Annotated in this window: 78 protein-coding genes and 16 pseudogenes (1 of these 94 cut by a window edge); 26 read left to right on the top strand and 68 right to left on the bottom strand. The window is 41.3% G+C overall.

Going from position 1 to position 115,343, the window contains the following annotated elements; all coding sequences use genetic code 11:
• Positions 1-120 precede the first annotated feature (120 nt).
• Both AC0OMA_RS09860 and fosB read right to left on the bottom strand, forming a co-directional pair.
• Positions 121-378: pseudogene (locus AC0OMA_RS09860) on the bottom strand (hypothetical protein).
• Positions 287-721, bottom strand: a complete 435-nt coding sequence (gene fosB, locus AC0OMA_RS09855; RefSeq protein ID WP_015383763.1) for a metallothiol transferase FosB — start codon at positions 719-721, stop codon at positions 287-289. The pseudogene AC0OMA_RS09860 and the gene fosB overlap by 92 nt, the downstream one beginning before the upstream one ends.
• Positions 722-925: 204 nt before the next feature.
• On the opposite strand from fosB, the gene AC0OMA_RS09850 reads away from it, so the two are divergent.
• The gene (locus tag AC0OMA_RS09850) at positions 926-1,375 is read left to right on the top strand and encodes a YndM family protein (protein WP_015483284.1); all 450 of its coding nucleotides are present in this window, start codon (positions 926-928) and stop codon (positions 1,373-1,375) included.
• Between the two features lie 26 nt (positions 1,376-1,401).
• Here the strand turns inward: AC0OMA_RS09850 and pghL are convergent, their stop codons facing one another.
• From pghL to AC0OMA_RS09805, 9 genes and pseudogenes are all read right to left on the bottom strand, one after another.
• On the bottom strand, positions 1,402-2,160 hold the full coding sequence (pghL, locus tag AC0OMA_RS09845; protein ID WP_474222086.1) for a gamma-polyglutamate hydrolase PghL: 759 nt from the start codon (positions 2,158-2,160) through the stop codon (positions 1,402-1,404).
• Positions 2,161-2,384: 224 nt separating this feature from the next.
• Positions 2,385-2,699: a hypothetical protein gene (locus AC0OMA_RS09840; protein ID WP_474222431.1), complete on the bottom strand. Its 315-nt coding sequence runs from the start codon at positions 2,697-2,699 to the stop codon at positions 2,385-2,387.
• Positions 2,700-2,785: 86 nt separating this feature from the next.
• Positions 2,786-4,426 (bottom strand): YndJ family protein, encoded by a 1,641-nt coding sequence (locus AC0OMA_RS09835; protein WP_474222085.1) that lies wholly within the window; start codon positions 4,424-4,426, stop codon positions 2,786-2,788.
• Positions 4,423-5,040 (bottom strand): DUF4166 domain-containing protein, encoded by a 618-nt coding sequence (locus tag AC0OMA_RS09830; RefSeq protein ID WP_268555157.1) that lies wholly within the window; start codon positions 5,038-5,040, stop codon positions 4,423-4,425. The genes AC0OMA_RS09835 and AC0OMA_RS09830 overlap by 4 nt, the downstream gene beginning before the upstream one ends.
• A gap of 4 nt (positions 5,041-5,044) precedes the next feature.
• Positions 5,045-5,851, bottom strand: a complete 807-nt coding sequence (locus AC0OMA_RS09825; protein WP_474222084.1) for a hypothetical protein — start codon at positions 5,849-5,851, stop codon at positions 5,045-5,047.
• 146 nt (positions 5,852-5,997) lie between these two features.
• The gene (locus tag AC0OMA_RS09820; RefSeq protein ID WP_474222083.1) at positions 5,998-7,212 is read right to left on the bottom strand and encodes a Ger(x)C family spore germination protein; all 1,215 of its coding nucleotides are present in this window, start codon (positions 7,210-7,212) and stop codon (positions 5,998-6,000) included.
• A pseudogene (locus AC0OMA_RS09815) lies at positions 7,202-8,294 on the bottom strand (spore germination protein). The gene AC0OMA_RS09820 and the pseudogene AC0OMA_RS09815 overlap by 11 nt, the downstream one beginning before the upstream one ends.
• Before the next feature lie 29 nt (positions 8,295-8,323).
• Entirely contained in the window at positions 8,324-9,886 is a 1,563-nt protein-coding gene (locus AC0OMA_RS09810; protein ID WP_015383755.1) for a spore germination protein, read from the bottom strand.
• Between the two features lie 295 nt (positions 9,887-10,181).
• Positions 10,182-10,370, bottom strand: a complete 189-nt coding sequence (locus tag AC0OMA_RS09805) for a hypothetical protein (RefSeq protein ID WP_063335404.1) — start codon at positions 10,368-10,370, stop codon at positions 10,182-10,184.
• Between the two features lie 309 nt (positions 10,371-10,679).
• Here AC0OMA_RS09805 and AC0OMA_RS09800 point away from each other — a divergent pair, with 309 nt between their 5' ends.
• The gene (locus AC0OMA_RS09800) at positions 10,680-11,108 is read left to right on the top strand and encodes an SRPBCC family protein (RefSeq protein ID WP_474222081.1); all 429 of its coding nucleotides are present in this window, start codon (positions 10,680-10,682) and stop codon (positions 11,106-11,108) included.
• 126 nt (positions 11,109-11,234) lie between these two features.
• Here the strand turns inward: AC0OMA_RS09800 and AC0OMA_RS09795 are convergent.
• The 3 genes and pseudogenes from AC0OMA_RS09795 to AC0OMA_RS09785 form a co-directional block, all read right to left on the bottom strand.
• A protein-coding gene (locus AC0OMA_RS09795) for an IS1182 family transposase (protein ID WP_474222080.1) occupies positions 11,235-12,588 on the bottom strand; the annotation gives its coding sequence in 2 pieces (ribosomal slippage) (positions 11,235-12,509 and positions 12,511-12,588; 1,353 coding nt in all).
• Positions 12,589-12,748: 160 nt separating this feature from the next.
• The gene (locus AC0OMA_RS09790; protein WP_009967329.1) at positions 12,749-13,147 is read right to left on the bottom strand and encodes a hypothetical protein; all 399 of its coding nucleotides are present in this window, start codon (positions 13,145-13,147) and stop codon (positions 12,749-12,751) included.
• 15 nt (positions 13,148-13,162) lie between these two features.
• A pseudogene (locus AC0OMA_RS09785) lies at positions 13,163-13,328 on the bottom strand (hypothetical protein).
• Between the two features lie 71 nt (positions 13,329-13,399).
• Between AC0OMA_RS09785 and tatAC the strand changes: the two are divergent.
• The 5 genes from tatAC (at position 13,400) to AC0OMA_RS09760 (ending at position 16,131) form a co-directional block, all read left to right on the top strand.
• Positions 13,400-13,588 carry a twin-arginine translocase TatAC gene (gene tatAC, locus AC0OMA_RS09780; RefSeq protein WP_014476920.1) on the top strand — a complete coding sequence of 63 codons (189 nt, stop codon included), beginning with the start codon at positions 13,400-13,402 and terminating at the stop codon, positions 13,586-13,588.
• A gap of 176 nt (positions 13,589-13,764) precedes the next feature.
• Positions 13,765-13,989 (top strand): hypothetical protein, encoded by a 225-nt coding sequence (locus AC0OMA_RS09775; protein WP_015483277.1) that lies wholly within the window; start codon positions 13,765-13,767, stop codon positions 13,987-13,989.
• A 244-nt stretch (positions 13,990-14,233) separates the two neighbouring features.
• On the top strand, positions 14,234-14,590 hold the full coding sequence (locus AC0OMA_RS09770; RefSeq protein WP_047182668.1) for a YoqO family protein: 357 nt from the start codon (positions 14,234-14,236) through the stop codon (positions 14,588-14,590).
• Between the two features lie 160 nt (positions 14,591-14,750).
• On the top strand, positions 14,751-15,473 hold the full coding sequence (locus tag AC0OMA_RS09765) for a YrpD family protein (protein ID WP_181219242.1): 723 nt from the start codon (positions 14,751-14,753) through the stop codon (positions 15,471-15,473).
• Between the two features lie 445 nt (positions 15,474-15,918).
• On the top strand, positions 15,919-16,131 hold the full coding sequence (locus AC0OMA_RS09760; protein ID WP_038429026.1) for a hypothetical protein: 213 nt from the start codon (positions 15,919-15,921) through the stop codon (positions 16,129-16,131).
• Between the two features lie 29 nt (positions 16,132-16,160).
• On the opposite strand, the gene AC0OMA_RS09755 is transcribed toward AC0OMA_RS09760, so the two are convergent.
• The 3 genes from AC0OMA_RS09755 to AC0OMA_RS09745 form a co-directional block, all read right to left on the bottom strand.
• Complete coding sequence (locus AC0OMA_RS09755) at positions 16,161-16,745, bottom strand: hypothetical protein (RefSeq protein ID WP_047182666.1); 585 nt, start codon at positions 16,743-16,745, stop codon at positions 16,161-16,163.
• 910 nt (positions 16,746-17,655) lie between these two features.
• A complete protein-coding gene (locus AC0OMA_RS09750; protein WP_046340238.1) occupies positions 17,656-18,495 on the bottom strand; it encodes a thymidylate synthase in 840 nt (279 codons plus the stop codon).
• 276 nt (positions 18,496-18,771) lie between these two features.
• Positions 18,772-18,936: a hypothetical protein gene (locus tag AC0OMA_RS09745; RefSeq protein ID WP_144052037.1), complete on the bottom strand. Its 165-nt coding sequence runs from the start codon at positions 18,934-18,936 to the stop codon at positions 18,772-18,774.
• A gap of 405 nt (positions 18,937-19,341) precedes the next feature.
• Here AC0OMA_RS09745 and cotU point away from each other — a divergent pair, with 405 nt between their 5' ends.
• The gene (gene cotU, locus AC0OMA_RS09740; RefSeq protein WP_015483271.1) at positions 19,342-19,605 is read left to right on the top strand and encodes a spore coat protein CotU; all 264 of its coding nucleotides are present in this window, start codon (positions 19,342-19,344) and stop codon (positions 19,603-19,605) included.
• A 314-nt stretch (positions 19,606-19,919) separates the two neighbouring features.
• Here the strand turns inward: cotU and dutA are convergent, their stop codons facing one another.
• Both dutA and AC0OMA_RS09730 read right to left on the bottom strand, forming a co-directional pair.
• Positions 19,920-20,354, bottom strand: a complete 435-nt coding sequence (gene dutA, locus AC0OMA_RS09735; RefSeq protein WP_003245820.1) for a dUTP diphosphatase DutA — start codon at positions 20,352-20,354, stop codon at positions 19,920-19,922.
• Positions 20,355-20,383: 29 nt separating this feature from the next.
• Entirely contained in the window at positions 20,384-20,845 is a 462-nt protein-coding gene (locus tag AC0OMA_RS09730) for a DUF2691 family protein (protein WP_015383749.1), read from the bottom strand.
• 464 nt (positions 20,846-21,309) lie between these two features.
• Here AC0OMA_RS09730 and alr point away from each other — a divergent pair, with 464 nt between their 5' ends.
• Entirely contained in the window at positions 21,310-22,494 is a 1,185-nt protein-coding gene (gene alr, locus AC0OMA_RS09725) for an alanine racemase (protein WP_015483270.1), read from the top strand.
• 101 nt (positions 22,495-22,595) lie between these two features.
• On the opposite strand, the gene AC0OMA_RS09720 is transcribed toward alr, so the two are convergent.
• Positions 22,596-24,011, bottom strand: a complete 1,416-nt coding sequence (locus AC0OMA_RS09720) for a sugar porter family MFS transporter (RefSeq protein ID WP_474222079.1) — start codon at positions 24,009-24,011, stop codon at positions 22,596-22,598.
• A 412-nt stretch (positions 24,012-24,423) separates the two neighbouring features.
• Between AC0OMA_RS09720 and yncB the strand changes: the two genes are divergently transcribed.
• Positions 24,424-25,059, top strand: coding sequence for an endonuclease YncB (gene yncB, locus AC0OMA_RS09715; RefSeq protein WP_015383746.1), 636 nt, complete (start codon positions 24,424-24,426; stop codon positions 25,057-25,059).
• A gap of 214 nt (positions 25,060-25,273) precedes the next feature.
• On the opposite strand, the pseudogene AC0OMA_RS09710 reads toward yncB, so the two are convergent.
• The 3 genes and pseudogenes from AC0OMA_RS09710 to xylA form a co-directional block, all read right to left on the bottom strand.
• A pseudogene (locus tag AC0OMA_RS09710) lies at positions 25,274-25,439 on the bottom strand (glycoside hydrolase family 11 protein); the annotation flags it as partial.
• A 104-nt stretch (positions 25,440-25,543) separates the two neighbouring features.
• Positions 25,544-27,043 carry a xylulokinase gene (gene xylB, locus AC0OMA_RS09705; protein WP_015383744.1) on the bottom strand — a complete coding sequence of 500 codons (1,500 nt, stop codon included), beginning with the start codon at positions 27,041-27,043 and terminating at the stop codon, positions 25,544-25,546.
• Between the two features lie 150 nt (positions 27,044-27,193).
• Positions 27,194-28,531, bottom strand: a complete 1,338-nt coding sequence (xylA, locus tag AC0OMA_RS09700; protein ID WP_474222078.1) for a xylose isomerase — start codon at positions 28,529-28,531, stop codon at positions 27,194-27,196.
• Positions 28,532-28,778: 247 nt separating this feature from the next.
• On the opposite strand from xylA, the gene xylR reads away from it, so the two are divergent.
• On the top strand, positions 28,779-29,933 hold the full coding sequence (gene xylR / locus AC0OMA_RS09695) for a transcriptional repressor XylR (RefSeq protein ID WP_015483268.1): 1,155 nt from the start codon (positions 28,779-28,781) through the stop codon (positions 29,931-29,933).
• A 137-nt stretch (positions 29,934-30,070) separates the two neighbouring features.
• On the opposite strand, the pseudogene xynB reads toward xylR, so the two are convergent.
• The 16 genes and pseudogenes from xynB to AC0OMA_RS09615 form a co-directional block, all read right to left on the bottom strand.
• Positions 30,071-31,674 (bottom strand): annotated as a pseudogene (gene xynB / locus AC0OMA_RS09690) (xylan 1,4-beta-xylosidase).
• A gap of 30 nt (positions 31,675-31,704) precedes the next feature.
• Entirely contained in the window at positions 31,705-33,096 is a 1,392-nt protein-coding gene (locus AC0OMA_RS09685; RefSeq protein ID WP_474222077.1) for an MFS transporter, read from the bottom strand.
• Between the two features lie 569 nt (positions 33,097-33,665).
• Positions 33,666-33,977 (bottom strand): hypothetical protein, encoded by a 312-nt coding sequence (locus AC0OMA_RS09680; RefSeq protein ID WP_015483267.1) that lies wholly within the window; start codon positions 33,975-33,977, stop codon positions 33,666-33,668.
• A gap of 350 nt (positions 33,978-34,327) precedes the next feature.
• Positions 34,328-34,723 (bottom strand): annotated as a pseudogene (locus AC0OMA_RS09675) (UPF0715 family protein).
• 24 nt (positions 34,724-34,747) lie between these two features.
• On the bottom strand, positions 34,748-35,023 hold the full coding sequence (locus AC0OMA_RS09670; RefSeq protein WP_015483265.1) for a hypothetical protein: 276 nt from the start codon (positions 35,021-35,023) through the stop codon (positions 34,748-34,750).
• Positions 35,024-35,065: 42 nt separating this feature from the next.
• Positions 35,066-35,427 (bottom strand): annotated as a pseudogene (locus tag AC0OMA_RS09665) (hypothetical protein).
• 21 nt (positions 35,428-35,448) lie between these two features.
• Positions 35,449-36,104: pseudogene (locus AC0OMA_RS09660) on the bottom strand (DUF3885 domain-containing protein).
• Entirely contained in the window at positions 36,101-36,331 is a 231-nt protein-coding gene (locus tag AC0OMA_RS09655) for a helix-turn-helix transcriptional regulator (protein WP_327830127.1), read from the bottom strand. Before AC0OMA_RS09655 ends, AC0OMA_RS09660 begins: the two are co-directional and overlap by 4 nt.
• Positions 36,332-36,905: 574 nt before the next feature.
• On the bottom strand, positions 36,906-37,292 hold the full coding sequence (locus AC0OMA_RS09650) for a UPF0715 family protein (protein ID WP_474222075.1): 387 nt from the start codon (positions 37,290-37,292) through the stop codon (positions 36,906-36,908).
• An 88-nt stretch (positions 37,293-37,380) separates the two neighbouring features.
• Positions 37,381-38,283: a CPBP family intramembrane glutamic endopeptidase gene (locus AC0OMA_RS09645; RefSeq protein WP_015383735.1), complete on the bottom strand. Its 903-nt coding sequence runs from the start codon at positions 38,281-38,283 to the stop codon at positions 37,381-37,383.
• 78 nt (positions 38,284-38,361) lie between these two features.
• Positions 38,362-38,898, bottom strand: coding sequence for a GNAT family N-acetyltransferase (locus AC0OMA_RS09640; RefSeq protein WP_015483262.1), 537 nt, complete (start codon positions 38,896-38,898; stop codon positions 38,362-38,364).
• Positions 38,899-39,231: 333 nt separating this feature from the next.
• Positions 39,232-40,025, bottom strand: a pseudogene (locus AC0OMA_RS09635) (DUF7225 domain-containing protein).
• 69 nt (positions 40,026-40,094) lie between these two features.
• Entirely contained in the window at positions 40,095-40,529 is a 435-nt protein-coding gene (locus AC0OMA_RS09630; RefSeq protein ID WP_474222430.1) for an SMI1/KNR4 family protein, read from the bottom strand.
• Positions 40,530-40,711: 182 nt separating this feature from the next.
• Positions 40,712-40,963 carry a SunI/YnzG family protein gene (locus AC0OMA_RS09625; protein WP_047182645.1) on the bottom strand — a complete coding sequence of 84 codons (252 nt, stop codon included), beginning with the start codon at positions 40,961-40,963 and terminating at the stop codon, positions 40,712-40,714.
• Between the two features lie 130 nt (positions 40,964-41,093).
• Positions 41,094-41,357, bottom strand: a pseudogene (locus tag AC0OMA_RS09620) (toxin); the annotation flags it as partial.
• A 134-nt stretch (positions 41,358-41,491) separates the two neighbouring features.
• Complete coding sequence (locus AC0OMA_RS09615; RefSeq protein ID WP_474222074.1) at positions 41,492-42,166, bottom strand: hypothetical protein; 675 nt, start codon at positions 42,164-42,166, stop codon at positions 41,492-41,494.
• A gap of 105 nt (positions 42,167-42,271) precedes the next feature.
• Here AC0OMA_RS09615 and AC0OMA_RS09610 point away from each other — a divergent pair.
• Positions 42,272-42,403: pseudogene (locus tag AC0OMA_RS09610) on the top strand (excalibur calcium-binding domain-containing protein); the annotation flags it as partial.
• Between the two features lie 426 nt (positions 42,404-42,829).
• Here the strand turns inward: AC0OMA_RS09610 and AC0OMA_RS09605 are convergent.
• Both AC0OMA_RS09605 and AC0OMA_RS09600 read right to left on the bottom strand, forming a co-directional pair.
• Positions 42,830-42,919 (bottom strand): annotated as a pseudogene (locus tag AC0OMA_RS09605) (hypothetical protein); the annotation flags it as partial.
• Positions 42,920-43,145: 226 nt separating this feature from the next.
• Positions 43,146-43,439, bottom strand: coding sequence for a hypothetical protein (locus AC0OMA_RS09600; RefSeq protein WP_015483259.1), 294 nt, complete (start codon positions 43,437-43,439; stop codon positions 43,146-43,148).
• A 1,229-nt stretch (positions 43,440-44,668) separates the two neighbouring features.
• Here AC0OMA_RS09600 and AC0OMA_RS09595 point away from each other — a divergent pair.
• Positions 44,669-46,438 (top strand): T7SS effector LXG polymorphic toxin, encoded by a 1,770-nt coding sequence (locus tag AC0OMA_RS09595; protein WP_474222073.1) that lies wholly within the window; start codon positions 44,669-44,671, stop codon positions 46,436-46,438.
• A gap of 14 nt (positions 46,439-46,452) precedes the next feature.
• The gene (locus AC0OMA_RS09590; RefSeq protein ID WP_474222072.1) at positions 46,453-46,911 is read left to right on the top strand and encodes an SMI1/KNR4 family protein; all 459 of its coding nucleotides are present in this window, start codon (positions 46,453-46,455) and stop codon (positions 46,909-46,911) included.
• A gap of 49 nt (positions 46,912-46,960) precedes the next feature.
• On the opposite strand, the pseudogene AC0OMA_RS09585 reads toward AC0OMA_RS09590, so the two are convergent.
• Both AC0OMA_RS09585 and AC0OMA_RS09580 read right to left on the bottom strand, forming a co-directional pair.
• Positions 46,961-47,930, bottom strand: a pseudogene (locus tag AC0OMA_RS09585) (peptidoglycan-binding protein).
• A gap of 43 nt (positions 47,931-47,973) precedes the next feature.
• A pseudogene (locus AC0OMA_RS09580) lies at positions 47,974-48,231 on the bottom strand (phage holin family protein); the annotation flags it as partial.
• Between the two features lie 18 nt (positions 48,232-48,249).
• Here AC0OMA_RS09580 and AC0OMA_RS09575 point away from each other — a divergent pair.
• Positions 48,250-48,387 (top strand): hypothetical protein, encoded by a 138-nt coding sequence (locus AC0OMA_RS09575; RefSeq protein ID WP_327840393.1) that lies wholly within the window; start codon positions 48,250-48,252, stop codon positions 48,385-48,387.
• Complete coding sequence (locus AC0OMA_RS09570) at positions 48,384-48,551, top strand: hypothetical protein (RefSeq protein ID WP_474222071.1); 168 nt, start codon at positions 48,384-48,386, stop codon at positions 48,549-48,551. Before AC0OMA_RS09575 ends, AC0OMA_RS09570 begins: the two co-directional genes overlap by 4 nt.
• Here AC0OMA_RS09570 and AC0OMA_RS09565 read toward each other — a convergent pair.
• Both AC0OMA_RS09565 and AC0OMA_RS09560 read right to left on the bottom strand, forming a co-directional pair.
• Positions 48,546-49,295: a hypothetical protein gene (locus AC0OMA_RS09565; protein ID WP_341116554.1), complete on the bottom strand. Its 750-nt coding sequence runs from the start codon at positions 49,293-49,295 to the stop codon at positions 48,546-48,548. The genes AC0OMA_RS09570 and AC0OMA_RS09565 overlap by 6 nt on opposite strands.
• Before the next feature lie 49 nt (positions 49,296-49,344).
• A pseudogene (locus AC0OMA_RS09560) lies at positions 49,345-49,726 on the bottom strand (ArpU family phage packaging/lysis transcriptional regulator).
• Between the two features lie 279 nt (positions 49,727-50,005).
• Here AC0OMA_RS09560 and AC0OMA_RS09555 point away from each other — a divergent pair.
• Entirely contained in the window at positions 50,006-50,746 is a 741-nt protein-coding gene (locus tag AC0OMA_RS09555; RefSeq protein WP_327840080.1) for a hypothetical protein, read from the top strand.
• A gap of 74 nt (positions 50,747-50,820) precedes the next feature.
• Here AC0OMA_RS09555 and AC0OMA_RS09550 read toward each other — a convergent pair whose 3' ends face one another.
• Positions 50,821-51,057: a putative metallopeptidase gene (locus AC0OMA_RS09550; protein ID WP_474222069.1), complete on the bottom strand. Its 237-nt coding sequence runs from the start codon at positions 51,055-51,057 to the stop codon at positions 50,821-50,823.
• 34 nt (positions 51,058-51,091) lie between these two features.
• Positions 51,092-51,631: an ERCC4 domain-containing protein gene (locus tag AC0OMA_RS09545; RefSeq protein ID WP_474222068.1), complete on the bottom strand. Its 540-nt coding sequence runs from the start codon at positions 51,629-51,631 to the stop codon at positions 51,092-51,094.
• Positions 51,632-51,658: 27 nt separating this feature from the next.
• Between AC0OMA_RS09545 and AC0OMA_RS09540 the strand changes: the two are divergent.
• A pseudogene (locus AC0OMA_RS09540) lies at positions 51,659-52,812 on the top strand (site-specific integrase).
• 112 nt (positions 52,813-52,924) lie between these two features.
• Here AC0OMA_RS09540 and glnA read toward each other — a convergent pair.
• From glnA to spoVK, 5 genes are all read right to left on the bottom strand, one after another.
• A complete protein-coding gene (glnA, locus tag AC0OMA_RS09535; protein ID WP_003231737.1) occupies positions 52,925-54,259 on the bottom strand; it encodes a type I glutamate--ammonia ligase in 1,335 nt (444 codons plus the stop codon).
• A 58-nt stretch (positions 54,260-54,317) separates the two neighbouring features.
• A complete protein-coding gene (gene glnR / locus AC0OMA_RS09530) occupies positions 54,318-54,725 on the bottom strand; it encodes a transcriptional repressor GlnR (RefSeq protein WP_014476884.1) in 408 nt (135 codons plus the stop codon).
• Between the two features lie 109 nt (positions 54,726-54,834).
• Positions 54,835-56,100 (bottom strand): methionine gamma-lyase family protein, encoded by a 1,266-nt coding sequence (locus AC0OMA_RS09525; RefSeq protein ID WP_003231742.1) that lies wholly within the window; start codon positions 56,098-56,100, stop codon positions 54,835-54,837.
• A 17-nt stretch (positions 56,101-56,117) separates the two neighbouring features.
• Positions 56,118-57,380 carry a GTPase HflX gene (gene hflX / locus AC0OMA_RS09520; RefSeq protein WP_015483254.1) on the bottom strand — a complete coding sequence of 421 codons (1,263 nt, stop codon included), beginning with the start codon at positions 57,378-57,380 and terminating at the stop codon, positions 56,118-56,120.
• A gap of 132 nt (positions 57,381-57,512) precedes the next feature.
• The gene (gene spoVK / locus AC0OMA_RS09515) at positions 57,513-58,481 is read right to left on the bottom strand and encodes a stage V sporulation protein K (protein ID WP_003231746.1); all 969 of its coding nucleotides are present in this window, start codon (positions 58,479-58,481) and stop codon (positions 57,513-57,515) included.
• Between the two features lie 637 nt (positions 58,482-59,118).
• Here spoVK and cwlC point away from each other — a divergent pair.
• Positions 59,119-59,886, top strand: coding sequence for a sporulation-specific N-acetylmuramoyl-L-alanine amidase (cwlC, locus tag AC0OMA_RS09510; RefSeq protein WP_047182643.1), 768 nt, complete (start codon positions 59,119-59,121; stop codon positions 59,884-59,886).
• A gap of 63 nt (positions 59,887-59,949) precedes the next feature.
• Here cwlC and AC0OMA_RS09505 read toward each other — a convergent pair whose 3' ends face one another.
• The 9 genes from AC0OMA_RS09505 to AC0OMA_RS09465 form a co-directional block, all read right to left on the bottom strand.
• Positions 59,950-60,570 carry an enzyme involved in deoxyribonucleotide synthesis gene (locus AC0OMA_RS09505; protein ID WP_015383725.1) on the bottom strand — a complete coding sequence of 207 codons (621 nt, stop codon included), beginning with the start codon at positions 60,568-60,570 and terminating at the stop codon, positions 59,950-59,952.
• A gap of 49 nt (positions 60,571-60,619) precedes the next feature.
• Positions 60,620-61,609: a class 1b ribonucleoside-diphosphate reductase subunit beta gene (nrdF, locus tag AC0OMA_RS09500; RefSeq protein ID WP_003231754.1), complete on the bottom strand. Its 990-nt coding sequence runs from the start codon at positions 61,607-61,609 to the stop codon at positions 60,620-60,622.
• A 17-nt stretch (positions 61,610-61,626) separates the two neighbouring features.
• Positions 61,627-63,729, bottom strand: coding sequence for a class 1b ribonucleoside-diphosphate reductase subunit alpha (gene nrdE / locus AC0OMA_RS09495; protein WP_047182642.1), 2,103 nt, complete (start codon positions 63,727-63,729; stop codon positions 61,627-61,629).
• On the bottom strand, positions 63,689-64,081 hold the full coding sequence (gene nrdI / locus AC0OMA_RS09490) for a class Ib ribonucleoside-diphosphate reductase assembly flavoprotein NrdI (RefSeq protein ID WP_003231758.1): 393 nt from the start codon (positions 64,079-64,081) through the stop codon (positions 63,689-63,691). The genes nrdE and nrdI overlap by 41 nt, the downstream gene beginning before the upstream one ends.
• A gap of 243 nt (positions 64,082-64,324) precedes the next feature.
• The gene (locus AC0OMA_RS09485; protein WP_003245262.1) at positions 64,325-64,555 is read right to left on the bottom strand and encodes a hypothetical protein; all 231 of its coding nucleotides are present in this window, start codon (positions 64,553-64,555) and stop codon (positions 64,325-64,327) included.
• A gap of 81 nt (positions 64,556-64,636) precedes the next feature.
• The gene (locus AC0OMA_RS09480) at positions 64,637-64,909 is read right to left on the bottom strand and encodes a YmzC family protein (protein ID WP_014479841.1); all 273 of its coding nucleotides are present in this window, start codon (positions 64,907-64,909) and stop codon (positions 64,637-64,639) included.
• Positions 64,910-65,104: 195 nt separating this feature from the next.
• Positions 65,105-65,326, bottom strand: coding sequence for an RNA chaperone Hfq (gene hfq / locus AC0OMA_RS09475; RefSeq protein WP_003221097.1), 222 nt, complete (start codon positions 65,324-65,326; stop codon positions 65,105-65,107).
• A gap of 39 nt (positions 65,327-65,365) precedes the next feature.
• Positions 65,366-66,310, bottom strand: coding sequence for a tRNA (adenosine(37)-N6)-dimethylallyltransferase MiaA (miaA, locus tag AC0OMA_RS09470; protein WP_474222067.1), 945 nt, complete (start codon positions 66,308-66,310; stop codon positions 65,366-65,368).
• Between the two features lie 99 nt (positions 66,311-66,409).
• A complete protein-coding gene (locus AC0OMA_RS09465) occupies positions 66,410-66,823 on the bottom strand; it encodes a YmaF family protein (RefSeq protein WP_003231769.1) in 414 nt (137 codons plus the stop codon).
• A gap of 88 nt (positions 66,824-66,911) precedes the next feature.
• On the opposite strand from AC0OMA_RS09465, the gene AC0OMA_RS09460 reads away from it, so the two are divergent.
• The 3 genes from AC0OMA_RS09460 (at position 66,912) to ebrB (ending at position 68,013) form a co-directional block, all read left to right on the top strand.
• On the top strand, positions 66,912-67,193 hold the full coding sequence (locus AC0OMA_RS09460; protein ID WP_014664059.1) for a hypothetical protein: 282 nt from the start codon (positions 66,912-66,914) through the stop codon (positions 67,191-67,193).
• 135 nt (positions 67,194-67,328) lie between these two features.
• Entirely contained in the window at positions 67,329-67,646 is a 318-nt protein-coding gene (ebrA, locus tag AC0OMA_RS09455; RefSeq protein WP_015483253.1) for a multidrug efflux SMR transporter subunit EbrA, read from the top strand.
• Between the two features lie 13 nt (positions 67,647-67,659).
• Positions 67,660-68,013, top strand: coding sequence for a multidrug efflux SMR transporter subunit EbrB (gene ebrB, locus AC0OMA_RS09450; protein ID WP_014476870.1), 354 nt, complete (start codon positions 67,660-67,662; stop codon positions 68,011-68,013).
• A 13-nt stretch (positions 68,014-68,026) separates the two neighbouring features.
• Here ebrB and AC0OMA_RS09445 read toward each other — a convergent pair whose 3' ends face one another.
• The 3 genes from AC0OMA_RS09445 to AC0OMA_RS09435 all read right to left on the bottom strand — a co-directional run bounded on the left by AC0OMA_RS09445 (position 68,027) and on the right by AC0OMA_RS09435 (position 69,769).
• On the bottom strand, positions 68,027-68,479 hold the full coding sequence (locus tag AC0OMA_RS09445; RefSeq protein WP_474222066.1) for an OsmC family protein: 453 nt from the start codon (positions 68,477-68,479) through the stop codon (positions 68,027-68,029).
• A 69-nt stretch (positions 68,480-68,548) separates the two neighbouring features.
• A complete protein-coding gene (locus AC0OMA_RS09440) occupies positions 68,549-69,256 on the bottom strand; it encodes a poly-gamma-glutamate hydrolase family protein (protein ID WP_003245758.1) in 708 nt (235 codons plus the stop codon).
• Between the two features lie 279 nt (positions 69,257-69,535).
• On the bottom strand, positions 69,536-69,769 hold the full coding sequence (locus AC0OMA_RS09435; RefSeq protein ID WP_014476869.1) for a hypothetical protein: 234 nt from the start codon (positions 69,767-69,769) through the stop codon (positions 69,536-69,538).
• A 224-nt stretch (positions 69,770-69,993) separates the two neighbouring features.
• Here AC0OMA_RS09435 and aprX point away from each other — a divergent pair, with 224 nt between their 5' ends.
• From aprX to AC0OMA_RS09415, 4 genes are all read left to right on the top strand, one after another.
• Positions 69,994-71,322, top strand: coding sequence for a serine protease AprX (gene aprX, locus AC0OMA_RS09430; protein WP_042975826.1), 1,329 nt, complete (start codon positions 69,994-69,996; stop codon positions 71,320-71,322).
• 112 nt (positions 71,323-71,434) lie between these two features.
• Positions 71,435-72,259 carry an MBL fold metallo-hydrolase gene (locus AC0OMA_RS09425; RefSeq protein ID WP_015483251.1) on the top strand — a complete coding sequence of 275 codons (825 nt, stop codon included), beginning with the start codon at positions 71,435-71,437 and terminating at the stop codon, positions 72,257-72,259.
• Positions 72,260-72,337: 78 nt separating this feature from the next.
• A complete protein-coding gene (ymzB, locus tag AC0OMA_RS09420) occupies positions 72,338-72,694 on the top strand; it encodes a protein YmzB (RefSeq protein WP_474222065.1) in 357 nt (118 codons plus the stop codon).
• A gap of 229 nt (positions 72,695-72,923) precedes the next feature.
• Entirely contained in the window at positions 72,924-74,141 is a 1,218-nt protein-coding gene (locus AC0OMA_RS09415; RefSeq protein WP_474222064.1) for a cytochrome P450 family protein, read from the top strand.
• Positions 74,142-74,185: 44 nt separating this feature from the next.
• Here the strand turns inward: AC0OMA_RS09415 and AC0OMA_RS09410 are convergent, their stop codons facing one another.
• The 4 genes from AC0OMA_RS09410 to pksL form a co-directional block, all read right to left on the bottom strand.
• The gene (locus AC0OMA_RS09410) at positions 74,186-81,820 is read right to left on the bottom strand and encodes a beta-ketoacyl synthase N-terminal-like domain-containing protein (RefSeq protein ID WP_474222063.1); all 7,635 of its coding nucleotides are present in this window, start codon (positions 81,818-81,820) and stop codon (positions 74,186-74,188) included.
• 14 nt (positions 81,821-81,834) lie between these two features.
• Complete coding sequence (locus AC0OMA_RS09405; protein WP_474222429.1) at positions 81,835-98,304, bottom strand: amino acid adenylation domain-containing protein; 16,470 nt, start codon at positions 98,302-98,304, stop codon at positions 81,835-81,837.
• 67 nt (positions 98,305-98,371) lie between these two features.
• Positions 98,372-111,178 carry a polyketide synthase PksM gene (gene pksM / locus AC0OMA_RS09400; RefSeq protein ID WP_474222062.1) on the bottom strand — a complete coding sequence of 4,269 codons (12,807 nt, stop codon included), beginning with the start codon at positions 111,176-111,178 and terminating at the stop codon, positions 98,372-98,374.
• 15 nt (positions 111,179-111,193) lie between these two features.
• Positions 111,194-115,343, bottom strand: the final stretch of a protein-coding gene (pksL, locus tag AC0OMA_RS09395) for a polyketide synthase PksL (protein ID WP_474222061.1). Its footprint extends 9,485 nt past the window's final position; 4,150 of the gene's 13,635 nt are visible here — the last part of the coding sequence; its start codon lies beyond the right edge, outside the window; its stop codon occupies positions 111,194-111,196.

Raw genomic sequence — 115,343 nt, 5'->3', positions numbered from 1 at the left:
TTTTTAGGTCGTGGAAGGATGCGGTTTCATATTTATTAAGGGGCGAGGCAATTGAAATATAATGAAAATTTAGTACACAGTTTAATTAGTTCATATTTCTGTTAAAACAGCTCGCTTTCTTCATATAAAATGTAATGTGTATTTCAATTTCACCTTCACCCAATCACTTGTGCAGTTCAAAAGATATGGCATCGTTGAACAAGTCGGGTAGAAACCTTCCCCAAACATAAAGTCTCCCCCAACACCCTTCTTTCAATTTAACCTTATATGAAATATGGTTGTGATATCAAAAGGCCGTTTCATCATAAAAGTGCATATGCGTTTTTTCTTGTTTGTAATATCGAAGCCTGTCTTGAAGGGTTCCGGTATGAAATTCAAATTTGTGGCCGTCAGGGTCGGTAAAATAAATTGATTTTCGATCGCGTTCATCTCGTTCTCTGCCAGGCAGAATATTGACATGTTGTCTTTTTAATTTAGCTGACACCTCCTCAAATTCATGATCTTCAATTGTAAAAGCAATATGGGTATAAGAAAGCTTAATGTCATTTCTCGGGATGTCTGGTTCTTCATTAAGAGCTAGCCAGATGCCGTTCATATCAAAATATGCAGTTGTTCTTCCCTTTACCAATAGCTTTGCACCAAACACTTTTTGATAAAAATCAATCGATGTATCCAAATGCGAAACTGAAAATAGCAAGTGATTGATTCCTTTTATCTCCACAAATCATTCCCCCCTTGAAAGCTGATCACCACATATACGACTTTTTCATAAGAAAGTTTCATACAGCTGAAAAAAATACCAGTGTAAACAAAAACGGACTGTTTAAAATAGTAACATGACATTATGAATGGTTTTGAATTGCATTATTTATCACTTGTTTACGCCCAAGAATTTCCTTCAAAAAATAACAATTTAGGTGGTCAAATGAAACATATCATTGCGCTTGCTTCAAAGATTGCTTTCACTCTCGCCCTTTTATATGTGATTTTGGACAGAGTCTATCACGCATCCTTTTTAAGTGTGATGTTTATTGCACTTTTCTTAGGTTTTGTTTCTTATCTTTCTGGTGACATGCTCGTCTTACCCAGAACAAACAATATTACAGCTTCATTGGCTGACTTTGGCCTTTCATTCGTTATTCTTTGGGTATTTGTTTTAACCCAAACAAGAAACGATTTCTCACCATTTGGAGCGGCTCTCCTTTCCGCTGCCTGTCTTACTGTTTTTGAATACTTTTTTCATCGGTATTTACTGAAAAATGTGCTTGATGAAAATTTCCGAAATGAACTGTCAGCGAGAGATAACACGTTGCAGTATCAAACGGAAGCCGCAGACGAGTTGTTTCCCGAAACGAATGAGAAACATAAGGAATAGGAGGCTGTCTTATCGCCTCCTATTTTTCAGTAGCTATTTTTGAGAAAACGGAACATCACTTCTGTAAACTCATAAAACCTCTCATTTTGAGTAACAGCTCTGCTTTTTAAAGAAAAGATGCCGAACAAAGACTTTCGAAAGCCAGTGCTCATTTCTATCTGGATACTTAAACCTGTTTTTGATTTATTTGCAATGTTATTCGGACTAACGCCCGCATGCGGATGGTCCGTATTGAGCAATACAGCAGGAAAACCGGCATGCTGCAATTTCTCAACTAAATCTGCCGCTCTTACGCGATCTGTACCGCCGACTTCGATCTGCTGATCTTCTTCTGCGTACCCGTGTAATGAAATGACATATTCATGGTTTCCCGTCATTTTAAGGGCCCGAGGTTCATCAAAGTGCGTACTCGTAATGTGCAGGACTGAGTTTCCTGCCGATTTTAAGCCTTCAAATAAATACATCGAGTACTCTTTGCTGAGCTCTCTCGCTACTTCACTTGTCCCGCCTTCAATACCTCCTCCGTGAATAGCTAAAACAAGAACAGAGCTTCCGGTTTCTTTCGTAACAACGTCGTAATCAGAAGGATCTTCATTGTTTTTTAATTCCTCAAAATTCTGATATACATCTTCAGCATAAATTGAAGAAATCGGAGTAAATACCATAAAAATTAACAATAATTTTACAATTTTAATAGTTGATGGAAAACGTTTGGCTATGTTACAATCAACATGCTTCAAGGAATGGAGCAAACGGCGGAGCAGGGATACTTTGGCCGTTTTCATCTACTCCGCCTCTAAGTCCAAATCAACAGGATGTAGGTCTCTTTGAGGCTTTAGCACGAATTCTCTCGTCCTCCTTGTTAAATTTTTGTTAAATTCACAATATTATATACCATTAGCCCGGGCGCTGTTCTTCTCATTTTTGAATTTATGAAAAGTAAGCTGGCACCACCTCCCCCATTTCCATACAAAACAAAAATGCACCTGCCCTTTGGCCTGTGCATTTTTTATTTTCTCTTCATTCTTCGTTTTTTTGCTTGATTTAAATTCATAATGTTTTTTTCAATTTTTCTTATGTTTCGCCTTTGCGGGATTGTTTTCATTTCATAATAAACAGAAATAAACCCGCTTAATGTCACTGCTGCAATATAAAGGACGCGCTGTTTGATCATCCGGTCAGCGTGTCCATGATCATTCGCTTCTTTTTCCAGCCTTTCGATCACAGTTTTATCAAACAGCTGATCGACATACACTTGTTTCATTCCCACTGCAAACCCAGCAGCCAGCCAAAGAATCAGAAATAAACTGATATAAAACACCATAAACCCTTCCTTTCCTGTCTTGATGCGGCGCAGAATTTTAAAACAGTTCATCTATTACAACTGGCAGACGAAGCTTCTTCTTTGTATTAGGTTCTTTCAATAGGCTGGTTAATATGTGTAATGCTGTAATGAACAGTTAGAAATTTTATTCCGAACAGCCACATATGATGAACAGCGGTTAATTTGTTGTCATGTGCAGCTTCTATCAGAAAGGTTTCAGATAAAGGAAGCGGACAAGTTCCCGCTCTTGTTTGCAGATAAATCCCCTCATCCCCCGCTCTGCTTTTTCTCCGCCTGCTTGTTAAAACCAGCTTCTCCTGATGATGATATGGTTTTAAAATACCTGTCATGCTGCTGAATGGAAGCGGTAAAGAAATATTCATATACCCCTCTCCATTTGAGCGATACACTGAATAAAGAGCGGTAAAAATGGTTTCGTTTTTTTCATTTGTTCTAATCCAGGCACGAACTCTTTCCCTTCCGTCTTTTTTCGAATGAACACCTTTTATCTTGCTGTACATCCTATACCAGTCAGGGTTCGTCGAAAGATGTATTTGGCCGATTCTTCTGCTGAACCATTCGTAAATAATTGCAAGCGGCCGAAACCACGTGCTCCATGTTACTTTTGCTTTAATATTGTATTCGATGGTTTGTTCATAAAACGAAAGAATGAGCGGCGCCAGTTTTTCTGGTGAAAAATCTTTTGAACGCAGGCTGCCCATATCATCCACAAGTCCGCTGTACCGAGCGTTATTTTCAGCTTGAATATTAGCTAAAAATTCTTCTCCAATCTTTCTTTTTCCGTAGATACGGCTGAATGTCTTTACACGGTCTGCATCAAAAGGCTTCGGAACCTCTATTCTCCACCCTATAAGAGCGGGCAAGATAACACCAAACGCGTTGACAAAACCGTGAATCCAAATCATCTGATTGATGGTCAATGTAACTTCTTGCCGAAATACACCAAATGAATAAATCATCGAGAAAGCAATCGTTATCATTAAAACAGCGGAAGAAAGCCGAATAAGAAATGTCCCCGTCTTGGTGCGAAAAGCTGCCGTGAACACCAAAAATGCATGAAGATAAATCGCCGCCATATAAATGCTAACCGCAATGACATCAAGTGTTTTTGAATATGTGATGCCCAGCGCGATAAGAAGGGGCGAAAGTAAAATCACCCATGTTATCCAACTGTACAACATCCGATGCTTTCTAATGGTTCTGCCGAGTAAACCATTGAAGATCGGGATCAGAAAAGCAGAATAGTGAAAGTGGACAGCAGTCAGCAAAATGATGAGAGGGCCAAATTGCATGATCTGCAAATGGGCAGCATAAGCAAAAAACCAAAATCCTCCTCCCGCCAAATAAATAAGACCGAACAAAACTGATGTCTCTTCGATTCTATGTATCTTTGTTTCCCAAAGGCGGAGGATCACATACAATGCAATAAAAATTGTGTACGTCCACCAGATTAGCGCGAAACCCCCAACCTCCGTCACTAGAGCCAGCACCGCAAAGAATGCGGCTACAGGATAGCACTGGATTAGCCCATATTCCATAAACTGAGCAGCATGAACCGGAGATTGACGAAAAACAAAAGGAAAAATTCCCGGCACGAAAAATAGAATGGATAACAAAACGAGTGCCTCTGCCACTGAAATATCCGGTGTTTCCGCTGCAAGAAATCCAATAAAACAAAGCGCACTGACTATGCCATTTCGTTTCATGATTCTCTCTCTTCCTCTTGAAACGTTCCTTTATAAAAGAAAAGAGTGCCCAGAATTGTATTTTGCACATGCACTTCAATGGTGAAACAATTCTTTCTTTCATCAAACGTTTCGCAAACTACGGATGTACCTGTCAGCCATTTCGGCAGCGGGATACTTTTTCCGCATATCAATAGCCATTGCTTTCCCGATGTGATCGTAAGAGAGCCGTCATGAGATGCCTCGAACGTCAAAACAGACAGCAGCAGATGAGGTTTGCCGAAGAAATCAAGTATTCTATTTTCTTTCTCGTCATATATCATTATCGCGTCAAAGAAACGTTTTTTGCCTTTAAAGAAAAATGTACGATTCCATTCTATCCCTGTATGTTGCGATTTCAAAAGACAAGTTCTATTTTGTATTGTAAATGGGATGTCTTTGCCTCTTTCTGAAAAGAAGCATCTGAAAAAAACACCAAGCTTTAACAGCATTCTAACCAGAAAAGAGCCTCCGCTTATTTCTGACATCGTTCCCGTCCCGCTGAATGTATGAGACCCGTCTAATTGGTACCGTTTCTGCAGCTTGGGATGTAGCAAATGATAGTTAATAATTGATTTTTCATAAATCGAACTCACAATGTCACTTCTTTCTCTTTCGTTTTGTGCGCCTGGCACTGGGGAGCTGCAGGCTAAGAGCGCCGCTTGCAGCGGAAAACACACTCAATAGAACCCACATGAATATTTCGGAACCTAGACAAGCAAACCCAGCAAAAATACAAGCCTGGACACCATGAATGATCCATTTTCTTTTTAAAGGAATCAGCCACAAAATAGCTAAGCCTATCTCCGCTGTTCCTGCCAATATGCTTGTTTCAACACCTGCAAAGCCTTGATAGAACCAAAACAGGCTGAAAAACAGACACATGAACACATAGATGATAGCGGATCGAATGAAGCGCTTCGGATGTTTATTTTGCTCTACCCAAAGCCTTAATGCATCAAAGCTCCAGGCAGTCGCCCAGCCAAGCAGCGGTCGAAATAATAAACGATCGATCCATCTTCCCGGCAGTCCGTAGGCTGTTTTGTATTGGTACTGTGTTAAAAACGTCATTTTCCCATTTTCTCTCTGTATATACTTCCAGTAGCCGCTTCCATGCCGAATCAGAGATAATGGATGATCAGAGCCAAAAGCCAGTGAAGAAGACCTTTCAGATGAACATTTGTTGAAAACACCGACGGTTTCTCCAGTACCTGACACCTTTAATCCAAAGCCTATTTTTGTTTCGTAAAGAAACTTCTGTTTTTCGCATGGCTGTCTATTCAAATACGTGATATTAGAAAACCGGAGATCCCATTCCTTATGCAGTGATGGGTTTTGTGTATATTCCCAGAGTGTATCCAGATCAGATTTCATTTCGATTTCTACATAAATCGGATTCTGCCTCACAGCCCCTCCTCCATTCTATTTCAAGCAATTCCTATATTAGCATATTGGTCGATTTGAAAAGTGTATATCTTTCCAAAAAAAGCATCTTTATCCTAAAAAATGCATAAAAAAGAGAAGAGAGGTTTCCTTCTCTTCCTTGGGATTCATTACTGAGTTTTAACCGTGCCGTAATGAGTAATTGTGACGTTCACACTGTATGTGATGTCGGCTTTACTGAAGGTGTCATCCCAGTTATTTTTCACCCTTTTCCATAAGTGAGGATATGTAAGTCTTAAAGATTCATCAAAACCCACAACATCTGCTTTATAATCATGCTGAATTTTTTTTAATACATGACCAACTATTTTCTTTACCTCGTTTTCAATAGTCGTTTCGAGACGATCTATAAACTGGGTGTCCAATGCCTCTTTTGTGTTCCAGTTTTCAACCAAATCGCCTTCTGATTCAATATCGACATGGAATGAAATATCCGTCCCTTTTACGACTGGATGAATTTTGCTTTTGATTTTATTGATATCGTACGCTAACGTCTGTTGGCTCTTTTTATCATGACTTTTGACAACTCCGCCTTTTCCTTCCCCTCTAATCCATGTAATCCCCTCAATTTCATATTCATTTAAGGTGCCGATCATTTTTTTCGACTTTCCGTTGATTACAGCTGCTCCGGAATACTTGATCGCTCCATTCGCCGCGACCACATTTTGCAGTAAAAAACTGCTGCCAGAATGCAGTTTTCTAATTAGTTTCGCGAGTGTCACAGGGGGAAGAATTCTGGAAACCTTATGTTCATTTTCACCTAGTCCAATCAGCCGAAATGCCGGAATTTCTCCGTTCTCTTTCAGCTGGAGAGCTTCTCTTGCTTCCCCTTTAGCAGATAAAACAAGACAGCTCAGCCTGATTTCATTATCACGAAAAAATTGATCCAGCATTTCGTCGATAGGAAATGTGTGCAGCACATCTTCACTCATGACAACAACTTTTAAATGCGGGCTAAACACTTCTCGGTCCCGTCTTAATGCAACCTCACTTCCGATCTGCTGTAATGAATCCCCTGTTTCACTTATATTAATATACGCTTTTTGCGCTCCTTGTCCGCTACCGCCTCCCCCGCCAGTGCCCGCGCCTGCCGCTTTTTCATTAACAAATTGATAGGTCAGCGTAATGTTGTCTTTTTTCGGATAGCTCCCGCCCTCTTCTTTTAACTCTTTTTCAGTGTTCGTTTCTTTTCCTTTATCAATTGCGATAGCGAATGTGAGACCCAGATCTTCTATTTCCCGGCTGCTCCAGCATCCTGTTACGCAAATCATCAGCAGACATACCATGACCATAGCAGGCAATTGACGTTTTAGTTTACTTTTCACCTCTTTTCCTCCATTTCGAAATGACTAACAGCAAAATCGGCAAAGCGCCAAATATATACAAAGCGATATGACTGACCGTATCGCCCAATATAAAGACGTCATTTTCATTTTTCGGCATGCAAGAGAGGATATAAATAACAGGAAGCAGCCCAAACATACATGAAAGGGGTTTCTTTTTAAAAACTTGTGAGACTCCCAGGGAAGCTGCATAAAAAGTGATAATAAACGTAGCAAAAAGCTGCATAATCCAAATCACAAGCAGGAATGATTCAAACCGTTCAAATATTAAACCAGGTATTTCAAAACTTCTCATCAGGTCAAGCCCCGGCCATGTTCTCGTCACAACTCCCTCAACTGATAGTGCACCGATGACCATAATCATCGTAATCATATAAAAACTGGTCACAACGCCTGTCCCGATCACAACCGCTTTCACCGCATTTTTCGGCTTTTTCATAAATGCTACTAAAATGAACATAATTTCTGAACATGTAAATGAAAGGTTCGTTGTCTTTACACCTCTAAGAACCGGCATGATTCCATCACCTAATACAGGGCGCAAATTGTTGATCTCAAATATGCCTAAACTCATGAGGGCTATCGTTAAAAAGATGATGACCGTAATCGGAAAAATCATTTCAAAAAGCCGTGCAATCGGATCTAGGCCTTGTGTAATTGAATAAAGCCCAATCCAAAGAACTGTCATAATGATGGCCCAAGACGGTGTCCCTTCGAGGAGAAAAAAATCCACGATTTCGGACATGACTCTGACTTCAAACGCACCGAGTGCCAGAAAATAAGTAATAAAAACAATACTGATCAGATGCCCGAGCCATTTTCCTACAATATGTCGGGAGTATTCATAAAAGGTCTCCTGAGGATACTGCTGGCTTAATTTAACGATAATCATCCCGGCTATTACCGCTACGGACCCCTCCTAATAAAACTGAAATCCATCCATCAGGAGATTGTGTTTGTTCTGTTACTGTCCGAGGGAGCGTAAGAACTCCGGCAGCAAGCATATAATTAATGATGATAATCGTTGCCTGAGCGGTTGTGATTTTACTGGTTGGGCTGAACATGAGACTTTATCACCATCCTGTCGAGTTCATCACTTCACCCGTTTTGTATTATCTGTATTCATCATTTTAGGCCGGCGCTTCATGACTAAAAGAGGCATTCTGATAACAAAGTCTTTCCAATCTTTTAAGTGATAGGGCACTGCCGGACTTGCGTATGGCACACCAAAGCTCTTTAGCTTTACGACATGGCTGCTTAGCAGCAGATAATACATAATGACTCCAAACAATCCAAACACCGCCGCACAAAACATCGCGCCAAACCGAAGCATCCGAAGTGCTATACCTGTGCTATAATGCGGGATGGCAAATGAAGAAATTGCTGTGAGCGCAACAACAATGACCATGATTGGACTGACAATCCCCGCCTGCACAGCTGCTTCCCCGATGATTAATCCGCCAACTATGCCAATTGCGGGTCCAATTGGTTTTGGCAGACGAAGCCCCGCTTCTCTTAAAATTTCGATCGCGACTTCCATAAATAAGGCTTCAATGAGGGATGGGAACGGAACACCCTGGCGCGTCCCGGAAATTGAAATCGCCAGCTTGGTCGGAATTAACCCCGGATGAAAAGAAATAAATGATATATATAAAGCGGGTGCGAATAACGTTATCATTGCTGCTATGAACCTCAGCAATCTGATGAGCGAGCTCGGGAACCACCTTTCATAATAATCTTCAGGCGATTGAAGCATCATGCTGAAAGTGACAGGAACAATCAAAGCAAACGGAGTGCCGTCAAGCAGAATGGCTACTCTTCCTTCCATTAGTCCGCTTATGACGCGATCAGGACGTTCTGTACTCTGTACTTGCGGGAACGGGCTCAAGTAATTATCCTCAATTAACTGTTCAACGTAGCCTGACTCCGGCAAATGATCGATCTCAATCCCTCTCACTCTTTTTCTTACTTCCTCGACTACTTTTGGATCTGCAATGTCATTCATATAAGCGATGATTAAATCCTTTTTTAATCGTGTTCCTACTTCAAATCTCTGCAATGTTAATTGATCATTTTTTCCTTGCTGTCTCAAAAGAGCTGTATTCGTACTCAACTCTTCTGTAAAGCCTGTGCGCGGCCCTCTGACAAGCGCTTCTGAAAGCGGCTCCTCGATACTTCGATTTTGTTTTTTTACAGTTCCCAGAAGAAAGGCCTGCGGTATTCCATCGATGAGAAGCGCTGTCGAACCCATGAAAACATTCAACACGATATCACTGATTTTCTCTGATTCTATGACATCACCGATTGATACGATTTGATTTTTTATCTGTTTCGAAGTTAAAATACCTTTGCCGGATTGAGAAATTTCATCGCTTACCTGATTAGGTTGATTCATGGCTAACACTGATAGTCCTTTATTAATCAAATCCTGATCAGACAGTCCTTCAACAAAGATCAATGCCGCTTTCACATGTAAATGAGTGATTTCAAGCTCACGGAAGTGAACGTCCCCGTTATGTCCTATTTTTCTTTTTACATGTTCTAAATCGTATCCGATGTTACCAGTTAACACATCCTGATCCTGCTTTTCAGCTGTTGAATAATCTGATTTATGCTGCTTCTGTGTTTTGTACTGATTGCTCCGCCACCTCATCATTGCACCTTCTTATACATGAATCCAAGTAAACACTTTATAGATTACATATGGAACGAGAAATACAACTAACGCTTGAAACCACACATTCCAGTCAGTAAGTGTTGATATCATGTTATCCATCTGTCAGTTCCCCTCTCTCTAATAGGATTATTTTTCCCGTATACCTATTTTTTATGTTCGTCTTTTTTTCTCAATAAAAAAAGCATGATGAACATTTCATCATGCTTTTAAAGAAATCAACCTGACCATTTCGCATAATTAACACAAAATGAGCCTTTTAGCAGTCTGGGATAAACTAAAATTCCAGCTTGAAGCTTTCTGCCTGATCTGAAACTTTCACAGGAATCCCCATTATCGTTTTCGGTTTGGAAACATAAACAAAGCGCATTTCTTCCTCTAATTGCTGAAACGCTTTTTCACTAACTATAATTCTGGCCGGCTTCCCTGGACTGTTATCAATGGCTGCTTTGATTTTTCCAAGCATAAAAAACCTCCTGTTTTAGAAAATGGCTCATTTACTATTAAAACAAAAATCACAAAATAAATTGGCTGAACAGGAATTCCAGTTCAAACATAACAGTTGCGGCTGAGCAAACAAGCATGAAAGAAATGACAACATACACATCTCTCTCTTTCTCGTGCATGCAGAATTCTCCCATTCACAGATCAGACTGGCGACTGACACGCTGTTCAACAGCAGCTCTAGCATAAATAATGCACGCTGTGGACATGATCTTATTAGTTATTATATGATTGAATTGAAAAAAACATCATATGTCAAGAGGTAAACGAAATGGCTCAAAACAACGAAAACGCACTACCGGATATTACAAAAAACATTACCCTGGAGGCTCCCATTCAGAAAGTCTGGGAGACAGTCTCTACTTCAGAAGGCATTGCCAAGTGGTTTATGCCTAATGACTTTCAGCTCAAAGAAGGACAAGAATTTCACTTACAATCGCCGTTTGGGCCGTCCCCTTGTAAAGTTTTGGCTGTTCAAGCTCCAACTGAACTTTCTTTTGAATGGGATACAGAAGGATGGGTCGTTACCTTTCAATTAGAAGACTTTGGGGAAAAGACAGGGTTTACCCTTATTCACAGCGGCTGGAAAGAGCCGAATGAAGTGATCGGCAAAGCAAACGAGAAAAGCTCCGTCGTTCGCGGTAAGATGGATGGCGGCTGGACTGGCATTGTAAATGAACGGCTTCGTAAGGCTATATAAAAAAGAGAGAGGTATCTCTCTTCAGCTTGTAGAGAAAACGATGTTTTTTCTACAAGCTTTTTTGTTGTGTGCTGTTTCTTTAGGTATTCAGCTGATTTCAAAAACAGAAAAAGAGCTCCCACATACCTAGCTCTGCTTGGCTAGGTATGTGGCAATCTTCTTCATGTTCTGCCATGCGGCTGTGAGGAGAACTTGTTCGCTCACATTCCGTTTTCCCCTCAACCTGCAATAGCGAAGCCCGTGCAGTTGTTTTGAATCTGCAAAGCTTCGCTCTATTTTTTCTTTTCTTTTTTTGTAGAGGTTTTTTCCTGAAACAGACAAGCGATTTTGCCTGATCTTTTCTTTGTGGTCTTCCCATACATGCCGGGTGATGACTTTCTGATGTTTTTTTGATTTTGTGCAGTTTTCAAGAAAAGGGCATGAGGAACATGTTTCAGGATTTGATTTATATGACCTGTATCCTTTTCGGTCAGTTGTTGAGTATGTGAGTGTTTGCTGGTTCGGGCAAATGTACCTGTCTTTTTCAATGTCGTAATGAAATTTCCATTTTGGAAACAAGCCTCTAGTAGGGTGATATCGTCTGTGGGCAATGACGCCAAAAATATGACGGTCAGATAATCCTTTACAGATAGGAGCTGTTAAATATCCGGAATCAAGGGCGACAGCTTCTACTTGAAAACCAAATCGTGCGATTTGGTGATCTAATCGGTCAAGATAAGGCACAGAATCATGGACATTTCCCGGTGTGACATGGGCATCGGTGATAATGTTGTATTTCATATCCGTTGTGCGGTGATCTAAATAGAAAAAACCTTCTGGTTTGTTTTCGCGATACAGATATCCACTTTCGGGATCAGTTGTACTGTGGCGGATCTCTTTTTCAGCTTTCACCTCCTCTTTGACTATTAGTGGCTTTTTTCCGTGTTCCTCTCGATCTTCTTGGATGGCGTCATTTAAATCTTTGATATAGTTTTGTGTATCCTGTTCAATCGTTTTTCTTGTGTATTTATGCTTGTTGGCATTGGCTTTAAGGTGAGTGGAATCGGTGAATAGGACACGTCCGCCCACCATGTCATGATTGATGGCCTGAAGAACGATCTCATCAAAAATATCTTGGAAGATGGTTGTATCTTTAAAACGTGTGCGTCTGTTCCAGCTGATGGTGGAGTGGTGCGGAACTGGATCGTTTATGTTCAATCCGAGAAACCATCTGTACGCCATATTGTAGTAAATTTCTTTTTCAAGCTGTCTTTCTGAACGGATACCATAGAGGTATCCGATAAACATCATTTTGAATAAAATCAGCGGATCAAGTGAGGGGCGGCCTTTGTTTTCACTGTAGTAAGGTTTAACCTTTTCAATGATAAAAGAGAAGTCTATGTATTTATCGATTTTTCCCAAGCAGATGATCCTCTTCGACAAGTTGGTCGAGAAGAACAAATTCGGCTGCGTTTTGAGAAGAATTTCTTGTGTGGAACATGGGAAAGACACCGTCCTTTTGAAGTCTTTCTTTTATTTTATTACAGAAGAATGGATATTTTAAGAAAAAATAAAGGCTGTCGAGATTTTCTCGACAGCCTGGAGAGAGGTATCTCTCTTTTTTGTTTTTTCCAAGGGTTATACTTCACAATTTGAGTCCATCAATCATAAAACGTAACAGTTTTAGATTTACCAGAGTAATCGGTAACAAAAAACTCGGCTTTGTTATTGCTCCCATCAACAAATTTCCCAATACTGCCAAAGGTGTGGCATTCTCCAGGTGAAAAATAGTTTGCCCCTACATAATCATCAGGATTGTCACCGGGATCATCTTCATATAAGTGCAGTGAGACAGAAAAAGGAGTGCTTCCTGAAAGGCACACTCTAAAATCTCCTCCGGTTGAGTATACCGTCGGACTTGAGTAAGTATATGTGTAAGTCCCCAACTTATCCCACTCTCCAGCCCCCGCAGTTCCGGCTTTTTCTGCTTGTGCCGTTAATGGAAAAACCGCAGCCAACCCTAAAACAGACAAAAATCCAACTACCTTAGTGAATCTCATAGCTACACCACTCCTCTATTTCAATGATAGCCGCAGATACGTTTGTATCATTTCCGGCAGAGGTACATAATTGATCCAGCCTGCCTCCCTGCTTCTTAGGCAGGTGGCATTGGACATTATATTCAGCAGCAGCCGTTTTATGAATTCGCCTTTGTGTAGGTTTTAAATGTTCAAAATAAATGCATTCCCATTTGTACTGCTATCTCTTATAATTTGTTTAAAAGGTTGTACTTCAATCAGGGGGAAAAGGATATGGAATTAAGCTTCACAAAAATACTCGTTATTTTGTTTGTAGGTTTTTTAGTATTTGGACCTGATAAACTGCCGGCGCTTGGCCGTGCAGCAGGAAAAGCCTTATCAGAATTTAAACAAGCAACAAGCGGACTGACTCAGGATATCAGAAAAAGTGACTCAGAAAACAAAGAAGACAAACAAATATAGGATAAATCGTTTGGGCCGATGAAAAATCGGCTCTTTATTTTGATTTGTTTTTGTGTCATCTGTCTTTTTTTTTATCATTTGGACAGCCCTTTTTTCCTTCTATGATTTTAACTGTCCAAGCCGCAAAATCTACTCGCCGTATAATAAAGCGTAGTAAAAATAAAGGAGGAGTATATATGGGTTATTACAAAAAATACAAAGAAGAGTATTATACGGTCAAAAAAACGTATTATAAGAAGTATTACGAATATGATAAAAAATACTATGACCACCATGATAAAAAATATTATGACTGTGATTACGACAAAAAATATGATGACTATGATAAAAAATATTATGATCACGATAAAAAAGACTATGATTATGTTGTAGAGTATAAAAAGCATAAAAAACACTACTAAACGATTAACATCTCCTCGTTTTTACTTTCCCCCGGCTATTGCCGGGTCTTTTTTTGTTTGTGCACTATATGTATATTTCTGAAGCTTCCCTTTCTATGAAAACCTTGGTGACTGAATCTAAAAAAGAATAATGAATATTTAGTACATAGTTTAGTTAGTTCGTAAGTGAGCGCATTCAGTTTATTGCAGTTACAAAGAAACTTTTATAAACTCTTTGAGGATCATACATAAAAGGAGAGGTTTTTTGTATAGAAACATCGTATTTTATCTCATTTTACTTTGTCTATTTATATCAGTTGTCATGAAAAGCTTTGAGGTGATAAGAACAATAGCCAATGTTATCTGCTTTGTTTTCGTATTGCTGTATTTTAAAGATGAAATGAAAACATACTCACGTAAAGCGTTAGCAATCCTAAGTATTTGTTTTCTTTTCTTAGTCGGAATCTGTGCTTTTGTCATTTTACAAGGACAGACATTGATGAAACGTCACCTCTTTTTTACAGGCTGGGAAACGATAGCGGGCATTCTTTTAATGATCGTTTCTTTAAGCATTTGTACTTTTATTTTGAGGAAAATTTCAAATCGGTTAAAACGATTGTGATCTCGTTCTTTCCTCTAATAAAGGTATATAGCTTTAAGATTGGCGAAGCGGTTCGTCCCTTACTTCACTCAAAATGAAATATTTTGTCGATTTATATACATCAATCCAGTTCCAAAATAAGGTATAATAAATGGCGAAACCACTATCAAAAGGGGGAATTTTGATGAAAAAAGTATTGATTGCAGGTGCAGTAGGAACAGCAGTTCTTTTCGGAACCCTTTCATCAGGTATACCAGGCTTACCAGCGGCAGACGCTCAAGTCGCAAAAGCAGCATCCCAGCTGCCTAACGGAATCGGCGGCCGTGCCTACCTGAACAGTACGGGCGCCGTTTTTACAGCTAAAATCACGCTTCCTGAAACTGTCAAAAATAACGACTCGGTCTCTACTCCCTATATTTATTCAGGCTTTAGGGCATCAAGCGGAACTGAAGCCGATATCGGGCTTCAGTACAGCAAACAATACAACGTCTGGAAGCCCCTCATGAAGGTTGGGTCCAAAAATGAAGAAACGTACATCGAAGGAAAAGACAAATTCACATACAATAAAGGCTTCCGACCTGGAAGCACAGTCCAAATGACAATCTATAAAAATTTAAGCGGCAATACGCGCATGACCCTTTGGGGAACGAACAATGACGGCTATACCGGACGGATTACCACAGAAATTCAAGGAACCAACATCGGCACGATTTCAAAATGGAAAACCCTTGCTACCGCGGCTGTTTCGTATGAAAGCCAGCGTGATGCGATCAAAGCAACCTTTTCGACATCTTTTAACAACATCACAATCGACAATAAAGCCGTCACTCCTGTGGTAGATACACAGGATTTCGCAAAGGTTTCAGTTGCAGGAAATAACGTTACGATCTCTGTTAATAAATAAACGAAGCAGCAAAAAGCCGCCAGCATTGTCTGGCGGTTTTATAATCAATTTTCCATCCCCATAAAAAACCGTGTCGGAATCCACTCCCTATATAGATTTACGAACAGTAGTACTTCCCTTTTTATGTGTAACTTTATTTAAACAGCGTTAGAATTAAGACATTTTTGTTTCGATGATAAAATTAATCATAAGCAAAAGTTGAAATTTTGAAATAACTTTGGTATGATTAATTCAATTACTATAGAACTACATAAATTAAAAGCCCCTTATTTATGGGGCTTTCAATTATTTTTTTAATTACAAAAATAACTACCTTGAAGCTTAGGTTGACAATTACACTAACAGAGGTTCGATGTTGGTCATTGCTTGATGATTGTAAAGTGAATTATCGAAATCTTCAGCTCCTTTGGTTATTTATCATATTTTAATATAGGGTGGAATTTGTATGAAATACGGAAAAATAGGTCTTTTTGGAATTATTTTAGTTATTATTGCTCTTCTGGTATCAATGTATTTTATGTTTAATACAAAAGCTTTGATACCTGCTGGATATGATTTGGCTATTCATGGTATTGTTATATCGAGAACATTAATGATTGCTTTCACTTTGTATCTAGTTTCAAAATTAGGATATTTTCTTCTTAATAAAAAAGATTAGCTTTTATAGCTAATCTTTTTTATATAAAATTAATAGTTTTTCAGTGCATATTCTCCATACATAGGTTTTTTAACTACATATTTTTTCTTTGATACACATTTACCAGTAACTATATCCTTACGACAGTTGTATCCTTCTTCTACATTATACCTAACTCTATATGCCATATAGACTCTTTTATTCGCTCCAACATTTAGAGTGTATCCTTTAGAGCTTGCTACAGAGCCTGCAGTCGATATTCCTAAACCACTTATAGATCCGCTGACAGTTGTTGTAAAAGTAACTGTTTTGTTTGCAGTAATAGATCCACCTTTACTCCCCGTTGCTATATTATCAGAAACTCTTTTAAAGCTAGACCAGCTTTTATATGTTTTTACATTCATCTTAACATTACGAAAATCATTCACAAATTGCGCAGTAAACTCCCCTCCTCCTAAGTTGCTTGTTACTCCAGTTGTCTCGTTTGCAAATACAGTATGCACTTGTGACTCAACGCCTTTAATTGAGACAGGTTTTTCTTCCCCTTTTTCAGCAGCTAATACATTGCCATTAGGAAGAGACAGGGTAAATAGAGCTATAGAACTAATGGCTAACTTACAAAAAACTTTTTTCATCGACAACAGTCCTTTCTATGTATTCATTTAGTACCATATAAGTATACAATTTCTAGAAATATATTTAAATGGTTATTTTAAAATATTATGAATTTTTTAATAGAAATTCATTGGTATAGTATTATTTAACATAGTGCTTGTTCATCCCTGGCAAATCTTAAGGCAATCCATCGCAGAAACACAATCCCGTGCTAAAAAATATGAAACTTTTCCTTTAATTATAGTTATGGATAATTTCAATCTTTTCATTTTTAAGTTGAATTTTAGTCAGGGACCAAAAAGTTTCATAACAAAAACAAATAACCTAGAACTGCACAAAGTAATTGAATTCATTGCACGATGTTGGTCTTTTAAGGTGAAATATGTATATGTTAATATTAGGTTTACAATTAAGCTATTCAAGTGTTTTAAAAATAATCTAGAAAGGTTGATGAACATGAACCTTTATTTAGTTATAGCTCTTGTTATTTCAGTTTTTTTTAATGTGATCTTATGTATCCAGTTAGCAAAATACAAAACCAATCGATCCACTAATATAAATTGGAAGGAAAGGATGGGGCTCAACAATCCTTTTACAGCTATAGTATGGGCTTTTCTTTTCATTACAATTTTCTTGAGCCTTATGATATTAATAGGAGGAATTAACACCTTATAAAACCAATGGCCTTTTCATATCGTTCGTTTAATTTTTCAGACCACGCATCCGTTGTTCACTTGTACTAAGAGAACCCAACGCTTCTAACAATCCTTTTGTTTCGCGTTGGGCTCCAATTTTGTTTACTATTTGTTTATAGAAATATGAAGAAGAAATTTCTTCATATTTAGCCTAATGCCAGCTTATATTCTGAAAAATAACATATTATCCCCTTCCGCCCCTACCATTAATTCACTGCACAATAAAAAGGCAGCATTAAACCGCTACCTCAAATAAAAGCTTGTCCCCATGTTTATAGTTGATTAACTTGAAATCATCAATGGTAAAGTCATAAAAATCTTTGACTTCAGGATTGATCCATAGTTCAGGTGCTTCAAACTGTTCTCTTTCCATTTGAATTTTCAAATTGTCTATATGACGTGTGTAAACATGGCAATCCCCAATGTTAAAGATATATTCACCAAGCTCATAACCAGTCACTTGAGCAATCATGCGCTGCAACACATTGTACTGGAATACATTGAATGGATTCCCCAACGCCATGTCATTGCTCCGTGCTCTTACCTCAAGGTGGAGCTTACCTTGCTTCACATACCATTGAGTTTCGTATACACATGGCGTTAAGGCCATTGCGTCTAAATCATCAGGATTCCACAGCATTGTAATGTGTCTGCGTGAAGACGGGTTGTTCTTCAATTGATGAAGAAGATAATCAACCTGATCCACTTTTTCTCCATTTAGACTTCTGTTTTTCTTCCCCAGCTGAAATCCATATGCATGTCCGATGGTGCCGTCTTCTTGTTTCCACTGATCCCAAATATGTACGCCCATCTTGTTTAAATCATTAACATCATTAGATTTCAGCTGCCAAATCCAGAGCAACTCTTTAATGGCTGTTTTCCAGGCAACCTTTTTTGTCGTTAAAATCGGAACCTCTGAGTTGTCGAATCTCATTTGCTTACTGATTACACTTAGAGTATGTGCCGGTGTTCCATCTGAGTCCCACTTGGTTCTCACATCAAACTCTTCGTCTGAGATTCCATTATTGATAATATCCTTTATAATTGAATTGTATTGTTTATCGAATTGCGTCATAACTATTCATATCCTTCTTTCATTTTCAGTTGCTAAGCATAATTTATTACGAATGCAATATTATCGCAAATACTAAGCACTCGCAGATAAAGTGAGGATCTTATTCCACTCACTGTGTGTTTAAAGAGGAGTTAATCCCCCCCCTCTTTTACACCTGTATTTCCCCATAACATAGTCTGTCACATAGCTCATAGTTACCGCCAGTTTGGTACATACACCGTTGATAACATTGTTGAGGATTATAAGAAATGGTTTGATATTGCGGCATATAAAAATTCAAATAGTTAGGTGTTTGTGTATACCAAATTGGAAATTGTCTAAACACATTAAATCCTCCAATAGCTTTTTCTGATTTAATGCATTGTATTTTACCTCAATATCAATTGTCAGTTGTCCATGTGCAATTGGGCTTTCTTTAAAATAAATTCTCTCTAATTTCATTCATTTGATCATTAACAACTTTTTTATGATATTTGGCAGCGGTTCATACCTTATATGATCCATTTCTAACCGGTTTTGCTGCTTGTTTTTGATGTCTAACTTTAAATCCTTCCAAAAGCAGTGTGAAAAATCACATCATAGATCTCTTGAATCTTAACCATAACGTTCAAATATTCTTCAATGAGAAAGTCCCTTTTTACGTATATTAATCTTCTCTATATACTTTACTTTTATTTTACAGTGATTGAGTGCTCTCTCTCGCTCTTATTTTCATAAACAGCTATCCGTTTTGTTTTTCAGAAAGTGTTTTAAACAGCCTCTTTTTACTATTCTTATTTCATTTGACCATACCATATCATTTAAACTTCATAAACTAAATTCGAATAAAATAAAGGAGGAATTTAATTGGGTTATTATAAAAAATATAAAGAAGAGTATTACACTTGGAAAAAAACATATTACAAAAAGTATTACGACAATGATAAGAAGCATTATGATTGCGACAAAAAGTATTATGATCATGATAAAAAACATTATGATTACGACAAAAAGTATTATGACCATGATAAAAAATATTACGATGATCACGATTATCATTACGAAAAAAAGTATCATGATGACGATGATCATTATTATGATTTTGTCGAATCATATAAAAAACATCACTAAATCTCTTAAACGTCTATTTATTCCCCGGCGACATACCGGGGGCTTTTTTATGATATTTATCGACGATACTCAGATTTTTTTGTGAAGTCTTATGTCTCATTTCATCTTATATTTTGAACTTGTCTCATGGCTGCTGTAAATTCAATTATTAATGAACACATGTCATTTAACTTGGCTTATTATTAGTGGCATTACTAGTTTGTAGTTGCCTTCCCCTACTTATAAAAATTTAGATAAAAGTATTTCTTTGTACCTTGGCTGAAACCTCCATTGATCAATCACACAGCATGAAGACAGCCAAGGATTTATTTTGTTTACTTAGTACCTGTTGAACCGAGTCCTCCTCTATCCTCGTTTCCCAAATGCTCGACTTCAACCAATTCAACCGCCGGCATTTTCTTCATGATTCTAAACTGACAAATACGATCACCCTTCTTAATTTCAGTATCACGCAATGCATAAGCAGGAAAGAACCAGAAATCGTTGTCACCCTTATATGACTCATCGATAACACCCATTGAATTTGTTTGTATAACGCCAAAGTTCTTATATGTACTTGAACGAGGGACGACATGTGCTTCGTAACCTTCAGGCAGCTCCATTGCAACACCTAATGGGACAAGCTTAAATTCATCTTTTTTGATTGTTACATCTTCAGCTGCCCGAAGATCAATCCAGTCTCCCTGCTCAATTTTGCTGATTCTTGTTTGTGTTTCATCTAGATACTTGATTTTAATTTGCATTGTCATGTACTAGCTCCTTTAATTTTTATTGACTATCATACAGTAAGGCTTGTTCTTGTGTCATTTTCATCAGTTATAAATTGAACGTCTTCAAAATCATTCTGTAAAGCATTGAAGTAAAGTTTTTCAATGAATTTTTTGTTTTTACAGTAAATCGAAACGTAGCTATTATCTGCTATCAAAAGGACAAGTTCGCAATCACTGTCAGCAAACTCTTCATATGAATTGACTTGATTAACCATTTTTCCATATGGAAATGCTTTCAGTTCAACGAAAATGGTATAGTACTGATTCGTTTTTAATTGTTGCTCAAAAACTGCCCCTTCAACAATTGCGTAGTCATGAAAAAGCTCCTCATCATCGAGCTCTCCTTCTACAACAAAATAAGATTCCCCACTCGTTTGCCACCTATAATTAGCTATTTCTACCGGCTGCAGTATTCTCCATAGAAAATTTCCATATTCATTCGGTATTTGAAAACTAACTCCCCTATTCATGTATACCCCTTACTTAAACGATTTTTGTGAATACGAGTTTAATTATATACTCTAATGTTAGGTTTATGGAACAAGGAATCGACTGCCTTTTCAACCGATTATCTTTTACAGAATTTCCTCAGCCCTTCTCATTTAAAAGGTTCTTCCAATGTTCATAACAACGGTAAGTATTTCCTGATTAGATTTCTCGTTATCATCTACCCTTAGAAAAAAATGTCCCAAAACAAATAATCATTTTTGTAATCCTCGGTCGCCGTACCCATTAACACCCCACTTACAAGCCTCATGTATCCCGTACTTGCTATTATTCGAACATTGATAGGCACCTTCTCGTATCACATGGATTTGCTGTTGAATGATTTCAAATAAAGTTGAATAAAATAAGATCGAATCATCCAACAATTAACATTTGCTCTTGCGGCAATAGGTGGTATTTATAATCCATAAGAAGGAAGGAAGCGTTGATGATAAAGCTTTGCCGAGAAGTTTGGATCGAAGTCAATCTTGATGCCGTTAAAAAGAATTTGCGAGCGATCCGCCGTCATATTCCACATAAGAGCAAAATAATGGCTGTCGTAAAAGCGAACGGTTATGGTCACGGGTCTATAGAAGTGGCACGCCATGCACTGGAACACGGGGCGAGTGAGCTCGCTGTTGCCAGTGTGGAAGAAGGAATCGTTTTACGAAAAGCTGGGATTACAGCACCTATCCTTGTGCTTGGTTTTACATCCCTTAGTTGTGTAAAGAAGTCAGCAGCTTGGAATATAACATTATCAGCATTTCAGGTTGATTGGATAAAAGAAGCAAACAAGATATTGGAAAAAGAAGCGAGTGCTAACCGGCTGGCCATTCATATTAACGTGGATACCGGCATGGGACGATTAGGTGTACGCACAAAGGAAGAACTTTTAGAAGTAGTGAAAGCCTTAAAGGCAAGTAAATTCCTCAGATGGACAGGGATTTTCACACATTTTTCGACAGCTGATGAACCGGACACAACACTCACAAAGCTGCAGCACGAAAAATTCATCAGTTTTCTCAGCTTTTTAAAAAAACAGGGGATTGAGCTGCCCACCGTGCATATGTGCAACACGGCTGCAGCTATCGCATTTCCGGAATTTAGCGCTGATATGATCCGTTTAGGTATCGGCTTATATGGTTTATATCCTTCAGCCTATATTAAACAACTAAATCTCGTTAAGCTTGAACCTGCGTTAAGTTTAAAGGCACGCATCGCTTATGTGAAAACCATGCGGACAGAACCCCGAACCGTTAGCTATGGTGCTACATACGTCGCAGAACCTAATGAAGTCATTGCTACACTCCCGATTGGCTATGCTGACGGCTATTCTCGCGCCCTTTCCAATCGGGGGTTTGTTCTTCATCGCGGAAAACGAGTGCCAGTGGCGGGAAGAGTAACAATGGATATGATCATGGTCAGTTTAGGAGAAAACGGTGAAGGTAAACAAGGAGAAGAAGTCGTGATTTACGGTAAGCAAAAAGGAGCCGAGATTTCCGTTGATGAAGTGGCTGAAATGCTCAATACGATTAACTATGAAGTCGTGTCTACATTAAGCCGCCGCATCCCTCGTTTTTATATAAGAGATGGCGAGATTTTTAAAGTATCAACTCCAGTATTATACGTGTAGAACATCTTAAAATGCTGAATCAAAATCCCTCTACCAGAGGGATTTTGTTTTTTCTGAAACTAAAAAAATTCCTCCTATAAGAAGAGAGATTTTCAACATATTTATACCTCAATAATTGATTGTTCAGGAGTATTATGATCGTGTCGAGAACGAAAATGCTCTTCTAATTCTTCAAGTGTACGCCCCTTTGTTTCCGGCATGAATTTGTATACAAAACCGATTGCCAATACACCTAAAGCCACAAATATAAAGAATGTAAAAGACAAACCTACAGAGCTAAGCAAGATCGGGAAAGCAAAACCGATCACAAAGTTTAATATCCAAAGGAAAAAAACACTTATCCCAGAACCAAGTCCTCTTAACCTTTGAGGGAATATTTCCGCTATGACAAGCCAAGTCACAGGTCCTACACACCCTTGCATAAAGGCAAGAAATAAAACGGTCAAAGAAAGCACTACATAAGGAAGTGCCATAGATCCATCAAGCACAATTGAGAAAATCGCAATCAATAGGAGAGCTGTAGTCGTCCCCGCCAAACCAATCAATAATATTGGACGCCGTCTCACTTTCCCGACAAGCCAAATCCCAAATATAACTGCAATAACTGATATCAGCCCATTTCCAATATTAGCGATTAAAGCCGCTTTTGTACCAAAACCAGATTCTTTAAGAATTTGTGTGCCATAATACATAATCGAGTTCACACCTGTAATTTGATTCACGATGGCAACACCGATTCCAATCCATAAAAGACGGCGCAGCCATGGTGTAGAAAAGTCCTTGAGTGATGCCTTTTCTAGTGTTGTATCTTTTTCTACCGCTTCTTGAATTTCTCTACATTCAGCTTCTGCACGTTTATCTTCTCGAATTTGTTTAAGAACACGCAGCGCCTCACTGTTTTTGCCTTTGGAGATTAGCCATCGCGGGCTTTCTGGTCCCTTAAGCATACTGGCAAATAACATGATAGCCGGAACAGCACAAATGACTAGCATGTATCTCCAAACATGTCCCGTATTTGCCATTGTTACACCGAGGATCGCATTAAAAACATATGCTAAAAATTGCCCGCCAACAATCATTAGTTCATTTTGGGTTACCATACGCCCTCTCTTTTCATGCGGTGCCATTTCTGCTAAAAAGGCCGGCACCATCGCCGAGGCTCCTCCAACAGCCAGCCCCAGTAAAAAACGAAAGGCCGCCATGATGAAAACATTAGGTGCTAACGCTGTTCCCAGTGATGCCAGGAAAAATAAAAAGGAAAGATTAAGGATCATTTTACGTCGGCCATATCGATCAGCCAATCTTCCGCATAACAACGCTCCAAATGCGGCACCTAATAAAAGAATACTCGTAACAAGCCCTTCTGTAACCGGTGTTAAATCAAGCTGATCTGGCCTTGCCATAAAAGGTAAAGCTCCATTTATAACTCCGGTGTCATATCCAAAGAGAAGCCCTCCAAAAGTTGCTGAAATCATTATTAATTTCAACCTTCGATTTCGATGTTCATTCATATCCATTTCCCCTGCCTTTATTAAGTATACTTAATAAGCTCTTTCAGTGTGGATATTGAGTCAAAACTAAAGTCATCTCTATCTTAGATTTTCGCCTCTGGATTTGTAACCGTTTACATTTTTAGACAGTAGAATAAACCTAAGCTATTAGTTGTTATGTTGTAGTAATGTTTTTGTCACATCATTGTCATTTCTCATATTATCATAATTCCAAAAGCATTTTCAGTCAATATTATTTTCAGGATTATTTATTCCCGCTATGTGATGGTGATGTTTTGATCATCTCGTTGTGAAGTTAACTATTGGCAATTTGAGTGTTATAAGTTCCCTTGAAGTTTTCCATTCACAAAAAATGTCCATATCGTTATAATGATGATGTTTAATCGCGAAAAGAGAAAATGATAAAGAGGGAATCAATATGAAGAAGATTTTGATCAGTATGATCGCAATCGTTTTAAGTATTACTTTGGCAGCTTGCGGATCAAATCACGCAGCCAAAAACCATTCAGATTCTAATGGGACGGAGCAAGTCTCTCAAGATACTCAATCTAATGAATATAATCAGACAGAACAAAAGGCCGGCACGCCTCATTCAAAAAAGCAGAAGAAATTGGTCAATGTTACATTAGACAGAGCAATAGATGGAGATACGATTAAGGTTATTTACAACGGAAAGAAAGACACAGTTCGCTACTTGCTCATTGATACACCTGAGACGAAGAAACCAAATTCTTGTGTTCAACCATACGGTGAGGATGCGTCGAAACGAAATAAAGAATTGGTCAACAGCGGTAAGCTACAGCTGGAATTTGATAAAGGCGATCGCAGAGATAAGTATGGAAGACTGTTAGCATACGTTTATGTTGACGGCAAATCTGTTCAAGAGACATTATTGAAAGAGGGATTGGCCAGAGTAGCATATGTATATGAGCCTAACACAAAATACATAGACCAATTCAGACTAGATGAGCAAGAAGCAAAATCAGATAAACTGTCAATTTGGAGTAAGAGCGGTTATGTGACGAACAGAGGATTTAATGGCTGTGTGAAATAGAAAAACACTGTTTGTTAAAAAAAGCAGCAAACCTAGCAGAATGCAGTTTCCAAAGAATGAGAAAGAGATGATGGCGTGTCTAGTTTCCATTCTGCTTATCAAGCTAAAATCATGCAACTAGCCTGTAAAATTTCCGCTGTATAGTAACAATAAAAAACACCCCTTCACGTCAATGTGAGGGGGTTATTTGTGTGTAAACATCCTTCCTATTTCATCATAAATCAAGAGATCCCTCTACCGTCGTTAGCGCGGTTTCATACATCTTACCCATTGGCATTCCTAAGCTTCCCCACTTCTTGAAGTGTTCGCTGACAGAATACGATTCCGCTCGTTCGTTTTGTCTGCTGGACACTCCAATACTGTTTAAAGGTTGCGATACCTTGTTCTCACCATCTTTTCAAAAGAAGGCAGCCATGTCATCAAAGGCCTTTGATGATGATTGATCATTAATTGTTTTTCGGTTGATCTCCGGACAATAACATCATTAGTTTTTTCGAAAGCTCTTCAAAGCTGTATTGAGATCCTTTGTGTGAGTGTAAATGTTCTTATACAAATCAAATAGTGTTTTATATTTTTGAACATTTTGCGCCTTTGGATAAAATGCAGCAGCCTCACGAATGAACTGCTCTGCACATTCTTCAAGGGATTCAAACCAACCGCTTCCAAAGGCAGCCAGCATTGCAGCTCCCATAGCTGGCCCTTGTTCATTTTCTAACTTAATCACCCTCGCATTGAAAATATCAGCTTGCATTTGCAGCCACGTATCATTTTTAGCTCCCCCACCAATAGAAACAACAGTATGAACTGATTTTCCCGCTTCGCGGAATAACTCAATTGATTCATGTAAAGAGAATGTAATACCTTCCATTATTGCCCTCAAAAAGTGCTTTCTATTGTGGGCTCCATCCATTCCGATCAAGCTTCCCCGAATAGAAGAATCAGCATGCGGCGTTCTTTCACCAACCAAATAAGGAGTGTATAGCAGTCCATTAGCTCCTATCGGAATAGCTTCCACTCCCTGCAATAATTGCTCAAACGATTCGTTTGGTGCAAACGTTCTTTTAAACCAGTCCAAGCTGTATCCTGCAGCGAGCGTGACGCCCATCGTATAAAAAGAATCCTTTTTTCCATGATTAAAAAAGTGGATTTTCCCTTTAAAGTCTCTTTCTTTTTCTTCTTCGTAGGAAAGGATGACCCCTGAGGTCCCAATACTGCATAAAGTTTTTCCGGAAGAAAGGATACCTGCTCCAATAGCGCCGCAAGCATTATCTGCTCCCCCAGCGTACACTTTTGTTTTTTCTAATAGCCCGGTCTTCGCGGCAACGTGCGGAAGCAGCGATCCTACACAATCATGAGATTCAACAAGCGGAGGACAAATATCTGCAGAAATACCAATTTGATTGCAAATATCATTGCTCCACTCCTTGCGGGTAATATGTAAAAGTAAAGTTCCTGCTGCATCGGAGTATTCGGTGTGAATGGCACCGGTCATACGGAATCGCACATAGTCTTTCGGAAGCAAAAACACAGCAGTTTTTTTAAAAAGTTCAGGTTCATGTTCCTTTACCCATAACATTTTAGGTAATGTAAACCCTTCTAAAACACGGTTTTTTGTGATGTCAAGAAGATGATCGCCAAATTTCTCGGTCATCCTTATACATTGAGGCGTTGTTCTGGTATCATTCCAAAGAATTGCATTACGTAACACCTGACGATCTTGGTCAAGCAGTACTAATCCATGCATTTGTCCCGAATAGCTTATCCCGTCAATATCCTTGGCTTGAACATTGGATATAGAAACCAATTCAGCCAATGCTTCAATTGTTTGCTGCACCCATTCTTCAGGATTTTGCTCACTATATCCCGCCCTCTCTTGGATGAGCGGATACCTTTTGGACGTTTCTGCACAAACCTTGCCGTTTTGGTTAACTAAAATGGTTTTAACAGCACTCGTTCCAAGATCTATTCCAATGACATACTTCATTTTTTCACTCCTTGCCCTTTTAAAAAACCATTCACTCTAAATAAATCCTAATTATAGAAGTTACCCGTCATAACAACAAGCAATAGGAAAGGAATCATGACGGGTAATTCAGTGACTTGGTATTGATAGCAGGATCTGGAGCTTATCCTGTTATACTTCTAAAATGTATTGGTTCAATATCGCTTTTAATTTCTCCTGTCTTCCAGATTCGTTTTTAATTGATTTATGATTTAGCGTATATTGCTCAAGTGTGTGGAAATTAGCTCTTCCTTCTATAATTTCAAGACCAATCCCTTCAGTAAAGCTGCGGTAACGATGTTGAATCACATCTTCAAACACACGATCTTCGATTAATTTGTGGGCAACTTTCAATCCTCTTGCAAATGCATCCATCCCTGCAATATGGGCATATATTAGATCATCAGGCTCAAAAGAAGATCTTCTGACCTTCGCGTCAAAGTTTAATCCGCCGCTTACTAGGCCGCCATTTTGCAGGATTTCGTACATTGCTAATGTCGTAGAATATAAATCCGTCGGAAATTCATCCGTGTCCCAGCCTAAAAGAGGATGACCCTGGTTTGCGTCAACAGAGCCAAGCAGACCATGTACTCTTGCCATGCGCAATTCATGTTCGAATGTATGCCCAGCTAATGTGGCATGATTGGCTTCAAGATTTAATTTAAAATGATTGTCTAAGCCATATTGCTTCAAAAAGGCAATGGTTGTTGCTGCATCTGTATCGTATTGATGGGTGGTCGGCTCTTTTGGTTTTGGCTCAATCAAAAACTGCCCTGTGTACCCGATTTCCTTCGCATAATCCACTGCCATATGCATAAATCTAGCCAAATTATCAAGCTCAAATTTCAAATCGGTATTTAACAATGTTTCATATCCTTCACGGCCGCCCCAAAATACATAGTTCTCAGCGCCAAGCTCTTTTGCTGTTTCTAACCCTTTTTTCACTTGTGCTGCAGCATACGCAAACACATCTGCATTGCAAGAAGTCGCGGCACCATGGACGAAACGGGGATTCGTAAACATGTTTGCGGTATTCCATAATAGCTTAACGCCGCTATTTCTCATGTAATCTTTAATCATGCCCACGATCATATCTAAATTTTGGTTTGTCTCTTTTAGCGTACTGCCTTCTGGTGCAATATCCCGGTCATGAAAAGCAAAGAATGGTGCATCTAGTTTTTCAAACATCTCAAATGCTGCTTCTACTCTCATCTTCGCTAGATCCATGCCTTTATAGTGATCCCATGGTCTTTGCATCGTAGCTGCTCCAAAAACGTCTGTACCATCAGCAGTAAATGTATGCCAATAGGCAATAGAAAATCGCAAATGCTCTTTCATCGTTTTTCCGCCGATTACTTCTTGAGGATTATAATATTTAAATGCTAAAGGATTAGTCGAATCTTTCCCTTCGTAAACCACTTTGTTTGCGCTTCCAAAATAGTTGATTGAACTGGAATGAGATTGAGCCATGTAATTTCCCCCTTAAAAATAAATTCAAAACATGATCATTCAAATACAAATGCATTTTATTTCATCTTGTAAGTTACTATTAGTTTGTTGTTTAAACAAACTAACTTATTTTCATCTTATATAACCTCATCAGTATTTTCAATATTTTTTTTAGTTTTTTATGAACACATTAGATATAATAAAGGGAAGATTCGCTATGTACTATGTTCATACTTAATTTAAAGATTAAACAAATGGAGTGGATGAAGTGGATATCGCTGATCAAACCTTTGTCAAAAAAGTAAATCAAAAGTTATTATTAAAAGAAATCCTTAAAAATTCACCTATTTCAAGAGCAAAATTATCTGAAATGACTGGATTAAATAAATCAACTGTTTCATCACAGGTAAACACGTTAATGAAAGAAAATCTGGTATTTGAAATAGGTCAAGGACAATCAAGTGGCGGAAGAAGACCTGTCATGCTTGTTTTTAATAAAAAGGCAGGATACTCCGTAGGAATTGATGTTGGTGTGGATTATATCAATGGCATTTTAACAGACCTTGAAGGAACGATCGTTCTTGATCAATACCGCCATTTGGAATCCAATTCTCCAGAAATAACGAAAGACATTTTGATTGATATGATTCATCACTTTATTACGCATATGCCCCAATCTCCGTACGGGCTTATTGGTATAGGTATTTGCGTGCCTGGACTCATTGATAAAAATCAAAAAATTGTTTTCACTCCGAACTCTAACTGGAGAGATATTGACTTAAAATCTTCGATACAAGAGAAGTACAATGTGCCTGTTTTTATTGAAAATGAGGCAAATGCTGGTGCATATGGAGAGAAAGTATTTGGAGCTGCAAAAAATCACGATAACATTATTTACGTAAGTATCAGCACAGGGATAGGGATCGGTGTTATTATCAACAATCATTTATATAGAGGAGTAAGCGGCTTCTCTGGAGAAATGGGACATATGACAATAGACTTTAATGGTCCTAAATGCAGTTGCGGAAACCGAGGATGCTGGGAATTGTATGCTTCAGAGAAGGCTTTATTAAAATCTCTTCAGACCAAAGAGAAAAAACTGTCCTATCAAGATATCATAGACCTCGCCCATCTGAATGATATCGGAACCTTAAATGCATTACAAAATTTTGGATTCTATTTAGGAATAGGCCTTACCAATATTTTAAATACTTTCAACCCACAGGCCGTAATTTTAAGAAATAGCATAATTGAATCGCATCCTATGGTTTTAAATTCAATGAGAAGTGAAGTATCGTCAAGGGTTTATTCCCAACTAGGCAATAGCTATGAATTATTGCCATCTTCCTTAGGACAGAATGCACCGGCATTAGGAATGTCCTCCATTGTGATTGATCATTTTCTGGACATGATTACAATGTAATTTTTTAAGGAATGGACTGCTCATCTTTAAAGATGAGTTTTTTTATTCTAGGAGTATTTCTGAAGCAATAGTGACATAGGCACCTTCTCATATGAAAAAGGAGTTCTAAAATAGAAATCTCCTTTTTCATGTGCAAATTATTTTTCTTTATAACGAAAATATCTAAAGTCGGCCGGAATATGATTACCACTGGTATCTTGGCATTGCATCCCTACAAAGGCCCCTGTGAAGAATCCTCCCCCACGAATGTAATCATCCGATAATTTTTTCGATTCTAATGCAATGTCAATTTTGTGCCAAACTTCTTTGTTAAAAGAATAAAAATAATAATATTTGTCCTTTTCAATATTTACTCTTAAATATACATACTTTACTTCACGAGGAATAACAATTTTATTGTGTAATGGCTGTGAAAAAGAAAAGTTGTCACATATTGTTAATTCAAGAATGCGGCCCAGTTCTTCATCATGCGTGACTTGAAGAGCCGTCCAGTTCTCTGTATTGTAATAATTCACCAATCCAGCGGCTTGTTGAAAATTTTCCGGATAAAACTCAACAGCAGTTTCCGCTTCAAAATGGAGACTTTGCCAGCGTCTGGCTACAAATGCCTGAGTAAATGTCGAGGTTAATGATTCATGACCGAATAATCGTAAATGATTTGGCGCTTGAGTCAATGAACCTAATTCATTTGTGAATGGAATCCTTAACGTTTGAAAATTTATATTTAATGTTGAATCCTCAAATTCATCAACTTCCGGGTACGTTGCTTCAAATATTGTTTCGGGTATAGATGGTGCATCTACCTCCAAGCTTCCTTCTTTTCCACCTACTACATAGGGCCATTCGTCTTTCCAGTAAAGTTTTTGAATAGCTGTTTCTCTGCCCAAAGGACAATATCCTCTCTGCTGAAAAATTGAATCATCTTCAGGATGAATAGGACGTCCCGTTAAATGAGCTAAATACCACTCATCTGTATGTGTTTGAACAATGGATGCATGACCACATTTTTGCAATGGATTTCCTGGGTCATGCCATGACGTTAAGATTGGATTATCGGGATGAACTTCATATGGCCCCTCAATATTTGCAGAACGGGCAATTGTAGCAGCATGTTCGTACCGTGTTCCTCCTTCTGCAGTTAATAAATAATAATAGTTCCCGATATGATAAAGGTGCGGAGCTTCTGTCAGTTTTCTATCAGTTCCTTCAAATATAACTTTTGGTTTACCGATTAATTTTTGCTCTTTATCAGAATATTCCTGTATAACAATTCCTCCAAATGAGTGCCGATCAATACGGTGATCCCATAACATATTTAATAAATACTTTTTTCCATCCGTATCATGGAACAAAGAAGCATCAAACCCCGAGCTATTTAATGTAATCGGCTCACTCCAATCACCATTAATCGTTTCACAAGTAACTAAATAATTGTGACAATCTTTCCATGCGCCATCTACTACCTTAACATCCGTATAGATCAGCCAAAACTTCCCATCACTATAGCTTAAACATGGGTGCCTCAAACCCCACCTGAATTTGGATTTCCTTTCATGTCTAATTGTGAAACTCTCTGTAATGGATGTGCAACTAAGTGCCAATTTACTAAATCTTTTGAGTGGTGTATCTGGACTCCCGGAAACCACTCAAATGTAGATACCGCGATATAATAATCCTCTCCTGCCCTACAAATACTTGGATCGGGATTGAATCCTTTAAGTACGGGATTGATAATTTTCATAGGGAATTCCTCCTCAGTTTATTTTCTTTTTTAAGCCTTGAAATCATCAATATGATCCAAATAAACTTTGTCTCTATTCTCTAATTCTCGAACCATGTTTTTATATTTTTTCTCATCTAAGTTATAGAAATTAATATCAATTAAAGCTAGAACCAGCAGGAACACGGGAATAATGGTTGTTGTAATTAAAATCCCCGTTAATGCCGCCGGGGTTTGTGCCTGATTTGCCACATATCCAAACTTATCAAGAACCAGACCCGGAACAACTCCTCCTAAGGCCATACCAAACTTAAAGAAAAATCCGATTATAGCGTAAATGAGCCCACCCATTCTTTTCCCAGTCCTGTACTCTCCATATTCTATTGTTTCAGGAATAAGCGCCCACATATATCCCCCGGCAGTGAGACTTCCAGCAGCAGCGATTAATCGGCAGACAAGTATGAGGTATACATTACTTGGCGGAACAAACAGTAAAGCTAAGAGGCCGATCATATTCAGTAATAATGCATAGTTTAGTAATTTCTTCTTCCCCAAAAATTGATGAAGCCTTGGAATAAACGGTAAAATGACCAAAGCGGGCAAAATACCTATCAAACCGTACCACTTCACCAAATCCTCTCTTTCTAAGTTATACGTTACGTAATAAATGCCAACCGAATTACTGATGGAATTCACTCCAAAAATAATAATAAAGAAAATACTTAATACAACAAGTGGACGATTAACACGAAACTGCTCAAATATATCCGTAAATTTAATTTTTTCTTCGGATTTTTGAAGAGTGACACGCTCTTTTGTGCTTTTAAAACAAAAGATTAAAAGGCACCCGCCTATCATTCCCAAAATACCCATGGTTAGTTGCCAGCCAAGAGATTCGTTGCCGGAAGTATCGCTTAAATAAGCAGCCAGTAAGGGAACAAAAAATGCAACGACAAGTCCCCCAAGATTCGCAAATAACATGCGAACTGATGTTATACTAACCACTTCTTGATTATTTCTAGTCATTGCAGAAGTTAACGCGCCATATGGAACGTTTATCGTTGTGTATGTAAGCGACAAGCCAACATAGGTTATATAGGCATATATTAATTTCCCCATATCCGAAAAGTCTGGTGTTGTAAAACAGAGTATTGCCAGTATGACAAATGGAAAAGCTCCGAATAAAAGATACGGTCTAAAGCGTCCAAATCTGCTGTTCGTTCTGTCAACTATTGTTCCGATAAAAGGATCAGCGAGAGCGTCGATTATTCTAACCACTAAAAACATAGTACCGGCTGCTGCTGCCGATAAACCAAAAACATCTGTATAGAAGAACAAAAGATACGTAGACACTGTTGCATAAATTAAATTACAAGCAAAATCTCCAGACGCATATCCAACTTTTTCAACCATGCTAATCTTCTTTACATTTTCACTGAGCATGATTTCTCCCCTTTTCGATCCTTTAATATGGAACAGTGTGAAACGGTATAACAATTTCTCGAATTTACGGTCAGTAAACGTTTATAAAAGCGCTTTCAAAACAGTGCAAAAAAATATGGTGATCAGCAAGCAAAAAATTCATCTTTTTTCGATATGCCTTATATATCTGGAAAAGGATAAAAGCCTCATTCTTTCGTTTCTTATATTGTTTAGCTCCATTAAATCGACCCTCTTATCCCCCTTCCATCCATATTCAGTAAGACCTTATCTTGTGGACAATGAAAGTTCATCTCATTAGTTTGTTGACCGAACAAACTAACTTGATTTAATATTATAAAATCCTTTCGACTTTTTCAACATCTTTTTCAGAAAGTTTAAACAGGTAAGATTTTAAAACTCTAAAAACCCTGAAGATCATTTTTACAATCTCCACTTTAAAAGAATTCTTTCATCTAAAAAGCCTTTTGTATTACTTAAAAAAATCGGTTCCATTTGTTATAATAAGTGTATAGAATTTTAAATTCATAGTATACTTCATTCCCCAGGTTCTCCAACCAAAAGCAGTCTATTCAGATCTGCTCCTTAGTGTTTTCTTCTTTTAACTTTTTGTTTAGCTTAAACCCAATTAAGACATTGACAATCGCTGCTGGAAAATATAAAATTCCTGCACCCATTATTCCCAGGGCAGTACTTGAACTCACTATAAATGCCTGCATTTCTGTATTTCTTGACTTCAGGCTAAGTAATACTAGGATACCGGCTAAAACCCCTATAAGTCGTGCAATACCTGAAATAAAGAAATCTGTTAGGACTCCAAATAATTGTCCAATAATTGATAGCACAATCCCGAAAAAGCTGGATAATAAAACTAATTTTTTCATGGTATCCCCCTCCTTTTGATGCGTGAATGCCGATGTTGTGGAATGAAAAAGAGCATTTAGTTTAATGCTCTTTTTGCTTTTGGTATCCGACAGTCATATACAAAGAAATTTATGTATTTAACTTTTCATCATTTTTAAAAGTTCTTCCTATTCCTTTTGTAACCTGCATAGAGGCCGCCAAAAATAACTATAACATTACAATCCAAATAAAAAAATTCAAGTCAATTCCCCCAATTAAAAATAACACTTCTTATGCTCTCGGATTAATTAAACAATCTGAATATTTACTCTGTTTGTTTCAGCAGCCTTTACTTATTGTGAACGGTGTAAACACATTATTTAAATCAAATTTAAATTCGCAGAAATATTAAGTCCCAGAACCAATAAATTAACGCAGCAATAATGCTCATAATGTAATACCCAAAGCTTCAGAATACGGTAAGAGCATTTGACGGATAATCAACAAACCAGAAAAAAAACACAGCTAAAAAGGCTACTGCAGCATAAATTAACAAATTGATCAAACTGAATTTTCTGGGCCTTCTTCTTAGTAATTTTTGCAAAGGAATAGCAAATAATAAGTAAGTGATAAATGAGTAGAATGCTATGATTCCTATTGTGATTAATGCGATCGCCATAAAACTTGAATAAACAAACATATACAAGCCAAAGACTAGACCATATGATAAGCTTGAAAATACCAATGTATAAGCGTAACTGCCTAACGGTTTATATAACCACAAAATGGTACCTCCGCTATTCTTTAAATTTTAAACTCCAAATAACAAAGTCCCTCCTATAAACCAGAAAAAAGGAAATGGAAACATAATTGCATTTAAGACAATCCCATATACAGCACACCGTTTATTTGTCTTTATTGAAACGAACGCTAAAATGATTCCTATAGGAGAAAGTAATATTGGAAAAAACACCGGCATTCCTTGCCATGGAAATGACATAACTCCCGTAAAAAAATTAATAATTAAGATAGCTGAGATAATTGGAATCGTGATTGAAAAAATAGCTGCAGCTTTTCTAATATTCATATTGAAAGCAAGTCTCCGTTTTCCTTAAAATTGTAGTTTTATTTAGTCTTGAGAAAGTTTGTCAAAATCTCTTTCTTTCATTTCAGGCAGAGTTATATCAATCCCTAACATTTTTATTAATTCTTGTACGTAGCTTTTTATTGCAAGCATATTAAATGGGAAATCGAAATCAAGTTCTTCTTTAACGCTTAGAATATCCATTGCATACGAACAATTATGCTTCATACCTAAAAGATCACCATTAAAGCTTAATACATCTTTATACGACTGATCAGATAACTCAAAGTGAGTAACTAATAAACACTAATATGGTTTCCGCCTTGAGAATCAAAATCCACTAATCTTTCATCAAATACTAATAAAAATGCAGATCTCTCATAATCTAATTCTGCCTTTCCTGATATAAATCGTTTTATAAAAGAGTATTACATGCACTTATACTCTTCTACCCAGTCGTGATATTTTTCATAAAGTGGACGTATTCGTTTGAAATCAAGAGCTGTGACTTCACATCCACGGTCATCATAGATAAAGAAAATAATGTCTTTTGTAATGTTCACAAAGAAAACATCAGGGTAATCAATAGAATAGCCTCCGAATTTCGGTTTCAATGGAAAATCTTCGTTACTGGCTGCTTTAAGTAATTCAGTTACACGTAAGTCTCGAGGTTTGCATAACAAGGAAAATTGTTGCATCTCGTATTCTTCAGCTTTATTGATTTCGAAAGGGTAGGGATATGTCTTCACCAGAATTTGATTCAAATGATTTTTACACTTTAGAAACGGTTGATACACCTTTAATTTTCTTATGCATTTCTCTTTCTTGTGCATTTCTCTTTCTTGTGCTTATACATATTTGTCACAAGGAATATGTCATCGTTTTGTTCAAATAATTCATTAAAAATGATTGAGGTTTGTTCATATACAACCCGAAACATCTTTAAATTTAATTCTTCATTTGCTTTGAGTTGATAGATATTTTCCCCAAGACAAAAATGGATTCCTGTGCCCCATTGATTATAGATGCTAGGAATTAATTCGAGGTTTTGAAACCTTTCCTCCATATACTCCATTATCTTCATTTAGACATTCTCACTTTAGGAATATGATCTTTTTGGAATATCAACAACTCATGCAGTTCGATGTTTTGATAGGGCCAGACTTTATCAAACAGCTCTCTCGGATACAGCTCCATTTCGTCATTATATAGCTTTATGACAGTTGGATACTCATGATCAATATCTCTGGAAAGTTTCCGGATACTGATCTTTCTTTGGTCTATAATCGTTTTTAACTTTGATTTAATCATATTCTCACCTTTTAGTTATTTTTGATCACTTAAAATGATCATTAAGTTTATAATGGATCCTTGACCTCTCTGAATTTAATAATCCCGCTCTTCATGTTAAAATCCATAAATACCTTTTATCCACACATCGCCGCAGCCTGGACTTTTTGTTACTTCCAACTGATCACCTTCTACTCGATCTGCTGCACTGTAGTCCAAATAACTTCCTGTGAATTCTTTCTCGCTCCTTGAAAATATCCATCAGTTAGAGCTATTCTGCTAAGTTTCATATTTAGAGTACAGTCTTTATTATTGTGTATTGTGAATTTATAACCAAGTGCGGTCAAAATTCCGGTCGAAATTATCTGTCATGAAGACAATTGTTGATTCCTCGCTCAAAACAAAATTTACATTTGTTTAATCCATCGTTAGCTTTGCTTCAGCATTCGGAAGATTAAAACTTGAGACTAAGCCTAAGCAAACCAAAGTTAAACGATTAACCCTTTTCATTCCTCTCTCCCTTTACCCATTTATGGCATAATTCGGTAAATGAAAGGGCTTTTTGACCGTGCATAAGGAAAAGGATTGTGATGATTTAAGCTACGCTGCTACCCTCCCAATGTTTTGCCAGAAAAACCGAGTCCCAGATCCAAAATATTACGGCAAATGAGACGCTAAACAAGTATATTTCATATCCCATCAGAAAGTTTAAGGTGTTTTTTGGATAAGTAATGAAAGCGAAGAATATCCATACTAAGAAGGAAAAGAATATGTATATGAGTAAATATTTCGCGTTAAACCTTTTTGGATTGCGATTTAAGAAATATTGAACAGGTGCAGCAAAGATTAAATAAAAGATAAAGAGAAGAACACTTATTAGGAAGTATGGTATGTAGCCGTCATAACCAATGCCAAAAACATAAACAACAGCAGCTGATAACGCGGACAAGACATGAACAAATATGATCCTTAAAACTTGCATGTTTATAACCTCTTTCTTAATGAATGCTTCTTCAACATTGTCTAGATCCTCCTTAAAATCACTTTAAAACTACTGTTCTACTTAGAAATTAAACATCTTGATCGCATTTCTCGTTCTTCCGCCATTGAATAGTATTTCGGCGAGTTATCGCAACAGGTATTAAGAGTAGAGTACCGACAATAAGCAACATAAAAAAGATCACAAACAGCGCACCTGTTCCCGGAACAATTTCTTCATAGGTAATAAAGCGCTCCTCCCCCTGCAGGACGAAGAACCGAGAATTTTCGAGAAAGGCTAGATGAAAAGCGATAGACGTCCATAAGCTTCCTGTTACAATACGCAGGAGTTGAAGGATGAATCCAAAACCCAACAATAAAACAATGTAATCTAATGTGATAGCAGATGATTCAATTCCAACTATATATTGCAAGCCACTTACAGTTATTGGTGCAAGCACAAACAGGATCGGCTGTAGGAGTAAGGCCATAAAACAGTTCCAACGCTTATTTAGAGCATAGTACACCGTCCCACGAAAAGTTAATTCCTCTGGAAAAGCTTCATAAAAGAAAGCGATAATCATATTTAAGAGCAATGCTGTCACTAAATGGACAGAGAAGTGAAATTGTGTAACTTTGATCCAGCCTAATAAATGGGCGATAGCGAAACCAGACCCGGATAATACAATCACATATATTGCTCCTATTATGGCTTTCGGAATGGCTTGCCGCCACCCAGACAGTCCTATAGAATAAAAGGGTCTACTAGACATCCGTTTAAGAAGAATGTAGAGCAACGGGACAGTTATTAATGTGACTAAACCTGCTTGGATGCCTTGCTTCAAAAGCTTGGAAGCTCCTGTTTGGCTAGCCATTGAACCGACTAAAGTAGCAAAAAACAAAGCAAATACGAATGTTCCCCAACTGAGCAAGACAGTTCCTAACCATTTATGATGATTGTCTTGTTTTCCGCTTTTGGTAAGATGAATTTGCATTTGTGTATCCCTCTCACATCATTCATATTAAGCACTATAAGCCCTACTATCACTATACGTTCTATAGCTGTTATGGTTTCAAATTCCTGCATTACCCCTCTTACAATTCCACTCTTCCTCTAAAATAGCGTAATAATATTCATCCCACCATTCATTGCCTTTCGGAATACATTTTTTAAAAAATCCTTCTCTTCTCATTCCGATCTTCTCCATAACTCGGTATGAAGGAATATTCTCAGGTTGACACGTAGCTATAATCCTATGTAAGTTCATTTCTTTAAATCCATATTCCAAGATAGCTTGGGCTGCCTCAGAAGCATACCCTTTATTTTGATAATTGGGATTAAACACCCACCCAATTTCGTATGTATGTTCACCAAAATACTTATAAAAAACAATATGGCCTATAAGAAAGTCTTCATCTATTAGTATGACAGGGAATTTTTCAGCGTTATCACCTTTGTTTTTATTTACAAATGCCTTTGCATCTTCTTCAGTAAAAACCCCTTCAGGTATATACTTCATTACATTACTATCAGATGTATACTCATATACTGCTTGCCAATCTTTGAATTCAAATTCACGTATCAATAACCTTTTTGTTGTTATGTGCATTAAAGTAACTCCCCTCATGCTTACTTGATCTTTATTTCGATATTAAGACAACAATAACCTCTTTAAACTATCCTTATTCAACAATATTGCCTCTTGCTAGAACAACTCAAGGATTTCTGACTATGAAGAAGCAAAGGAATATGATTCTCCAAAATAATCCCCCTATCCTTCTCTGAGGGGTAATATGGGGAATTTATGACAAAACTAAAGACGAAGTAAGATCATTTACTGTGGATGCAACTCGTAAGCCAGATTGCAAAGATAAAATATGTAAGAATTAAACAAACATCCTCTTACAATAAGTAAGAGGATGTTTGTTACCAACAAGATTGTTTAATTTAATTGGTATTCCTTATTAAGCTTTTTAAGAAGTGAAATTTCAACTTCGTATTGGCTTCCATAAATTCTGCTTATTTTTTGCACTTCTCCCTTTGAGCCGAAGAAAATAACTTTAAAATCATCATTTGCGTATTGAACTACAAAAAAATCATCAAAATCATCAAATGTATTTTTATTTATCGAAATAAAACCACTTGATTGAGCTGTTGTTTTTTACACTAATCCGTCTGCCATCACTCACAACATCAAATCCATGCTGATTAGTTTTGGCGTGCCAGAGTGCCGTTGGTTTGGATTGCACAAATGAATTCACCGATTCTGCCAATTAAATGCCTCAATTCTGTAGGCTTACAGTTCAATACATTCATTTCATATCTCAGGATTTGGTTATATTCATTATAAAGGTTTACAAGTTGTTCTTTACTAATGATTTCGGCTTGATCATTTATTTGGTTATTAGTAACAGAAGCTTCTCGGAGTGATTTAACACCGTTTACCCATTCGCCTACGATAACTTCCTTATCTTCCCCTTTTGATTTTCTGAAAATAAGTCCTGTATAAAGAGAGTTTTCACCTAAGTATTTGTAAGAACTTCTATTCATATATTCAAAGAGGTGCTTATTAAAAGAAATCCCCTTATTATACCGGTTATAACAATAATCTGATAAAATAATGCTATCCGGATTAGTTCCGTATTTTTCTTGAAGGGTTTTCTTTACTTCTTGAGGTGAAACCAACTCATTGATCTTATTTTTCAAAGCATCCTTAATTTGCTCGTAAATTGTCATTATACTTCCCTCAAATTGCAGTTTCTTTGGTTGTTGAAATTAGTCATAATTTTTTCTTTTGCCGAAGTGTTATTCTGAAACCAGTTTATAATACTCTTGGAGATTCGGATTTACTTCCCAATATTTCGTTCCATTTGAAGACACTAGCATATCAAACCATATCTCGAAATTAGAATCTAAGTTAATCGCATCTTCAATATCATCAATTGAGTCTAGATATAGCATATAGCCTAATCCATTTTTTGATTTGTTTGTGTCTATGACATATCTTCCATCAAAATGATATCCAATTAAAACGTATCCCTCTGGGAAATCTTGAACCTCATTATATTCAATGATTCCCTCTAAGCTAAGTATTTCAATCCCATCAAACATTTCCATCCCATTGTGTTGTAACAAAAACTCTTTATAGTCATTAGGGAAAGTAACACCTAATTTCTTTTCTAAGCCGCTAATTTCTTGAGGAGTTGCTGGATTTTTGAAATGAAAAGTAGCATCTTCCAAGACATAACCCCCATGATGGAACACAGGAAATGTACCATATTTAGTAACTGCTTTCTTAATACCATCTAGTGTCATGTGAACTAACTTTCTTTCTTCCATAAATGCTCCTCCTTAAATCATCTCACTAAATTTTCTCACACAGAACATTAATAGATACATTTAAAAGGGACATAAACTGTTTATTAAGAAACAATTTTACTCATAATTAAAGCAGGATTAGTGGTGAACAAAATGTAAGTGTTATGTGCTGTTTTAATTACTACCCTATCTGTTGAGCCATAAGGAAACCCAATCCTTACTGCGCTTTTCTCCTCTCCCCCATAGTTTGGATCAAAGAATACATCGTTAATTTCATTGATTGGAATTTCAATTTTGGATAGCTGCCAATTGATAATTAAGTTTTCATTTGATTTTTTAACGTTGATTCCAAGCATAAAAACATTCCCCTTTTGACTATGAATTCAGTGCAACAAACACGCTTTAAAATTCAATAAATCCAAAAAGTAATACTTACGGGAAATATGACTATAAGCAAAAGAGCCCTTTCAGGCCCTTACTTTTCTTTTATCCTTGGTATGAATTTGTTACAAACTCTTTTGCTTTATTAGCAACAGCTTCCCAAGTGGCGACAGCATTATCAAGATCCGTAGAAAGCTTATTGATATCCTCATTCTCAAACCCTTGGGCGAGTGAATAAAATTGATTTGCTATAGAATGCCAGATGCCTTCGATTTGTCCTATAAACTCCTTAGACTTTTCTGCTTGGACTATTACATTAACCAAGTCTATATTGATACTGTGAAGCATCCCCAAAACTTTTACTTCTAATGAAAGTTGTGCATCTATATTGTTTAACATATTCAGAAAATGATCAATTTGTTGTTTAACTGATTGTATATCAGAACACTCTAATATTTCAGATACAATAAAACCAAATAAAGGCCCTAGATCAAAGCTGAATTTTACTTTCTCATTAATATCATGACCTTCAACAAATATACCCAATATTTTTTTAATCCTAAGAACATATTTATTGAATCATGTATCTCACTCTCATCATTATACTGTGAATCTAAATATGCGACTTCTTTTTCTAAAGAATTATTCAATTGTCTAACACCTATACAGTCGTTACTACCTTGAAGAAGGGAATTTAATTGGTTTTGAACCTCTTTCATAGACTGTTGGTGTTGATTGAGTTCTCCAGCAAGCATTGAACAGGAAGACTGAAATTGCTTCGCAGCCTCTTGTCTTCCTTGTTCATTGCTATCGTTAGACATTATTTGTAATAATTTTATATCCCTATTAATCGTTCTAGTTGCAAAAGATCCAATATTATTAATATCGTTAACCATATTAAGAACACTGCTGAATAAATTCTTCATCCACCAGTTACACAACTGTTTATATTCATTAAAAACATCATATATTTTTTGAAAATCTTGAGGAATTCCAACGTCATTCGGTATAGCCAGATAAGTTTTCATCTCTTCATTGCTCACAGGTAAACCCGATCCTGTAAGAATATCCGCTTGAGTATTTGCCCAGAATCTAGTAGATATTAAAAGCCCCTCTTTTTCCAAAAGACCTTGAGGCCCATATGGAGATGTTGAATCTAAAACATTATCAAATTTCATTTCTTAACCACCTTTCATATTATCCAACGTTATATATTTAATATAACAAAAAAATTCAATTATTCTTTATTTTTTTATTTTTCCAATTAATGGAAAATAAGTGAAGAAACGTTTAAAAATTGACTGAGTTAAGAAAGAAATATCTGAATGGAGTGCCTAGTTCCCCACCCTGCTTACCAACATAAAATGGACAGAGATCAAGACAACGATCAAGACAACTATGCAAATGAACGTTGATTGAAAGCCCTTTGCGGCTTTCTTTTTTATTTCTCGAATTGTTTGTCATTGAGTAAAAATATTAGCGTTTCTTCAATTTCTTTTTCTAAGTCATTATTATTTAAATCGAATAATGTTCCATAACCCGTCCCTTTATATCCACCGTAGTAATACCACAAATCCATTGTGAAACAGTCTAATTCTTCATCACAGACTATTGCAGGTTCTATAGTAATTAATTGCTATTTGTGAACGATATTCTTTTTCAAAACATCTCTCAGCTGTAAAATCATTTAGCACATCTCCATCTATGTCTCTACAAATTTTGATGCTTAGGTTTGGTTTACCCTGTGCTTCAAAAACATCTATATACTTATTCTGCAGCTTTTTCGATACTACTTCCCCCAGGCTCTCCAACTCAAATATCATTTGCTTTAATTATTGATTTATATCCTTTTCTGGAATCTGTATATAACCCTCATCGAGTGGACTTTGATTTTTCTGTTTCTTGAGTAATTGACTTAAAGCTTTCCACACAGTGTTGTCCTCCTATGATAGCTTCTTTAGACGTGCCTCTATGGAAATGGTCATTTGGTGATCAGCTTCACGAAATGCAGCAGCAAATGTTTCAATTCCAGTATCCTAGAAACATGGCGTTCGATAATCATGCCCACGGATGCCCCAGCTGTGTGGACCAGTTGCAAGCATAAACATCATTACTGACCTTGTCAAAGGGATACTAAATAAAAAAAGAACCTTTATTTTACCATTGGCTTACTTTTAAAAATTTATAAATTATTATTATATTGAACAGTGTTGGTATGATGTATACAAGACCAGTTCCAAGTAGACCTATTACTGAACTAGAAATTAATAAAATGCTGAAGATTGGTTTATTATTTGTCTGGATTGAAGCAAGCATGGTTATAATTCCCGCCAAAGCACCTAAAAACCATAAATTCCCCAAAGTGTAAGAGTCATCTATAACCGCAAACAGTTGAGCCAGTACAGAAAAAACCACTCCTAATCCCCCGGAAAAGATAGTCAATTTTTTCATAGAAATCTCCTTTTTGAAAATTGATTTAGATTTCATCGTAATTATGGATTTATTTGGTAATTGCGTCAATCTATAAACATCCACCTTACTCATCTTATTATTGTTGGTAGAAGTATTGAACAATGGAATTATCACAGAATTTGTCGAATTATTTATGCGTATTGCTTTCCTTAAGCATAGAATTATTTTCCTAATTGAAAATTTAGTACAAAGAAAAAGACTTATCCATTTCGATAAGTCTTGAAATTCCTTCTTTACTGACAACACTTTTTTAAATTCATTTGTGATAGACCGTGTACTTTGCTGTAAATTGTGATCTTTGTTTAAAAATTTCTGGCAACTGTAAGAGATGTCTCCCCAATTATTATTGATTTTTTGTGGATGTTTTGTGGGGTCGCACATGATTTATATTATAAATCAAAAAACCCCTTGACACCAATAGTGCCAAGGGATTGAGAGATTAATACTGAGACATATACTGTTCGCGTTCCCAAGGATGTACTTGCGTTCTAAACATGATTCTTTAGATAAAAGAGCTAATCTATAACAATCAAAACCCTTACTTATCAAGCGTTTCAGCAAATTCATTCGTTTAGATTTGTAATACATTAAGTATGATTAGTTAATTTTTTTGGTCAAATTTTGGTCTTAATTTTGGTCAAAAGCATGTTTTATGAATAATATGCTTACTACCTAGGAGGGAGTTAATCACCCCTATTAAATCAATGATTTAATAGGATTTATAACCATATTTTGTGCGAAGTTTGCGCAAAAATATATTTGGAATTCTTTTTGCTTGTTTACTTTTTCCTCCCTCTAAACTTTTGGGAATAATAATATATTAGATAAACAATCAGAAAGACTAACGTAGCCATGGCAACATAGTATAATGGCATCGCCAAAAAAGGAGCAAAATTCGCTATGACCATCAGTATTATGATGGCTATTCCATATAAACTTATAAAGCGTAGTAATGCCATATTATCTCCCCTTGCTGTTTTCATCATTTTAACAAAAAAAGTAAGGTGCTAAAGGGCTATTTTTGTTATGCGATATCCATGCACGGACTGGAACCGCCTGACTTCGTAAACGGTCTTCAATTAATTCAGATAGGTAAAATGACACAGATCAAATTAATCATTTCTCACTTTTGAATCACATCCGTGTCTATTTCTTCATTTTCCCATGGTAAAATCTTGTTGGAGCTATTCAAACGAAAGGATATGATCATGAAAGTATTTGAAGCCAAATCACTGCTTTCAGAAGCAGATAGACGTGCAAAGGAATACAAAGAATTAAGAAGTCAGATGGTCAATCTAAAAAAGGCTTTTAAAGCTGTAGCTGATTTAGATGACAGTGAATTTTCCGGCAAAGGCGCCGACAACATTAAAACATTTTATCAAGACCATGCAGGTGTAGCTGACAATTGGATTGACTTACTTGATATGAAAATTGCTTTCTTGACAAGCATTTCAGGCACTCTAGAGGACGCCAGCTTATCTGATGCTTATATAGAAGAATCCTTCTTAGAACACGAGCTGGCTAACGCCTACACAAAATCAAAATCTATTATGTCAGAACAAAAGAAAGCCATGAAGGATATCTTAAATGATATTGACGATATACTTCCGCTTGATTTGTTCTCGACAGAAAACTTCAAAGACGAACTCGCCAATGCGGAGGACAAACGCAAAAAAACAGTCGACAAACTAGGTAGTGTGGACGAAGCACTTGTTACTGAATATGCCCAGCAAGAGCCTAACGAGCAATTCATCAAGCAAGACTTCCAAAAGCTTGAGGAATCCACAGGCAAGGGCAAAAATGCTACACCTATTCACTACAACGCCAAGGCGTACCGTGAAAGTGACATACATAAGAAAAAAGGCGATATTGAAAAACGTACAGAAGCTTATTTGACGATTAAGAAGAAGGAAGAAAAAGACCGAGAGATTGAAAAACTGAAAAAAAGACTAAAAAACTACGATTATGCGGATGCCGATGAATTTTACTCAATGGCAAAAACCATTGGTTTTGAGAATCTTACTAAAGATCAACAGAGGTATTTCACACAAATTGAAAACACACGTGAGTTGATGGCTGGAGCCAAAGGTACTGTTACAGCTCTTTATGATATGACAGCTGAAACATTAGACTATATGGCACATAATCATCCTGTCGACATGCTTATTAATTCTGCAGTTGCAGTTTATCACTATGATTCCACGTATAATTCAATTAAAGATGCAATAATAACCTCCTATGTTAGAGATGTAAAGAACGGAGACACAGAATCAAAGGCTCACTGGTTTACATATGCCGCAGTAAACATCTTTGGTTTAAAAGGTGCTGGTTCAGTTGCTAAAATTGGAGTGAAAACAGCCGGAAAAGCAGCAGTTAAGAAAGTGTCTAAAAAACTGGATGAAACTCCTGATCCACTAACATCAATCAAACCGTTTGTCATGCGAGAAGATGTTGTTGTAGCAGGCGGCATGCCTTATAATGTCATCAATGATGTGAGCGCAAAAGACAGGCTGCTTCAGCTTGCTAAAAAATTAGATGAAACAAGAAAGCCATTTACAGGTCAGAAAGTAAATGTCCCTTGGTTAAATAAAGAAAAATATGAAGCATACGAAATAGGCGGCAAGGTAAAAGTTAAAGGGCAACCTAGAGATGTAAGCCGTAGAGTCTATACAATGAAAGATATTGATCTTAATCAAAAAAATCGGAAAGGCCTTACGAATCTTCAACTAATGAAAAATGGTAATGCTCCTTTTGCAAAAGATGGAACCCAAATTAATTTGCATCATTTGATTCAAGAAGAGCCTGGCAATATGCTCGAGATACCTGAAAGCTGGCACAATAAGTACAGTGATGTTTTGCATGGATTAAAAGAGAATGGACAAAGTTTTAGAAACGATCCAGTACTTGATAAACAATATAAAAGCTTTAGGAGAAGGTATTGGAGATGGAGAGCTCAGCAATTTGAGAACCAAGAATAAGAGGTGAAAATTTAATGGATTATTCAAAAGTGAAAACTTTCTTTGATGAAAATAAAGAAAATTCAATTCTCACCGGGGGAGTCACTGAAGATCAGGTTAGAGAAATAGAAGAGGATCTTAATGTAACCCTTCCAGAAAGCTATAAATGGTTTTTAACTGAGTATGGTTCAGGGGGAGCATACGGGACAATGATACTCGGATATGACTCTCACGGTGCTGAAGTTGTCGAACAGACCAATGAATATAAAAAATATTATAACCTTTTCGATGGTCTTGTAGTGATCGAATATGTTGATGAATTTTCTTATTGTCTTGACACTAACAAGATGAAAGAAGGAGAATGCCCTGTCATCCTTTGGGATAACCAAGAGGGATATGGTAAACAAGTTGGTAGCACATTCCTAGAGTTTTTAATAGAAGAGCTTGAAGAAGCGAAAGACGACTGGATTGATGATGAAGACTGGGACGATTAAGTCAAAGGATTGCAATTTAGAGCCCCTCATTATATGAGAGGCTCTTTTATTACTTCAATTTCGCTTCAATTTTCGCTTTAGTCTTAGGTCCATAAATACCGTCAGCAGTCAGGCCATTTACTGACTGGAACCGTTTGACCGCATTTGCTGTTTTCGGACCATACACGCCATCAATACCGTTATTCTTTGCCCCTTTATCCGGGTAGAAATAAAGAGCAGCAAGAGCTCTTTGAATCTGCCTTACGTCATCCCCTTTTCGCATAGGGCTTGTGACTTTATAGATGCCAGAAGGCAGCGCATATGACGTTTTTTTGTTACTTGATTTAGTGCTGGAGCCCTTTAAACTTTAACTTTTGGCCTACTGTGATTTTATTCGGGTCTTTAATGTTATTCCAGCTCTGAAGGTTCGCCGCACTCACCCCATGCTCTTTTGCAATTGCGGAAAGAGTATCGCCTTTTTTGACTGTGTAAGTGCCCCCAGAAGCTTTAGAAGCAGATGATGTCGGTTTAGAAGTTGTTTTCCCTCCCAGAGCCTTCAATTCTGCTTCGATGGCAGCCTTAACCTCGTCCCATCTTCCCTCTGACAAAATACGGTGCGGCCAATACTTGCCGTTCCAGTCTTGATGCTTGCGCACACGATCAATACCCCAGCCGCGCTCTTTGAGCAGCTGCGCCACAAATTTAATAGCCAATTTTTCAGCAGCGTAGTATTTAGCGCCTCCCGATTTACTATAACAAATTTCGACACCAATCGACTTACGGTTCCCGCTGCCGTTGGTGCCGTCTCCTGTGTGCCATGCGTTGCGATTTAACGGTAGCCCTTGAATAACCTCTTTGTCATCAACGGCAAAATGAAAGCTTGTCGAGCTAGTATTTCCGATCAAATAGCTGATTTCATTGGCAGCTGACGCGTCATTCGCTGTATTGTGGATGGTGATGTATTCAGCGTCCATGTGATTAGGGCATTTCAAAGCGTATTTAGCTTCTGATACAAGATTCTTTTTCACTGTGATTGTCATAAGTGTTCTCTCCTTTATTTTTGATATAGAAAAAGCCGCTGGGTTACCCAGCAGCCTGTTCATCCTTTTCATTTGTTTGGTCATTGTCATTTTCGATTACATGAAGACGGTCAGTAATGGCAGCCGGAATCTTAACGCCGATTTGTGCAAGGTTCTCCGTAATGGAAAGCCCCTCATTGGCGATATAAAAAAGAACGGTTCCAAATGTAAGGACACCGTTCAGATTGAGGATTGTATCTACGATATTTGCCACAATGACCACCAGAAAACTGAGCATTTTTCGGACATAACCGAACCAAGCGCAAGGGAGTTTCCTTATGTGTTTGATGATGAAAAAGCCCGCCGGTTCCTATACTGGATGACCCAATTTAAACATACGAAAGGCCCTTTGCAGGGTGAAAACATTGTGCCTGAGCCGGAAAAGACGGCTGCGGAGAAGGAGTTTAAAAACGTATGAAGACAATCAAACAATTTCTCATTGATTACTCGCGCGAAGTGATATCGGGTGAGATTGTGGCGTGTGAAAAACACATTTGGACCTGTGAGCGTTGTACCCTGTTTTATCGGGAATTTGTCGATAAAAAAAGCCTTCAAAATCTTGAAGGCTTCCCAGTGTTATGAATCAATTTGTGTATAATGCAAAAATTTAGTTTTTCTTGTCCAGTTTTCAATCATCAGATGTATAGGTATTTTAGAATTATGTCGTTTAGTATGTTCAGTATTCAACTCTGGTTGAAAATGATAAATCAAACTGGCTTCAACACTTTCAAGTAACTCTTTACAATAATCAAAAGGACTTATCCATTCTAATGGTACATGCTTCTTATGTACATCTAGGAAAGTCAAACAACCAAAATATATATTTTTTTCTAATCCATCGTATTTAGGATCATTTAACTTTAAAGCTGCAAGATGTCCCCCTGCAAATCTATGGTTCTCTGATGATGTTTTACCAACATAAACTAATCTCTCATTATCACCCGTGCCGGTAGTAATTAAGTAAATCGGATAACATCGGGCAGGTATATTTTCTAATTTATCTATGATATATGATATTTGTTCTCTATCAACATCAATAGTGATGTTATCTTTATCAATCTCCTCAAAATATTGCTCTTCAAGAATTTCCAAAGCATCATTTATATAAGTTTGTGTATTTCCCCATGCAGTTTTTAAGTCCTGGGCAGGAAAGTCTAAAACTTTATATAGTGGCATTACTACGTCAAGACCAAGAAAAAAACCATACTCAAAATTTAAATTATTTTTTTCATAATGGTGCAATAAAGGAATTTCTCCTCTTCTCATAAAATGTATAAGTGGTTTAAAGTCTGAGAAATCTTCCGTACTCTTCTTAATTTTCTTCATATTTCACCTCAATAACGTTTTTTTATTATACATAAAAAAAGAAAAGCACTCAGATAATTCCGAGTGCTGTGGCAATACATAGAATGGCACGCTGTTTTATTTCATAATAGGTGTCCTTCTTCATGCCGAGTTCTATATAAATATTGATGTCCTTCACCTTGGCTGCAGTAAGGTATTTCTTTTCAATGATCAAACGTTCTTCATCGTCCAGGCTGTTTTTTAAAGCCCGTTCCATCTGCTTCACCTTTAGTTTCATTAACGGTAAACGAATCTCGGAGGGGAGGGAAAATATTAATGCCTGTAGATGAACACTCTTTTTTATTTTCTAATTGGACTTTGAGCGCGCGATAATTTTTCAATTCTTTGATAACTATTTTACGAACAGCTTTTTCGTCCACATCATCAAGAAAAGATAGCTGTGCCATTGACACCTCTTCCCTCCATTCGTTCATTTTTCTTTTTCCCATTCCTGGATACTTCTTTCTACAATTTTTATCCAGATTAATGAGGAAGCAATGATGAAGATTACTATAAACACATATATCATGTTTGCCTCCTTAGTATTCTATTGCTTATCCTTTATAAATATTATCTGCGTAAGACCCTTTCCGATTTCATCATCAACCTAGGAATACACACTCGCAAATCCTACTACAATTTTCAACCAAATATGGTATTATTAATTCAGATATTGTAGGAGGATAAGAAGGATGAATAACGATAATGTTGTTTTACGTGTACATAGTTTGCTGGATTCAGCATATAAAATAGGTGGTAGTCTTAATTCTACTTCTTACCGAAAAACTTGGGCAAAAGTATTTGAAATAGATGAGGATGATACACCTTCATTATTAAGCTCACTTTCATTATTGTTGGAATCTATTAGGACAAGTAGATCCATTATTGAATCTCACCCCCGTTTAAACACAGAAAAAAACATCCGTTTTTTAAACAAGATTGAATTAGGAATTTTTAGTATTAATTTAAAAAACGGTACAATGGAAAATTTTTATAACCATATTAATAAAGAGACACTTACCGCCTTTGGTTATATAGGTGAAGCTATATCTCTACTTAATGAGTTTTCAACAAATGAACTTGACTCAGAACAAATTAACTCTCTCATTTCAGAAATCGAAGAGTTGACCCATCTTTTCAGTGTTTCTACGCTCCCTGAAAAACTAAAACTTATTGCAATAAACAAATTAAATTTAATTAGAGACGCTTTAACACAATATGCAATTACCGGACCAAATGGTATTGAAGAGGTCCTAGAACAAACATTAGGTTCAATATTCTTAAATGCAGATTCCTTTCAAACTGAATCAAGTTCACCTGAAGTTAAAGGTTTCTTTAAAGTAATTGATAAATTAACTAAACTATTAGGGCTTGGAAATTCAGCTGGTCAATTCCTAGAACACATAAATAAACTTTTACCTCCAAAAGAGTAAGGAGCAAAATAGCTCCTTGCTTCTTTTTTATTTCACCCTCTGAAGCCGTTGCTCTCTGTTCACATCTTCAAAATTCATTTGATAGTCAGCCTCCCGGACAGCTTCGGCAAATGTTTCAATGCCTGTATCCCATAAACCATGGCGCTCAAAAGCCGTGCATTTCTTCGCCTTTCCTGCCCATTGCTGTTACCCTCACGGAGATAAAAACCTATTTGCTGTTTAGCGTCTTTTAAATGCGGGTGATGCTCGTCAATTATGCTTTCAGCCAGCTGCCGTACTTCCTTCGATTCTTCAAAACCTACAAATGCCACGTTACCTTCCTCCCTTTGATTGTTTTATTCAGATTTACACAAGTCCGCCTTTCAGCAGTTCCCGGGCCATATAATGAAAGTGATGGTAAATGTAATTTCCGGTAGCGTTAGGGCTAAGAAAAACAGTTGAAAATCCGTAACGAACCTCAAATGTTTTCAAGCTGCCCAGCAGCGCTTTAGGTTCATACTTTGAACGATATTTTCCGTTGAGTATCTTTTGGTACCCTTCCAGGTCTTCCACAAGAAGAGTGAATGGATGCCTGGGTGCTCGAATCAATTCATTTGCAAAACGAGAACGATCTTTAATCGACTGCACCAGCTCGTCCACTCCATTTTTTCGTTCAATGGCTGCATTCAAATACATATCACGGCTGATTCCAAATTCATCATTCTTGGGAATCATGGCCGAGTAATCGCCGGTTTTCATTCCTTTGAATTTGATTGCCACTTTCTTTTTACGGAGATAATCAAGAACATGCTGATTCTTTTGCTCTCTCGTATCCACAATAATGATCATGCTGTCCAGAATTTCTTTTAACTCCGTTTCCGAATAGTTATAGTGAATAATTGTCATGCTTTCTTCCCCTACAGGAGTGATCGCGTGGCTACATTCAGAAAAAGAGGAGACAAGTGGGAATATCGTGTCTCCTTTAAGGACCCTTTTACTCTCAAATACAAAATAAAATCAAAAAGTGGTTTTAAAACAAAGAAAGAAGCTCAAAAAGCTGCTGCCGAACAAGAAAAGCAAATAGCTGCTGGATTTGAATTTGATACAGAAACCATGTCGCTTGAGCAATTTTTATTTAGTTGGCTACATGAATACAAAAAAGACACCGTTAGAAAGAATACATATGAACTCCACGAACGAAACATCAAGAATCATATTCTTCCTTACTTCAAAAACATCAAGATTACAGATATTAAACCTATTATGTATCAAAAATTCCTTAACTTTTTAACTGATCAGGGGTACAGCAAACGCACTGTAGAAATTATACACGGTACAATGTTTAACGCTTTTAGTAAAGCTGTCATCATAGGAAAATTAGCAAAAAACCCTTGTTACGGGGCCACAATATCAAATAAGAATGAAAAGAAAAAAGGTACACTCGAATACATGCTTTCTGAAGATATTCCGAAATTCCTTCAGGAAGCATATAAGTATAACTATATTTATTACATCTTTTTTAGAACGCTCATAGAGACTGGTATGCGTAAGGTGAAGCTGCAGCTCTTCAATGGACAGATATCAATTTAAGAGAGAATTACATAGACATTAAAAATACCTTAGATTTCTCTGCAAAAACAGCTGATGAACTCTTCGGCGAAACTAAAACTTATGAATCCAAAAGAAGAATATCAATCGGCGCCTCACTTTCTGCGGCTTTACAAAAACATAAGAAGTGGCAATTTGAGAACAAACAAATGTTACAAGATGATTATAGGCATGATCTTAGCTTAGTTTTTAGTCGCGTTGACGGGAATTTCTTACCGAAGTCTACCCTCTTCAATGCATTTAATCGCATTTTAAAACGAGCAAACATTGATAAAATGCCAATCCATGCATTGCGGCACACACATGCTGTATTACTTTTAGAATCGGGTGCAGACATGAAATATATTCAAGAGCGCTTAGGTCATAAAAGTATGATGGTAACCGCCGATGTTTATTCCCATGTAAGTAAAAAACTTGACCAAAACCCAATAAAGAATTACGAGAATTACGTCTCGTCAATCGTACAGTTAGATTTCTAACTCCAAATATTTTTGGTCATAATTTGGTCATTGACCAAAAATACTAATTCATCATTCTATTAATCAAAATCAAAAAATCCCTTGACACCAATAGTGCCAAGGGATTGAAAGATTAATACTGAGACATATACTGTTCGCGTTCCCAAGGATGTACTTGCGTGCGGAACATATCCCATTCGATTTCTTTTGCTTCGATGAAGTGTTCGAATAGGTGCTCGCCCAGCGCTTTGACCATGACTTCGTTTGATTTGAATTCTTCTAGTGCTTCCGCAAGTGTTGCTGGAAGGTCAACGATTCCGTTTTCCATGCGCTCTTCTTTGCTCATCACATAGATGTTGCGGTCGATTGGAGCCGGCGCTTCCAGTTTGTTTTTGATTCCGTCTAATCCTGCAGCAAGCAATACGCTAAGTGCAAGGTATGGGTTTGCAGCTGGGTCTACGCTGCGTACTTCAACACGTGTGCTGATGCCGCGAGAAGCCGGGATACGGATAAGCGGGCTTCTGTTTTGCGCGCTCCATGCTACATAGCAAGGTGCTTCATAGCCAGGAACAAGACGTTTGTATGAGTTTACTGTCGGGTTTGTTACTGCTGTAAAGCTTGTTGCGTGCTTCACGATACCTGCAATGAAGTGTTTCGCTGTTTCACTTAACTGAAGATCTGCGTTTTCGTCAAAGAATGCGTTAACACCATTTTTGAAGAGTGATAGATTGCAGTGCATACCTGAACCGTTCACACCGAACAATGGTTTTGGCATAAATGTCGCATGCAGGCCGTGTTTGCGGGCAATTGTTTTGACAACTAGTTTAAATGTTTGGATGTCATCACAAGAGCGGACTGCTCCAGCATATTTAAAGTCGATTTCGTGCTGACCAGGTGCTACTTCGTGGTGAGACGCTTCGATTTCAAAGCCCATCTCTTCAAGCTCAAGTACGATATCGCGGCGGCAGTTTTCTCCTAAATCAGTTGGAGCTAAGTCGAAATATCCGCCTTTGTCGTTTAGTTCAAGCGTTGGCTCGCCTTTTTCGTCCAATTTGAATAAGAAGAATTCAGGCTCAGGTCCAAGGTTAAAATCACTGAAGCCGAGGTCTTCCATTTCTTTCAGAATCCGTTTTAAGTTGTTTCGCGGGTCACCTTCGAAAGGTGTGCCATCCGGATTATAAATATCACAGATGAAACGTGCTACTTTACCTTTTTCAGCTGTCCATGGGAAGATAACAAATGTATTTAGATCTGGATACAGGTACATGTCTGACTCTTCGATACGAACGAATCCCTCAATAGAAGAACCGTCAAACATGACTTTATTATCAAGCGCTTTTCCAAGCTGGCTTACAGGAATCTCAACATTCTTGATTGTTCCAAGAATGTCAGTAAATTGAAGACGGATATACTTCACGTTTTCTTCTTTTACTAATTTTTCGATATCTTCTCTAGTGTACTTTGCCATTTGGTAAAATTCCTCCTCTTAAAAGGTAAATGTATATAGCAAAACAGTTGCTAACGGATTAATGAAAGAAGCGGGACATGTCGCCTTGACGGAATGTATTCCCTCTTTGAAAACGGCCGGCTTGCATGAGCTCGTTTTTCAGGAGCTGTCTCAGTTCGTCATCGGACAGATCATGTTTCATTGGTTTTTTCGTCTTCTCGCTTTGTTTTTGCTCTGGCTCGGCTTCGGCTTTCGCCAGAATCTGTTTAATTCCTGCCATGTTTACACCTTGTTCTATCAGGTGCTTGATTTCTAACAGTTTATCTACATCATGAAATGAAAATAATCGTCTATTCCCTTCACTTCTGGCTGGAAATATCAGTCCATTTTCCTCATAATATCGAATTTGTCTTGCTGATAACTCAGTTAACTGCATGACAATTCCTATTGGAAATAAAGGCATTGAGCGGCGAATATTATCACTCATCTCAATTTCCTCCTTTTCTTAACTTAGTTTCATTATAGGTGATGTTATATTTTGTGTCAATACGATGTAAGGATTCTTAACATCAAATCCAGAGAAATTTTTAAAAAATTTAAATTAATTGCTTTTCCATCAATGAATCCACTGCACTGCATATGGCATTCTTCACATGCGAATAGGTTAATCCTCCCTGAACATACGCTACATATGGCGGGCGGATAGGGCCATCAGCTGATAATTCGATGCTTGCTCCTTGAATAAACGTCCCTGCTGCCATAATGACATCATCCTCGTATCCCGGCATGTAGGCTGGATAAGGCGTCACATGAGCATTGATTGGCGATGCATATTGAATAGCCTGGCAAAAAGCAATCATCTTTTCTCTGTCTGAAAACTCAACGGATTGTATTAAATCCGTTCTTTTCGCATCCCATTTCGGGTTTGAAGTGAAGCCGAGTTTTTCAAGGAATCTCGCTGTAAATACCGCTCCCTTTAAGCTTTGAGACACAACGTGAGGAGCCAAAAAGAAGCCTTGGTACATTTCTTGAAGCGAGTAAAGAGATGCCCCTGCTTCTCTGCCGATACCGGGTGACGTCATACGGTATGAGCAAGCTTCAATCCATTTCGCTTTTCCGACGAGGTAGCCGCCTGTTTTCGCAAGGCCGCCGCCCGGATTTTTTATGAGAGATCCCGCCATCAGATCGGCTCCGACATGGCAAGGCTCAAGCTCTTCCACAAATTCTCCGTAACAGTTGTCCACAAAGACGATCAGGTTTTCATTGATTTCTTTTACAAAACGGATCATTTCTTTTATTTCACTAATTAAGAAAGAAGGGCGATTCGCATATCCTTTTGAGCGCTGAATGCCGATTACTTTGGTCTTCGGATTGATCGCAGCTGCGACTGCATCATAGTCTATCTTTCCGTCTTTCGTCAGATCAACCGCATTATAGCCGATTTGAAAATCCTTTAACGATCCAGCGTTTTCTCCACCCCTGACGCCCACAATTTCCTCTAGCGTATCATACGGCTTGCCCGTGATATAAAGGAGCTCGTCCCCCGGTCTGAGGACACCGAACAAAGCAATTGAGATGGCATGTGTGCCTGAAATGATTTGCGGCCTTACAAGCCCCGCTTCTCCGCCAAACACATCCGCATATATGCTTTCAAGCGTGTCTCTTCCGATATCATCATAGCCGTATCCAGTAGACGGCGTGAAATGAGTGTCGCTTACTTTGTGTTTTCTATAGCTTTGAAGCACTCTCCACTCATTTCGCTCGCTGATTTCTTCTATTTGTTTATGAATGCCGGCAATGTCCGCTTCCACTTCCATTGCCGTTTTCTTCAATAATTCTCCGTGTGTTAATGTGTCAAACATGTCTTTATATTTCCTTCCTACATATACTTCTTTAATTCACCGATGATACTTTGCTCTTCTTGGACATAGCCGGATATGTCATACTGTTCATTTTCTTCATTAAAATAGAAGCGGTCTACCATCGTTTCCGATTTGATTCTGGAAAGGAGCTTCCCTTCACTTGCCGGCACGTGTGCTTCAAAAGACGTTAACAGTTCTTGGCGCAAATAGCGCTGAATCGCTTCTTTAAAGGCTGCAGCGTCGTCCTCAAATTTCGCACTGACCATAATGTGATCCCTTCCGGCGGACGGTATAAAATCAGGCAGTTTTTGATCACGTTTATTGTAAGCCGTCAGCATCGGGATATCATCTGCTTCAAGCTCCTCAAGCAGCCGAAGCACTGTTTTTTCATGTCCCGCATAATCCTCATTTGAAGAATCAATTAAATGCAGAATTAAATCCGCTTCTTTTACTTCCTCAAGCGTTGAGCGGAATGCAGCAATCAATGTCGTTGGAAGATCCTGAATAAATCCTACTGTATCTGAAAGAAGAACACTGTAGCCGCTTGGCAGGACCATTTTTCTGGTCATCGGGTCCAGCGTGGCAAACAGGAGGTCTTCTTCATAGCTGTCAGCACTCGTCAGGCGGTTGAACCATGTTGATTTCCCTGCGTTTGTATAGCCGACAAGCGCAATTTGAAGCACACCGTTTTTCTTTCTTCTTTCACGGTATCGGCTTCTATGGCGAATGACAGTGGAAAGCTGTGTGTTGATTTCATGAATGCGATTTCTGATATGGCGGCGGTCGGTTTCCAGTTTCGTTTCCCCGGGACCTCTTGCCCCAATTCCACCGCCTTGCCGGGAAAGGTTGATCCCTTGTCCCGTCAGACGCGGCAGTGCATATTGCAGCTGAGCCAGCTCAATTTGAAGTTTGCCTTCTCTCGTTCTCGCCCGCTTTGCAAAAATATCTAATATCAATTGCGTGCGGTCAATCATCTTCACTTCAATTGCTGTTGCCAATGACTTCAGCTGACTTGGCGACAGTTCATCATTAAAGATGAGGAGATCAGCTTCAAGCTCTTCCACCAGTGCCTTCAGCTCTTCTACCTTCCCTTTTCCTATATATGTAGCGGCGTCAGCCCTGTTCCGTTTTTGTGTGACGCTGGTCAGTACTTTTCCGTCTGCTGTTTTCGTCAGAGATGCTAGCTCTTCCATAGAATTTTCAAAATGCTCATCCGTGATATGCGGCAGCTGACATCCGACTAAAATGGCTTTCTCCTGAATCGTTTCTTGTTCGTTCAAATGGATGTTCCTTTCTTTTGCATATTGGGCAGTAGTATTATCATACCAAACCCTGCATGTGTATACCACAAATCGATTGCTTTGAAAAGCGGAAATACGAGCAAAAAACAGACCTCTCACAAACTGAGAGGTCTATGCAGATCCAGATGCTTCTTCTTTAATGGAAAGATCTTGGCTTTTGATGGTCATCAAGTCGCTTTTTAAGTATTGGTCTCCCATTAAAAGCCTCATGGCTTGTGCTCTGATCGATTTTTCGATCACATTTCTGACAAAACGTCCATTGCTGAATTTAATGGGACTTGTCGTGCTTTTCACTGTCATTAAGTAATCTTTCAATTTCCATTCAGCTTCTTGACTGAGCTGGTATTCCCTTTCATCGATCATTCGTTTCGCAATCTCCATGAGCTGGGTCACAGAATAATCCGGAAAATCAATGGAGATGGGAAATCTTGATTGGAGTCCGGGATTTAACGAGAGAAAATGATCCATTTCCCGTGAATATCCGGCGAGTATCAAAATAAACTCATGCTGTTTGTCTTCCATATGCTTGACAAGTGTGTCGATCGCTTCTTTCCCAAAGTCCTTTTCGCCGCCTCTTGCCAGCGAGTAGGCTTCGTCTATAAACAAAATGCCACCTAATGACTTTTTGATTAAATCTCTCGTCTTTTGGGCGGTGTGTCCGATATACTCCCCGACCAGGTCAGCCCGCTCCGCTTCTATTAAGTGACCTTTTGACAGGACATTCATTTCAAAGAACAGCTTGCCGATGAGCCGTGCAACCGTCGTTTTTCCCGTTCCCGGATTTCCTTTAAACATCATGTGCAGCGCTTGCTTTCCAACCTTCAAGCCTTGCTCCGCGCGTTTTTGATTCACAAAAATCCAGGCGTATATTTCCTTGATGTTGCGTTTCATTTCCTCCATCCCAACTAATGCGCTCATCTCTTTTTCGATTTCCTTCAAAATGCCGTGCTTTGCTTCGTTTTTTTGCAATGCAGCCTGATATTCCGCCTCTGCCTCAGCATTCGTCAGCACCTGCTTTTGCCCGTTCAGAATAATGTTGATCTGTCCGTTGTTTTTATAAGTCACAGCGCGCTCCAACATCTTCACCTCTCTGTTCTCTCTATATGATATTCAAGCGGATGCCGATTGTGACAAACGCCTATCATGTGTCGAAACAATTGCTTTTTTCGGGAACAATAAGGAATCCTGCGCTTTCCCGAGAAATACTTTATTTCTTATTGTATTCACGGACATGGAGTGGACAAACCATGAGATTTTGTTTTTAATCATTTTGTCAGAGTATTATGGTGAACTTCTTTCTCATTATTTTCTCCATTCGCCAATCCATTTTTCATGCAACGGGCTGTTTTTTGTACGAAGCGTATTACCCGCCTTAAGATACCTGAAGTGTTTTTCTTTTTTTATTTATAAGTGGTGTCTTTAATGAAAGGAGCTTTTCTCATCAATTTACGTTTCAAATGCTTGATTTAATATGAACGCAAAGCTTAAAACCAGCAGGACTCAGTGCAGATTAACCGAACCCATAGTACATACAAACATATGGCATATGCACATATTTCATGTCGGACCGTATCTGTTGTCGCTTCATGTTGGATTGTGCGCTTTCCCGAGAAATAATTTCCGTATTTGAAAGGGTTATTTCCTCATTTTTCAGTTGAATGATAATCGTACAAGCAGAAGCCGTGTTTTTTCATATCCTGTAATGAGGTGATGAAAAATGGTTAAAATTTTTATTGATCCTGGCCATGGCGGGTCTGATCCAGGCGCAACAGGTAATGGCCTTCAGGAAAAAACGTTAACCCTGCAAATCGCTTTAGCCTTACGTACGATATTAACTAATGAATATGAAGGCGTTTCTTTGCTGCTGAGCCGGACAAGCGACCAATATGTCAGCTTAAACGACCGGACAAATGCCGCAAATAACTGGGGTGCAGATTTCTTTTTGTCCATTCACGTTAATTCCGGGGGAGGCACAGGTTTTGAAAGCTATATTTATCCAGGTGTAGGAGCCCCGACGACGACTTATCAATCGACAATTCACTCTGAAGTGATACAAGCTGTCGACTTTGCCGATCGCGGCAAAAAAACAGCGAACTTCCACGTCCTAAGGGAGTCGGCAATGCCTGCCCTCTTGACCGAGAACGGCTTCATTGATACCGTTGCCGATGCAAATAAGCTGAAAACGAGCAGTTTTATTCAAAGCTTAGCGAGAGGACATGCAAACGGGCTGGAGCAAGCCTTTAACCTTAAAAAGACTTCCAGCTCAGGGTTATATAAGGTTCAAATCGGCGCATTTAAAGTCAAAGCGAATGCCGACTCGCTCGCAAGTAAAGCCGAAGCCAAAGGTTTTGACTCGATTGTCCTTTTAAAGGACGGATTTTACAAAGTGCAGATTGGCGCATTTTCATCCAAAGACAATGCAGACACCCTCGCTGCCAGAGCGAAAAATGCCGGCTTTGACGCTATTGTGATCCTAGAATCATAGCCGAGACGGGGACGAGCGTCTCATAAAAAAACCCGGCTCCTCATCGCGAGAAACCGGGTTTTTTTATTCAAGAATATCAACAACAAACTGTGACCATGTTTCCAGACGGTTATAGATGTCATCCTGTTTTAATTCAGAGACTTTCATCCATTTACCCGCAATTTGTTCTTTTTCCTTCACTTCCACTTGTGCGCCAGGCTTTAATTGAAGCGCAGAAAGAATACCGATATGTACTTTGCCAACACTGTTTTCATCATCATTGATTAATCCCAGTGTGACTATCGCCTGTTTATCTTCTTCATTTATTTGCAGTTCTTCCTCAAGCTCACGGTCTGTGTTCAGCTTTAAGACTTCAGCAAATGAAGCTGTCCCATCGATGGCGTTCATATGGCCGCCAAAGCCGAGAGAAAGCTTGTTGTGCAGTCGTGATTCACCGCCGCCAGCCAGCCGCTCGTAAAGAAAAACTTCATCTTCACGCTTAATGACGACATAAGGTATCGGCTGCTTGAAACGCGGATCTTCTTCTGCGTCCCCTCTTCTCATTTCACGATAAGCCGCTTCAATCTGAGCCATGATTTCTGCTACTCTGCTATCTTCACTGTACACGCCCTGGAAGGTTAAGCTTTCTTTCTTAAACACATCATCGCGCGGGGCAACTAAAATCATTTCGTCCATTTTTCCCATGGGTACTGCGTCCTCCTCATTTGAACCTTCAAGCCGAAAAGAGCAGATATTATATCTGCTCTTTTTCATCTTCAAAATAAAAGTCATCATCTTTAAGCGGCTCAACTGTCGCTTTTTTATAACCATTCCCCTTCATAGAGAAGAAGTCATGTGATTTTGTTTTTGTGTTTAATCCGTTTAAAACGATCGGATTAATGTCTTCCTCTTCGAAGTATGGATCAAATCCAAGGTTCATCAGCGCTTTATTCGCATTATAGCGGATGAATTTCTTTACATCGTGTGAGAGTCCGACTTGATCATACAAGTCCTCTGTATATTCAAGCTCATTTTCATATAACTGATTCAGAAGGTCGATCGCAAATTCACGAAGCTCTGCTTTTTTCTCTTCTGTCTGTTTATTATAAATTTCCTGAGCAAGGAGACCGACATACACGCCGTGAATCGCTTCGTCACGAAGGATCAGGTTAATGATCTCACCGCTTTGCATCAGTTTTCCTTGTCCGTAGAAATATAACGGATAATAGAAACCGCTGTAGAAAAGGAAGCTTTCCAGATAGACGGAAGCAACCATCGCTTTGAACAGTGAAATTTCATCATCTTTTTGAATGGCTTTGTAAAGCCCGACAATCATTTGCGCTTTTTTCTGCAAATATTTATTTTGTTTAACCCATTCAAATACTTCATTAATCGTTTCAGTCGGTGCAAGGGTCATGAAAATATTAGAGTACGACTTCGCATGGACAGCGTTCTCCATCATCGCCATAAAGTTCAGCACCGCTTTCCGCTGGTGGCCATCTACGTGTTCAGCCACGATCGGCATCCCCGTATTCCCCTGTTCTGTATCAAGAAGCGTAAGTCCGGCCAGTACCTTCATATAAGTGTCCTGCTCGTTTTTTCCGAGGTACTTCCATGTGAGGAGATCGCCGTTTAAAGCAATCTCTTCCGGAAGCCAGAACTGTTTCACGTTTTGATTATAGAACATTTGGGTAAAATCGTCTTCATGCTTTGACCAGTTTGCTGCGTCATAAATTTTTGTCACTATAAACTCTCCTTTAATCAAACAACACAAGAAAGGCAGCTGTCTTGCCCAGTATCTTTCGTTCTTGCATAGTAAATGGTTTTAATTCCTCTATGATGTGCATACAGATCGATTCGGTTTAAATCACGGGTCGTCATTGTGTCTTTTAAGAACAATGTAAAGCTGATTCCCTGATCAATGTGCTGCTGGATAGTGGCGATCATATCCACAACCTTGAACATGTCCATATCGTAGGCTTCTTTATAGAAGAACCAGTTATTAGATGCAAGCCCAGGCATTGGGTAGTACGTTTTTGAGTTGCCGTATGTTCGTTCTTCAATGCGTTCCATAATCGGCATAACAGACGCCGTACTTGATTGGACGTATGAGATAGAGCCTGTTGGCGCAATGCATAATCTGTAGCTGTGATACATACCGTGTTCAGCCACAAATGCTTTTAGCTTTTTCCAGTCCTCTGTCGTCGGGACATGCATACCTTCAAACAAATTAGCGATTTTTTCATATTTCGGTGAGAAATCAGTAGAAACGTATTTGTCAAAGTATTCACCTGTCGCATAGGTTGAGCCTTCATATTGATCAAACGTTTCGCCCTTCTCTTTTGCGATTTCCGCAGAACGCTGGATGGAGTAGAAGTTCACCATCATAAAGAACGTGTTTGCAAAGTCACGCGCTTCCGGGCTTTCATACGCAATGCCGTTTTGCGCAAGGTAGCCGTGAAGGTTCATAGCACCGAGGCCGATTGATTTCATCGCTTTGTTTGCCCGTCTTACAGCAGGCGCATTACGGATGTCAGTTGTTTCAGACACGTGTGTTAAAGAGTCTGTCGCAAGCTTGACTGTCTTTTCGATTGATTTATGCTCCATGACATTGAGAATGTTAAGCGAGCCCAGGTTGCAGGAAATATCCAGACCGATTTCATCTTCTTCATCATAGTCTGTGTATGAAGAAACTTGAGATGCCTGCAGCACTTCAGAGCAAAGGTTAGAAAATTTGACCTTCGAAATATGGTTATTCGCATGCACTTTATTCACGTTATCTTGGAACATGATGTATGGATAGCCTGATTCAGAACGAAGCATCGCCAATTTTTCAAGCAGTTTCCGCGGGTTGATTTTTTCCTTTTTCACCCGAGGGTTGTCGACAAACTTGTCGTACATTTCGTTCATGTCCATCTCATCCATGTGCTGGCCGTACTCTTTATAAATCGTGTGCGGGTAGAATACATAAGCCGCTTTGTCCTCGCGTGCAAGCTCAACGAACTTATCCGGAATGACAACACCGATCGAAAGCGTTTTGACACGCACATCTTCATCCGCAGAAATCTTTTTCGTATCAAGAAAATCATTGATATCGCGGTGGAAAATGTTTAAATACGCCGCGCCGGACCCTTGTCTTTGTCCCATTTGGTCAGCATAACGGAACGCGTTATCAAGAAGCTTCATGACGCCTACAACGCCTTTTGTCGCATTCTCAACATCTTTAATGGCTTCACCTTTCGCGCGAAGCTTGGACAGGTTAAGAGAAACCCCTCCGCCCAGTTTAGAAAGCTGCATGGAGATATCGATCGCTCTTGAAATGTCGTTTAAAGAATCATTAACTTCGAGCAAGAAGCAGCTCACAAGTTCACCGCGGCGTTTTCTGCCGGCGTTCAAAAATGTCGGTGTGCTCGGCTGATATTCCTGATTGATCATCAGGTGCACATATTCCTTTGCTTTCTCAGTGTCGCCGTTTGCGAAGAACAGCGCAACAATTGAGATCCGGTCCTCATAACGCTCGAGGATTCTTTTCTTGTCATTCGTTTTCAAAGCATAGTCATTATAAAATTTAAACGCACTCATGAAGGAAGGAAAACGAAACTTCTTTGCGTAAGCTGTCTTAAACACTTCTTTAATGTCTTCAAAAGAATAAAGGCTTAAGAACTCCTCTTCGTAGTATTGGTTTTCAATCAAATAATCCAGCTTCTCTTTTAAATCGTGAAAGTACACTGTGTTTTGATTGATATAGTCTACAAAATAGCTATGTACAGCCTCTTTATCCTTATCAAACTGGAATTTTCCATCTTTTTGGATCATGATTTCGTTATTTAACTGGATCCATTTTGGCACTTGATTTTGTGACAACTCTTTCTACCTCCTGAGTAAACAATTCAACGTCTTTAGATGTGCCGCTGAGTTCAAATTTGTGCAAGATCGGCACCTGATATTGTCTTGAAATGGTATCGGCGCTTTTTGCAAAGTTATCGCCCCATACTTTGTTGCCGCTCGCAGCGACACCTAATAAGAGATGGGCGTATTTTTCGAGAAATGATTGTGTTGATGCCGGTACCTGACCGAAGTTTGTCGTGTAGGTGACCAAAACAAACGGAGTGTCCACGTGGTCCATTTCGTCCACCTTGCGTATCTGCTGAAAGCCTGTTTTATTCACAAACCGCTGAACATTCCCTGTTTTCGAATCAAATATGATTTGTACCACGTTTTATCACGACCTATCAAAAAATATGAATCTCTCATCACTAACACTATATATAGTATACTACCCTCTAGCAAAAACACAATATATAGATTCGTTTTTATGAAAAATTCATATTTTGATCAAATCAGGCAAATGGGCAGACTCATTAGGGCCCAAAAAAGAGAGCAGAACGAGAATCATCTCTCGTCCTACTCGGGGTGTCGTTTTTTAGCCGATGTATATCATAACATGAAAAAAAACTGCTTAGTAGTCTAGATTTTTTTTTCTTAAGCTATCACAGCATTTTTCGCTCTCTACTGTTTCTTCTATTTCAACATCCGCGCCGATCTCTTCTAAAACCGCCTTCAAAGCAGTGATAATTGACGCTTCTCTGATTAATTCTTTTCCGTTCACAATGATACTTGTTCCGTATTCATAGCAAGAATCATCTTCGCAAATTTCTTCCCAATGATTCACGATCACTTTATGCTTCATGTTTTCACCCTCTGTTTGATCTGTGTCTGTATTTAGTTTAGCGGCTGGCATCCGCTTTGTAAATTCGAATGCTTGTGAATTTTATTCAAGTTCATCATCCGCGTATTCTTTCTTCAGCTTTACCTCATTGCGGGACTCATTATACTCATAAATTTTGATATAGCCGTCCTCCATAACGCCAAAATGGTTATGTTCAAGCGGAAACGAGGTGGGCTGAGGCGTTTCATAGTCTGAATTGCCGCTGTCTGTTTCAATAATGGTATCTTGATTCCCGCACGCCCCGAACAGTAAAAAGACAGCTATCCATACAAGTGCAATCCTGATTCGTCTCAGTTCTGCTTCACTTTCAAACAAGGTCGATCACTCCCAAATTCATTTTATACATAATATACCAATTTCACTTCCGTATGTTGTTCTCATAAAAAAAGACCGTGCCTTAGCATGGTCAGCTTACACAAAAAGCTTGGAGCAAAAGTGGATTCATGTTAAAAATGGCCGCCGGGAACCCCCGGCAGCCTTTCCTCATGTCTTGACATGGCATTTTTTGATCTATTCGAGTTCAAGCTGGACGTTTTTTTGCGGCGCAAACGTTGAGATCGCATGTTTATATATAAGCTGCTGCTTACCTTCCGATTCCAACAATACGGTAAAGTTATCAAAGCCTTTCACCTGGCCCCGCAACTGAAAGCCGTTCAGCAAAAAAACAGTGACATACGTATTTTCTTTCCGGATTTGATTCAAAAACTGATCCTGAATATTAATCGGTTTCATGTTTCGTCCTCCTTGATTCTCTATATCATACAGTTTCGATTAAAGTTCGAGTTTTCCTGCTATATGTGTGAAAATTTCCTTTTTTTTCAGCTCCATATCAACAGGCGGTGTCATATCGAACCATGTGACCTGCATTTTGTTGCGAAACCACGTCAGCTGGCGTTTCGCATACCGCCTCGAGTTCTGCTTTAGCTGTTCGACAGCATCGGAAAGTGTCACAAAACCGTCAAAATATGCATACAGCTCTTTATAGCCTATCGCCTGTATTGATTGACAGTCTCTCACGTTCTTGTCGTATAAGCGCTTCACTTCCGGAAGAAGGCCTGACTCCATCATCATATCGACCCGCTGATTAATTCTTTCGTAAAGTGTGTCTCTATCCATTGTCAGGCCGATTAACACTGCATTGTACAGAAGTTCTCGTTTTTGTTCCTTCAAATGCTGGGACATCGTTTTTCCGGACGTATGTAAAATTTCCAGTGCGCGAATGACTCTTCTTGTATTATTCGGATGAATCGCAGCTGCTGCCTCGGGATCTGCTGCAGCAAGTTTGGCATGAAGAAAGTCAGCGCCTTCCCGCTCAGCAGCCATTTGCATGCTCTCTCGAAACACGGGATCATTTGCCTCTTCCGTAAATGTATAATCGTAAAGCACAGATTGTATATAAAGCCCTGTACCGCCGACAATCATCGGAAGCTTTCCTCTATTTGCAATCTCACTGATTTTATTTCTTACTAAGCTTTGATAATCGGCAGTAGAGAAAGAGTCTTGGGGATCTAAAATGTCAATCAGATGGTGGGGCACTCCCTCCATCTCCTGTTTGGTAATTTTAGCTGTTCCAATATCCATCCCTTTATAAATCTGCATTGAATCTCCGCTGATAATTTCCGCGTTTAAGGATTTGGCTAGCTGAATACTTAAATTGGTTTTCCCCACTGCCGTCGGTCCGACTAAAATGACAACGGGCTGCTTCGTATTATTCAATATGTATCACTCTCTTTTATAAATCTCCCCCCATTATAGCATTCAACATGGATAACCACCTATCCATTTTGCCCTTTTTTTGCATCGGTAAACATCCTTCTACCAGCCGAGCGGCTCATTGCCGACAATTTCCCTTGTCTTTCCTTTCAGGGTATGACGATGCGTTTTTCTTCTGTCATCTCCTGGATCGTACACAACCCCTCCATACTGGATCTCAATCGGCTCGTTATAGGCCAGATACGTCGTTTCTTCGATTTCATGATAATGTGTGCCATCTGCTAAGGGAATCGCCGGCCCTGAGATTCCGTAATACCGATGAAAATGGCCGTTTTCAAATGAAGTGATCCCTGTATAGTAATGTGTATGCTGATCGGTATTTGATCCGTTTGCCGGCTGAGTAAACCCTTCAATGAGATGATAATGGCCCTGTTCTCTCGTTGTTTTGACATGATAAGCATGTGCGTGGGGCGGTGCTTTTGACCAGTCAGACTGATACAGGCCCAATGTGTTCACATCCTCCTTTTCCTCGATTCGCCCAATCAAATCCGGGCAGGGTGAATACACTGCATCATCTACACTTTATTACAGGAGGAAAGAAAACATGAACGAGTTAGAAAATTTCAGCCCTGAAGATACAAGAATATTTGGAAGACCGTTCGGATTCGGGAGACCATTTGGGTTTGGAAGACCGTTCGGGTTCGGTTACGGGTTTGGAAGACCCGGATTTGGTTATGGATTTGGTTTTGGCCGGCCATTCGGATTTTTTGGAGGACCGTTTATCGGCGGCCTTGCAGGCGGGCTTATAGGAAGCGCTTTATTTAATCCTTATTTGTATGGCGGATACCCCTATTATCCGTATGCCCCGTTCCCTTATTATTATTAAACGCAAAAGACCCCTTAAAAAGGGGTCTTTTTAAGTGTGTGAAAATGAATCTCTTGACTCATACATAGGCATACACTAATATTTTTCTAGCTGAAGTTTTTTTCTAATCTAAAAATATAGTGAGGAGAATTCATGATGTTGATAGGATATATATTCCTCACGATTGCCATATGTTCGGAATCGATAGGAGCAGCCATGCTGAAAGTATCTGATGGCTTCAAAAAGTGGAAGCCAAGTGCTTTGGTCGTTATTGGCTATTCCCTCGCCTTTTATATGCTGTCCCTGACTTTAAACCATATTCCCCTGAGCCTCTCCTATGCGACTTGGAGCGGGGCGGGCACGGTGCTGACGACAGTGATCGGAGTAAAATGGTTCAAGGAAGATCTGAATGCCAAAGGGCTTATCGGGATTCTTTTATTACTATCAGGGGTCGTGTTACTTAATTGGCAGTAAAGGAGTGATGAAGATGAGAGGATTGCTTTATTTGGCTCTCGCCATTGTATCTGAAGTGTTTGGGAGCACGATGCTGAAGCTTTCAGAAGGATTTACACAAGCCTGGCCCATTGCCGGAGTCATAGTCGGATTTCTTTCTGCTTTTACGTTTCTAAGCTTTTCTTTAAAAACAATTGACTTATCAAGCGCGTATGCAACATGGTCGGGCGTTGGTACCGCGCTTACAGCAATTGTCGGTTTTTTGCTTTTTGGCGAAACCATCAGTTTAAAAGGTGTATTCGGTCTCACGCTTGTCATTGCAGGCGTGGTCGTGCTAAATCAATCGAAAGCCCACGCTGAAGATAAAAAACAGACGGTCTGTGAGTGACCGTCTGTTTTCTTTATTCTCCACCCAGTTTCACAGAGGCTTCAAGCTGCAGCTCGACATTTCCTTGAATTGCACGCGAAATCATGCATGACGCCTCCGCTTTTTTACAAAGCTTGTGAGCCAATGCGACGTCATCTTGTGAAGCATCATGTTTAAGCACGACAGTGGGACGGTGAATGATCTTTTTGTATGTAAAGACTCCTTTTGTGACGTCGACAATGCCTTCTGACTCCATCTGTAAGTCTTCTTTTTCCAGCCCGCTTCTCTCCATCATCGCTGCAAGTGTAATAATGTAACAGGTCGCTGCCGCCCCGAGAAGCATTTCATCTGGGTTGGTCCCTTCTCCCGGGCCATCCATTTCTTTAGGAATGGAAATCGATGTGATCAGGTTTCCGCTTTCAATCGTACCGACATCATTGCGGTTACCCGGCCAATTCGCTTTTAAATAAAAATGATGATCTGCCATTGTTTCGCCTCCTTTTTTATCCTATTTCAGTCTACTGATCTTCTCTTATTTTGTCTTCTGATCTGCTTGTTACGAATACTCTTTTTCCAGGACACCTTTGATCGCACTGACATAAGCATAAAATTCACTATTCTTTGTGTATTTTCTATTTTTATAATAAAAATCATCAAAAAATGCTTCTCTCTGCTCACGGCTGATTTCCAGCTGGATACTTAGCCCCGTTTCCCCTTGGTTATTAATGTTTTCGGCATTCAATCCAGCAAGACCGCTTTTAGACGACGCTAACTCAGCGGAAAACCCTCTCCGCTCAAGGGCTCTCACAATCATTTTCGCCCGCTTTCGGTCTGTTCCCCCTACAAGCGTATTCTTGTTCTCTCCTTTATATCCGTGAAAAGCCACCACATATTGATGCTCCTTGATTTTCTTTTTTGCCAATGGCTCATCAAAGTTGGTGCTTGTAATGTGCAGCGTTTGGTTATCGTGGGACTTCAACCCTTCAAACAGGTATGTAGAGTATTCATTATTGAAATAACGAACAAGCTCACTTACTCCGCCTTCAATTCTTCCGCCATGCGGAGACATAATTAAGACTTTGCTTCCTTTTTTCTCATTATATGAAATATCGTAATCGGCTGGGCTCTCATTCTCTGCCAAGCTGCTGAAATTTGAATATGTATCTGGCTGATTTGATGGTTCAGGTTCCAATGAGTAATGAACATATCTCAAGAACAAGACAATGGCTAAGACTAATATGACATTTAGTAAAAATCTTCTCATGTTTAACTCCTTTCATAAGAATGGCGCGGTTCATTATATGAGGTTTAGCCAATAGGTTTTATCTTACCATTGTATACACAATATCATCAGTGAAAAAGTTCCCGGTTTCAAAAAATCAATTGATTGTCACGGTTATTAGCGGTTCATTTCAAATAAGAGTGAAAAAAGGTTGAGAGGAAAGACAAAAAAGGTAGGAACAACCTCACTTGGCAAATAAATGTATATAGGTTTAAGGAGGGTTTTAGTAACAGGCTGCCCGGTTGCTGAGACGGACAGCTGTTACCGGCCTGCAGAATAGAGATTTTGCTTATTTGTTCTCACAAAGTCACAGGAGAGGATAGAGTCCAATAAAAATGTTCTGATCTGTTGTTTCGAAAAACAAAATGCTTTGATTTTCGTTTTGCTTTTCTGTCTTACAATAATCGTTCTTTTACTAATCGTTCCGTCTTTCTTCATATATATAATGCTGATTGGCATTTGGCTTTCCAAAGATCGGTGCAAGTAGAAATTCATACGGTTGCTCTCCCCTTCCCAGTTTGATATGATCACATTATATTACGAACAAACGTTCTTTTTCAATCCCCAATGATTTCCTCAACTTCTGAATCTATTGTATCTAATGCGAAAGATTCAGAAAAACAAACTCTTGTCTGTCTCTTACAGAGGACAAACAAACTTACCAAACCTATCATCTGTTCATAGAGTATACAGAGAACCTTATAATAGGAGGAAAATACATGTTTGGGTACTCTATGGTACAAATGGTGAGAGCAAATGCTCACAAGCTAGATTGGCCGTTACGGGAAACCGTATTGCAGCTTTACAAGCCCTTCAAATGGACTCCTTGCTTCTTGCATAAATTTTTCGAAACCAAATTGCAAAACAGAAAAAAAATGTCAGTCATTATCGAATTTGAGGAAGGCTGTCACGAGACCGGCTTTCAAATGGCTGGAGAGGTGCTGCAAAAAGAAAAACGCAGCAAGCTAAAAAGCCGCTTCAACAAAATCAACTGCTGCAGCGCCGAGGTTACTCCTTCAGCATTACATTCCCTTCTCTCTGAATGCAGCAATATCCGTAAAGTGTATTTAAACCGCGAAGTCAAAGCGCTTTTAGACACGGCAACCGAAGCAAGCCATGCGAAGGAAGTCGTCAGAAACGGGCAAACCCTGACAGGAAAAGGCGTTACTGTCGCTGTTGTCGATACAGGAATCTACCCGCATCCTGATCTAGAAGGCAGAATTATCGGATTCGCGGACATGGTCAATCAAAAAACAGAGCCGTACGATGATAATGGTCATGGCACACACTGTGCAGGTGATGTCGCAAGCAGCGGCGCATCCTCTTCCGGTCAATACCGCGGACCTGCACCGGAAGCCAATCTCATCGGCGTAAAGGTATTAAACAAGCAGGGTTCAGGAACGTTAGCAGATATTATAGAGGGTGTTGAGTGGTGTATTCAATACAATGAGGACAACCCCGATGAACCGATTGATATTATTAGTATGTCGCTTGGGGGCGATGCCCTTAGATATGATCATGAACAGGAAGATCCGTTAGTCAGAGCGGTTGAAGAAGCGTGGAACGCAGGGATTGTCGTCTGTGTCGCTGCCGGAAACTCAGGCCCTGATTCGCAGACCATTGCAAGCCCGGGCGTGAGCGAAAAGGTGATTACAGTAGGTGCGCTTGATGATAACAATACTGCAAGCAGCGATGATGATACTGTCGCTTCCTTCTCAAGCCGCGGCCCGACAGTATACGGGAAAGAAAAGCCCGATATTTTAGCGCCGGGTGTTAATATTATTTCCCTTCGCTCTCCCAATTCTTATATTGATAAGCTTCAAAAGTCAAGCCGTGTAGGGTCTCAGTACTTTACAATGTCAGGAACCTCGATGGCAACACCGATTTGCGCAGGAATCGCAGCTTTAATTCTTCAACAAAACCCGGATCTTACCCCTGATGAAGTAAAAGAGCTTTTGAAAAACGGCACGGACAAATGGAAAGATGAAGATCCGAATATCTACGGAGCGGGCGCTGTCAACGCAGAAAATTCCGTTCCCGGCCAATAAAAAGCACCAAAAAGCCGGCAATTCTCTCTCAGCAGAAACTGCCGGTTTTTTCGTTTGAATATTCATAATCATAAGGTAAAATAATGGAAAATAGATGAAGGAAGTGAAGAAAGTGCCATATTATATCTGCAATACATGCGGTGTGCAACATGCACAGACTGTAGATCCGCCCAACTCGTGTCTGATTTGCGAGGATGAAAGACAGTATATTCATCCCGATGGACAAACTTGGACAACCCTTGAAGACATGCGTGAGAAAGGAAACCTTCAAAACATCCTCCAAAAAGAAGAAGAGCATCTTTACAGCATCAAAACTGAACCAGAGTTTGCGATCGGACAAACAGCCCATCTTATCCAGCATAAGGGCTTCAATGTGCTGTGGGATTGTATGACATATCTTGACCAAAAGACAATTGACCAAATCAACGAATTAGGCGGTATTCAAGCCATCGCCTTGTCTCATCCACATTATTACTCTACTCAGGTTGAGTGGGCTGAAGCATTTCAGGCCCCGATCTATATCCATGAGGATGATAAAGAATGGGTGACAAGGCCAAGCAATCACATTCACTTCTGGTCAGGGGAAACGCTCAATATGAAGCCGGGACTGGACCTTTACCGACTGGGCGGACATTTTAAAGGCGGTGCTGTTTTGCATTGGAGCAAGGGCAATGAAGGGAAAGGCTGTCTATTGACCGGAGATATCATTACGGTTGCGGCGGACCGAAACTGGGTCAGCTTTATGTACAGCTACCCAAACCTCATTCCCCTTCCCGCCTCCAAAGTTGAAGAAATGGCAGCCAAAGTAAAACCGCTTCAATTCAACCGGCTTTACAATGCTTTTTCTAAAGTTGTCAAAGAAAATGCCGGCGAAGCGGTCCAGCGTTCTGCCGTACGCTATATCAAGGCTCTCAACAGCGAATTGTTTCATACATAAAGAGTGAGGCGGCTCTTTTCCGTGTAAAAGATGCAGCAATTGGGAATAGTATCGTGTAGATCAAAAGGAGGAATATTGATGGCACACACGAATACACAGCTTTCTCAATGGCTGGAATCAAAAGTCGGCCAGACGCTTGATATTAGAAAAGGTGAATTGACCCATGATGAAGAGATATCAGACTTGGATCAGATAGTTCTCCACCTTCAAAAAGTGGCTATACGCAGTACGAATCATCCTGATGATTATGTTGCGAAAGAAGAGCTGGTTTTAGAAGGCGAAGGAACAACATTCACTGAGGACGGAAACGTACCGCTTCCGCAAAATGCCTATGAGATTCCTTTATTAGGTGAAATGCATCTTCACCAAGAAAACGAAGGATTGAAGGTCATAACAGATCGTGCAGTATATACAATTGATATCCAGCACAGCTGACAATCACTTTCATCAAAATAATACAGCGTAGCGCCTTTGAGCTTTCGTTCAAAGGCGCTGCTTTATATCGAGCCGTTTTTTCACTTTTTCGTTCTTCACCCTATTGAATGACTCCTAAAATAGATATATAGTTTTAGAGACAGGATTACATTTCAAATCATTCTGTTTTTTGTAAACAAGTTCAGCAATTTGATTCATCTATTTACCCTATTAGGCGAGGAGAATGCAAATGGAAAAATTGATGTTTCATCCGCATGGTAAAGAATTTCATCACAATCCTTTTTCAGTTTTAGGACGATTTAGAGAGGAAGAGCCCATTCACCGATTTGAATTAAAACGGTTCGGAGCCACATATCCGGCCTGGTTAATTACCCGATACGATGATTGTATGGCCTTTTTAAAAGACAATCGAATTACAAGAGACGTAAAAAATGTGATGAACCAAGAACAAATCAAAATGCTCAACGTTAGTGAAGATATCGATTTTGTATCCGATCATATGCTGGCAAAAGACACACCTGACCATACCCGCCTGCGATCACTTGTTCATCAAGCATTTACTCCCCGAACCATTGAAAATCTACGCGGCAGCATTGAACAAATTGCTGAACAGCTTTTAGATGAAATGGAAAAAGAAAATAAAGCGGATATCATGAAATCCTTCGCTTCCCCTTTGCCTTTTATTGTTATATCTGAATTGATGGGAATCCCAAAAGAAGATCGGTCACAGTTTCAAATCTGGACCAATGCGATGGTTGATACCTCTGAAGGTAATAGAGAGCTGACAAATCAGGCCCTTCGTGAATTTAAAGATTATATCGCCAAGCTGATCCATGACAGAAGGATAAAGCCAAAAGACGATTTAATCAGCAAACTTGTGCATGCTGAGGAAAACGGCAGCAAGTTAAGCGAAAAAGAGCTCTATTCGATGCTGTTCTTGCTCGTTGTAGCCGGCCTTGAGACGACTGTTAACTTACTCGGCTCAGGCACCCTCGCATTGCTGCAGCACATGAAGGAATGTGAGAAGCTCAAGCAGCATCCTGAAATGATCGCTACAGCGGTTGAAGAATTGCTGCGATACACCTCACCTGTCGTTATGATGGCAAATCGGTGGGCCATTGAAGACTTTACATATAAGGGGCATTCGATCAAAAGAGGAGACATGATTTTTATAGGCATTGGATCTGCCAATCGCGACCCGAATTTTTTTGAAAACCCCGAAATATTAAATATAAATCGGTCGCCTAACAGACATATTTCTTTCGGTTTTGGCATTCATTTCTGCTTAGGAGCGCCTCTTGCCAGGCTGGAAGGCCACATTGCATTTAACGCACTTCTGAAGAGATTTCCTGATATTGAACTTGCGGTTGCACCTGAAGACATTCACTGGAGAAAAAATGTCTTTTTAAGAGGATTAGAAAGTCTCCCTGTTTCACTTTCAAAATAACATTCAAAACGCCCCCTTTTAAAAGAGGGGGCGTTTGTGTTTTCTCAGCGCTTCACCAATTCATCTGTTTCTTTTTCTTCCCTCGCTTCATGTTTCTTCCGGAAAGCCTTAAGGAAATTCGCATTCACTACTCCCCTGTTTGAATAGAGCTTTTCGCAAAATTCTAACATGGCTGTTGACGCTTTCGGTTCGGTTAATATCATGAAGTGGTTGCTTGAATCGACATCCACCAGGTGGAAATGGGGAATTTGCCGCTCCCATTCCTCCCAATAGGTAGCTTGATCAAACGGTTCTTTTTCATTTGATAGAGTGAAATAAGTGTCTAAATCACCAAAGAAAGACCTGCTTTTGTTGCGGAAATAATAACATTTTACCGTCTCAGGATCAGGGAGAGGCTTAACAGTGTACGACTCCAAATCATAGGCGCGCTGTGTTTTCATCATTTGCTGAGCCTGCGTACGTATTTGCTTATCTGGTTTGTTTAGCCCTCGTTCTTTTGCCAAGTCAATCAACTCAGACAGGAATTCTTCATCCTCTAAGCTTATGTCCACCTCTTCACGGCTGATGAGAACATCCGTAAGCTTTTCCCGTTTCGCAATCGATGCCAGCATCGTATTAATTGTTTGCAGCATTGACGTTTTCATAGATGCCTCATTCTCTTTTGTCTCAGAACGATATGGGGAGTCAACCATCACCATGCTTTTGACAGCAAGGCCTTGGCTTTGCAGCTGGCGAGTGACTTCATATGCAATCATCCCGCCTAAGGAATATCCGCCTACATCATAAGGACCTTCAGGCTGTATGGATTGAATGATCTCTATATAATAGGAAGCCATTTGTTCAATTCCATGCAAAGGCGCAGAATCAGTCATGAATCCTCTGGCTTGAATGCCGTAAAAAGGGCGCTGGCTCTTTTGTGCAAATTGCTGATAGATTTCAACTCCTCCTACTCCGCCATGGAACCAAAAGACAGGGCGCCCCCGCTTGCCGTCATTTAACGGTATCAATTCCGGAAACGTGCGAGCTTGATCATTTTGTAAGGATGTATCCTCCTGTTTCTTTGCGATCAAGTCCATCATGTCCTGAACAGTATGGCATGCTTGAAGCTCCGTCAAGGCAATGAGAGGGTCCACCTTTGATTGCAATTGCTGTAATAACTGTATGCAAGAAATTGAATCAAATCCATACTGCTGCAATGGCTTCTGAGGCTGCAGTTCATCCGGAGCCATCCCTAGTACAGTTGCTAATATGTGATGATCGCTGCTGTTGTTGATACGCTCATCCTGTGAAACAGAAGGCGTATTCTCTACTGCTTGAAAGCCGTTCCAGCAGCTTCTCTTTTCAAATGGATAGGTTGGCAACGGTATTCTGCGGGCACCTTTTCCTTGATAAAGCTTCTCCCATGGGATTTGCACCCCTTTTGTCCAGCAAAACGCGATCTTTTCAAGGTTGTTTTCAGACAACAAAGTCTCGATCACCATTTCTCTTAATGGACCATCCAGCAAGGCTTCGAGATCTGACGAGCCATTTTCTGCATTTCCGCTAAAGACAGGTACAGAACTTTTCGGCTTATCGCCTTTTTCTGTAGCTAAGCAGTCTTGCAAGCCGATTACCAGTTCTTCTTTACTGCGGACGACGAGCGCCAGGCGGTCTTCCATTTCCTCTCGGCCGGTTTGGAGTGTATAAGCATAATCTTGTAATGACAGTGCTTGTTGTTTATTCACATAGTCAAACTGCTGTTGAACAATTGCTTTTAGCCTGTCTTGATTCTTTGCAGAAAGAACTACAATGTGGGCACCATTCTCACTCATACTAACCGGTGGTTTTGGTAAAGGAATATATTCTTCTAAAATGACGTGCGCATTTACGCCTCCAAAGCTATAGCTGTTGATACTCGCTCTGCGCGGAATTTTTTTGCCTGCATCGTCACTTAAATCCCTCCATTGCTGATTCTCGGCAGTCACTCGGAAACGGGTGCCCTTTATTGACACCTGGTCATTCAAAGACGAAAATCCGGATATGCCTGGTATTGTTTGATGCTTCATCGCCATGCTGACCTTCATAAGAGCAGCCATGCCTGAGACGAGTTCACCGTGACCGATGCTCGGCTTTAAGCTGCTGATATAACATGGCGCTTCCTCCCGTACTTCCTGTGGAAGTTCCAATTCGAGCTGACTGCAGCCTGACTTTAACGCCTCTATTTCTATCGCGTCTGCCAATGGAGAGGCGATCCCATGCGCTTCTATATAGGTCACCGTTTTGGGATCAATTTGCGCTCCTTGATAAGCCTTCAGCATTGCATCCTTCATGCCGGCCGGATTTGGCGCGTGAAGTGACATTCCCCTGCCGCCATGCGATGCACCTGAACCTTTAATAACCGAATAAATATGATCAGAATCTTCAATGGCTTTTTGCAATGGTTTAATGATGAGAACTCCTGCTCCTTCACTTCTGACAAAGCCATTTGCATCTGCTTGAAAGGATTTGGCCTGTCCTTTCTCACTCAAATAGCCCATTGAGTCGAAGCCAATAAAGCCTTTTGGTGAAAGCAGCAAATTCACAGCCCCGACAATGGCTTGCTCACATTCGCCGTTTCGAATGGATTGTATAGCTCTGTGCAAAGCCACTAGAGCTGAGGAACAGGCAGCTTCATAATATTCACTTGGCCCTTTTACATCAAGCGCATAGGATATACGGTTTGGAATTAGGGAAGGAACCACAGCTGTATCCGTATTGCCGGCTGCGACAAATACTCCTGTCGGGCGGCTGGATACAACCTGCCCTGTTAAGCCTGCATCTTCCATCGCCTTCCATGCATGTATCAAGAGCAGAAACTCCTGTGGGTCCATATTCGCCGCTTCTTTAGGCGATATGCCAAAAAACAGGGGATCAAACTCACCTATTCCTTCTATAAAACCGCCCCATTGAAGGCTTGATTGCCCTTCCTTATCGGCTGCGGCATATTTGCGCCAGTCCCAGCGTTCTTTCGGCACTTCAGAGACACAGTTCTTTCCCTGGATAAGGTTATCCCAAAATTCCGTTACACTGTTTGCTTTCGGAAACTGTCCCGACATGCCGATAATGGCTATGCCGTCTGCCGCGTGTTCGATTGTTTTATCCGTGTTCGTCTCGTATGCCGGAATCTGTTTCATTTGGTTTTCGATTTGAGCTGGGCGTTCTTCCTGCTGATGAGCTTCACCAAACAGCTGAGCAAATGATGCTTCATGTTTGTCCGCAAAAAAGTCGATTAGCTCTTGAATAGTCGGATACTCAAAAAATAGAGTCGGATTTAATTCGATCTTTGTCTCTGCTTCCATCTCCTTTGTCAGTGCAACCAATTGAGAAGAATCGATTCCAAAATCCATGATATGCGCTTTTGCAAGAGACAATTTTGACGGATCGGCCATGTTTACTGCCAGTTTTTCTGTTACATAGCTTCTGATACGATCTTTCAGATTGCTGGCTTTGATGGCCTTATTTTGATTTCCTCTTTGATTCGAAATACGAAGCTGTTTAAGCGAGTAGCCCGAGTAGTGCAGCACTGTTTCTGACGACTCATTGATCACATCTACATCAAACAGCAGCATGTCACCTGTATTCTTAACCAATGTAATCAAAAGCCAGCAATCCCCTTTTATCGTTTGCTTTGTAAACTGGATATCATTGATTCCAAACGGCAGGAAGCCGCCTGTCATGTCAAACTGCTCTAAGAAACTGAGGATAGCCAAGTACGCGCTGTTTGTCATCAATGGGCTTACAGTGTAATGGTGCCCGTTTGCCAGCCCGCTTTGGGGCAGGCGAATTTTTGCCAGTATAGACTTGTGATCTCTGTAGAGATGAGTAATTGTCTTAAATAACTCTCCCCATTCAGGACCGTTTCCGGTTTTATACATCTGATCGATGTGATGAAGCTTAGTTAATGAATGCTTAACGTTCTCGATATTGACTTTTTTGGGCTCAAAAGAACCTATTCCGCATTGTCCGATTGCGGCAGGCTTCCACAAACCAGAGGACGGCTCGCGATACATGATTTGCAGTTCTATGACTTGATCTTTTTGCAGCGGCTTTGCCTGAAGTTCAATGGTCTCACCTTGTTTGATGACAATTGGACTGATATAACTTAATTTGCTGATACGGCCGCTGTTTTCCTCAGGGAACAGGTTAAAAAATGCTTCAATGGCCAGACTGCCATATGTGGCACCGACAAGCACCCGTTCATTGTTGAAGACGTGTCCTTGAACGTAAGGCTCATCATAAGTGAATTGATCTTGAATGACCGGCTGATTGATATTGTCTTCAACATCTGACGATTTCTCATTGATAGACGATACATCGAAATGAAATGGTGTATTATGGTCAAATGCATAGTGAGGCAGATGAACCCAGCCTGATCGGTTCCCTATACCAGCTTCTTTAAAAGCAATCGATGCCCCTTGTGCCCATTGCTCTGCTGCGTTTATTTCTCTATCCCTAGATGCTGATTCCGCACATGGCTGTAAATCGAATGATGTATAGATGCCTTGCTGGAGTGAGCTTTCTCTTGATGTTCGGAATATCTTTAGTTTTTCGATCAGCTCTTGAGTCGATGCCACTGTAAATGCAGCCCTATGCTCTAAATTATGGTTTCTCCTGTGTAAAGCCTGTACAACGGGTTCAATATCCAGAGAAGCTTCCTTCTCTAAAAACAATTGCATATTTTCTAGATAGCTAAGCAGGCTCCATTTTGTTTTGGCTGAAAAAACGGCAGTGAATTCCTGCTGGCGGGGAGCGATATGTTCTTTCTCAGGGGCCGTCTCCATATATTCTTCTATAATAAGATTGGCATAGGCTCCCCCCGCTCCGAAGGAATTGATCATGCTTCTGCGAGGCAATTGTTTTCCAGTTTCAGGATCATTCAAGCGATGCCATGGCTCTGTTTGTTCCTGAAGATAGAAAGCCGTGTGCTCCAGCTTAATATTTGGGTTGACAGGCATCGCGTTAATTGTCGGCACCAGCGTCCCTTTCTTCATCTGCAGCAGCACTTTTGTCAGCTGAGAAATACCGGAAGCCGCCTCTAAATGCCCCAGATTGGATTTGACAGAGCCTATCGCACAAAACTGTTTCTTGTTTGTATATTGTTGAAACGCGTTTGTTAAGGCAATTACTTCAATAGGATCGCCCAGCGCCGAACCATTTGCCGCCGATTCAATATAGCCGATAGTCTCTGGATCAATGCCCGACCGCTGAATCGACTTGACAATTAACTTTGCTTGCTGCTTCGGATCCGGAGCTGTATACATCTGTCTTCCGCCACTATGGTTGGCAAAACTGCTTTTGATTACAGCGTAAATATGATCCCGATCTTTAATCGCCTTCGAAAGCGGTTTTAACAGGACAGCTCCGATGCCTTCCCCGGGAATAAGCCCGTTTCCTGTGCCAAAACTTTTGCTTTGATTGCCGCTTCCCAGCAGATTGGCACGCTCCAAAGAATCATATTTAGAGAGATCGAGTGTTAAATTGACACCTCCAGCAATCGCCATTGAGCAGTTTTTCAATTTCAGGCTTTCACATGCAAGATGTATGGCGTTTAATGAACTAGAGCATGCTGAGCTGACAGCGATACTCGGTCCGGTCAGGTTAAAAAAGTGGGAAACGCGATTTGCAATGTGCCAGTCTCCCCCATTTGAGCTGAGGACTGCCTGCTCTAAAGATGGGATATTCCAAAAATACTGGTTATACATATTCCCTATAAAAACACCTACTCCGTCATCATCCCGCAATTTATCCAGCCGGGTTCGCGTATAGCCGCCGTCCTCAAATGTTTCCCAGACGGTTTCTAAACATAAACGGAGTTCCGGTGTCATTTCCATCACCCGGTTTTGCTCCACCTCAAAAAGCTGATGGTCAAATGCCTCTATATCTTGTAAAAATCCGCCATAGCGTTTCTTATTTGCCGGCTTTTTTGGATCTTTTGATAATGTTTTCAATAAAGATGTGCGCCATCTGGATTCCGGTGCCTCTGTAATACAATTGTCTCCGGCGATTAAATGCCCCCAAAGCTCTTCTAAACTGTTAGACATCGGATAGCGCCCGCTTACCCCGATTATTGCGATATCTTCTGTACTAGAATCATTAAAATGTATTCCTTGCAAATTACTTGTCTTTTCTTTTTTTGGTGGTTCGGTATTTGCTAGCTGAGTTTCAGTGACTTCCTGCTCTGTAACAAAGCGGCGTGTATGAAAAGTAAATGGCTTATTAGGATCTGTACGCTCTGTTTGAAGTGGAGCTTCATTTTTTGCAGGCTTCGTTTTTTCCTTTAACAATGCTGTCCGGAGCTTATTTTCATGCCCCTTTACTAAATATTCGACGAGTTCTTTTGTATTGTTATGTTCAAATAAAATGGTTTTTGGAAGCTCTCCCGTCACTTTTTCTAATTCACGAATGAAATTCACCTGCAAAATCGAATCAATTCCATACTTCTCAAATGTCGTATCTTCGTGAATACGTTCTGGTGATAGTTTGATTGATTTTGCCAGCGTATGCTTCACAAATTGTGCCGTTTGTTCGATGAGAGAATCGCTTCCCTGTGAATGATCGATTTCAGCATTCATTTGTATATGGCTTGGATCTTCTTCTGCCTCCGTTCTCTTCTTTTGACGGACGACTCCGTTACTTTCAGCGGCAATGATCTGCTGGCCGAGCTGATGCGATTGTTCAGCCATAAAGGAAACATAGCGAAATCCCTCACTCTCAAGCACCATTTTCCAAGTGTCTGGATACAGGCCCGGACAGCCCGATATGCGGAGATCAGGGTCCTCATACAGCCACCAGCCCTCTAAAAGGCCGAACGTCAAATGCGAATATATATTATGATCACTTATTTCATTTAAAAGGAGCAGCCCGTTTTTTTTCAAAACTGCTTTTGCATTTCGCAATGTCTGCCGGATATTTTTTGTGGCATGAAGCACATTTGCCGCGATGACCGCGTCGTAGCCTCCCGCATCAATATGCTGTTCAGACGCCGGCTCCTCGACATTAAATCGTTTATATGTCAAATATGGATTGTCAGGACCATACTTATTTTCTGCATGCATTAAAAAAGCTTTAGACAGATCTGTATAACAATATTCTTTTATATGTGGCTGCCATGCTTTCAATTTTTGAAAAACAGCCGCGCTTGTCCCGCCGGTCCCGGCTCCGATTTCTAATATTCGAATCTTCGCCTCAGGCTCTTGCTTCAGACGTTCTTGCAGATAGGCTGTTAACGTATCTGCAAGAACATCATTAAAATAGTCTGCGACTTGATTGTTTTTATAGATCCCTTCTACTAAATCCATAGATGAATTCGGAAACAAGATATCGGTGGCTGACGCCTTGCCGGTCAGAATCTCCGGCAAGGCTTTAAGTGCTGTCTCCACCAATGTCACCATGGCTTTCATATTATTGTCTTGAAGCAGGTCAGATTTTTGTTCATTCCATTCTTTCCACAGCTCGCTCATGGTGCCTATTGAGCGTGTTGGAACATGTCCGTTCTCCGTTCGCTTCAAAAATTGCTGCCGTTCTAAAATTGATTGGCTTTCTTCGAACCATCTGCCATAGAAATTCTCCAATACCGGCTGGGATTTACTTTCTGTGAAAAACCCTATGGACTGTAATTGTGCGAAAAGCATTTTACAGAGAATGTCTTCTGTGTTCAGCATTGGCGCTTCCCCTCCTATAACAGTTGTTGAATCTTTGTGCTGTCACCCGGGTGATAGCTTCGCAGCTTTTGAATGGCGGAGCCGTGAGTTTCCGGGTACACTTCAATCGTTTCTTCTGTCTGTTCCGCTTCATCATTCGTTTCGTTTGCCATTTTCATCATTACTAGCTGCTTCAGCGGTCCCCCGAGCAGCAATTCCAAAGCTTCCATTGCTTCAGGGGCTTCAATTGAGCCTATGCCTGCCTGAGCCATTCTCTTCTGGTAATCCGGTGATGAAACAACACCAATGCTTCCCCAATAACTCCAATTCATCACGGCCACTGTACAAGGCCATACGTGAGACAGCCGCTGTGCAAAAGCATCCTTAAAACTGCAGCCCGCAGCGTAATTGCTTTGTCCGGAAGCTCTTGCAAACGATTGTACGGAAGAGAAAAACAAAACAAAATCCAGTGGTTCATGCCGGAAAACTTGTGCCATTCGCACGCTTACATCAACTTTTGCAGCAAGAACGTTTCTGAAACATTCCTCACTCATATTCATCAGGCTTCGGTCTTGTAAGACAATCGCAGAATGAATGACACCGTTGATTTCTCGATGCGTTTGTTTCATTGTTTCATACGCGCGTTCTAATTCCTCTCGGTTAGCCGCATCTGCTTGAATGTAATACGGGGCTGGCCCTAGACGTGCAAGTCTGTCCAGCTTGCTTTGAATGGCTGCATCCTTTTTCCTTCTGCCAATCCAAACGATCTGCGCCTGATATGTTCTGATCATATATTCACTCCACGCCTCACCAATACCGCCAGCTCCGCCTATGACAACATAAACGCCTCCGTGCTTATACTTCGTGTGCACCGGTTGATTGTTGTGTACTGGAATCAAACGAAGCTTATGCCAGACCTTGTCTCGATAGGCCCACGTATTCCCTTCTTGATCGGCAAGCAAGGAAAGGAGTTGAGATAACGGCAGGTCTTCGTATTTTTTAACATCGATCAGCTTTGTCTGCCAATTTGGATATTCTTTTGACATTGAACCGATCAGGCCGTGCACCCCGGCATCGACCGGATCGACAATATCATGCTGATCAACATATTGTGTGTTCACCGTCACGACCGTCCAGCTTATCTCCTTCTGTCCATAGCCTAAAGAAAGCATTGCCTTAATGAGCCTATACATTTGAATGACGCCTTGATCTTGGGCTTCAATCATTTCATCGCCGACTTCGCACTCAGTCACACGAGAAGGAGACATCCACACGATGTGGTCAAACGATCCGAGTGCTTCAAGCTGTCCTGCAATTCTATGAATTGATGCGTTCGGCTCAATGTACAGCTCCTTGGCAAATGGGATCTGCCTTTGAACAGCTTTTCTGCTGTTGTCATCCCCTCCGAGGATGACAACACGCTCATCAGCAGGCGAAATGATCCTCTTCTCCAGCTGCACTCGATCCCATATCGGCGCCATAAGAAGCGCTCCGTTAAGAGTTGCTTTGGAGTTTCCTAGTGATGTCGGCCCGTCTGGCGGTTGTATGCCTTCTTCCAGCAGCCTTGAGGTAATCCCCTTGATTCTTACACACACTCGGCCTTGTTCATCACACAAATCAATATCCAGTCTCTGTATTTTGTCCTCATTAGGACGAGATGTCACAGACACCCACATTTTATTTGTACACGGGCTGAATATTTCTAGCTCTTGCAGCGCAAAAGGCAGAGAAAGCTGCTCGTCACCGGAATTCAGCTTTAGCCCGATCGACGCTTGTAAAGCAGAATCGGCCATACTTGGATGAAGAACGAATTCATTCAGTGTGTGAGTTACACCAGCAGGCAGAGAAAGCTCTGCCAAGGCTTGATCGCGGCCGATGTAAAGCCGATCTATCCCTTGAAAACCAGGTCCGTAGTCAATGCCGATCGCCTTAAACAATTCATAACACTGGTCGTGTGAGAGTGTGCTTAAACTGCATTGATCTTGAAGCACGCTGATATCCTGGACTGGAATGTCTCCTGCCCCGCGGATTGAAGCACTGCCTTGACAATGTATCTTTCGATCATTATGTGCAGCCTCTGTATAGACGTTAAAAGCAATCTCGCCGTCCTGCTGGGGATTTAGACTGATATCCACTTGCACAGGCTGGCCGTCCGCCACAATCGGCTGCACCCACACAACATTTTTGATGTGAATAACAGATTGTTGATCTTCGGTTCTTCTCACTGCTCTTGTAACGGCAGCATGAACCATCTCAAGATATGCCACGCCCGGCATAACCGGTTTTCCCTTCACCTTATGATCGGCGAAAAAGAACTCAGCACCTGTAAAGGCCGAGCTGAAACGCTGCTCTGACAAATCAGATGTGTTGACATGTATCAATGGATGCAAAGCTGCTGATTCGACTGTTTTTAAAGCTGTTTGATGGGCGGCTGCCTCCTCTTTCGTATCCGTTATCCAGTAGCGTTCTTTCGCAAATGGATAGGTAGGGAGGCTGATGCGTTTCGGCTGTTTGCCGTCATACAGTTTACTCCAGCCTATTTCCATGCCTTTTACCCATAAATCAAGCAGTCTTTCATATATGTGAGGCTCCCAGCTATTGTTGAGCGTTTTCTGTACTTCGTCATCTGATCTCAATGTTTGTGCGATACCTTTTTCTGCTCTGCCTCTGTACATGTACTTCGCATTGGTGCCCCCTTCTATAAAGAGGTTCAGTTTTTCCAGCAAGTCCCCAGTCGAGATAGCGATGATCCCTAATCTCTCCTCCATTGCATCACGCCCCTCTTGGAGTGTATAAGCAATATCAGTGAGGTCACGAGCAGTGATAGATCGCTTGCTGATAAAGTCTGCTAATTGCCGGGCTTGGTCTTTCAGACGATCTTCATCCTTTGCCGACAAAATAAAGATGCCCGGGTGCTGTGCTGTCACAGCTGGTGCTGTTGCAGGATGGGTTGTTTCTTTCGGAATGTATTCCTCAATGACCACGTGGGCATTGACGCCGCCTATCCCGAACGAACTGATACCTGCGCGGCGCGGCAGCTCTCGGCCGGCTTCATCCCGAAGCGCCTGCCATTCTCTCGATTCCTGCACAATATAAAACGGGCTGTCATCCAGTCTGATATATGGATTTACAGTTTCACTGTACAGACTTTTGACAAGCGTTTTATGCTTGAGCTGCAATAACACTTTAATGACACCCGCCACACCGGCCGCCAGCGATAAGTGACCGATGTTTGTTTTCGCTGACCCAAGTCCGCAATGGCTGCCATGAACAGCCGGGTCCCCCGTTTTTTCATACAGCTCTTTAAATGCCGCTTTTAAGCCGTTGATTTCTACTGGATCGCCCAGCTCGGTTCCAGTCCCATGCGCTTCAATATAAGTTACGGTTCTTGGATCAATTCCCGCTTTTTCATATGCTGTTTTTACGACATCCGCCTGAGCTTTCGGATTAGGAGTCGTTAGAGAATTTGCGCGGCCACCGTGGTTTACCGCACTTCCTTTAATGACACCGTAAATATGATCACCGTCTCGTTCAGCCGCTGTCAGCTTTTTCAGAAAGAGAATGCCGGCACCTTCACTGACTGCGAATCCATCGGCTTTGTCAGAAAATGTTTTGCATCTTCCTTCTTTGCTCAGCGCCCCGGCCTTATCATAGGCGATATGGCCTTGCGGAGTTACGACCGTGTTGACCCCTCCCGCAATCGCCATTTCACAGTTTCCATTTTCAATGGCGCAAACCGCATGATGAATGGCGACCAAAGAGCTTGAGCACGCAGTGTCGATCGGTTCACTCGGTCCATGAATGTTCAGGAAATAACTGACTCTATTCGGTCCTGCAGAAGGACTCATATTCGCAGCCGCTGAGCCTTCGATGTCTACATTTGACAAAAGTGAACTGTACCCTGTGTTTCCTGTCCCGATGAAGATTCCCGTTTTGGTTCCTGCCAGGCTTCTCGCTGAGTGTCCCGCTTCTTCTACCGCCTTCCACGCATAGGTCATTAACAGGCGCTGCTGAGGCTCCATCTGCTCAGCCTCCAGCGGAGATATGCCGAAGAACAATGGATCAAAGTCAGCTACTTCATCAATAAAACCGCCCCATTTGACGTTTGTTTTATTCGCTTCTTTCAGAGGGTCTCCGTAATACTCCTGCCAATCCCAGCGGTCTTTTGGAACCTCTGTAATACAATCTGTGCCCGAAGACAGGTTCTTCCAATATTCCTCAACGTCTTTTGCCTTTGGGAAAACGCCGCTCATCCCCACAATCGCAATAGGCTCAGGCTTGTGATCAGCTTCCTTTTGCATTGGTGTTACCGAAGGTTTTACAAAGCGGTTTTCAGTCGAAAACGTCATATTTTTTATATTCTGTTCGACAGGCTGCATCAGCACCCCAGCTTTGGCAGGCGTTTGAGCTGTAAAAGCATTTGGATATTCTTCTGACAGATACCCTGCAAATGCATAAACAGTTGCGTGCTCAAAGAAGATCGTAGGCGTAAGATCCAGCTTGTACTTCTCATTCAGTGTATTTGCGAATTCAGTTAACGTAATCGAATCAAATCCATATTGATTAAACTCCATGTCCGGGTCAATCTCTTCAGGTTTGATTTTGAGCAATTGAGAGATTGTTTGCTTTAAAACTTCTTGAATGTGGTCAAACATATTCCCTTGATCCATTCTCGCTTCAGATGTCACCGGTACTTGCACTGTTTTCATTGGTACATCATCAGAAGACGGCTTTTGAGTCAGCTTTTCCCTCATCATGTCTTTGATTCCTTCCATGACGATAACTTGATCTTTGCCAAATGCCAAACCTTTATACAGCGCTTGAATGCCGGTCTCGGTCCGCATTGGAGTCACACCTGTGTTTTTCAACGTCATGTTTTCAATTTCTTTATTCGCGCGCATGCCGCCTTCTTTCCAGAGCGGCCAATTGATTGACAACGTTTGTCCGTGCCTGTACATGGCGGTTACAAGCGCATTTCGATAAGCAGCATAACTGTCCATAAATGCATTAGCCATTGCATAATCGGCCTGTCCCGCGCTGCCGGCAACACTTGATATTGAAGAAAAGAGGATAAAGAAATCTAACGCAAGATGCTCGGTTGCCTCATCCACATTCACAAGCCCTTTCACCTTAGGAGCGAGAACTTGTGTCAGCTCTTCATTGGTTTTGCTCATAAGATAGTTATCTTTAATCAGCCCAGCGCTGTGAATGACACCATTCAAGTCTTCGTAATCAGACGTAATGCTTGTGATAAGCTCGGAGGCTGCTTCCGTTTGTGTCACGTCAACCTGCCTGTATTCTGCGCGTGCCCCTAATTGCTGAAGTTCGTTAAGCTCCGCCTGCTGATCCGCATTCAACGCGGATCTGCCTGTCAGAATGAGCACAGGCTGTTCGGCTTGACGAGCAATCTCTTTTGCAAAAATAAACCCAAGTCCTCCTGCGCCACCCGTGATGAGATATACACCTTTATCTCTCCACGGCATGCTTATTTCCCGATCATCTATTTGCATTTCATCCAGATCATTGATGTACCGTTTGCCTTTTTCATATTTGATGTGCTGATCTTCTGTGTGCCTTTTATTCTCTTTCAGTTTTTCTATTACACTTTCAACATTTTCATGTGAATCGATTTCAATCGTCTGGCCGATTAGTTTTTTATTCTCCAGGCCGGCGGTTTTAAGGAGCGCCGATAGCCCTGAGAATGAGTACTGCTTTCTTTGTGCAGAGGTAAGCAGCTGGATCAGAACATTGCCCTGAGGTCTGCTTTTGAGAAGACCCTGGACCGTCTCAAGCGCTTGTTCGGCATAATCTTGGAACCTCTCTGCAAGTCCTTCGCGGAATGACTCCAAAACGATGCATTCCGCTCCTGTCATTCTTGATTCAATGCGATCTTTTGAGAGGCCATTCATGTCGCAAAGCATGACAATGTGCCGTTCGTAATGAGGCTCAGGACTTTCTTTTTTAAAATCCTTAGGCACCCATTTTTCTTCAAACATCAGGGTTTCCAGCGTTTGATCAGATTCCGCCGATCCAGAGCCGCCTTCTGCTGCTCTGAAAGATAATCCTTTCATCCGTACGCAAACATTGCCGCTCTCATCTAAAATATCAATATCGCGCTTTTGCACCTTATCAGTTGCCTTGCTGCCTTGGCTGTATCTTGCGTATACCCACATTTCTGAAGAACATGCTCCGAAGACTTCAAGCTCCTGCACCGCAAAAGGCAGTGTCAGCTGGTTATCCCCGGCGCCTGTCAAAATGCTTGACGCCTGCAAAGCAGAATCCATCAGCCCAGGGTGCATGTTGTACTGGCTGAGCGTATCTGCAGCTGACGGATGCAATGACAATTTTGCCAAAACAAATTGTTCAGCTGTATAGATTTTTTTCACTCCGCGATAAGCAGGACCATATTCAAATCCAATCATTCGATAGGTGTCGTATACTTCGTTTACGCTGAAATGACTTTCCTGACACTGCTCCCGCAGAGATTGCAAATCAACCGCCGGCAGATTTTCAGCAGGATTCAATACCGCGCTGCCTTGACTGTAGACGATTGACTGTTCGCCAGTAACGTCTGAATGACCATAGATTTCATAAGAGATCTCACCATTTTCTCCCGGTAAAAGCCTAATGTGTACTTGCTGCGGCTGATCCTCTACAACAATAGGCCGCACCCACACCGCATTCTTTAGCTTCATGATGCGCGGTACATCTTGTACCTCTGCGGCCTGCTCAACAGCTGCCCGCGCCAATTCAAGATGAGCCACTCCCGGCAAAATCCGTTGGCCTTTCACAACATGATCAGCAAGGAAAAACTCTTCTCCCGTATAAATAGAGCTAAACCTTTGTTCCGAGAGATTCGATGTGTTTTGATGCATTAATGGATGCAGCATGGCTCCGCCAAGGCGGGAGGCTGCTTGATTTGCATCAATGCTGCCGCTTTTTTCAATATGATCAGAGATCCAATAACGGTCTTTTGCGAAAGGATACGTCGGCAAGCTGATGCGCTTTGGCAGATTCTCGCCATACAATTTCGTCCAGTCTACATCAAGCCCCTTTACCCATAATTCAAGCAATTTTGCATACTTTCCCCGTTCCATCCATTTCTCGACGGCTTCTTGAATCTCTTCGTCCTCTGTCAGCATTTGGAGTGTGCCTTTATCAATCCTGCCTTTAAATACATCCTCCACACCGCTTTTGCCTGCTGCAAAGTCTTTTAACTTTTGCTGTACATCCTCAATGGAACCGGAAATAATCCCGAGACGTTCTTCCATCGCATCCCGTCCGGCTTGCAGTGTATAAGCGATTCGGGCGAGATTTACGTCACTATATGTTTGCTTATCAAGCGCATCTGCCAGCTGCTGTGCATGTTCTTTTAGCCGCGCTTCATTTTTAGCCGATAAAACGAAGATACCCGGATGTTCCGGCGTGATGGATGGTATATTCTCATCGGATGCTTCCGGAATATATTCCTCGATAATCACGTGGGCGTTTACCCCGCCGATTCCAAATGAACTGACACCTGCCCGGCGAGGAAGCTCTTCTCCCCGTTCATTTTTCAGCGCTTTCCATTCTTCCGTTTCCCGTACGATATAGAACGGACTGTTTTTCAGTTGAATGTATGGATTCACGTTTTCGCAATGCAGACTTTTCACTAAGGTTTTATGCTTAAGCTGCAATAATATTTTAATAACTCCTGCTGCACCGGCTGCCAGCGATAAGTGGCCGATGTTTGTCTTTACAGACCCTAATCCGCAGTAAGGATTGGCTGATGTGTCTCCTTCATTTACACCCAATGCTTTAAAAGCTGATTTCAAACCGTTAATTTCAACCGGGTCTCCAAGCTCCGTCCCGGTTCCGTGGGCTTCAATGTAGGTCACGGTTTTCGGATCGATTCCCGCTTTTTGATATGCCGACTGAATAACATCTGCCTGCGCCTTCGGATTGGGAGTCGTTAAAGAGGCTGCACGGCCGCCGTGATTGATTGCACTGCCTTTTATGACTCCGTAAATGTGGTCTCCCGCTTCTTCAGCCGCTTTTAATTTTTTCAGGAACAGTATGCCGGCACCTTCCCCATGCGCAAAACCATCGGCTTGATTTGAAAACGTCTTGCATTTTCCTTCTTTGCTCAGTGCACCCGCCTTATCAAAGCTGATATACACCTCAGGAAGGATAATCGTATTTACACCGCCGGCTAATGCCATGTCACAAGTGCCTTCCTCAATTGAAGAGATGGCATGGTGGATCGCCACTAGTGAACTTGAGCACGCTGTATCAATCGGTTCGCTCGGCCCGTGCAGATTAAGGAAATAACTGACCCGGTTCGGACCGACCGATGGGCTCGTATTGGCTGCCGCTGATCCTTCTATTGCCGAGTTCGCTTTAGATAGAAGAGAGCTGTATCCTGTATTTCCCGTTCCGATGAAGACGCCGGTTTTTGTGCCTGACAACCTTTTCGCCGAATATCCTGCATCTTCGATCGCTTTCCAGGCGTAAGTCAGCAGTAAGCGCTGCTGAGGTTCCATTTGTTCAGCTTCACGCGGGGAAATGCCAAAGAATAATGGATCAAAATCTGCAATTCCGTCAATAAAACCGCCCCATTTCACGTTCGTTTTATTGACTTCCTTCGCCGGATCACCTTCATATTCACGCCAATCCCAGCGATCTTTCGGGATTTCCGTCATGCAGTCTTTGCCTTCTTTTAAGATGTTCCAGTACGCCTCAACATCTTTCGCCATAGGAAAAATCCCGCTTATGCCCACAATGGCAATTGGCTCAGGCCCAGCATCACTCTGTATGGCGTTTGGCAGCACGACTTGCTGCTTTCTGCGTCTTTTAGCTTTGGCACGCACGGCTTGTTCCTGTTTCGCAGCAGGCTGAAGCTGAGTCGATGCAGCGCGCACAGCAAATGTCTTCGCAAATACCGATTGATATTCTTCTGACAAATGCTTGCCAAACGCATGAATCGTCGGGTGGTCAAAAAATACGGTTGGCGTCAGCTCTAACTGATAGGCGCGATTGATATGGTTGGTGAATTCAGTCATGGAGATAGAATCAAAACCATACACCGTCATCTCGGCATGATCATCAATCGTTTCAAGCTTGACCTTTAACTGCTTGGCGATCTCTCGCTTTAACATCGCCTTTACTTTAACCAGCAAACTGTCTGTATCAATGCTATTTATTTGTTCAGTCATGTGTTCTGCTTCCTTCTTTTCCATAGGTGCTGAGGCGTTTTTTGCCAGCATGTTTTGTTTTATTTTCTGCACATCGCCTTCGATCACCATTACTTGGTTTGCCTCTGAATGAAGTGCTTGATATAATGCCTGAATTCCTTTTTCCGCCCTCATAGGAACAATACCAGCCAGTTGCACAAGCCTTTTCTCAGTTTCTTGATCGACCTGCATGCCTCCATCTCTCCATAAAGGCCAGTTTACAGAAAGCGTCTTCCCATGCCGCTGGCTGAGGCCGGCAAGCCTATTTCGATAGCCTGCATACATATCCATAAATACATTGGCTGCCGCATAGTCAGACTGGCCAATGCTCCCTAAACTTCCTGAAAGAGATGAAAAGAGAATAAAGAAGTCTAAAGGCAAATCCTTGCTCGCTTCGTCTAGATAAACAAGCCCTTTTACTTTAGGCGCCAGTACATCGTGCAGATCTTTTGCCTGTTTATTAACCAGGTAGCTGTCCTTGATGATTCCGGCACTATGAAGAATACCGTTCAGACGGCCATATCTTTTTTGAATGTCGTCAATAAGCTGATAGACTTCAATTTTATTGGTAACATCTGTTTGCCGGTAGGTGATGTCAGCCCCCTTGCTATGAAGCTCTTCCAGATTTTTGCTTTTGGTTTCGCTAAGAGGTGAGCGGCCTGCCAGAATGACTGTCGCATTTTTCGTTTGTTCCGCAATTTCCTTTGCAAAAATATGACCTAGTCCGCCGGCACCTCCTGTAATGAGATAAACGCCATTGTCTTTCCACGGTTTGCTGCCGACGCCTTTTGCCTGTTTGATTTCACGCCAATCAGCAATATACCGTGTCCCGTTTTGATATTTGACATATGAATCGCCGCTCATTTGATTTTCTAACAGTTTGCCAGCGATGCTTTCTCCACTTTCTTCACTGCTGACTTCAATCATTTGGCCGGTTAGTTTGGCATTTTCCTGACAAGCTGTTTTCAGCAGTCCTGTCAACCCTGAAAACAATTGCTGTTCTCCCTCTGCAGAGGTTACGATCTGAACGAGAATGCCGTCTTTCGGTTTCGTACGAATGATCTCTTGTACCTTTTTAAACACTTGTTCTGTATAAGAATGGAAACGCCCATCTACTGAAGAAGGCCTTGCTTCCAGGCTGTATACACGGACACTCTCGATGGCTGCTTCAATTTGTTCTCTCGTCTCATGATCATATTCACATAGGAATACGAGATGCTCTGCATATTTTTTTGCAGCTAAGCCGGCAGCAGCCTTTTGTTCTTGCCAAACGGGTTGAAGCAATAAAGTTTCAGTGTTGATTTTTGATGGTTCGGTTTGTACATCTGCCTCCATCACTCTCGTCGAAAATCCTTTCAGCCGCACGCAGATCATGCCATGCTCATCGCATAGGTGAATATCGACTTTCTGTATCAAATCCCCTGGTTTGTTTTTCGAGTTGAATTGAACATAAACCCACATGTCAGAAACGCACTGACGAAAGACCTCAAGTTCCTCCAGGGCAAATGGCAGTGCTGCCTTAAAATCTTCAGTGTCTGAAAGTTCCGCTCTGACGACATTTTGCAAATATTCAGCCGCCTGTAACGCCCCGTCCATTACACTTGGATGAAGAACATAATCGTCCAACGTATGTGCAACAGATTCCGGCAGTGATAATTTGGCAAGCAGCTGGCCGTCGCCTTTATATACGGTCTCTACACTCTTGTAACCTGGACCGTAATCGGCGCCGATCATCCCTTCATAAAACGAGGCAGCATCCAGTCTGCTTTGATCACATTGTTTCTTGATCTTAGAAAGATCCAGTACTTTTTCATGCTTTAACTGAATCAATTCCGCTATACCTTGGTTATATACAACTGGTTCTGCATCAGCGGATTCCGGATTACCATACATCCGATAAGCAATGTGTCCGCCATCTTCATCGTAAAGTCCGATATTTACCTGAACCGGCTCACTTTCTGCTACAACCGGGCGAACCCACACGACATTTTTCAGCCTGATTCCAGTTTCATGATCCTCCAATCCGCCAATTCCTTGTTCTATAGCGGCTCTTGCCATTTCAAGCGTGACCGCCGCCGGCAGTATCGCCATGCCTTTAATGATATGCTCGGCAATAAAATACTCTTGTCCTGTGAAAATGGAGCTGAAACGCTGCTCTGACAGAACCGATGTATTATGGTGCACCAAAGGATGCAAACGAGATGGTTCAATTGTTGTGATAGCGCCGCTGCTGCTTTCAGGCCAGTATCGTTCTTCGGCAAAAGGGTATGTCGGCAAGCTGATGCGGCGTGGCTTTGTATTTGGATAGAGCCTGCGCCATTCAACGTGAAAGCCATTTGCCCACATCTCGGCAAGCTTTCTCAATTCTTCTTTTGATATCCGTGATGAAGCCATATCATCTGCTTCAGCATTTCCAAGCAGCTGTTCAGCGGATGTCATTCTCGTTTTTTCTCCTTGAATACAGCCTTCTGTGAGCGGCTTTCCAGTCACAAAAGCTTCCAGCTGATGTTTCCATTCTTCCAGATCGTTCACTATAAAAACGATCCTGTTATCCATTGCTTCACGGCCGACTTGGAAGGTATATGCAATATCTCTTAAAGAGAAATACCTTTGCTCGTCTTGATTGATATAGGACAGCATTTCCTTCGCGTATACTTGGAGCCGTTCACTATTTTTAGCTGATATAGGAATGATGTAAGGCTGATTGCCTTCGTTTTCGGTATCTGCATCAGAAATGTTTTCATATTGCTCAAATATAGCATGGGCGTTAGTTCCGCCAAGGCCGAATGAGCTCAGAGCCGCCCGGTGGATACCTGAGTGTTTCTCTAACGATTTTCGTTCACGGACAACATAAAAAGGAGAGCTTTCAAACTTTATATCCGGATTCGGCTCCGTACAGTTGATAGTCGGTGCAAGTTCATTATGGTATAAACTCATCGCAACTTTAATGCATCCGGCTAACCCCGCAGCTGTATCCAAATGGCCAATATTCGTTTTCACTGAACCGATTCCGCAAAATTGTGTTTTGTCGGTGTATTGCTTGTACACTTTATTTAGAGCAGACATTTCAATAGGATCGCCTAATTTCGTTCCCGTCCCGTGTGCTTCAATATAACTGACCGTTTCAGGATGGATCTTGGTTGTATCCAATACATGCTGTATCACTTCTGTTTGGCCTTTTACACTTGGCGCATAGAAGCCTGCCTTCTCTGCCCCATCATTATTGATGCCTATTCCGCGCATAATGGCATAAATATGGTCACCGTCTTTTACGGCATCCACAGCTTTTTTCAGCAGGATGACTGCTACGCCTTCACCTCCGGCCATTCCGTCCGCCGAAGCATCGAACGCCTTCACATGCCCGTCGCTTGAAAAATTCAACCCGTTTTGGTGCACGTAGCCGATCGCTGATTGTGCGTGCAATGTTGCGCCTCCGACAAGCGCATATTGTGATTCGCCCGATGTCAGGCTTTTGTATGCTTGATATAAACCGACTAGTGATGAAGAGCAGTTAGAATGAACAAAATAGCTTGGCCCTTTTAATCCGAGCTTATGTGAGATCATGGTCGGAATGGTTCCGCTTTGGGCTAAAACCCATGAGACATAGCCATCCGGTGATTCATGTTCTTCTGTTGTCTCCTTCGGCAATAACGTTCTATATGAATTGCTGCTTGCAGACATATATACACTTGTTGCCGGAATCTCCTTAGCCACATATCCTGCATCTTCAATCGCTTTCCAGGAGTGCAGCAATAAGAGGCGGAGCTGAGGGTCCATATACTCAGCATCTTTTGGCGAAATTTGAAAGAAACTGGGATCGAATAAGTCTTTCCCTTCGATCACTGATTGCACCGGCACATAGTCAGGATGCTGTATCAATTCTTCGGGAACTCCATTTGCGCGAAGCTCTTCTTCAGAAAAGAATCGTATGCTTTCTTTGCCTTCTTTGATGTTGTTCCAGAAGTCATGATGATTTTGCGCACCCGGGAACTGGCAAGATATCCCCACAATCGCAACACTGTCGTCAAAATAAGGAGGAATCGTCTGTTCTAGGTGTTTTCTATCTTTTTTGACATCCTGATGATCTTCATTTTGTGTCCCGGCTAGATCTGAGTTTTTCATCTCCAAAATGTATTCACTGATTGCACGGATCGTGGAATACTCAAACAGCTCAGTAACATGAAACTCACAATCGAATTCTTTTTTGATTCGTTCAGCCACAGCTACAGCCAGAAGCGAATCGCCGCCCGCATCGAAAAATCCGTCTTCCGGCCCAAATCCGCTGACCTTGAGCGTTTCCTCCCAAATGCGCAGCACCTGATCCTCTATTTCCGTTAATTGCAAGTGATTTGGTTTCCTTCTGTTGAACACGATCTTGCGTTTTTCTAATTCTTTACGGTTCACTTTTCCGCTGGGCGATAATGGAAGCTCATCTAAGCGGATAAAGTGTGAAGGTATCATATATTCCGGCAGACTCGATTTTAGATGAAGGCGCAAATCTTTTGGATTGGCAGAGGCATGTCCGCTTTCCTCTGTATAATAAGCAGCGAGCTGTTGATGGCCCTCCAGCTGCTTCACCACTACCGCCTGATCTAAAATGCCCGGAAATTCACTCAGCTTTGTTTCTATTGCGCCCAGCTCGACGCGAAAACCGCGTATTTTGACTTGGCTGTCAATCCGTCCCAAGTATTCTATGTTGCCGTCAGGAAGCCACCTTGCTGAATCACCCGATTTATATAGCTTCGTCCCTGGTTCAAAGGGATTATCAATAAATTTTTCAGCCGTAAGCTCCGGCTTTTTAAAGTAGCCTCTTGCCAAACCGGCTCCAGCGATGCAAAGCTCACCAGGCTTTCCGATCGGGACAGGCTTCAAATGCTGGTCCACAATATAAATTTTCGTGTTGGAGACAGGCTTTCCAATCGGTGTATGGTGACTTGCGATATCTCCTTTTCCGCATCCGAAATACGCAGCGTAAATGGAGGCTTCCGTCGGTCCGTATATATTTTCAACACGGCAGTTTGTAAAGAGTGATACCGCCTTTTTCACTAATTCTTTAGGGAAGGCTTCACCTGCAACCATCATATACTTCAGCGGTCCGTCCTCTGTGAATCGCTTGTTGTCTTTCGCCATTTCTAAAAAAACATGCAGCATGGCCGGCACAAAATTAATGTGAGTCACTTTATATGTTTCAATATAATCCATGCAAAGCTGCGGTGATTTCTCCCCATTAGGCGGAAGAATCACTAGACGGCCGTCTCCAATAAACCATCCGAATAATTCTGAGATCGATACATCAAACACATAGTTCGTCTTCAATAAATATGCATCCTCAGCCGTTACAGGATAGTGAGATTCAAGAAAATTCAGGGTATTCATAATGCTCCGATGCTCTACCATAACCCCTTTAGGCTCTCCGGTGCTTCCCGATGTATAAATAATATAAGCGAGGTGTTCCGGTTTTACTTCCCGCTTTAAACCGCTGCTTTGCTGGTCTGTATAACCGTTTCGGCAAGCTAACTCGATATTGATCGCTTTTACATGGCTGCCAGTTAATCCGCTGATCCTCTCATGAACGTTAGGTTGGGTGAGGACAATGGATGCCTGACTGTCTTTGAGCATGTACTCTAATCGTTCTTGCGGAAAACTTGGATCTAACGGCATATACGCTCCGCCAGCTTTCAGTATTCCTAAAATTCCGATGATCATATCAAACGAACGCTCTGCACAAATGCCAACGGGCTGTTCAGGTCCAACACCCTGATGTTGAAGGTAGACTGCCACAGATGTGCTTTTTTCATCTACTTCTTTATATGTAAGTGATCTGTCTTCAAACATCACAGCAACCGCATTGGGGGTTTGTTTCGCTTTTTCCTCAAACACCTCATGTATACACTTGTCATTTGCAATGTTTGTCCCTGTCGCATTCCATTGTTCCAGCAAACTAGTTTGTTCTTGATTTAATTGCAAAGAGTAAGCTTCAAGCGGCAAAGACGGGTCCTCCATCATGTGCTGCGCGAGCTTCATATAGTTCTCCATCATGCTTTCAATGGAGGACAGTTCATACAAATCAGGGTTGTACAGAAGATGAAGCACTGTTTCATTTTGTTGCTCATATATTTCGAGTGCCAGCTCAAATTCACCCTCTTGCCGAATGTCTTCAATATATTCGATGCCAAGCGTTTGATACGGTTCGAGCACTTTTTGCAAGCCTGTTGCCTGAAAAAAGTTTTGGTACAGAAAGGCTGTTTGAAAAACCGGAGAATCCGTGGCCGAGCGGTCTACATTCAGCTCTCTTACCAATGCAGGGAACGGAAACGCCGCATGATCCAGACCGTCAGCCATTGTCAGCTGCAGCTCCCGAATAAATGCTGTTAATGGCTGAGCTCCGATATTCTTGCTCCGAACAGCCATCATATTGATAAAATAACCGATTAGGGTTTCAAATCTGTCTTCTTGCCGACCCATTGTCGGAACGCCGACAATGATATCCTTTTGTTTTGTATAATGGTGCAGCAGTACTTTGTAAATGGAGAGAAACACAACCGATTCATTCACATGATTGGTGCGGGCAAACGATTTAATTTGATTTCTCAGGTGATGGGGGAGCAAGCTTTTATAAGCTTGCCCCTTGAATTTTCGTGCTGAAGACCGCGGACGGTCAGCAGGCAAATCAAGAACTGGCAGACTCCCAGACAACTGTTCTTTCCAGTAAGCGAGATGCTCTTCCCCTTCTCTGCCAGTCAGCATCCGTTTTTCCCAATCGACAAAATCGTAATAATCAGCTGTTAATGGCTGCTGCAAGGGCTCAATCCCATTCAGTAATTGTTGATACGCTTCGAATAGCGCCGATATCAATGTCAGCATCGACACACCATCAAATATGATATGGTGAATTGTTATAAGAACAATGCATTCTTCTTCTAACCGTTGAAAAAGATGTGTGCGCCATAACGGACCAGCTTCCAACTGGAAAGGTTCTTTTGCTTTTTCTTTTAGAAAAGACAAAATATCTGCTGATTTTATTGCTGATATATCCTCTTCCACAAAACAAAGATCCTTTGATAACTGAACCGATTGAAATGGAACGCCATTCTCTTCTTGAATCACACTGGCTAAGACTGGATATTGTTTCTGTACAAACAGAAGGGCTTTCTTGAACGTCTCTGCATGTATTGGTTTGCTGAAGCGAAAGCATAAAGGAATATTATATGCACTCATCCCAGGAGACATTTTTTGAAGCATCCACAGCCCTTTTTGCCCTTCTGAAAGCGGGCTTTTCAACTGCCGCTTCATGCCTTTAAGATGTTCTTCCACCTCAGAAATGGTTAATTCTCCTGATCTGAAGGCATCGAGAATTTCTTTATGATTCATACGATTTACTCCCTTCTATGATGTTTTGCACACTCTTAAAATCCAATTTCCCTAGCGCCACCTCTTGCATCATTCCGATGATGTGCTCGTCTGTATACGTGCCCTTTATTTGATGTGCTGCTGCGCTATGATTTTGTTTTTCCGCTTTTAAGGCCAAATGGTCAGATAGAGCTTGGACTGTCTGACATTCAAGGATTTCCCGGCCGGCCATCTTCAGCTGCGTGGTTTTTTCGATATGCCGCATCAATTTTCGGCCAAGAATTGAATCCATCCCATATTCCAGAAAGTTTCTTTTGAAATTGATTCGATCCTCAGATATGCCCAATTCTCGTGCTAAAAATTGAACAATGATCTTTTGAATATGGGTTTTGCCATTCGGCTCGCCAATCTCTGTTTTCATATCTTGTGAATGCTGTTTAACGGCCTCTGATTGCTGAGTGCCTGACGAAACCCAATACCGCTCCCTTGCAAATGGATAACCAGGTAAAGAAACCATCCGAACGTGACCGCCATCATGAAGGAGTTCCCAAGGAATCTGATATCCTTTCACCCAGCAATCCGCGATGTTTTCCAAATTTCTTTCTTTTGCGAGAGCTTGCAGAACTGCTTCATCTTGTTCTTCTAATATCCCTTCTGTATATCCTGTATAAAGGGATCTCTGTTGGCCCGATATCCCACCATTCTTCATTGCTTCCACATATTCCTTCAATTTTCGCACCAATTGCTCCTGATTGTTTGCAACGATCGCGAGCCTTGCTTCCATGGCTTTTCTCCCAACCTGAAGCGTATATGCCACATCAGGTAAAGAAGGGTTATGGTTATGATTCTGCTCCAGATACGCAATCATGCGGCAGGCAGCACCCTGAAGCCGATCATCATTTTGGGCTGAAAGCACGATGACCTGCGGTGACTCTTGATGCCGCTGTGTGGACGGCTGATCATTCGGAATGTATTCTTCAATGACTGCATGTGCATTGGTGCCGCTGATTCCAGTCGTGCTGATCGTTCCCATCCTCGGCTTCTGATTTTTCCTGATCCACGAACGGTTTTCTTTGCAAAGCACAAATGGGCTTTCTTTAAACGGAATATACGGATTTTCCGATTCACAGTGATGAGTGGCCGGAATGATCTGGTTTTTCATAGCCATCAGCATACTGATTAAAGCAACTGTTCCTGACGCTGCAAATGTGTGTCCGATTAAAGGTTTAATTGAGCTGATCATACAGAATTGCTTCTGCTTCGTATATTTGCTGAACACGCTCGTTAACGCTTGGACCTCAAGCGGATCACCAAGATTCGAGCCGGTACTGTGCGCCATCACATATTGAATATCGAGCGGATTGATTTCATTTTTTTCATAAATGTTTTCGATCAATTCTGCCTGGCTAAAAGGATTTGGCGCAGTAATGCCGTTGGTTTTGCCATCGTAATTCACGCCGCTGGCCTTGATGCAGCCATAAATATGATCTTTATCTTCAATTGCCTTTGATAATGGTTTCAAGAGAACAGCTGCCACCGCTTCACCTGGCACAAGACCATTGGCATCCTGGTCAAACACTTTGCATTGTCCGTTCGGAGACAGCATTTCGGCCCTTGTCAGCGCCTCAAAAGACATGTGAGAAATATTCAAGCTGACGCCGCCCGCTAAAGCCATTTCACAATCCCCCTGACGCAGAGCTGAACATGCCTGGTGAATCGCCACCAGTCCAGATGAACATGCTGCTGTCAAAGCCATATTAGGCCCTTTTAAATCCAATGCGTATGCGATTCTCGCAGACAATGTGGCGTTTTGTGTTCCGTTAATGTAATCCGTATCTCCGGTTAGATGCGCATATTCCCCTTCTTCCACACCTACATAAACACCGCAGGATTTTCCTTTTATCCGATCTCCCATATAGCCGGCGTCTTCAAACGTGTGCCATGCTTCCTCTAGAAAAATGCGCTGGCGCGGGTCCATGCTTTCGGCTTCTTTAGGCGATATTTGAAAAAACAGCGGATCAAACCGGTCTATGTCCTTCAAAAATGCACCCCACCTTGGCACTGCTTTTTCTGGATCTCTGTTAGCTCTCCCCCAGTCCCGGCGTTCGCCCGGGATGTCAGAGATACACGATTTACCGTTTTTCAGATTATCCCACAGCTCATGGACCGAATCAGCTTGAGGGAACCTGCCGCTCATGCCGATAATGGCAATAGGCTCATCGTGAACCTGCCGAATGCTTTTTTTACTGGTTTCCGGTTCTGGAGCTACAGGAATTGCTGCATAAGCTTCAGGGGGCTTTTGCGCCTCTGATGTATCATCCCGGTAAAATGCTTCAATCAGCTCTTTATGATCGGTTAAGAAAAAGCCGATCAATTCTTGTAAAGTCGAATAGCCGAAAAATAAAGCCGGTGTCACTTCAATGTTGAAATGCTTTGATAACACATTCGAGAATTTAGCCAAGTAGATTGAATCAAATCCGAAGTCGGCCCAATTTTTGTTCAAATTCAGCTTGTCCTTTGAAATCTTAAGCAATGTGTGAATATGCTCTTTCAAGTCGTGTTCTAAACGCTTTTCAACGCTTAACGTTTTTACCTCATCCTTGTTTTCTTGTGCTAGAGGGGCTTGAGTGGCCGGTTCTGGAATAGCTGGTTCAGCCATTCCTAAAAATCGGCTGACACGGCTGGGCTGACCGGCTATGACGAGATGCTGAGCATCCTGCTGAGCTAGGATGTGCTCAAACATACGGATGCCTTCCTCGGCTTCTAGGAAGCGTTGGCCGCTTGATTTCAGGTACATATCCGTTGTTTCCTCATCACCGATCTTCATTCCGCCATCCTTCCATACAGGCCAGTTGATGGCAAACGTTTTACCGTTATGCAGCTCATTTCTGTATTGTGCGTAAGCCATCTGAAACCTGTTGCCAATCGCATAATCACAACATCCAAAATCCCCTAAAACTGCAGAAGAAGAAGAAAAATAACACATAAAATCAAGGACTTCATTTTTAAGCCATTCATCAAGCGCTATCGTGCCGTTGATTTTCGGTTCAATGATGCGCTGGAAGCTTTCGATCTTTTTGTCAAAAATAGCAGAGTCGCTTTCGATTCCGGCTGCATGAATGACACCGTTGATGGCACCGAATCGGTCTTTCCCTCTTTTTACGCAGTCTCCCATTGCGATAGGATCAGACACATCTGCTTCTGCATACATCGCTTCGCCGCCTAGATCCTTTAATTCTTTTATTTGCTTTTGCTTTTCATCATTAAAAGGCGACCGTCCTGTCAAAATCAGGTTTGCGGCATAGTTTTTGGCTAAATGCTTGGCAAATAAATAACCAAGCCCTCCTACACCGCCTGTAATCAGGTAAGTACCGCCAGACTTCAATTTGCTGTCGTCCGGTTGTATCGTTGTCTGTTCAATGTGATTTACATATCGTTTCGCATTCTGATACAAAACCGTTTGTTCAGCTGAAGCCTGTAATTCTGCCCATATTTTACGTGTCCAATCATCCATCGATCCTTGTTCCGCCGGCTGAAAGATTCCAGTCACTTTTGTGTGCGGAAGGACAAGCCCGAGTGAACGTTCGAAGCCAATCCATGATTCCAGATAGCTTCGGTCAAGACCATCTTCAAAACATCCTGCCAGCAGCAGCCGTGAAGGATGAAGCTTTGCTGCGGACATACCTTGTAATAGGTAAACAATACAGGAATGGTCCTTTATACAGCGCTTGTCTTCCATAGGCCACATATAGAGGATTGCATCTGGTTCTCCAAGTTCTTCTTTAATGCTCTGGAAGACCTTTTCAAAAGTAACGGGTTCTTGCCGCACAATCTGGTAACTATATTCAGACTGTTTGCTGTACACTTCGCCCTGTGATATAAAAATGACCTTAGTGTCTTGATCAACGTTTTTCAAGGCTGAAGCAAATGCGTTTTGCTTTTCTCTTTCAGTCAGAAAACAGATGAGCGTTTTGATACGTTTCGATGTGAGAGTCGCCGGCTCTTCTTTCCACACTTCTTGAAACGTCATAACCTTGAAAGGTTCTTCTGTTTGCTGATCATGATCCTGTTCTATAGACGCCGGAGCCTTTGCCGCGCCTGGTGCCCAGTAACGTTCTTTTGCAAATGGATATGTCGGAAGACTGATCCGGACAGGCGTTTGGGTGCCGTACAGCATGCCCCAGTCGAAAGACAAGCCTTTCACCCAAAGGTCCAGCAGTTTCGTGTATTTCCCTTTGCTCATCCATGCTTCTATGATTTTTTCCATATCCTCATCCGCTGATAAGACTGCTAACGCTTTTTTGTTATCATCGATGCGATCCAGATACAGGCAGTCTGCTTTGTTTTCGATAAAATCGTTCAGCTTTCTCTCAAGATCCTCTAGTGATTCCGCTATAAAGGCCAGCCGTTCTTCCATTGCTTCACGGCCTGTTTGCAAGGTATAGGCGATCCTGATCAGGTCTGTTTCGCGGTACCTTTTTTGTTTGATGGCTGTAAGCAGCTGTTCCGCTTTTTCTTGCAAGCGTTCCATGTTTTTGGCCGATAGCACAATCAGCGCTGGAGGATGGTCTTTCGGCGTTTGCGCCCCCGTTCTTGGAATATATTCTTCCAGGATGATATGGGCATTGGACCTTCCGGCGCCAAAACTGCTCAAGCCAGCGCGCCTAGGCACCTCTTGCCCGCCAATCACCGGGCGTTTCCATTCACCAAGTTGCTGCTGAACGACAAATGGCGTATGGCTGAACTCGATGTTCGGATTCAACCGCTGAGCATGCAATGATGGTGCAATTTGGCCATATTTAAACTGAAAAAGTATTTTTGTCAGCCCTGCAATTCCGGCTGCACTTTCACAATGACCGATATTTGATTTGCTGGAGCCGATCGCACAAAACTGTTTCTCCTGCGTATCTTTCTCGAATGCTTTTGTTAACCCCGCTATCTCAATCGGATCTCCTAATGCAGTGCCTGTTCCATGCGCCTCTAAATAACTGATGGTTCGGGCAGGAATGTCGGCGCGCTCCATTGCTTCTTTAATTACCTGTGCCTGTGCATGAGGATTTGGAACCGTGTATCCATTTGTTTTTCCACCGCTATTAATGGCACTTGCCTTTATCACACCGTAAATATGGTCACCGTCCGCTATTGCTTGCTGCAGCGGCTTTAACACAATGGCGCCTACGCCTTCACCGTCGACAAAACCATCTGCATCATCGCCGAATGATTTACATGTATCACTAGCAGAGAGCATATTCATGACAGATAAATTCTGATAGTGAACCGGGTCGACAACTAAATTGACACCGCCGGCAATGGCACAATCACTCGATCCGCTATAGATGCTTTCCAGCGCTAAATGAATCGCTGTCAGGGAGGATGAGCAGGCTGTATCGACTGCAAGACTCGGGCCTTGGAAATTCAGTAAATAGGATATTCTGTTGGCGATAGACCAATAGCCGTAGCCGGTCGGATAATTTTTGTTCATGACTCCGGCAAAGACGCCGATTTTTCTGCTTGAACAGAGCGAGTCAGGCGTGTATCCCGCGTCTTCAATACTTGCATAAGCGGTTTGCAGAAATAATCGCTCCTGAGGGTCCATTCTTTCTGCCTCAAGCGGAGAAATCTGAAAGAATAATGGGTCAAACTTGTCCATATCCTTGATAAATCCGCCCCATTTCGTATAAATTGATCCTTCTTTTCCTTTTTCTTTATCGTAATAAGCTTTCCAATCCCAGCGATCTTTCGGAATTTCCTCAATACAATTTCTTCCTTCTTTTAGGTTGTTCCAAAAGTCTTCTGCTGTTTCCGCCTGAGGATAGCGTCCAGAAATGCCGATAATGGCAACGTCACGGCTTGCAAGAGTGTTTGTCGGAGTTTCTTTCTCCCCGCTGAAGCCAAGCTTGCGATAGCGCCGTGTTCTTTTAGCGGCCTGATCAGGTTTCTGTGAAGATTGGGTTCTGCTTTCGGCCGGGGTCTGTTGTTGAACTTGACGGTCAAGACCTGTTAATTTCATCAGCGCTTCTGTTTTTGTTTTGATGAAATGCTCCACTAATGCGTCAATGGTCTGGTACTCGAAAAATAAAGTGCTGCTTACATGGTCAAATTCTTTACGCAATGTATTCGTCAGCTGGACAACAACGATAGAATCAATACCGTACTTTTCAAGCGGTTCAGATGACTCAATCTTTCCTGCAGGAATTTTCAACGTTTCCCCGATTAGTTTTTTCATATATTCTGTGCTTTTTTCTCTTAGGAGAGCATGTTTTGATTGTCCAGCTTCCTCTGAATCTATGGTATGAATGTAGGATGGCTCCTGATTAGACGCTTGTGAAACAACCTTCTCCGGCAAGATCACATTTTTCATCATACGTCGAACCAGCCCGTTGCTTGAGGCTGCGACGATTTGGTGACTCAGATCATGTGCCGCCTCGGCCGGGAAAAAGACAGATTCAAAGCCTTCGCTTTCAAGTGCCGCTTTCCAGCTGTCAGGATGTAAGCCTGGACAGCCGGGAATCCGCACTGCAGGATCTTCATACAGCCACCAGCCTTCCAAAAGACCAAAGGTGATGTGAGGGAACAGGCTGTTTCCCGCCATTTCATTCAGCAGCAGCATTCCGTTGTTTTTCATTACTGCTTTTGTATGCCGCAGTGTTTGACGGATATTTTTTGTTGCGTGAAGGACATTAGCGGCAATGACGACATCATAGCCTCCCGCTTCAAATTCCTGCTGGTCAATCGGTTTTTCCACATCAAAAAGCTGATATGTCAGGTACGGATTTTCCGCCCCATATTCCTTTTCTGCATGTAGCAAAAATGCTTTAGACAGATCTGTATAGCAATATTCATTGATGTGCTTTTGATATGGTTTCAGTTTTTCAAAGATTCCGGCACTCGTGCCGCCTGTGCCTGCGCCTATTTCCATAATGCGAATCGATGCCTCAGGGTCGTGCTTCAGACGTTCATCCAGATAAGCTAATAATGTATCGGCAAGCACTTTATTAAAATAATCTGCCACTTGGTTATGCTTATAAATGCCTTCCACCAGTTCCATCGAGGAATGCGGGAACATGATATCTGTTGCAGGGACTTTCCCTGTCAAAATATCCGGTAATGCTTTCAGCATGGCCTCTGCTAATACAACCATCGCCTTTGTCTCGCTGTCTTTAAGCCACTTTTCTTTTTTCGCATTCCATTCTTGCCAAAGCAGCTCGATATCCTCTGCTTGGTCCTTCCTCACCAATGAATCTCCAACTTTCTTAAGATAGCCATGCTGCAAGAGAAATTCGCTGCTTTGCCGAATCCATTTCCCATAAAATTCACGAGTCTTATATTGTTGAAGACGTTCAACCGATAATGTATAACCATCAAACAGCCCGGCCGTTTGCAGCTGTCCTAACAACAGCCTGTAAAGAAGATCATCAAGCTCTTCATGTGTCACTCTTTGGAATTGTCCCGTAGTCGGCAGACGCTCCATCAGGCTCTCTGTATCTGCTGAAGGTTGCTCTGGATAAAGAGTGATGAATTCATTCTGATTCACGCCTTCGACTGCTACAGGCTTTGTCGTATGAATGAAAGCTGTTTGGCTGACTGGCCCAGAAAGCAGTGCTTCCAGCGCCTTCATAGCCTCCGCAGGCTCAATTAAACCTAAGCCGATTTGATTCATGAGCTGTACATAATGTTCATCCTCAGCCGCTTCACTATTCCCCCAATATCCCCAGTTCATGACTTTTACAGGGCATGCCCAGCTCTGAGAAAGCTGGTGGGCAAAAGCATCTGCAAATGTACAGCCAGAGGCATAATGGCTTTGCTTCACATTTTTGATATGGGCTACAAGCGAAGAGAAGAATAATACAAAATCTACATTCTCCTGGCGGAACACTTGGGCCATCCGAATACTGACATCGATCTTCGCCGCCAGTCCAGCGGTGAATTCTTCCGGCTTCATTTTTTCCAGGCTTTGCTCAAATAAAACCATCGCAGAGTGAACAATCCCGTGAATATGAGGATGGCGTTTTTTCACTTGATCATAAGCCTGCTGCAATGAATGTTTATCGGCTGCATCGGCTGCAATGTAGAAAGGCTCAGGGCCAAGCGCCGAAAGTCGGTCTATTTTTGACTGGATGGCAGCATTAAGTTGACTTCGCCCAATCCAAACGATTTGCGCTTGGTAGCGGCGGATCATGTACTCACTCCACGCCTCTCCGATATACCCGGCTCCTCCGATGACCACATAGACTCCGCCTTTCCGATATAGCGTGTCGCCTGACAGTGAGTGCCGATATGGGATCAATTGCTGCTGATGCCATTGCTGATTACGATAGGCCCAAGCATGGCCAAGGCGGTCAGCTGGGAGCGCAAACATGTGATTTACCGGCCATGTGCAGCCTTTTTCAAGATCGAGAAGACGGATTTTCCAGTGTGGATATTCCTTTGCCATTGTGCCGGCAAGCCCATGAATGCTTGCATGGGCGGGTTGTACTGCCTCATGTTGCATAACCGGCTGCGCTTGGACGGTCACAAGAGACCATTCAAGTTGTTTCTCGCCATAGCCTAATTGCAGGCATGCTTTCACAAGCTTAAATAGGTGAAGAACAGCTTCTCCTTGTCCATCACTACCTATACTTCCCCGGTGTGACGGGGCAATCCACAATACATGGTCAATGCTTCCGTACGCTTGCAGTTTGTCCGCTATTCCCTCAATGTCATCTGCAGGCCGGATATCGATAAAGGAAACTTGCGGATAATGATGCTTTATTAATGCGCGATCAGCTTCAGCAGCACCGCATAAAACAACTCGTGTACCAGCAAACGAAGCATTATCCTTCGTATCTGAAGAGACTGGTTCCCAGACAGGGATCATCATCGTATGCCCGGTCATCTGAGAATCAGTTAAAAGTTGCGGCATTGAATGCTGCTCTCCATCAAGTGCCCGCATCGAGGCACCCTTCATTCGCACACAAACGTGTCCGTTCTCATCACATAAATCAATATCATACTTTCTGACTTTGTCCTCCGCTTTACTGTCTGAACTGTATCGAATATAAGACCATATCTTCTCTGGACATGGGCTGAAAATATCAACCTCCTGCAACGCAAATGGAAGAGACAGCGTCTGAGCTTGTCCAGCGGCATTGACTGAGCTAACGATAAAACCGACTGTGGCATGGAACGCGGAATCCATCAAACTCGGGTGGAGCGCAAAATGCTGCCTGTCGTTTTTTAGAAAAGCGGGTAACGAGATTTTTGCAAGCAATTGATCTTTGCCGACATAGACTTTTTCAATCCCTTGATAGCCCTCTCCATAGTCAAGCCCAATCTTTCGAAACGCTGCATAGCATTGTTCTGACGTCACTGTGTCCAAACTGCATTCTGTCTGTATTGATGAAAGGTTTAAAATGGAAGTGTCCGTTTCATCTGAAATGACAGCGCGACCTTGGCAGTGTATCATCAGGGCTTCTTCTTTATGTTCAGAGCTGCTATAAATGTCAAAGGAAATGTCCCCGTTATCCTCAGGAAAAAGGCCAATATGTATTTCTTTTGGTTCACTTTCTATCGTGATAGGACGCACCCACACAATGTCTTTAAGCGACACCACTCTTTGTTCGCCGTCCAGATCGCCTGCAGCTTTTTCCGCTGCTTCTCTTGCCATTTCTAAATAGGCAACGCCCGGCAAAATCTTCTGTCCCTGTACAACATGATCAGAAAGGAAAAATTCCGTGCCTGTAAATACAGAGCTAAAGCGCTGCTCAGTAAAGTCTGATGTATTGCGGTGCACCAGCGGATGTAAGATATGATTCACAGTGCTGGTTTTCATTTCAGGAACCGGGATCCAGTAGCGCTCCCTTGCAAACGGATAGGTCGGAACACTGATTTTAAGCGGCTTGCGATCGCCGTATAGGCCGTCCCAGGTGACCCGCTTTCCTTGAACCCATGCTTTCGCCATTTCCATCATTTCACTGTCTCTTATCAAATTGTTATTCAGCGCATTTACCGAAGTTGGCCCAGCCGCCTCCTGATTCTCCTTGGCTTGTCCCGTCCAGCAGCCCTCGATCTCTTCTTCGCCATTGGCAAACGCCCGAAGTTTAGACGTTAAATCTTTTATGTCTTTTACGATGAAGGCCGCACGCTCCTCCATTTCAACCCGTCCTGCCTGCATGGTATAAGCTAACGCTAAAAGATTGACGTCCTCGCTAAGAAAATCAAGAAGTTTAAGAGCGTAAGCCTGCAGACGATCTTTGTTTCTCGCAGACAAAGGTATCACTATTTCTTCATTTTTCGTTAAAATCGTCTCTGAATGGCTCTCTGCCGGAATATATTCTTCCAAAATAAGATGCGCATTTGATCCTGAAGCGCCAAACGAACTTAAACCGGCGCGGCGGGGATATGTGACGTCCACCCCGTTTTCTGTAAAAGATGGCTGCTTCCATTCCTTTGTTTCATGCTGGACAAAAAATGGGGTTTGATCAAGCTTCAAATAAGGATTCAGCTCTTCTGAATGTAATGACGGCACCAAGGTTTTATGATGCAACTGCAGGACAGTCTTTGTTAAGCCGCTAATGCCGGCTGCAGCTTCAGCATGGCCAATATTCGATTTAACAGAACCGATTGAACAGAATTGCTTGTCCTGCGTATTGCGGCTGAAAGCTTTTACTAACCCCTGTATTTCAATCGGATCTCCCAATGAGGTGCCAGTGCCATGGGCTTCAACATAACTGATGGTGCGCGGATCAATTCCTGTTTTTTCTAGACACGCTTCGATAACATCAGCTTGAGCAACCGGGCTCGGTACTGTAATTCCGCTTACTTTCCCTACATGATTTATCGCACTGCCTTTGATGACAGCATAGATTCGGTCACCGTCCTGTTCAGCTTTTCGCAGCGGTTTTAGCAATACTGTGCCGACACCTTCTCCAGATACGTAGCCATCCCCGCCTTTACCGAAAGTATGGCAATAGCCGTCACTTGAGTGCATCCCTACACTGCCATAGCTGATATATTTAGCCGGATGCAGTGACAAATTGACGCCTCCGGCAAGCGCGGCCTCGCATTCTCCATTCCGGATGCTCTCTATTGCCAGATGAACCGCAGTTAATGAGGAAGAGCAGACCGTGTCCACCGCCATGCTTGGGCCGTGGAAATTACAATAGTAAGAGACCCTGTTGGCGATTTGCGCATAATTCAGCGATAAAGGAAATGGATTGTGTTCTGATAGAGCTTCAGCTCCTATAAGGGAATAGTCCTTATGCATAACACCGGCAAACACACCGACATGCTGTCTTTTATTTTCTCCCTGCGGTGAAGCAATTGTCTCTGGTGTATAACCCGCATCTTCAATAGCTTCCCAGCACGTCTCTAAAAATAACCGTTCCTGAGGGTCCATCATTTCCGCTTCACGCGGAGAGATTCTGAAAAATTGAGGATCAAAGCAATCAGCCTCCTCGATAAACCCGCCCCATTTCGAGAGCGGCTTGCCTGCAGGTGAATCCAGTCCATTGTTTTCTTTCCATTCCCAGCGTGAGTTTGGAATCTCTGTGATGCAGTCGGTACCTGCTTTAAGCTGTTCCCAAAATTCCTGTATGTTTTTCGCCTTAGGATAGCGTCCCGCCATTCCGATAATGGCAATGTCCTCCCCGATCTCTGGTGAAGAGATAACACCATCAGGAGAATCCTTCATTGGTGAAGGAGATTGGCGGACAATGCTGTCCGCCTCTCCAATTGAATAGTGATCAGCAAGATGAGCAGCTAGTTCTGCAATTGTTGTAAATTCAAACAGCAGTGTCGGAGCAAGATCCGCTCCAACCTTATCTCCAATTTCCTGAACCACGGTAAGCAATGACGGAGAATCCAAGCCTAGCTCATAGTACCCAGCGTGGATATCCATTTGTTCTGCCGGCCTTTCAAGCTGCTTAGCAAGCAACTGACGCAAATACATTTCAAATACGGGATAGTCCCGACTGATGTTCTGAGAGACAGCAGCTCTTTCTTCTTGAATTTCTTTTGCAGAATGAAAGGCTGACATATTCCGTACAGACTTGCCTGCAAATTGTTTCAGCTCGGCCACTTTTTGTCCTGCTGAATTAAAATATTCAATCGTCATATAAGTGAGCTCTTTCTTTTGGCGCACAGATGAGGAGAGGATCCGTGCTGTACATCCTTTTTGCAATCGTTCTGAAGCAGAAAACGATTCATAACACAATGGCAGATACATCGTTTGATCTGAGAGCAGGCAGCTTGACCCTATGCCGCTGCCGTCAATAAGCGTCGGATGAAACAGAAAAGCTTCAGAATGGCGCAGGGCGTCCTGTCCAACTGCTAAATCAATTAAAGCACCCTCTTTGGTTTCATAAATCTGTCCTTCCGCCTTCATCATGCCGGTATGCACTAACTCTTGAGAACGGCATTGTTCATAGATTTCATCTAAATTCAGAATCCTATCAGCTGTTTTTTTCCACTGATTAGGGTCTATTGATTCGGCAAAAGAAGTTTGCTCTTTTCGATGCATGTCAGCAGTCACATATTGTCTTTTGTCAGATAGTGATTCTCCATGCTGTTTTTGTCCGTCGATGATGATGGACCATGTCCCTTCCTTTCTTTCAGACACGTGAATGGTCAGGGCAATGTCATATGACTCATCTGCGATCAAAGGGTAAAAAATGGTCAGGTTTTTTAATTCAAGCTCTTGGTATGCATAACCATGTTCCTGGAATACTTGGTAGATCAAATCTATATAAGCAAGGCCGGGTAATAACGCTTGTCCATATACCTTGTGGTTGGACATGATTGGATTATTTAATGAAATGTGCAGTTGTTCAGTTATCATTTTCCCACTCCTCTCTTATTTGAAAGTTTTCCAAAACATATCTTTAGAAGCCCCTGAGTCTGAATGCACTTTTTCCTGCACGTTTTGAGCTGATGGTTTGATTAAAACGGGCTGCCTATTTAATTCCGGCAAAGGCAGAGGTTTTCTTCTAATTGGACGAGCAACCGATTCATTCCAGGCTTCTATAATGAGATGGGCGTTCGTTCCGCCATCTGCAAAACAATTAATTGCCGCAGCCGGCGTTGTCTCCTTCCACTCGGCTTGCGATCTGCTGAAATACAAATCTGTTTTTTCTATATCAAAATACGGCATATTTTCATTACCTGACAGGAACGGAACCAATTGTCTATGCTTCAGCATTAGAGCTACTTTAATCAGGCTCGCAATCCCCTCTGCACATAATGGATGGCCAATGTTAGGTTTCACCGATCCCAGCCCTAACGGAGCCTTTGATTCAGAACGGTAAATGGACTGGATTGCCTTTAATTCAAGTAAATCTGTTACTGCCGATCCCGAGCCGTTTGCTTCGAGATAGCTGATCTCTTCAGTCTTTTTGCCGCTTTTTTCAAGCGCTGACAGCATGACGTCCTTTTGTGCCTCGAGATTCGGAGATGATGGGCCAGCCGTTCTTCCATCATTATTAATCGCAGCAGCTTTAATGACTGCATATATGGAATCTCCGTCTTCAAGCGCTTGGCTGACGGTTTTGACGAGAACCATGCCCACGCCTTCTCCTAAAATGACACCGTCTGCCCGCTTATCAAAAATATGGAATGAAGGTTTGTCACATAAAAGTCCGCGCTCATGAAACATTCGATGCGCATCAGCATCAAGCAAACTGACGCCGCCTACAACCGCTGCCTCAATATCTCCGCTTCGCAGAGCCTGAATGGCCATATTCAGCCCCACCAGCGCAGAAGAACAAGCGGTATCGAGGACAATACTCGGTCCCTTCAAGTCAAAAAAATGTGAGACGTTAGCTGCTAAATAGTTTTGTCCGCCAGCGACTATCGGATTTCTTGCTTTTGAAAGACTGGCCGGATCAGGCTTGTGCTGGCTGCGGCCACCTATATAAACGCCAGCCCTCATGCCTTTCACTTCTTTCTCTGTATAACCGGCGTGATACCACAGCTTCAAGCTTTCCTCTAATACAGCCAAAGCTTGAGGGTCCATCGCTCTGACATCGTTTTCGGACATCATGAAGAAATCATGATCAAACCGGTTCATTTCATCAATGAGGCCCGCGTAATTTGAGCTGGAGTTCCCGAATCGTTCAGGCGGAACAGGCGCAATCGCAGACCGTCCATCACGTATTAGTTCCCAGTATTCCTCTAGGGTTTCCGCTCCTGGGAACCTGCAACTAAGACCGATGATAGCGATGTCCTCAGCAAGAAGTGCCGTTTTTTCATGGCTTATCTGTTGCGGCCGCTGTTCTGGCACCGGCTTCTGTTTCATTGCTGATTGCGGCTTGAAAGGTATCTGTTTCTCAGGAACAGATGGCTGTAAAACAGCTGATATGTCATATTTCGAAATGAGCCAGTGTGCAAAGGATTCTATTGTCGGGTATTCAAACAAAATTGACGGATCAATATCTCCATTTAATTGTTGGTTCATCTGCTGTACCAGCTGGGCCAATATAATCGAGTCGATTCCGTATTCTTGGAAAGGTTCATCCGTTTCAAAGTCTTCTACAGCTATTTTCAGTTCATCTGAAAAAAGAGTTACGAGCCAGTCGACTGTTTCAGGGAACAGGTTGCGAGTGCCGGTTTGCTCTTTCGTAACAGGATGCGAGAGAGCTTCGACAGGCAGTGACGGCTGCATCAGCTTATCCGGCTTCCAAACGTTTGTATCTGGTACTGCCGGCAGCACGACAGCATACTGTCTGTCTGATAGAATCTGGTCAAGCAGCTGTAATCCCTCGTCGTTTGTCAAACTGATCAATCCAGTTTGTTCTAAAGCTTTGCTTCGAACCTCGCCTAAACCGGTCTCCTTCCAGTTAGGCCACTGAATGCTTACAATGGGACATTTATCTTGATGAGCCTCCGCAAAATAATCCATAAAAGCATTTGCCATCGCGTAATCAGCTTGTCCTGCTGCTAGTGCAGGGATGGCCGCTGATACTGATGAAAACAAGGTGAAAAACGCCAATGGTTCATCCTGAAGCAGGTCAAACAACGTTTGCAGACCTTCGACTTTCGGTTCAAGCACCTGTCCGATCTCTTCTAGTGATTTTCTGATAAAAGCCGGGTTTTGTTTGTTCACCATCCCGGCACAATGGATGACTCCGCCAATCGCCCCCATTGTTTCGTGTATTGTCTTCAGGCTCTGTTCGACAGCAACCCTGTCTGTGAGATCCAGAGACAGCACCTGAACTTGCGCACCCATGTCTTCTAGCTCTTGAACGGCTTTTATTTTCTCGGCAAGCGAGGCGATTTTTACCAAATTCCACTGGTCACGCGACGGAAGCTCTTCACGGCCGATAAGGACCAGCCGCTTAACGCCGTATGTTTTCACAAAATGCCGCGCACACAGCAAGCCGAGACCTCTTGTCCCGCCTGTAATAAGCAGGACTTTGTCTGTTGAAAACGATACTTGCTTATGACTAAGAGCGGCTTCTGCTGGCTGCTCTGCCAAATATGCGCGATATCGCTGTCCGTTTCGATAACAGACTTCTGATTCTGTGCTCTTGGCATAATATTCAACTGCAATCAGTCTGGCCAGCTCCTCATGAGAGGCTTCAAACTCCATATCTGCATGTCTTGAAGTAAGATGGCTGTACTCACTTTGAAGCATGCGGTATAAACCGGCCCGTGAAGCACCAGACAAAAGAACACCCTCATTTGCGTAGGCCTCCAGCCCCTTTGTTACACCCAAGATCGTCAAATGATGCTTGCTTGTACGTCCTTGCTCGATCAGCTTTTGGAGCCAGTTTATCCAGCCCATAGAATGCTCATGGCTCGTTCCGCACCCGATCAGATCGATTACTCCAGCAACGTGTTCATAGTCAGCAGCAGATACCCGATCCAGCTCTTGACTGTCAAATATACGGTATGTCGAGAAATACGTTGAAAGCTCTTCCGCTAATGCCATTGTCTCCTCATTTGCCAAAATGGCGACGGTTTGATTCGTCATTTCTTCCGGTTCAATCGGACAAGGCTGCCACTGTTTACGCAGAAAGCAGCGCTTTGGCATCAGTTCGGAATGAGGCAGAGCTGTAGCAATGGTTTTGGGTTCACCTTCTTGAGTTGGCAGCCAGTAATACTCTTCCGCGAACGGATAAGCAGGCAGGCTGATTCGACGAGGCGTGTATTCCCGATAAAGCTTGTTCCAATCTATCTGCAGCCCTTTCACCCATAGTTCCGCTACTTTCTCCAGCCTTTTTTTCTCTATCCATGTTTGCAGCAACGCTTTGGCATCTTGATCCGTTTCAAACAGCTTGATTTCGCTCTTTTTCGTTTTCACGTGAGCAGCAAATATGCTGCTGTTCGGCATTTCAGCCAAATAATCATCTAAAGTTTTGATCAGCATTTCTCTCGAATCCGCCAAAAACGCCATGCGATAATCCATTGCTTCTCGGCCCGTCTGAAGTGTGTATGCCATATCCTCCAGATCGATATCTTCATTGGAAGTTACGAAATCTTTCATTGCTTCCGCATAGGCCTTCAATTGCTTCTCTTTTTTCGCTGAAAGTACAAATAATGCTGAGCGGTGCTGCTTTGTTAATGGATCGTTCCTCTTGTCAGGCTGATATTCCTCTATCACAATATGAGCATTCGTTCCGCTATATCCGAAGGAGCTCACACATGCTCTCCGCGGTTTTCCATCAGCCGTTTCCCAAGGCTTAAGCTCCGTATTTACGTATAAAGGAGAATGCTCAAATTCAAAATGCTCATTCGGTGTCGTGAAGTTCAATGTCGGCACAAGTGTTTTATGATTCATGCACAATAACACTTTTTGAACCCCGGCTACTCCTGCCGCCGCGGATGTATGGCCAATATTGCTTTTGACGGAACCGATTGCGCAAAACTGCTTTTTGTCTGTTTTTTCTTGAAATACGGTGGACAGAGCTTCTAATTCAATTGGATCGCCTTGTTTTGTTCCTGTGCCGTGCATCTCGACATAACTGATACTCTCAGGATGTATACCGTATGTTTCATATATGTCT

This window comes from Bacillus sp. AMCV2 (genome assembly GCF_056033925.1).
Note: the sequence above shows the minus strand (reverse complement) of the source record. Positions and strands in the feature narration are given on the sequence as shown.

Excerpts from the sequence above, each read along its gene's own strand:
- AC0OMA_RS09850 (WP_015483284.1), top strand. The coding sequence starts at position 926 with ATGAAACATATCATTGCGCTTGCTTCAAAGATTGCTTTCACTCTCGCC.
- pghL (WP_474222086.1), bottom strand. The coding sequence starts at position 2,160 with ATGAAAACGGCCAAAGTATCCCTGCTCCGCCGTTTGCTCCATTCCTTG.
- AC0OMA_RS09840 (WP_474222431.1), bottom strand. The coding sequence starts at position 2,699 with ATGGTGTTTTATATCAGTTTATTTCTGATTCTTTGGCTGGCTGCTGGG.
- AC0OMA_RS09835 (WP_474222085.1), bottom strand. The coding sequence starts at position 4,426 with ATGAAACGAAATGGCATAGTCAGTGCGCTTTGTTTTATTGGATTTCTT.
- AC0OMA_RS09810 (WP_015383755.1), bottom strand. The coding sequence starts at position 9,886 with ATGATGAGGTGGCGGAGCAATCAGTACAAAACACAGAAGCAGCATAAA.
- AC0OMA_RS09805 (WP_063335404.1), bottom strand. The coding sequence starts at position 10,370 with ATGCTTGGAAAAATCAAAGCAGCCATTGATAACAGTCCAGGGAAGCCG.
- AC0OMA_RS09800 (WP_474222081.1), top strand. The coding sequence starts at position 10,680 with ATGGCTCAAAACAACGAAAACGCACTACCGGATATTACAAAAAACATT.
- AC0OMA_RS09790 (WP_009967329.1), bottom strand. The coding sequence starts at position 13,147 with ATGAGATTCACTAAGGTAGTTGGATTTTTGTCTGTTTTAGGGTTGGCT.
- tatAC (WP_014476920.1), top strand. The coding sequence starts at position 13,400 with ATGGAATTAAGCTTCACAAAAATACTCGTTATTTTGTTTGTAGGTTTT.
- AC0OMA_RS09775 (WP_015483277.1), top strand. The coding sequence starts at position 13,765 with ATGGGTTATTACAAAAAATACAAAGAAGAGTATTATACGGTCAAAAAA.
- AC0OMA_RS09760 (WP_038429026.1), top strand. The coding sequence starts at position 15,919 with ATGAAATACGGAAAAATAGGTCTTTTTGGAATTATTTTAGTTATTATT.
- AC0OMA_RS09755 (WP_047182666.1), bottom strand. The coding sequence starts at position 16,745 with ATGAAAAAAGTTTTTTGTAAGTTAGCCATTAGTTCTATAGCTCTATTT.
- AC0OMA_RS09750 (WP_046340238.1), bottom strand. The coding sequence starts at position 18,495 with ATGACGCAATTCGATAAACAATACAATTCAATTATAAAGGATATTATC.
- AC0OMA_RS09745 (WP_144052037.1), bottom strand. The coding sequence starts at position 18,936 with ATGAAATTAGAGAGAATTTATTTTAAAGAAAGCCCAATTGCACATGGA.
- dutA (WP_003245820.1), bottom strand. The coding sequence starts at position 20,354 with ATGACAATGCAAATTAAAATCAAGTATCTAGATGAAACACAAACAAGA.
- AC0OMA_RS09730 (WP_015383749.1), bottom strand. The coding sequence starts at position 20,845 with ATGAATAGGGGAGTTAGTTTTCAAATACCGAATGAATATGGAAATTTT.
- alr (WP_015483270.1), top strand. The coding sequence starts at position 21,310 with ATGATAAAGCTTTGCCGAGAAGTTTGGATCGAAGTCAATCTTGATGCC.
- AC0OMA_RS09720 (WP_474222079.1), bottom strand. The coding sequence starts at position 24,011 with ATGGATATGAATGAACATCGAAATCGAAGGTTGAAATTAATAATGATT.
- yncB (WP_015383746.1), top strand. The coding sequence starts at position 24,424 with ATGAAGAAGATTTTGATCAGTATGATCGCAATCGTTTTAAGTATTACT.
- xylB (WP_015383744.1), bottom strand. The coding sequence starts at position 27,043 with ATGAAGTATGTCATTGGAATAGATCTTGGAACGAGTGCTGTTAAAACC.
- xylA (WP_474222078.1), bottom strand. The coding sequence starts at position 28,531 with ATGGCTCAATCTCATTCCAGTTCAATCAACTATTTTGGAAGCGCAAAC.
- AC0OMA_RS09685 (WP_474222077.1), bottom strand. The coding sequence starts at position 33,096 with ATGCTCAGTGAAAATGTAAAGAAGATTAGCATGGTTGAAAAAGTTGGA.
- AC0OMA_RS09680 (WP_015483267.1), bottom strand. The coding sequence starts at position 33,977 with ATGAAAAAATTAGTTTTATTATCCAGCTTTTTCGGGATTGTGCTATCA.
- AC0OMA_RS09670 (WP_015483265.1), bottom strand. The coding sequence starts at position 35,023 with ATGAATATTAGAAAAGCTGCAGCTATTTTTTCAATCACGATTCCAATT.
- AC0OMA_RS09655 (WP_327830127.1), bottom strand. The coding sequence starts at position 36,331 with ATGATTAAATCAAAGTTAAAAACGATTATAGACCAAAGAAAGATCAGT.
- AC0OMA_RS09650 (WP_474222075.1), bottom strand. The coding sequence starts at position 37,292 with ATGCAAGTTTTAAGGATCATATTTGTTCATGTCTTGTCCGCGTTATCA.
- AC0OMA_RS09645 (WP_015383735.1), bottom strand. The coding sequence starts at position 38,283 with ATGCAAATTCATCTTACCAAAAGCGGAAAACAAGACAATCATCATAAA.
- AC0OMA_RS09640 (WP_015483262.1), bottom strand. The coding sequence starts at position 38,898 with ATGCACATAACAACAAAAAGGTTATTGATACGTGAATTTGAATTCAAA.
- AC0OMA_RS09625 (WP_047182645.1), bottom strand. The coding sequence starts at position 40,963 with ATGCTTGGAATCAACGTTAAAAAATCAAATGAAAACTTAATTATCAAT.
- AC0OMA_RS09615 (WP_474222074.1), bottom strand. The coding sequence starts at position 42,166 with ATGAAATTTGATAATGTTTTAGATTCAACATCTCCATATGGGCCTCAA.
- AC0OMA_RS09600 (WP_015483259.1), bottom strand. The coding sequence starts at position 43,439 with ATGAAAAAATTGACTATCTTTTCCGGGGGATTAGGAGTGGTTTTTTCT.
- AC0OMA_RS09595 (WP_474222073.1), top strand. The coding sequence starts at position 44,669 with ATGAAAGTATTTGAAGCCAAATCACTGCTTTCAGAAGCAGATAGACGT.
- AC0OMA_RS09590 (WP_474222072.1), top strand. The coding sequence starts at position 46,453 with ATGGATTATTCAAAAGTGAAAACTTTCTTTGATGAAAATAAAGAAAAT.
- AC0OMA_RS09570 (WP_474222071.1), top strand. The coding sequence starts at position 48,384 with ATGAAGACAATCAAACAATTTCTCATTGATTACTCGCGCGAAGTGATA.
- AC0OMA_RS09565 (WP_341116554.1), bottom strand. The coding sequence starts at position 49,295 with ATGAAGAAAATTAAGAAGAGTACGGAAGATTTCTCAGACTTTAAACCA.
- AC0OMA_RS09555 (WP_327840080.1), top strand. The coding sequence starts at position 50,006 with ATGAATAACGATAATGTTGTTTTACGTGTACATAGTTTGCTGGATTCA.
- AC0OMA_RS09545 (WP_474222068.1), bottom strand. The coding sequence starts at position 51,631 with ATGACAATTATTCACTATAACTATTCGGAAACGGAGTTAAAAGAAATT.
- glnA (WP_003231737.1), bottom strand. The coding sequence starts at position 54,259 with ATGGCAAAGTACACTAGAGAAGATATCGAAAAATTAGTAAAAGAAGAA.
- glnR (WP_014476884.1), bottom strand. The coding sequence starts at position 54,725 with ATGAGTGATAATATTCGCCGCTCAATGCCTTTATTTCCAATAGGAATT.
- AC0OMA_RS09525 (WP_003231742.1), bottom strand. The coding sequence starts at position 56,100 with ATGTTTGACACATTAACACACGGAGAATTATTGAAGAAAACGGCAATG.
- spoVK (WP_003231746.1), bottom strand. The coding sequence starts at position 58,481 with ATGTTGGAGCGCGCTGTGACTTATAAAAACAACGGACAGATCAACATT.
- cwlC (WP_047182643.1), top strand. The coding sequence starts at position 59,119 with ATGGTTAAAATTTTTATTGATCCTGGCCATGGCGGGTCTGATCCAGGC.
- AC0OMA_RS09505 (WP_015383725.1), bottom strand. The coding sequence starts at position 60,570 with ATGGGAAAAATGGACGAAATGATTTTAGTTGCCCCGCGCGATGATGTG.
- AC0OMA_RS09485 (WP_003245262.1), bottom strand. The coding sequence starts at position 64,555 with ATGAAGCATAAAGTGATCGTGAATCATTGGGAAGAAATTTGCGAAGAT.
- hfq (WP_003221097.1), bottom strand. The coding sequence starts at position 65,326 with ATGAAACCGATTAATATTCAGGATCAGTTTTTGAATCAAATCCGGAAA.
- AC0OMA_RS09460 (WP_014664059.1), top strand. The coding sequence starts at position 66,912 with ATGAACGAGTTAGAAAATTTCAGCCCTGAAGATACAAGAATATTTGGA.
- ebrA (WP_015483253.1), top strand. The coding sequence starts at position 67,329 with ATGTTGATAGGATATATATTCCTCACGATTGCCATATGTTCGGAATCG.
- ebrB (WP_014476870.1), top strand. The coding sequence starts at position 67,660 with ATGAGAGGATTGCTTTATTTGGCTCTCGCCATTGTATCTGAAGTGTTT.
- AC0OMA_RS09445 (WP_474222066.1), bottom strand. The coding sequence starts at position 68,479 with ATGGCAGATCATCATTTTTATTTAAAAGCGAATTGGCCGGGTAACCGC.
- AC0OMA_RS09440 (WP_003245758.1), bottom strand. The coding sequence starts at position 69,256 with ATGAGAAGATTTTTACTAAATGTCATATTAGTCTTAGCCATTGTCTTG.
- AC0OMA_RS09435 (WP_014476869.1), bottom strand. The coding sequence starts at position 69,769 with ATGAATTTCTACTTGCACCGATCTTTGGAAAGCCAAATGCCAATCAGC.
- aprX (WP_042975826.1), top strand. The coding sequence starts at position 69,994 with ATGTTTGGGTACTCTATGGTACAAATGGTGAGAGCAAATGCTCACAAG.
- ymzB (WP_474222065.1), top strand. The coding sequence starts at position 72,338 with ATGGCACACACGAATACACAGCTTTCTCAATGGCTGGAATCAAAAGTC.
- AC0OMA_RS09415 (WP_474222064.1), top strand. The coding sequence starts at position 72,924 with ATGGAAAAATTGATGTTTCATCCGCATGGTAAAGAATTTCATCACAAT.
- AC0OMA_RS09410 (WP_474222063.1), bottom strand. The coding sequence starts at position 81,820 with ATGCTGAACACAGAAGACATTCTCTGTAAAATGCTTTTCGCACAATTA.
- AC0OMA_RS09405 (WP_474222429.1), bottom strand. The coding sequence starts at position 98,304 with ATGAAGCGGCAGTTGAAAAGCCCGCTTTCAGAAGGGCAAAAAGGGCTG.
- pksM (WP_474222062.1), bottom strand. The coding sequence starts at position 111,178 with ATGATAACTGAACAACTGCACATTTCATTAAATAATCCAATCATGTCC.